The 111,374-nt window shown below is 66.4% G+C and carries 102 protein-coding genes, 1 tRNA gene and 1 pseudogene; 48 read left to right on the top strand and 56 right to left on the bottom strand.

Annotation, left to right across the window (positions count from 1 at the left end; genetic code table 11):
- Window positions 1-28 precede the first annotated feature (28 nt).
- Window positions 29-790: a sulfite exporter TauE/SafE family protein gene (locus AC5P8Z_RS10465; protein ID WP_054172646.1), complete on the top strand. Its 762-nt coding sequence runs from the start codon at window positions 29-31 to the stop codon at window positions 788-790.
- 97 nt (window positions 791-887) lie between these two features.
- Here the strand turns inward: AC5P8Z_RS10465 and AC5P8Z_RS10460 are convergent, their stop codons facing one another.
- The 10 genes from AC5P8Z_RS10460 to AC5P8Z_RS10415 form a co-directional block, all read right to left on the bottom strand.
- Window positions 888-1,604, bottom strand: a complete 717-nt coding sequence (locus tag AC5P8Z_RS10460) for a haloacid dehalogenase-like hydrolase (protein WP_286070187.1) — start codon at window positions 1,602-1,604, stop codon at window positions 888-890.
- Window positions 1,601-2,395, bottom strand: coding sequence for an indole-3-glycerol phosphate synthase TrpC (trpC, locus tag AC5P8Z_RS10455; RefSeq protein WP_197594386.1), 795 nt, complete (start codon window positions 2,393-2,395; stop codon window positions 1,601-1,603). Before trpC ends, AC5P8Z_RS10460 begins: the two co-directional genes overlap by 4 nt.
- Window positions 2,396-2,469: 74 nt before the next feature.
- Window positions 2,470-3,501, bottom strand: a complete 1,032-nt coding sequence (trpD, locus tag AC5P8Z_RS10450; RefSeq protein WP_495229003.1) for an anthranilate phosphoribosyltransferase — start codon at window positions 3,499-3,501, stop codon at window positions 2,470-2,472.
- 16 nt (window positions 3,502-3,517) lie between these two features.
- Window positions 3,518-4,105, bottom strand: a complete 588-nt coding sequence (locus AC5P8Z_RS10445) for an anthranilate synthase component II (RefSeq protein ID WP_495229002.1) — start codon at window positions 4,103-4,105, stop codon at window positions 3,518-3,520.
- A 2-nt stretch (window positions 4,106-4,107) separates the two neighbouring features.
- Complete coding sequence (locus AC5P8Z_RS10440; protein ID WP_495229001.1) at window positions 4,108-4,908, bottom strand: SIMPL domain-containing protein; 801 nt, start codon at window positions 4,906-4,908, stop codon at window positions 4,108-4,110.
- A 67-nt stretch (window positions 4,909-4,975) separates the two neighbouring features.
- Window positions 4,976-6,451 (bottom strand): anthranilate synthase component I, encoded by a 1,476-nt coding sequence (trpE, locus tag AC5P8Z_RS10435; RefSeq protein ID WP_286070191.1) that lies wholly within the window; start codon window positions 6,449-6,451, stop codon window positions 4,976-4,978.
- 279 nt (window positions 6,452-6,730) lie between these two features.
- The gene (gene yegS, locus AC5P8Z_RS10430; protein WP_286070192.1) at window positions 6,731-7,681 is read right to left on the bottom strand and encodes a lipid kinase YegS; all 951 of its coding nucleotides are present in this window, start codon (window positions 7,679-7,681) and stop codon (window positions 6,731-6,733) included.
- A 247-nt stretch (window positions 7,682-7,928) separates the two neighbouring features.
- Window positions 7,929-8,411 (bottom strand): GNAT family N-acetyltransferase, encoded by a 483-nt coding sequence (locus AC5P8Z_RS10425; RefSeq protein WP_286072068.1) that lies wholly within the window; start codon window positions 8,409-8,411, stop codon window positions 7,929-7,931.
- 12 nt (window positions 8,412-8,423) lie between these two features.
- A complete protein-coding gene (gene rpe, locus AC5P8Z_RS10420) occupies window positions 8,424-9,101 on the bottom strand; it encodes a ribulose-phosphate 3-epimerase (protein WP_286070193.1) in 678 nt (225 codons plus the stop codon).
- 57 nt (window positions 9,102-9,158) lie between these two features.
- Window positions 9,159-9,488, bottom strand: coding sequence for a J domain-containing protein (locus AC5P8Z_RS10415; RefSeq protein ID WP_005411327.1), 330 nt, complete (start codon window positions 9,486-9,488; stop codon window positions 9,159-9,161).
- A 141-nt stretch (window positions 9,489-9,629) separates the two neighbouring features.
- On the opposite strand from AC5P8Z_RS10415, the gene AC5P8Z_RS10410 reads away from it, so the two are divergent.
- The 8 genes from AC5P8Z_RS10410 (at window position 9,630) to AC5P8Z_RS10375 (ending at window position 17,597) form a co-directional block, all read left to right on the top strand.
- Window positions 9,630-10,556, top strand: a complete 927-nt coding sequence (locus tag AC5P8Z_RS10410) for a phosphoribosylaminoimidazolesuccinocarboxamide synthase (RefSeq protein WP_049448436.1) — start codon at window positions 9,630-9,632, stop codon at window positions 10,554-10,556.
- 299 nt (window positions 10,557-10,855) lie between these two features.
- On the top strand, window positions 10,856-11,341 hold the full coding sequence (locus tag AC5P8Z_RS10405; protein ID WP_286070195.1) for an Mpo1 family 2-hydroxy fatty acid dioxygenase: 486 nt from the start codon (window positions 10,856-10,858) through the stop codon (window positions 11,339-11,341).
- A gap of 333 nt (window positions 11,342-11,674) precedes the next feature.
- Window positions 11,675-14,503, top strand: a complete 2,829-nt coding sequence (locus AC5P8Z_RS10400; RefSeq protein WP_495229000.1) for a monovalent cation/H+ antiporter subunit A — start codon at window positions 11,675-11,677, stop codon at window positions 14,501-14,503.
- Window positions 14,503-14,895, top strand: a complete 393-nt coding sequence (locus AC5P8Z_RS10395; protein WP_049428077.1) for a Na+/H+ antiporter subunit C — start codon at window positions 14,503-14,505, stop codon at window positions 14,893-14,895. The genes AC5P8Z_RS10400 and AC5P8Z_RS10395 overlap by 1 nt, the downstream gene beginning before the upstream one ends.
- Window positions 14,892-16,427, top strand: a complete 1,536-nt coding sequence (locus AC5P8Z_RS10390) for a monovalent cation/H+ antiporter subunit D (RefSeq protein ID WP_495228999.1) — start codon at window positions 14,892-14,894, stop codon at window positions 16,425-16,427. The genes AC5P8Z_RS10395 and AC5P8Z_RS10390 overlap by 4 nt, the downstream gene beginning before the upstream one ends.
- Window positions 16,424-16,930, top strand: a complete 507-nt coding sequence (locus tag AC5P8Z_RS10385) for a Na+/H+ antiporter subunit E (RefSeq protein ID WP_043399391.1) — start codon at window positions 16,424-16,426, stop codon at window positions 16,928-16,930. The genes AC5P8Z_RS10390 and AC5P8Z_RS10385 overlap by 4 nt, the downstream gene beginning before the upstream one ends.
- The gene (locus tag AC5P8Z_RS10380) at window positions 16,927-17,211 is read left to right on the top strand and encodes a K+/H+ antiporter subunit F (protein WP_005411334.1); all 285 of its coding nucleotides are present in this window, start codon (window positions 16,927-16,929) and stop codon (window positions 17,209-17,211) included. The genes AC5P8Z_RS10385 and AC5P8Z_RS10380 overlap by 4 nt, the downstream gene beginning before the upstream one ends.
- Window positions 17,208-17,597 carry a Na+/H+ antiporter subunit G gene (locus AC5P8Z_RS10375; protein WP_154264657.1) on the top strand — a complete coding sequence of 130 codons (390 nt, stop codon included), beginning with the start codon at window positions 17,208-17,210 and terminating at the stop codon, window positions 17,595-17,597. Before AC5P8Z_RS10380 ends, AC5P8Z_RS10375 begins: the two co-directional genes overlap by 4 nt.
- Window positions 17,598-17,671: 74 nt before the next feature.
- Here the strand turns inward: AC5P8Z_RS10375 and AC5P8Z_RS10370 are convergent, their stop codons facing one another.
- Together AC5P8Z_RS10370 and AC5P8Z_RS10365 are read right to left on the bottom strand one after the other, a co-directional pair.
- Window positions 17,672-18,631, bottom strand: a complete 960-nt coding sequence (locus AC5P8Z_RS10370; protein WP_495228998.1) for a sodium:calcium antiporter — start codon at window positions 18,629-18,631, stop codon at window positions 17,672-17,674.
- 73 nt (window positions 18,632-18,704) lie between these two features.
- Window positions 18,705-19,337, bottom strand: coding sequence for a hypothetical protein (locus AC5P8Z_RS10365; RefSeq protein ID WP_295567295.1), 633 nt, complete (start codon window positions 19,335-19,337; stop codon window positions 18,705-18,707).
- Window positions 19,338-19,462: 125 nt separating this feature from the next.
- Here AC5P8Z_RS10365 and AC5P8Z_RS10360 point away from each other — a divergent pair, with 125 nt between their 5' ends.
- Window positions 19,463-20,002 carry a hypothetical protein gene (locus AC5P8Z_RS10360; RefSeq protein ID WP_286070200.1) on the top strand — a complete coding sequence of 180 codons (540 nt, stop codon included), beginning with the start codon at window positions 19,463-19,465 and terminating at the stop codon, window positions 20,000-20,002.
- Window positions 20,003-20,051: 49 nt separating this feature from the next.
- On the opposite strand, the gene hmgA is transcribed toward AC5P8Z_RS10360, so the two are convergent.
- Together hmgA and hppD are read right to left on the bottom strand one after the other, a co-directional pair.
- The gene (gene hmgA / locus AC5P8Z_RS10355; RefSeq protein ID WP_495228997.1) at window positions 20,052-21,359 is read right to left on the bottom strand and encodes a homogentisate 1,2-dioxygenase; all 1,308 of its coding nucleotides are present in this window, start codon (window positions 21,357-21,359) and stop codon (window positions 20,052-20,054) included.
- Window positions 21,360-21,461: 102 nt separating this feature from the next.
- A complete protein-coding gene (gene hppD / locus AC5P8Z_RS10350) occupies window positions 21,462-22,574 on the bottom strand; it encodes a 4-hydroxyphenylpyruvate dioxygenase (RefSeq protein ID WP_495228996.1) in 1,113 nt (370 codons plus the stop codon).
- 129 nt (window positions 22,575-22,703) lie between these two features.
- Between hppD and AC5P8Z_RS10345 the strand changes: the two genes are divergently transcribed.
- Window positions 22,704-23,198 (top strand): MarR family winged helix-turn-helix transcriptional regulator, encoded by a 495-nt coding sequence (locus tag AC5P8Z_RS10345; protein WP_010482680.1) that lies wholly within the window; start codon window positions 22,704-22,706, stop codon window positions 23,196-23,198.
- A 121-nt stretch (window positions 23,199-23,319) separates the two neighbouring features.
- Here AC5P8Z_RS10345 and AC5P8Z_RS10340 read toward each other — a convergent pair whose 3' ends face one another.
- The 4 genes from AC5P8Z_RS10340 to AC5P8Z_RS10325 all read right to left on the bottom strand — a co-directional run bounded on the left by AC5P8Z_RS10340 (window position 23,320) and on the right by AC5P8Z_RS10325 (window position 27,815).
- On the bottom strand, window positions 23,320-24,459 hold the full coding sequence (locus AC5P8Z_RS10340; protein WP_295567301.1) for a hypothetical protein: 1,140 nt from the start codon (window positions 24,457-24,459) through the stop codon (window positions 23,320-23,322).
- A 180-nt stretch (window positions 24,460-24,639) separates the two neighbouring features.
- Complete coding sequence (locus AC5P8Z_RS10335) at window positions 24,640-25,239, bottom strand: thioredoxin family protein (RefSeq protein WP_286070205.1); 600 nt, start codon at window positions 25,237-25,239, stop codon at window positions 24,640-24,642.
- A gap of 19 nt (window positions 25,240-25,258) precedes the next feature.
- Complete coding sequence (locus AC5P8Z_RS10330) at window positions 25,259-26,758, bottom strand: peptide MFS transporter (RefSeq protein WP_495228995.1); 1,500 nt, start codon at window positions 26,756-26,758, stop codon at window positions 25,259-25,261.
- Between the two features lie 181 nt (window positions 26,759-26,939).
- Window positions 26,940-27,815: a tryptophan 2,3-dioxygenase gene (locus tag AC5P8Z_RS10325; protein ID WP_286070207.1), complete on the bottom strand. Its 876-nt coding sequence runs from the start codon at window positions 27,813-27,815 to the stop codon at window positions 26,940-26,942.
- A 335-nt stretch (window positions 27,816-28,150) separates the two neighbouring features.
- On the opposite strand from AC5P8Z_RS10325, the gene pdhA reads away from it, so the two are divergent.
- From pdhA to AC5P8Z_RS10305, 4 genes are read left to right on the top strand one after another with little or no spacing between them, the layout of a single operon-like run.
- A complete protein-coding gene (gene pdhA, locus AC5P8Z_RS10320) occupies window positions 28,151-29,233 on the top strand; it encodes a pyruvate dehydrogenase (acetyl-transferring) E1 component subunit alpha (protein ID WP_049428059.1) in 1,083 nt (360 codons plus the stop codon).
- Window positions 29,226-30,293, top strand: coding sequence for an alpha-ketoacid dehydrogenase subunit beta (locus AC5P8Z_RS10315; RefSeq protein WP_019338598.1), 1,068 nt, complete (start codon window positions 29,226-29,228; stop codon window positions 30,291-30,293). The genes pdhA and AC5P8Z_RS10315 overlap by 8 nt, the downstream gene beginning before the upstream one ends.
- A 1-nt stretch (window position 30,294) precedes the next feature.
- On the top strand, window positions 30,295-30,648 hold the full coding sequence (locus tag AC5P8Z_RS10310; RefSeq protein WP_005411349.1) for an SH3 domain-containing protein: 354 nt from the start codon (window positions 30,295-30,297) through the stop codon (window positions 30,646-30,648).
- Window positions 30,645-32,036, top strand: coding sequence for a dihydrolipoamide acetyltransferase family protein (locus tag AC5P8Z_RS10305; protein WP_286070209.1), 1,392 nt, complete (start codon window positions 30,645-30,647; stop codon window positions 32,034-32,036). The genes AC5P8Z_RS10310 and AC5P8Z_RS10305 overlap by 4 nt, the downstream gene beginning before the upstream one ends.
- Window positions 32,037-32,156: 120 nt before the next feature.
- Here the strand turns inward: AC5P8Z_RS10305 and AC5P8Z_RS10300 are convergent, their stop codons facing one another.
- The 3 genes from AC5P8Z_RS10300 to AC5P8Z_RS10290 form a co-directional block, all read right to left on the bottom strand.
- Window positions 32,157-32,543 carry a VOC family protein gene (locus AC5P8Z_RS10300; RefSeq protein WP_495228994.1) on the bottom strand — a complete coding sequence of 129 codons (387 nt, stop codon included), beginning with the start codon at window positions 32,541-32,543 and terminating at the stop codon, window positions 32,157-32,159.
- Between the two features lie 199 nt (window positions 32,544-32,742).
- Window positions 32,743-33,450, bottom strand: a complete 708-nt coding sequence (locus tag AC5P8Z_RS10295; RefSeq protein ID WP_495228993.1) for a helix-turn-helix transcriptional regulator — start codon at window positions 33,448-33,450, stop codon at window positions 32,743-32,745.
- Window positions 33,450-34,085, bottom strand: coding sequence for a Rossmann-fold NAD(P)-binding domain-containing protein (locus AC5P8Z_RS10290; protein ID WP_495228992.1), 636 nt, complete (start codon window positions 34,083-34,085; stop codon window positions 33,450-33,452). The genes AC5P8Z_RS10295 and AC5P8Z_RS10290 overlap by 1 nt, the downstream gene beginning before the upstream one ends.
- 107 nt (window positions 34,086-34,192) lie before the next feature.
- Between AC5P8Z_RS10290 and AC5P8Z_RS10285 the strand changes: the two genes are divergently transcribed.
- The gene (locus tag AC5P8Z_RS10285) at window positions 34,193-35,731 is read left to right on the top strand and encodes a GGDEF domain-containing protein (protein WP_106551353.1); all 1,539 of its coding nucleotides are present in this window, start codon (window positions 34,193-34,195) and stop codon (window positions 35,729-35,731) included.
- A 95-nt stretch (window positions 35,732-35,826) separates the two neighbouring features.
- Here the strand turns inward: AC5P8Z_RS10285 and AC5P8Z_RS10280 are convergent, their stop codons facing one another.
- Window positions 35,827-36,753: a DUF808 domain-containing protein gene (locus tag AC5P8Z_RS10280; protein WP_286070213.1), complete on the bottom strand. Its 927-nt coding sequence runs from the start codon at window positions 36,751-36,753 to the stop codon at window positions 35,827-35,829.
- A gap of 206 nt (window positions 36,754-36,959) precedes the next feature.
- Between AC5P8Z_RS10280 and AC5P8Z_RS10275 the strand changes: the two are divergent.
- Both AC5P8Z_RS10275 and AC5P8Z_RS10270 read left to right on the top strand, forming a co-directional pair.
- Window positions 36,960-38,606 (top strand): annotated as a pseudogene (locus AC5P8Z_RS10275) (ABC1 kinase family protein); the annotation flags it as partial.
- Window positions 38,607-38,850: 244 nt separating this feature from the next.
- A complete protein-coding gene (locus tag AC5P8Z_RS10270) occupies window positions 38,851-40,956 on the top strand; it encodes a phosphoglycerol transferase I (protein ID WP_286070214.1) in 2,106 nt (701 codons plus the stop codon).
- A gap of 515 nt (window positions 40,957-41,471) precedes the next feature.
- On the opposite strand, the gene AC5P8Z_RS10265 is transcribed toward AC5P8Z_RS10270, so the two are convergent.
- Together AC5P8Z_RS10265 and AC5P8Z_RS10260 are read right to left on the bottom strand one after the other, a co-directional pair.
- Entirely contained in the window at window positions 41,472-43,901 is a 2,430-nt protein-coding gene (locus AC5P8Z_RS10265; RefSeq protein WP_495228991.1) for a DUF3772 domain-containing protein, read from the bottom strand.
- A 384-nt stretch (window positions 43,902-44,285) separates the two neighbouring features.
- Window positions 44,286-44,534: a hypothetical protein gene (locus AC5P8Z_RS10260; RefSeq protein ID WP_006474562.1), complete on the bottom strand. Its 249-nt coding sequence runs from the start codon at window positions 44,532-44,534 to the stop codon at window positions 44,286-44,288.
- A gap of 182 nt (window positions 44,535-44,716) precedes the next feature.
- Between AC5P8Z_RS10260 and AC5P8Z_RS10255 the strand changes: the two genes are divergently transcribed.
- From AC5P8Z_RS10255 to AC5P8Z_RS10245, 3 genes are all read left to right on the top strand, one after another.
- A complete protein-coding gene (locus AC5P8Z_RS10255; protein WP_286070216.1) occupies window positions 44,717-45,211 on the top strand; it encodes a lipocalin family protein in 495 nt (164 codons plus the stop codon).
- Window positions 45,212-45,221: 10 nt separating this feature from the next.
- Window positions 45,222-46,430, top strand: a complete 1,209-nt coding sequence (locus tag AC5P8Z_RS10250; RefSeq protein ID WP_286070217.1) for an NAD(P)/FAD-dependent oxidoreductase — start codon at window positions 45,222-45,224, stop codon at window positions 46,428-46,430.
- 126 nt (window positions 46,431-46,556) lie between these two features.
- The gene (locus AC5P8Z_RS10245; protein WP_197595463.1) at window positions 46,557-47,039 is read left to right on the top strand and encodes a hypothetical protein; all 483 of its coding nucleotides are present in this window, start codon (window positions 46,557-46,559) and stop codon (window positions 47,037-47,039) included.
- 83 nt (window positions 47,040-47,122) lie between these two features.
- Here AC5P8Z_RS10245 and AC5P8Z_RS10240 read toward each other — a convergent pair whose 3' ends face one another.
- Window positions 47,123-47,557: a PepSY domain-containing protein gene (locus AC5P8Z_RS10240; RefSeq protein WP_286070218.1), complete on the bottom strand. Its 435-nt coding sequence runs from the start codon at window positions 47,555-47,557 to the stop codon at window positions 47,123-47,125.
- 151 nt (window positions 47,558-47,708) lie between these two features.
- Here AC5P8Z_RS10240 and AC5P8Z_RS10235 point away from each other — a divergent pair, with 151 nt between their 5' ends.
- The 3 genes from AC5P8Z_RS10235 to AC5P8Z_RS10225 are packed head-to-tail and all read left to right on the top strand — an operon-like array spanning window position 47,709 to window position 49,974.
- Entirely contained in the window at window positions 47,709-47,999 is a 291-nt protein-coding gene (locus AC5P8Z_RS10235) for a PepSY domain-containing protein (protein WP_495228990.1), read from the top strand.
- A complete protein-coding gene (locus AC5P8Z_RS10230) occupies window positions 47,999-48,658 on the top strand; it encodes a response regulator transcription factor (protein WP_295567323.1) in 660 nt (219 codons plus the stop codon). Before AC5P8Z_RS10235 ends, AC5P8Z_RS10230 begins: the two co-directional genes overlap by 1 nt.
- A complete protein-coding gene (locus AC5P8Z_RS10225; RefSeq protein ID WP_495228989.1) occupies window positions 48,655-49,974 on the top strand; it encodes a sensor histidine kinase in 1,320 nt (439 codons plus the stop codon). The genes AC5P8Z_RS10230 and AC5P8Z_RS10225 overlap by 4 nt, the downstream gene beginning before the upstream one ends.
- Before the next feature lie 126 nt (window positions 49,975-50,100).
- Here the strand turns inward: AC5P8Z_RS10225 and AC5P8Z_RS10220 are convergent, their stop codons facing one another.
- Window positions 50,101-50,421: a DUF6122 family protein gene (locus AC5P8Z_RS10220; protein ID WP_295567328.1), complete on the bottom strand. Its 321-nt coding sequence runs from the start codon at window positions 50,419-50,421 to the stop codon at window positions 50,101-50,103.
- A 43-nt stretch (window positions 50,422-50,464) separates the two neighbouring features.
- Window positions 50,465-52,354 (bottom strand): arginine decarboxylase, encoded by a 1,890-nt coding sequence (gene speA / locus AC5P8Z_RS10215; protein WP_495228988.1) that lies wholly within the window; start codon window positions 52,352-52,354, stop codon window positions 50,465-50,467.
- Window positions 52,355-52,544: 190 nt separating this feature from the next.
- On the opposite strand from speA, the gene speE reads away from it, so the two are divergent.
- Window positions 52,545-53,399: a polyamine aminopropyltransferase gene (gene speE, locus AC5P8Z_RS10210; protein ID WP_315385453.1), complete on the top strand. Its 855-nt coding sequence runs from the start codon at window positions 52,545-52,547 to the stop codon at window positions 53,397-53,399.
- Between the two features lie 210 nt (window positions 53,400-53,609).
- On the opposite strand, the gene AC5P8Z_RS10205 is transcribed toward speE, so the two are convergent.
- Window positions 53,610-54,518 (bottom strand): aspartyl/asparaginyl beta-hydroxylase domain-containing protein, encoded by a 909-nt coding sequence (locus AC5P8Z_RS10205; protein WP_495228987.1) that lies wholly within the window; start codon window positions 54,516-54,518, stop codon window positions 53,610-53,612.
- Between the two features lie 435 nt (window positions 54,519-54,953).
- On the opposite strand from AC5P8Z_RS10205, the gene AC5P8Z_RS10200 reads away from it, so the two are divergent.
- Window positions 54,954-55,613, top strand: coding sequence for an RIO1 family regulatory kinase/ATPase domain-containing protein (locus AC5P8Z_RS10200; protein ID WP_286070224.1), 660 nt, complete (start codon window positions 54,954-54,956; stop codon window positions 55,611-55,613).
- Window positions 55,614-55,738: 125 nt separating this feature from the next.
- On the opposite strand, the gene AC5P8Z_RS10195 is transcribed toward AC5P8Z_RS10200, so the two are convergent.
- A complete protein-coding gene (locus tag AC5P8Z_RS10195; protein ID WP_005411374.1) occupies window positions 55,739-56,077 on the bottom strand; it encodes a P-II family nitrogen regulator in 339 nt (112 codons plus the stop codon).
- Window positions 56,078-56,232: 155 nt separating this feature from the next.
- Between AC5P8Z_RS10195 and ubiK the strand changes: the two genes are divergently transcribed.
- Window positions 56,233-56,484: a ubiquinone biosynthesis accessory factor UbiK gene (ubiK, locus tag AC5P8Z_RS10190; protein ID WP_295567335.1), complete on the top strand. Its 252-nt coding sequence runs from the start codon at window positions 56,233-56,235 to the stop codon at window positions 56,482-56,484.
- 40 nt (window positions 56,485-56,524) lie between these two features.
- Here the strand turns inward: ubiK and AC5P8Z_RS10185 are convergent, their stop codons facing one another.
- Complete coding sequence (locus AC5P8Z_RS10185; RefSeq protein ID WP_286070226.1) at window positions 56,525-56,932, bottom strand: hypothetical protein; 408 nt, start codon at window positions 56,930-56,932, stop codon at window positions 56,525-56,527.
- Window positions 56,933-57,316: 384 nt separating this feature from the next.
- Here AC5P8Z_RS10185 and arr point away from each other — a divergent pair, with 384 nt between their 5' ends.
- On the top strand, window positions 57,317-57,751 hold the full coding sequence (gene arr / locus AC5P8Z_RS10180) for an NAD(+)--rifampin ADP-ribosyltransferase (RefSeq protein ID WP_495228986.1): 435 nt from the start codon (window positions 57,317-57,319) through the stop codon (window positions 57,749-57,751).
- Window positions 57,752-58,616: 865 nt separating this feature from the next.
- Here the strand turns inward: arr and AC5P8Z_RS10175 are convergent.
- From AC5P8Z_RS10175 to AC5P8Z_RS10165, 3 genes are all read right to left on the bottom strand, one after another.
- Window positions 58,617-59,339 (bottom strand): hypothetical protein, encoded by a 723-nt coding sequence (locus AC5P8Z_RS10175; protein ID WP_495228985.1) that lies wholly within the window; start codon window positions 59,337-59,339, stop codon window positions 58,617-58,619.
- A gap of 1,037 nt (window positions 59,340-60,376) precedes the next feature.
- Complete coding sequence (locus AC5P8Z_RS10170) at window positions 60,377-60,742, bottom strand: hypothetical protein (RefSeq protein ID WP_495228984.1); 366 nt, start codon at window positions 60,740-60,742, stop codon at window positions 60,377-60,379.
- A 55-nt stretch (window positions 60,743-60,797) separates the two neighbouring features.
- Entirely contained in the window at window positions 60,798-61,400 is a 603-nt protein-coding gene (locus AC5P8Z_RS10165) for a DUF998 domain-containing protein (RefSeq protein WP_495228983.1), read from the bottom strand.
- Between the two features lie 647 nt (window positions 61,401-62,047).
- On the opposite strand from AC5P8Z_RS10165, the gene AC5P8Z_RS10160 reads away from it, so the two are divergent.
- Both AC5P8Z_RS10160 and AC5P8Z_RS10155 read left to right on the top strand, forming a co-directional pair.
- Window positions 62,048-62,404 (top strand): hypothetical protein, encoded by a 357-nt coding sequence (locus AC5P8Z_RS10160; RefSeq protein WP_495228982.1) that lies wholly within the window; start codon window positions 62,048-62,050, stop codon window positions 62,402-62,404.
- A 48-nt stretch (window positions 62,405-62,452) separates the two neighbouring features.
- Window positions 62,453-62,929 (top strand): cold-shock protein, encoded by a 477-nt coding sequence (locus AC5P8Z_RS10155; RefSeq protein ID WP_495228981.1) that lies wholly within the window; start codon window positions 62,453-62,455, stop codon window positions 62,927-62,929.
- A 96-nt stretch (window positions 62,930-63,025) separates the two neighbouring features.
- Here the strand turns inward: AC5P8Z_RS10155 and AC5P8Z_RS10150 are convergent, their stop codons facing one another.
- Complete coding sequence (locus AC5P8Z_RS10150; protein ID WP_495228980.1) at window positions 63,026-63,841, bottom strand: hypothetical protein; 816 nt, start codon at window positions 63,839-63,841, stop codon at window positions 63,026-63,028.
- A 234-nt stretch (window positions 63,842-64,075) separates the two neighbouring features.
- Here AC5P8Z_RS10150 and AC5P8Z_RS10145 point away from each other — a divergent pair, with 234 nt between their 5' ends.
- Complete coding sequence (locus AC5P8Z_RS10145; RefSeq protein ID WP_495228979.1) at window positions 64,076-65,581, top strand: YifB family Mg chelatase-like AAA ATPase; 1,506 nt, start codon at window positions 64,076-64,078, stop codon at window positions 65,579-65,581.
- A gap of 7 nt (window positions 65,582-65,588) precedes the next feature.
- Here AC5P8Z_RS10145 and AC5P8Z_RS10140 read toward each other — a convergent pair whose 3' ends face one another.
- From AC5P8Z_RS10140 to yidA, 4 genes are all read right to left on the bottom strand, one after another.
- Window positions 65,589-65,885 (bottom strand): hypothetical protein, encoded by a 297-nt coding sequence (locus AC5P8Z_RS10140; protein ID WP_495228978.1) that lies wholly within the window; start codon window positions 65,883-65,885, stop codon window positions 65,589-65,591.
- 25 nt (window positions 65,886-65,910) lie between these two features.
- A complete protein-coding gene (locus AC5P8Z_RS10135; RefSeq protein WP_495228977.1) occupies window positions 65,911-66,300 on the bottom strand; it encodes a hypothetical protein in 390 nt (129 codons plus the stop codon).
- Between the two features lie 78 nt (window positions 66,301-66,378).
- Entirely contained in the window at window positions 66,379-68,697 is a 2,319-nt protein-coding gene (locus tag AC5P8Z_RS10130; protein WP_495228976.1) for a TonB-dependent receptor, read from the bottom strand.
- Window positions 68,698-69,038: 341 nt separating this feature from the next.
- A complete protein-coding gene (yidA, locus tag AC5P8Z_RS10125; protein ID WP_495228975.1) occupies window positions 69,039-69,872 on the bottom strand; it encodes a sugar-phosphatase in 834 nt (277 codons plus the stop codon).
- Between the two features lie 149 nt (window positions 69,873-70,021).
- Between yidA and AC5P8Z_RS10120 the strand changes: the two genes are divergently transcribed.
- On the top strand, window positions 70,022-70,684 hold the full coding sequence (locus tag AC5P8Z_RS10120) for an exopolysaccharide biosynthesis protein (protein WP_495228974.1): 663 nt from the start codon (window positions 70,022-70,024) through the stop codon (window positions 70,682-70,684).
- Between the two features lie 89 nt (window positions 70,685-70,773).
- Here the strand turns inward: AC5P8Z_RS10120 and AC5P8Z_RS10115 are convergent, their stop codons facing one another.
- Complete coding sequence (locus AC5P8Z_RS10115; RefSeq protein WP_495228973.1) at window positions 70,774-72,084, bottom strand: PQQ-dependent sugar dehydrogenase; 1,311 nt, start codon at window positions 72,082-72,084, stop codon at window positions 70,774-70,776.
- Window positions 72,077-72,517: a DUF2231 domain-containing protein gene (locus AC5P8Z_RS10110; protein WP_121504203.1), complete on the bottom strand. Its 441-nt coding sequence runs from the start codon at window positions 72,515-72,517 to the stop codon at window positions 72,077-72,079. The genes AC5P8Z_RS10115 and AC5P8Z_RS10110 overlap by 8 nt, the downstream gene beginning before the upstream one ends.
- 328 nt (window positions 72,518-72,845) lie before the next feature.
- Here AC5P8Z_RS10110 and AC5P8Z_RS10105 point away from each other — a divergent pair, with 328 nt between their 5' ends.
- A complete protein-coding gene (locus AC5P8Z_RS10105) occupies window positions 72,846-74,612 on the top strand; it encodes a S8 family serine peptidase (protein WP_495228972.1) in 1,767 nt (588 codons plus the stop codon).
- Window positions 74,612-75,190: a DNA breaking-rejoining protein gene (locus tag AC5P8Z_RS10100; RefSeq protein ID WP_343229519.1), complete on the top strand. Its 579-nt coding sequence runs from the start codon at window positions 74,612-74,614 to the stop codon at window positions 75,188-75,190. Before AC5P8Z_RS10105 ends, AC5P8Z_RS10100 begins: the two co-directional genes overlap by 1 nt.
- A gap of 238 nt (window positions 75,191-75,428) precedes the next feature.
- Here the strand turns inward: AC5P8Z_RS10100 and AC5P8Z_RS10095 are convergent, their stop codons facing one another.
- The 5 genes from AC5P8Z_RS10095 to cyoA all read right to left on the bottom strand — a co-directional run bounded on the left by AC5P8Z_RS10095 (window position 75,429) and on the right by cyoA (window position 80,097).
- Entirely contained in the window at window positions 75,429-76,100 is a 672-nt protein-coding gene (locus AC5P8Z_RS10095) for an SCO family protein (RefSeq protein WP_495229170.1), read from the bottom strand.
- A 143-nt stretch (window positions 76,101-76,243) separates the two neighbouring features.
- Window positions 76,244-76,576, bottom strand: coding sequence for a cytochrome o ubiquinol oxidase subunit IV (cyoD, locus tag AC5P8Z_RS10090; protein WP_006399830.1), 333 nt, complete (start codon window positions 76,574-76,576; stop codon window positions 76,244-76,246).
- A 1-nt stretch (window position 76,577) separates the two neighbouring features.
- On the bottom strand, window positions 76,578-77,213 hold the full coding sequence (gene cyoC, locus AC5P8Z_RS10085; RefSeq protein ID WP_286070244.1) for a cytochrome o ubiquinol oxidase subunit III: 636 nt from the start codon (window positions 77,211-77,213) through the stop codon (window positions 76,578-76,580).
- A complete protein-coding gene (gene cyoB / locus AC5P8Z_RS10080; RefSeq protein ID WP_495228971.1) occupies window positions 77,210-79,186 on the bottom strand; it encodes a cytochrome o ubiquinol oxidase subunit I in 1,977 nt (658 codons plus the stop codon). Before cyoB ends, cyoC begins: the two co-directional genes overlap by 4 nt.
- 5 nt (window positions 79,187-79,191) lie before the next feature.
- Window positions 79,192-80,097, bottom strand: coding sequence for a ubiquinol oxidase subunit II (gene cyoA / locus AC5P8Z_RS10075; protein ID WP_286070246.1), 906 nt, complete (start codon window positions 80,095-80,097; stop codon window positions 79,192-79,194).
- A 183-nt stretch (window positions 80,098-80,280) separates the two neighbouring features.
- On the opposite strand from cyoA, the gene AC5P8Z_RS10070 reads away from it, so the two are divergent.
- The 4 genes from AC5P8Z_RS10070 (at window position 80,281) to AC5P8Z_RS10055 (ending at window position 84,153) form a co-directional block, all read left to right on the top strand.
- On the top strand, window positions 80,281-81,696 hold the full coding sequence (locus tag AC5P8Z_RS10070; RefSeq protein WP_286070247.1) for an aminotransferase-like domain-containing protein: 1,416 nt from the start codon (window positions 80,281-80,283) through the stop codon (window positions 81,694-81,696).
- Between the two features lie 73 nt (window positions 81,697-81,769).
- Window positions 81,770-82,030, top strand: coding sequence for a hypothetical protein (locus tag AC5P8Z_RS10065; RefSeq protein WP_286070248.1), 261 nt, complete (start codon window positions 81,770-81,772; stop codon window positions 82,028-82,030).
- Window positions 82,030-82,629, top strand: a complete 600-nt coding sequence (locus AC5P8Z_RS10060) for a DUF6436 domain-containing protein (RefSeq protein WP_286070249.1) — start codon at window positions 82,030-82,032, stop codon at window positions 82,627-82,629. Before AC5P8Z_RS10065 ends, AC5P8Z_RS10060 begins: the two co-directional genes overlap by 1 nt.
- 9 nt (window positions 82,630-82,638) lie before the next feature.
- Window positions 82,639-84,153 carry an aminotransferase-like domain-containing protein gene (locus tag AC5P8Z_RS10055; protein ID WP_286070250.1) on the top strand — a complete coding sequence of 505 codons (1,515 nt, stop codon included), beginning with the start codon at window positions 82,639-82,641 and terminating at the stop codon, window positions 84,151-84,153.
- A gap of 83 nt (window positions 84,154-84,236) precedes the next feature.
- Here AC5P8Z_RS10055 and AC5P8Z_RS10050 read toward each other — a convergent pair whose 3' ends face one another.
- Together AC5P8Z_RS10050 and AC5P8Z_RS10045 are read right to left on the bottom strand one after the other, a co-directional pair.
- Entirely contained in the window at window positions 84,237-85,538 is a 1,302-nt protein-coding gene (locus AC5P8Z_RS10050) for an aminotransferase class V-fold PLP-dependent enzyme (protein WP_286070251.1), read from the bottom strand.
- The gene (locus AC5P8Z_RS10045; protein WP_286070252.1) at window positions 85,538-87,940 is read right to left on the bottom strand and encodes a TonB-dependent receptor plug domain-containing protein; all 2,403 of its coding nucleotides are present in this window, start codon (window positions 87,938-87,940) and stop codon (window positions 85,538-85,540) included. Before AC5P8Z_RS10045 ends, AC5P8Z_RS10050 begins: the two co-directional genes overlap by 1 nt.
- Before the next feature lie 200 nt (window positions 87,941-88,140).
- Here AC5P8Z_RS10045 and AC5P8Z_RS10040 point away from each other — a divergent pair, with 200 nt between their 5' ends.
- From AC5P8Z_RS10040 to AC5P8Z_RS10030, 3 genes are read left to right on the top strand one after another with little or no spacing between them, the layout of a single operon-like run.
- Window positions 88,141-88,968: an AraC family transcriptional regulator gene (locus AC5P8Z_RS10040; RefSeq protein WP_286070253.1), complete on the top strand. Its 828-nt coding sequence runs from the start codon at window positions 88,141-88,143 to the stop codon at window positions 88,966-88,968.
- 13 nt (window positions 88,969-88,981) lie between these two features.
- The gene (locus tag AC5P8Z_RS10035) at window positions 88,982-90,061 is read left to right on the top strand and encodes an alpha/beta hydrolase family protein (protein ID WP_286070254.1); all 1,080 of its coding nucleotides are present in this window, start codon (window positions 88,982-88,984) and stop codon (window positions 90,059-90,061) included.
- A 54-nt stretch (window positions 90,062-90,115) separates the two neighbouring features.
- Window positions 90,116-90,787: a VOC family protein gene (locus AC5P8Z_RS10030; RefSeq protein ID WP_286070255.1), complete on the top strand. Its 672-nt coding sequence runs from the start codon at window positions 90,116-90,118 to the stop codon at window positions 90,785-90,787.
- A gap of 9 nt (window positions 90,788-90,796) precedes the next feature.
- On the opposite strand, the gene AC5P8Z_RS10025 is transcribed toward AC5P8Z_RS10030, so the two are convergent.
- Window positions 90,797-92,644, bottom strand: coding sequence for a M3 family metallopeptidase (locus AC5P8Z_RS10025; protein ID WP_495228970.1), 1,848 nt, complete (start codon window positions 92,642-92,644; stop codon window positions 90,797-90,799).
- A gap of 73 nt (window positions 92,645-92,717) precedes the next feature.
- Window positions 92,718-93,224 (bottom strand): hypothetical protein, encoded by a 507-nt coding sequence (locus AC5P8Z_RS10020; protein WP_495228969.1) that lies wholly within the window; start codon window positions 93,222-93,224, stop codon window positions 92,718-92,720.
- An 82-nt stretch (window positions 93,225-93,306) separates the two neighbouring features.
- Here AC5P8Z_RS10020 and AC5P8Z_RS10015 point away from each other — a divergent pair, with 82 nt between their 5' ends.
- The gene (locus tag AC5P8Z_RS10015) at window positions 93,307-93,933 is read left to right on the top strand and encodes a YiiX/YebB-like N1pC/P60 family cysteine hydrolase (RefSeq protein WP_495228968.1); all 627 of its coding nucleotides are present in this window, start codon (window positions 93,307-93,309) and stop codon (window positions 93,931-93,933) included.
- A 54-nt stretch (window positions 93,934-93,987) separates the two neighbouring features.
- Here the strand turns inward: AC5P8Z_RS10015 and AC5P8Z_RS10010 are convergent, their stop codons facing one another.
- The 3 genes from AC5P8Z_RS10010 to ubiA form a co-directional block, all read right to left on the bottom strand.
- Window positions 93,988-94,149 (bottom strand): hypothetical protein, encoded by a 162-nt coding sequence (locus tag AC5P8Z_RS10010; protein WP_010482135.1) that lies wholly within the window; start codon window positions 94,147-94,149, stop codon window positions 93,988-93,990.
- Window positions 94,150-94,423: 274 nt separating this feature from the next.
- Entirely contained in the window at window positions 94,424-95,848 is a 1,425-nt protein-coding gene (locus AC5P8Z_RS10005; protein ID WP_495228967.1) for a short-chain fatty acid transporter, read from the bottom strand.
- A 176-nt stretch (window positions 95,849-96,024) separates the two neighbouring features.
- Window positions 96,025-96,918, bottom strand: a complete 894-nt coding sequence (gene ubiA / locus AC5P8Z_RS10000) for a 4-hydroxybenzoate octaprenyltransferase (protein ID WP_295567409.1) — start codon at window positions 96,916-96,918, stop codon at window positions 96,025-96,027.
- A gap of 149 nt (window positions 96,919-97,067) precedes the next feature.
- Between ubiA and AC5P8Z_RS09995 the strand changes: the two genes are divergently transcribed.
- A tRNA-Arg gene (locus AC5P8Z_RS09995) sits at window positions 97,068-97,144 on the top strand.
- 29 nt (window positions 97,145-97,173) lie between these two features.
- On the opposite strand, the gene AC5P8Z_RS09990 is transcribed toward AC5P8Z_RS09995, so the two are convergent.
- The 4 genes from AC5P8Z_RS09990 to AC5P8Z_RS09975 form a co-directional block, all read right to left on the bottom strand.
- Complete coding sequence (locus AC5P8Z_RS09990; protein WP_495228966.1) at window positions 97,174-97,512, bottom strand: hypothetical protein; 339 nt, start codon at window positions 97,510-97,512, stop codon at window positions 97,174-97,176.
- Window positions 97,513-97,606: 94 nt separating this feature from the next.
- Entirely contained in the window at window positions 97,607-98,962 is a 1,356-nt protein-coding gene (locus tag AC5P8Z_RS09985) for a Gfo/Idh/MocA family protein (protein ID WP_495228965.1), read from the bottom strand.
- A gap of 65 nt (window positions 98,963-99,027) precedes the next feature.
- Entirely contained in the window at window positions 99,028-102,003 is a 2,976-nt protein-coding gene (locus tag AC5P8Z_RS09980) for a TonB-dependent receptor (protein WP_495228964.1), read from the bottom strand.
- Between the two features lie 121 nt (window positions 102,004-102,124).
- On the bottom strand, window positions 102,125-105,484 hold the full coding sequence (locus AC5P8Z_RS09975; protein WP_495228963.1) for a TIM-barrel domain-containing protein: 3,360 nt from the start codon (window positions 105,482-105,484) through the stop codon (window positions 102,125-102,127).
- Between the two features lie 322 nt (window positions 105,485-105,806).
- Here AC5P8Z_RS09975 and AC5P8Z_RS09970 point away from each other — a divergent pair, with 322 nt between their 5' ends.
- The 5 genes from AC5P8Z_RS09970 to nagA are packed head-to-tail and all read left to right on the top strand — an operon-like array spanning window position 105,807 to window position 111,178.
- Entirely contained in the window at window positions 105,807-106,961 is a 1,155-nt protein-coding gene (locus tag AC5P8Z_RS09970) for an SIS domain-containing protein (RefSeq protein ID WP_286070264.1), read from the top strand.
- Window positions 106,954-107,892 (top strand): ROK family protein, encoded by a 939-nt coding sequence (locus tag AC5P8Z_RS09965; protein ID WP_495228962.1) that lies wholly within the window; start codon window positions 106,954-106,956, stop codon window positions 107,890-107,892. The genes AC5P8Z_RS09970 and AC5P8Z_RS09965 overlap by 8 nt, the downstream gene beginning before the upstream one ends.
- A gap of 17 nt (window positions 107,893-107,909) precedes the next feature.
- A complete protein-coding gene (locus tag AC5P8Z_RS09960; protein ID WP_286070266.1) occupies window positions 107,910-109,244 on the top strand; it encodes a D-tagatose-bisphosphate aldolase, class II, non-catalytic subunit in 1,335 nt (444 codons plus the stop codon).
- Between the two features lie 33 nt (window positions 109,245-109,277).
- On the top strand, window positions 109,278-110,054 hold the full coding sequence (locus AC5P8Z_RS09955; protein WP_286070267.1) for a DeoR family transcriptional regulator: 777 nt from the start codon (window positions 109,278-109,280) through the stop codon (window positions 110,052-110,054).
- Window positions 110,051-111,178, top strand: a complete 1,128-nt coding sequence (gene nagA, locus AC5P8Z_RS09950) for an N-acetylglucosamine-6-phosphate deacetylase (RefSeq protein ID WP_495228961.1) — start codon at window positions 110,051-110,053, stop codon at window positions 111,176-111,178. The genes AC5P8Z_RS09955 and nagA overlap by 4 nt, the downstream gene beginning before the upstream one ends.
- Window positions 111,179-111,374: the final 196 nt, after the last annotated feature.

Raw genomic sequence — 111,374 nt, 5'->3', positions numbered from 1 at the left:
GCACTCCTTCGCGCGCTAGGCTCGGTGCATGGAACTGAGCAGCGAATTCTGGTGGTTCATCCTCATCGGCCTCGGCGCGCAACTGGTCGACGGCGCGCTGGGCATGGCTTTCGGCCTGGTCTCATCGTCGGTGATGCTGAGCATGGGCCTGCCGCCGGCGCAGGTCAGCGCCAGCATCCACACCGCGGAAGTGTTCACCACCGGCGCCTCGGGTGTGTCGCACCTCGCCGCCGGGAATGTCGATAAACGCCTGTTCCTGCGCCTGGCCCTGCCCGGCGCGGTGGGCGGCGCGGTGGGCGCCTACGTACTCACCCAGATCCCCGGCGACATCATCCGGCCATTGATCTACCTGTACCTGCTGGTGCTGGCGATCATCATCCTGGCCCGCGCCGCCGGGCGCTGGATGCCCAAGGGCGAGATCCGCCGGGTACCGGTGCTGGGCTTCTTCGCCGGCCTGCTGGACGCCAGTGGCGGCGGTGGCTGGGGGCCGGTGGCCACGTCCACCCTGCTCGCCCGCGGCGGCCAGGCGCGCACCACCATCGGTACGGTCAACGCCGCCGAGTTCATCGTCACCCTGACCATCTCGGCCACCTTCCTGCTGTCGATGGGCGTGCAGCACCTGCAGATCGTTGCCGGCCTGCTGATCGGCGGCATGATGGCCGCACCGGTAGCGGCGATCCTGGTCAAGCGGGTGAAGGAGCGCTGGGTGCTGGTGGCCGTTGGTGTGCTGGTGCTGGGCATCAGCCTGTTCCAGATCGGCCATGCGGTGTACGGGCACCTCTACCGCTGAAGCATCTCCTGTAGAGCCGAGCCATGCTCGGCTGCGGACACACGGATCCCGCAACGAAGAGCAGCCGAGCATGGCTCGGCTCTACAACAGGCGCGGGTCAGGCCTTGTCGCCGCCGCGGTCGACGCAGCCCCAGTTGAGGATGCGGGTGCCGGCCGGCAGCACGCTGCGGAAGAAATCCACCTTGGAGCGCTTCGGGTTCACCACCACCGGCGCCTTGGCGGCCAGCAGCAGCGGCAGATCGGCGGTGCTGTCCGAATACGCGATGTCGATCTCGCCGTAGCCGCGCTCGCGCAGCATGCGCATCTTCTCTTCGTTGTGGCAGTGGCGGGTCGGGCCGACGCCACCCAGTCGCGGGCCGACCTCGGTGCCGATCACCGGTACGTCCTGGTGGGCCACGAAGGCCAGGATGGCGCGAGCCAGTTCCGGCGGCGCGCCGGTGGCAACCACCACGCGGTCACCCTTGGCGCGGTGGGCCGCAAAGACCTCCAGCGCCTGCGGCAGCAGCTTGGCGCGCATCTGCGCCTCGTTGCGCAGCACGTAGGCGTCGATCACCTTGTTGAAATCGCGCGCACGGTGCAGGCCGAAACTGCCGATCCACACATAGACCGAAATACCGGTACGCCGGGTCGGCAGCATCGCCACCAGCGGCCCGGCAATCGGCGTCACCAGCAGGGCGGCCAGCATGCGCAGCGGGTTGCGCTTGATCAGCGAGGCGAACAGGTGGGTGCCCGAATCGCCGTCGTAGAGGGTGTGGTCGAAGTCGAAGACCACCAGCGGCGCATCCCCGCGCGGCGTTGGATAGTGCGTTGTCATGCTGCGAAGAATAGCTGACGCAGGCCCTCGCCCGGCTCTTCCACGCGCATGAAGGCCTCGCCGACCAGAAAGGCATGGATGCCGGCATCGCGCATCAGGGCCACGTCCTGCGGGCCGAGGATGCCGCTTTCGGTCACGAGCAGGCGGTCGCGCGGCACGGCGTTCTGCATGTCCAGCGTGGTCTGCAGCGAGACCTCGAAGGTGCGCAGGTTGCGGTTGTTGATGCCGATCATCGGCGCCGGCACCTGCAGTGCGCGCTCCAGTTCGTCGATGTCATGCACTTCCACCAGCACGTCCATGCCCAGCGACAGGGCCAGTTCGGACAGGGTGGCCAGCTGGGTGTCGTCCAGTGCAGCGACGATCAGCAGGATGCAGTCGGCGCCCAGCACGCGCGCTTCGTACACCTGGTAGGCGTCGATCACGAAGTCCTTGCGCAGCACCGGCAGCGTGCAGGCTTCGCGCGCCTGCTGCAGGTAGGCGTCGGCGCCCTGGAAGAAATCGATGTCGGTCAGCACCGACAGGCAGCTGGCGCCGCCGAATTCATAGCTGACGGCGATGTCGGCCGGGCGGAAGTCCGGGCGGATCACGCCCTTGGACGGGCTGGCCTTCTTCACCTCGGCAATCACCGCCGGGTCGCCGTTGGCCACGGCCGCCTGCAGCGCGCGCACGAAGCCACGTACCGGCGGGGCGCTTGCCAGTGCGGCCTGCAGCGCCTCGAGCGGGCGCTGGGCACGGCGCTGGGCCACTTCTTCGGCCTTGCGGGCCAGGATCGTCTGCAGGATGTCGCTCATCGTCTTCGGTTCGGTGCGGGGGCGGTGAGGACGGCCATTATCGGCCATCAAGAGGGTCAGGCTGAACCGCGCGCTCAGGCAACCAGCGCGTGGGTGGTCTCCACATACTGCTGCAGGCGCTGGCGGGCGCTGCCGTTGGCGATGGCGGCACGTGCGCGGGCCAGGCCGTCACCGATATCGCTGGCCACGCCGGCCACGTACAGCGCGGCGCCAGCATTCAGCGCGACGATGTCCAGCGCCGGGCCGGGCTCGTTGTCCAGCACGGCGCGCAGCATCTGGATGGACTGCTCCGGGCCGTCCACGCGCAGGTTGCGGCTGGCCGACATGGCGATGCCGAAGTCTTCCGGGTGGATCTCGTACTCGCGCACCTTGCCGTCGCGCAGTTCGCCGACCAGGGTGCCGGCGCCCAGCGAGATCTCATCCATGTTGTCGCGGCCCCAGACCACCATCGCACGCTCGGTGCCCAGCTCACGCAGCACGCGTGCCTGGATACCCACCAGGTCGGGATGGAACACGCCCATCAGCACCGAGGGCGCGCTTGCTGGATTGGTCAGCGGGCCGAGGATGTTGAAGATGGTGCGCACGCCCATTTCGCGGCGCACCGGCGCGACGACCTTCATCGACGGATGATGGATCGGCGCGAACATGAAGCCGATGCCGGTCCGGTCGATCGCAGCGGCCACCTGGTCCGGCTGCAGTTCGATCACTGCGCCCAGCGCTTCCAGTGCATCGGCGCTGCCGGACTTGGACGACACGCTGCGGTTGCCATGCTTGGCCACGCGCGCGCCTGCAGCAGCGGCCACGAACATCGAACAGGTGGAGATGTTGAAGGTGTGCGAGCCATCGCCACCGGTGCCGACGATATCCACCAGGTTGGAGGTATCGGCCACCGGCACTGGCCGGGCGAATTCGCGCATCACGGTGGCCGCCGCGGCGATTTCGTCCACGGTCTCCTTCTTCACGCGCAGCCCGGTGAGGATTGCGGCGGTCATCATAGGCGAGACATCGCCGCGCATGATCTGCCGCATCAGGTCGACCATTTCGTCGAAGAAGATTTCGCGGTGTTCGATGGTGCGGTGCAGGGCTTCCTGGGGGGAGAAGCTCATGGGAATGCTCCTTGGATCAGGCCGCCGGGCGCTGCAGGAAATTGCGCAGCAGGGCGTGGCCGTGTTCGGTGAGGATGGATTCGGGGTGGAACTGCACGCCTTCCACCGGGAACTGGCGATGGCGCAGGCCCATGATCTCTTCGATCGAGCCGTCGTCGTTCTCGGTCCAGGCGGTCACTTCCAGCACATCGGGCAGGCTGTTCTTGTCCACCACCAGCGAGTGGTAGCGGGTGGCCTGGTAGCGGTCCGGCAGGCCGGCAAACACGCCCTTGCCTTCGTGGCGGATGGGCGAGGTCTTGCCGTGCATGATGTTGCCGGCACGGATGACCGTGCCGCCGTAGACCTGGCCGATGCCCTGGTGGCCCAGGCACACGCCGAGGATCGGCGTGGTCGGGCCCAGGCGCTCGATCAGCTCCAGCGACACGCCCGCCTCGTTGGGCGTGCACGGGCCGGGCGAGATGACGATGCGCTCGGGCTTCTGCGCAGCGATCTCGTCCACGCTCATCGCATCGTTGCGCACCACCTTCACCTCGGTGCCCAGCGTCTGCAGGTACTGCACGAGGTTGTAGGTGAAGCTGTCGTAGTTGTCGATCATCCACAACATGGTCAGGTTCCGTCGCTTATCAGGAAAATGGCGTATACGTTTTCGGTGTAGGTGATGGGCGCGGCCACCAGCAGTTCGCCAGCCGCCGGCGCCGGCGCCGCGCGGCTGCCAGTGACCTGTATCCGATCCAGTGCGGTACTCTCGCCGTCTGCATAGCCGTCTGCGCCTGCGGCCGGGCCTGCAGTCGGCCAACTGCCTGCCTGCACGCCGTAGGCGAAACTGGGGGCCACATCGGAGATGCTGTAGAGGCCGGTGATCTTCGCGCCATAAGCGCCGGCCAGCCCCTTCGCCGATGCGCGGGTCTCGGCAGCGGCCTCGGCCTTCAGTTCGGCGCGCAGACGGGCCGCGTTGGCATAGGTGGGCACGGCCGTGCTCACCTGCACTTCGCGGCTGGCCTTCAGATCACCCAGGAAGTCCTTCAGTGCTTCGGCACTGGCAAACGATGCCGTCAGGCTGCGGCTCGCCTCGATTCCGTTGAACACCTCTTCATCATCGCGGTAACGCGTCGACGGCGTGATGCTCAGGTTGTCCGCACGCACGCTGTCCTTCAGGGCGCCATGCTTCTCGAAGAGCTGCAGTACCCGCTCGGTATTTCCCTGCACGCGCTGGCGGGCAACGCTGGTCTGCATGTCGACCGACGCCAGCGCCACCTTCACGGTGAAGCGGTCCGGCATGACGGTGCGGGTGGCACTGCCCTTCACCAGCAGGTGCGGCTGCGAAGGAATGGTATTGGCCTGTGCCCACGCAGACGGGGCCATCGTGGCCAGCAGTAACGACCACAGCAATGCGCTCAGCAGCTTCATGCGGTACTCCTTGTCTTGAATGGGAACAGCAGGAGGTGCCGCGGCGCAGGCCACGGCACGGAAAGGCTCACAGGCCCTTGGCAGCCTGGGCGACGGCGCGGAACAGCGCGCGGCCCTTGTTCATCGTCTCGTCCCATTCCTTGTCAGGGTCCGAGTCGTAGACGATGCCGGCGCCGGCCTGCACGTACAGGCGGCCATCCTTGATGACCGCAGTGCGGATCGCGATCGCAGTATCGGCATCGCCATGCCAGCCGATGTAGCCGATGCTGCCGGCGTACACATTGCGCTTGATCGGTTCCAGCTCGCGGATCACTTCCAGCGCGCGGATCTTCGGCGCGCCGCTGACCGTGCCAGCCGGGAAGGTGGCACGCAGCACGTCGGCGTAGCTCAGGCCCGGCTGCAGCTGCCCGGTCACTTCGCTGACGATGTGCATGACGTGGCTGTAGCGCTCGATCACGAACTGCTCGCCCACTTCCACAGTGCCAGCCCTGGACACGCGGCCGGCATCGTTGCGGCCGAGGTCGATCAGCATCAGGTGCTCGGCGCGTTCCTTCGGATCGGCCAGCAGTTCGGCTTCCAGGGCCAGGTCCTGCTCGACGGTGGCACCGCGCGGACGGGTGCCGGCAATCGGGCGCACGGTCACTTCACCATCCTGCAGGCGCACCAGGATTTCCGGCGACGAACCGACCACCTGCAGGTCGCCGACATCGAGGAAATACATGTACGGCGACGGATTCAATGCACGCAGCGCACGGTACACATCCACCGGGCGCGCCTTGAACGGCACGCTCAGGCGCTGGCTCAGCACCACCTGGAAGATGTCGCCGGCCCGGATGTATTCCTTGCTGCGCTGGACCGCATCGACGAAGCCTTCGCGGGTGAAACCGGAGACGAAATCGGACTCGTCCAGCACATCGCTGTTGAGCGGGGCGGGATAACCGGCCCCCGGTGCACGCAGCTTGGCGGTCAGTGCATCCAGGCGCGCCTGCGCCTGCTCGAACGCGCCCTCGACGCGCGGGTCGGCATGCACGATCAGGTACAGGCGGCCCTTGAGGTTGTCGAACACCGCCAGCTCGTTGGAGTCCAGCAGCAGGATGTCCGGGGTGCCCAGCTCATCACGGCCGGCCGGCGGCGCCAGGCGCGGTTCGATGTAGCCGATGCACTCGAAACCGAACCAACCAACCAGGCCACCGGTGAAGCCCGGCAGGCCGTCCAGCTTCGGCACCGAGTGGGCGCTGCGCAGCGCCTCGACCTCGGCGAACGGGTCGGCCACCTCGCGGGTGTCCACCACCTGGCCGTCCTCGCGCACGGTCAGCGTATGGCCGTGGAAGGCGTACACGCGGCGCGCCGGCAGGCCGATGATCGAGTAGCGACCAAAGCGCTCGCCGCCTTCGACGGATTCAAACAGGTAGGTATTGGGGCCGTCGGCGAGCTTCAGATAGACCGAAAGCGGCGTGTCCAGGTCGGACAGCACTTCGCGGACGACGGGAATATGGGTGTGGCCTTCAGCGGCCTGCAGCTGAAACTGAGCATGCGAGTTCAAGACGACTTTCCTTCCGGGACACAGCGTTATGGGGGCGGACGACGGCAACGGGCCACCATCGCCACCAACGGCGTGCGGAAGAAAGGGTATGCGGGGTCGTCAGGCTGGACACCCCTTGACTGTATCGCAGGATCGGCGGGAGGGGAACCCTGGGAAACTGAACCACGGGAAAGCACAGGGCTGATGGCGGGGACCGGCGCGATAACCGGTCGAGTCGACTGTCAGTCGACTTGCGCGTGTAGCGCGGGGTTTTACGCCGTCGGAACGAAAAGCAGTCGACTAACCGTCGACTCTACCCCCCTGCCCGGCCAGCAACGGGCAACCGGCCGGCAGGTGCATGCGCACCCGTCCCGCCACGCAGTCGATGCGGAACCGCTGGGCCTGCACCGGCTCACCATCCAGATTGAGGGTCAACGAGCGCTGCGATTCGATCTGCAGCCACGGCAGCCGCGCGCGCGTGGCCAGCTGTTCCAGCGCCGCCTGGGTACCGGCCTTGAACATCTGGCCAAGGGTGGCGGTGACCTCGCCTTCCAGCTCCGGCAGCACCGTTACATCCAGCAGGCCATCGTCGATCAGCGCCTGCGGGCACAACTGCTGGCCGCCACCCGCCTGGCGACCGTTGCCGATGCCGAGGGCGATGAAGTCGCCTTCCCACGCGAAATCCGGCCCCGACAGGCGCGCGTTGATCGACTCGATCCGCCCCAGTTTGGCGATGCCGGTGATCACGTAGGCAAGGCCGCCCAGCATCTTCTTAAGCCCAGCATCGGTCTCCACGGTAACCTGCGTGCCGAAGCCACCGCTGGCGAGATTGGCGCACCACCACGGCGTGCCATCGGCGTCCACGCGCAACAGATCAATGGCGTGTGGCGCGGCCTGCCCGATCAACGCGAAGGCCTCCTTCGGTTCGGTCGGGATGCCTGCAGCGGTGGCGAAATCGTTGGCGGTGCCCATCGGGATCAGCGCCAGCGAGGGCAGCATGTCCGCCGCCTCCTCGCGATGCGCCAGCGTCTCGGCCACCGCACTGAGCGTGCCATCGCCACCGGCAGCAACGATCACATCCACGCCGTGATCAATCGCCTCCGCCACGTAGCGCTCGGCATCACCGTCCTCCCAGGTCACCCGCACTTCCAGCTGCACACCCTGCCCGCGCCAGTGGCCGACGGCGTCGCGCAACTCATCGTTGCCAGCGGATTTGCCATTGAGGATCAGGCGCCAGCGCGGTGCGGCCATGTGGTGCTTCCAGGACGGGGGCGCACAGGCTAGCAATGCGCTGTTTGTCTGCGGTGAATGTCACGCAGATGTCATTCAGCAACCGGAGAATGGAAGGCCATAGCAGGGACGATGGATGGAGGCAGGATCAGCCTCCCACGAATACAGCAGGGCCACGCCGGGGTTTGGCGTGGCTTTTTTTGTGCACAGGGATCGTGCGAACCAAGGTTCGCACCCACCGGGTTGCGGTTCGCACCCACCGCAGACCTCACCCGTTGGCGAAATCGTGCAGCGCCTGGCCCTGCAGCCGGTACACGGTCCACTCGTCCTGCGGCTTGGCGCCGGCGGCGGTGTAGAACTCGATGGCCGGGATATTCCAGTCCAGCACCGACCATTCGAAGCGGCCGCAGCCTTCGGCCACGGCCTGCCGGGCGATGTATTTCAGCAGCGCCTTGCCTGCGCCGACGCCGCGCTTTTCCTGGCTGACGTACAGGTCTTCCAGGTAGATGCCCTTGCGGCCCAGCCAGGTGGAGTAGTTGTAGAAATACACCGCATAGCCGATGGCCTCACCGTCGGCTTCGCAGATCAACGCGCGAGCTGTCGCATCGGCGCCGAACAGGCTCTCGGCGATGCCGATCTCATCGGTCTGCACCGAATGCTCGGCCTTCTCGTAGATGGCCAGCTCGCGGATGAAATGCAGGATCAGGCCAGCGTCTGCGACGGTGGCCGGGCGGATGTTCAACACGGCCACCGTGCCCATGGCTCAGCCCCTTGCCGCAGCAACGTTCGCGCGCATCTGCGCGATCACGTCCGGGTAGCTGGTCTTGGCGTTGAAGATGGCGGAGCCGGCCACGAAGGTGTCAGCGCCGGCGGCGGCGATCTCGCCGATGTTGTCGGCCTTCACGCCGCCGTCGATCTCCAGGCGGATGTCCTTGCCACTGGCATCGATCTTCTGGCGGACCACGCGCAGCTTGTCCAGCGCCGACGGAATGAAGGCCTGGCCGCCGAAACCCGGATTGACCGACATCAGCAGCACCAGGTCCAGGTCATCCAGCACCCAGTCGAGGATGTCCACCGGGGTGGCCGGGTTCAGCACGATGCCCGGCTTGCAGCCCAGCGAGCGGATCAGCTGGATGGTGCGGTGCACGTGGCGGCTGGCCTCCGGGTGGAAGCTGATGTAGGTGGCACCGGCCTCGGCGAAGTCCGGGATGATGCGGTCCACCGGCTCGACCATCAGGTGCACGTCGATCGGCGCGGTCACGCCGTGCTTGCGCAGGGCCTGGCAGACCATCGGGCCGATGGTCAGGTTCGGCACGTAGTGGTTGTCCATCACATCGAAGTGGACCCAGTCGGCGCCGGCGGCGAGGACGTTGTCGACTTCCTCGCCGAGACGGGCGAAGTTGGCGGAGAGAATGGACGGGGCGATGAGGCAGTTGGACATGGCCGGGGCCTTCGGAACGGGGAAAGGATTCTCCCGCCCGCAGGCGGGACTGTCGGGTCAGCGCTTGCGCAGGGTCTTGATGCGATCGTAGGCGGCGTTGATCCGCCGCGACTTCTGCTCGGCCTGCTGCTGCAGCTCGGGGGCCGCACCGCCCAGCTTGTCAGGGTGGTACTGGGAGATCAGCTTGCGGTAGGCGCGCTCGACCTCGGCATCGGTGGCCTCGGAAGTCAGCCCCAGCTCCCGGTAAGGGTTCTCCTTGTTCAGGCGGAACCAGTCCGAGTCGAAGGCGTGGCCGATCAATAGGCCGACCACCGCGCCGAACAGGGGATTGGGCCGGAACAGCAGGGCGCCGGCGATGAATCCGAGCAGTTTTCCGTACCAGCGCATGGCGCTCCGGGGGCGACCGACGAAATGGACGCTCATTTTACGTCACAGCGGGCCCGGACGGCTTTACACTAGGCCGCCCGCTGGTCAGCGGGCCCGCCGGGTCCGTTGGGCAGCCGTATCGACAACGCCCCAGGAGTGCCCGTGCCAACCACGCTGTTGCAATCCGATCTCCCCGGCCTGCCCTTGCGCCATCGCGGCAAGGTGCGTGATGTGTTCGATATCCCGCGCGAGCGGCTGCCTGCAGGGACCCCGCCGGGCGATTACCTGCTGATGGTGGCCACCGATCGCCTGTCGGCGTTCGACGTGGTGCTGCCCGACCCGATTCCGGGCAAGGGCGAGATGCTCTGCCAGGTGTCCAACTTCTGGTTCGCCAAGACCGCGCACCTGATGCCCAACCACCTGACCGGTATCGACGTGGCCAGCGTGCTGCCCGAAGGCGTGGACCCGGCCCTGTACGCCAAGCGTGCGGTGGTCACCCGCAAGCTGAAGCCGGTTCCGGTGGAAGCGATCGCCCGCGGCTACCTGATCGGCAGCGGCTGGAAGGACTACCAGCGCACCGGCAAGGTCAGCGGCATCGACCTGCCAGACGGCCTGCGCCAGGCCGAGCAGCTGCCCGAGCCGATCTTCACCCCCTCGACCAAGGCCGCCGTCGGCGACCATGACGAGAACATCGATTTCGATGCGATGGTGAAGCAGGTCGGTGCCGACCTGGCCGAGCGCGTGCGCGACGCCACCCTGCGCATCTACAAGTTCGCCGCCGATTACGCCCGCGAGCGCGGCATCATCCTGGCCGATACCAAGTTCGAGTTCGGTACCGATGCCGATGGCCGCCTGTACATCATGGACGAGATGCTGACGCCGGATTCCTCGCGTTACTGGCCGGCCGACGAGTACGAAGTGGGCACCAGCCCGCCGAGCTACGACAAGCAGTTCGTGCGCGACTACCTGGAGACGCTGGACTGGGGCAAGACCGCCCCGGGCCCGAACATCCCGGCGGAGATCATCGAGCGCACCCGCGCCAAGTATGCCGAGGCACTGCAGCGCCTCGCCGGGATCAGCGTCGACTGATGCCCCTGCGCCCCCGGCCGGAACGGCTGGGGGCGTATTGAAGGCGCGACCGCCGACGGCGGTGCGTCTGCTGGGATGGAATCGGGCCGGGATGCGGTTGATTGGGATGAATTCGGCCGGGATACGGTCGACTGCTCTTCGTTCCGACGGCGAAAATTCCCGCGCTGCGCGCGGTAGTCGACTGACAGTCGACTCTACCCGGTCGCCCCCGCCCCATCGGTCCCGCCCGGTGCGCCCCACCCCGTCGCTCCCCATTCGCCGCCCATCACCGCGCTGCCCCGGCGGAGTATGCTGGCCGCATGCAGACCTCCACCGAGCTTGCGCGGCCGATCGACCGCTATTTCGCCAGCTATTCCGACGACCACCAGAACGTGATCAACCAGCGCATCCACGTGGTGGCAGTACCGGCCATCCTGTGGTCGGTGGTGGCCCTGCTGTGGTGCCTGCCGCCGTTGATCACCTGGTTCCAGTACGGCATCTGGTCGGCGTTCGCGATGTTCAGCGCCTGGTGCTTCTACAACAAGCTGTCGCGCCCGCTGGGCATCGGCATGCTCATCCAGTTCTTCGTGTTCGGCTGCCTGTGCCGCCTGCTGGAAGCAGAAATCGGCCTGCAGGCCCTGCGCTGGCTGGCGGTAGGCGTGTTCGTGGTGGCCTGGGTGGCGCAGTTCATCGGCCACACGTTCGAGGGCCGCAAGCCCAGCTTCCTGACCGACCTGACCTACCTGCTGATCGGCCCGGCCTGGGTGATGGCCAAGCTCTACCGCAAGCTCGACTGGCGCTACTGACGTGCCGGCAGCCGGCAGCGGCCGTCGTTTCCTGAACGGGCGAATTCCGTCACCCGCACTCCACGGCGGCCCTGCCAGCCTGCCCCGGTGATCCGCTCCCCACCGCCCGCCCGTCGACGGCAGCCCCTGTGCGACAGGGCCTGAGGTCTCCCTGCGTGGGCGTAGGGTGTCTCCCGAGGGCAGCCGGCGAGGCGATGCAGGAACGCGATGTTGCGCCGCAGAAAAAATGAATCAGCGAACGTTACATGCAATTGATCGCTGTTCGATGGGTTTCGGCGACATTTCGCAGCCTGTTATCCTCCCTGACCTGCTCGTGAATCATGGATTCCCTGCATGCTCCCCAGCCTGCCCCTGCTGCTGGCCCTGCCGTTCCTGATGGCAGCGGTTGTTGCGGCCTTCCCCCGTAGTTCGCGCTCGACTGCTGCCTGGCTGGCGGCGTTGGCGCCGTTGGGCGGGCTTGCCATCCTCGGCTGGCTGACGCCCGCTGTACTTGATGGCCAGGTGGTCCGCACCCTGGTGCCGTGGCTGCCGCAGATCGGGCTGGACTTCACCCTGCGCCTGGACGGGCTGGCCTGGATGTTCGCCGGGCTGGTGCTGGGCATCGGCGCGCTGGTGGTGCTGTATGCGCGCTACTACCTGAGCCAGCAGGACAACGTGCACCGCTTCTACTGCTACCTGCTGCTGTTCATGGGCGCCATGCTCGGGATGGTGCTGTCGGGCAACCTGCTGCTGCTGATGATCTTCTGGGAAATGACCAGCATCAGCTCGTTCCTGCTGATCGGCTTCTGGTCGCACCGCCAGGACGCCCGCGAAGGCGCGCGCATGGCGCTGGTGATCACCGGCGGCGGTGGCCTGGCCCTGCTCGGTGGCGTGCTGCTGATCGGCCGCATCGTCGGCAGCTTCGACCTGGACGTCGTGCTTGCCGCCGGCGAGCAGATACGCGCCAGCGCGCTTTATCCGTATGCGCTGTTCCTGGTGCTGGCCGGCATCTTCACCAAGAGCGCGCAGTTCCCGTTCCACTTCTGGCTGCCGCACGCGATGGCCGCGCCCACCCCGGTTTCGGCCTACCTGCACTCGGCCACCATGGTGAAGGCCGGCGTGTTCCTGCTGGCGCGCCTGCACCCGGCGCTGGCCGGCAGCGACCTGTTCTTCTACACGGTCAGCGGCATCGGCGCGCTGACCCTGCTGATCGGTGCCTGGAACGCGATCTTCCAGCACGACCTGAAAGGCCTGCTGGCCTATTCGACGATCTCTCACCTGGGCCTGATCACCCTGCTGTTCGGCCTGTCCACGCCGATGGCGGTGGTGGCCGGCGTGTTCCACATCCTCAACCACGCCACCTTCAAGGCCTCGCTGTTCATGGCCGCCGGCATCATCGACCACGAGACCGGCACCCGCGACATGCGCAAGCTGGGCGGCCTGCGCAAGCTGATGCCGTTCACCAGCGCGCTGGCGATCATCGCCTCGCTGGCGATGGCCGGCATTCCCCTGCTCAACGGCTTCCTGTCCAAGGAAATGCTGTTCGCCGAAGCGATCACGGCCGGGGGCCCGGGAATCATGCGCACGGCAGTGTCGATCGCTGCGTTGCTGGCTGGCGTATTCGGGGTGGCGTACAGCCTGCGCTTCGTGCACGACACTTTCTTCGGCCCTGGCCCACATGATCTGGACCGCGTTCCGCACGAGCCGCCGCGCTGGATGAAGGTGCCGGTGGAACTGCTGGTGGTGATCTGTATTGCGGTGGGCGTGGCACCGGCACTGACCGTGGCGCCGGTGCTGCATGCCGCTGCGGCGTCGATCCTCGGCAGCGCCATGCCCGAGTACAGCCTGGCCGTATGGCACGGCTTCAACCTGCCGCTGGCGATGAGTGCCATAGGCGTGGTCGGCGGCGTGGCGCTGTACTTCGGCCTGCGCAAGCTGATCAACCTGCACGCGGTGACCAACGTCAGCACTGGCCGCAACGTGTTCCACGCGCAGCTGGACGCGATCTCTGCGCTGGCCATGCGCCTGACCAACGGCATCGCCAATGGCAGCCTGCAGCGCATGCTGCTGGGCCTGGTGCTGGTGGCCATCACCGTGGCCGCCGCGCCCTACATCGCCCATCCGGCCTCACCGAACTGGACCCGGCCGCAGCCGATCCCACTGCTGGGCTGGGCGCTGTGGCTGGTGATGATGGCCTGTGCGGTGGCTACCCTGCGCGTCTACAAGCAGCGCCTGCTGGCGGTGCTGCTGGTCGGCGGCGTCGGCCTGATGGTGGCGCTGACCTTCGTGTTCCTGTCCGCGCCGGACCTGGCGCTGACCCAGCTGCTGGTGGAGATGGTCACCCTGGTGCTGATGCTGCTGGGCATGAACTACCTGCCCGCGCAGTCCGGGCCGGAGCGGCCGCGCTGGCGCAAGCGGCGCGACGCGGTGATCGCGATCGTTGCCGGTGCCGGGCTTGGCGCGCTGGCCTATTCGGCGATGACCCTGCCGCCGAACACCATGGCCGGCGAGCTGCTCGCCCGTGCCCTGCCCGAGGCGTACGGCCAGAACGTGGTCAACGTGATCCTGGTCGACTTCCGCGGTTTCGATACGTTTGGCGAGATCACCGTGTTCGGCATCGCCGCGCTGGTGGTGCACGCCCTGCTGCGCCGCACGCGGATGGCACCGGAACAGATCATGCCCGGCCCGCCGATCAAGCTGCCGGTACCGGCCGACCTGGCGCAGATCATGTTCCCGCTGACCCTGACGGTGTCGATCTTCCTGTTCCTGCGCGGCCACAACGCACCGGGCGGCGGCTTCATCGCCGGCCTGGTGCTGGCGGTACCGTTGCTGATCCAGTACGTGATCCAGGGCACTGCCTCGGTGGAGTCGCGCTTCGGCTTCGACTACATCCGCTGCATCGGCATGGGCCTGCTGATCGCCCTGCTCAGCGGCTGCGCCTCGATGCTGTTCGGCGTGCCGTTCCTGACCAGCGGCCACCTCGACCTGCACCTGCCGCTGATCGGCGACGTGCCGCTGGCCAGTGCGATCGGTTTCGACATCGGCGTCTACCTGGTGGTGTTCGGCGGCGCCATGCTGATGCTGTCGATGATGGGCACGATCAAGCCCTCGCGCACCCGCACCGCCCGCAAGGGTGAGATCGACCTGCAACGCCGTTCGGCCCGCACCGGGGAGATGCACTGATGGAACTGGCCCTGGCTACCGCGATCGGCGTGCTGACCGCCATCGGCATCTACCTGCTGCTGCGTGCGCGCAGCTTCGATGTGATCCTCGGCATGACCTTCCTGTCCTACGCCACCAACCTGCTGATCTTCGCCGGTGGCCGCGTGGTGCTGGGCAAGGCGCCGGTGCTGCAGGAAGGCGTGGACAGCCACCTCGGCAACTACACCGATCCGCTGCCGCAGGCGCTGGTGCTGACCGCGATCGTGATCGCGTTTGCGATGACCGCGGTCAGCATCGTGCTGGCCATGCGCAGCCGCAGCGACAACCACAGCGACCACGTGGACGCCCACGAGCCCGACGACGACCTGCAGGATGAGAGCGTGCCGCCGCGCCAGGGCGAGGACCGCGCATGAACCATCTGGTGATCCTGCCGATCCTGATTCCGCTGCTGGGTGCTGCGCTGTCGCTGTTCGTCGAACATCGTCGCTACGGCCCCAGGGTGCAGCGCGCGGTGGCCTGGACTGCGCTGTCGGCGCTGGCGTTGGCGGTGGGCCTGCTGTTTGCCAGCACGGCCAGCGGTGACATCAACGTCTACCTGCTGGGTGACTGGCCGTCGCGGCTGGGCATCGCGCTGGTGGCCGACCGGCTGTCGGCGTGGATGCTGCTGACCACCCTGCTTCTGGCCATTCCCTGCCTGCTGCATGCCTGCTCGGGCTGGGACCGTCGTGCGCCGCACTTCCATGCGCTGTTCCAGTTCCAGCTGGTGGGCCTCAATGGCGCGTTCCTCACCGGCGATATCTTCAACCTGTTCGTGTTCTTCGAGGTGATGCTGATCGCCTCCTACGGCCTGCTGCTCAGCGGTGGCCGCGGCCTGCGCATGCGCATCGGCCTGCACTACGTGGTGTTCAACGTCACCGCTTCGACGCTGTTCCTGATTGCACTGGGGCTGCTGTACGCCTCGCTGGGCTCGTTGAACATGGCCGAACTGTCGCAGCGCATCGCCGAAGTGCCGCCGGCGCAACTGACCCTGGTGAAGGCGACGATGGGCCTGTTGCTGCTGGTGTTCTGCGCCAAGGCCGCGCTGATGCCGCTGTACCTGTGGCTGCCGGAAGCCTATTCGCGCGCACCGGCCGCCGTGGCCGCGCTGTTCGCGATCATGACCAAGGTCGGCCTGTACTCGGTGCTGCGCATCCAGATGCTGTGGTTCGGCGATGATGCGGGCGCCATGGCCGGCTACGGCCGAGACTGGCTGCTGTGGGCCGGCGTGGCAACGCTGGTGCTCGGCGGCCTCGGTGCCCTGGCTGCGACCCGCCTGCGCGTGCTGATCTCGTACCTGGTGATCGTCTCGGCGGCCACGCTGTTCATCGCCTTCTCGGTCGGCAACCCGCAGGTGCTCTCGGCCGGCCTGTACTACCTGCCGCACAGCAGCTTCGTCGCTGCCGCGCTGTTCCTGATCGCCGATCTGATCCGTCGCCGTCGTGGCGGCGCCAGCGACCGCAAGGAGGTGGTCGCGCCAATGCCGGGCAAGGAAACACCGGCGGTGCTGTTCCTGGTCGGCGCGGTATCGGTCGCCGGCCTGCCGCCGCTGTCCGGCTTCCTGGCCAAGGCCGCGCTGCTGGCCGGCATGCCGGCGCAGTACACCGGCCCGGTCTGGACCGCGGTGCTGGTCAGCAGCCTGCTGGTGATCATGGGCCTGACCCGCGGCGGCATCCGCCTGTTCTGGCGCGTGCCGCCGGTCGATCCGGAGGCACCGAAGCCGCGCAAGGCACGCCTGCGCCGGGTCGAGTTGTACGCCGCCTGCATCCTGCTGGGCTACGGCATCGGCATGACCCTGGCCGCCGCCCCGCTGATGCGCTACACCGACGCCACCGCTGCACAGCTGCTGCACCCCAGTGAGTACGTGCAGCAGCTGCGCGCGACCACGCCGGAGATCCGCCAGCCATGACCGCCCAGCGCTCCCTGTTCCGCCGCGTCATTCCCTCACCGATGCTCAGCATCATGGTGGTGGCGTTCTGGCTGCTGATGTCCGACAGCTTCACCCTCGGCCAGATCGTGCTGGGGCTGGTACTGGGCGTGGTGGTGCCGCTGTTCGCCGCACGCCTGGACCGCGAGTTCGCCCGCATCGGCACGCTGCGCCCGCTGCCCAAACTGCTGTGCGTGACCCTGTGGGACATCCTGATGTCCAACATCCGCGTCGCCCTGCAGGTGCTCGGCCCGGAGAAGAACATCCATCCGGGCTTCATCTGGCTGCCGCTGGACATCGCCAACATCCACGGCATCGCCGCGCTGACCAGCATGATCACGCTGACTCCGGGCACGGTCTCGGCTGCGCTCAGCGACGACCGCAAGTACCTGCTGGTGCACGTGCTGCACCTGGAGGACCCGCAGGACCTGATCGATACGATCAAGCGCCGTTACGAGGCGCCGTTGATGGAGATCTTCCCATGACCGGTTTTGAAGTCATCCAGACCACCCTGGTGGTGTGCATGCACGTGGTCGGCCTGGCGATGCTGCTGGCCACCTGGCGCCTGCTGCGCGGGCCGACCGTGCCCGATCGCATCCTCGCGCTGGACACCCTGTCGGTGACCGCGATCGCCGAGCTGATGCTGTTCGGCATGTACCTCAACTCGCCGATCTACTTCGAGGCCGCGCTGATCATCGCCATGCTCGGCTTCGGCAGCACCGTGGTGCTGAGCAAGTTCGTGCTGCGCCGGGACATCGTCGAATGATCACCGCGATCCAGATCGGCCTGTCGATCCTGCTGCTGTTCGGCTGCTTCTTCATCCTGGTCGGCGCACTGGGCCTGGTGAAGCTGTCCACCTTCTTCAAGCGCCTGCACGCGCCAACCAAGGCCAGCACGCTGGGCGTCGGCTGCGTGCTGGTGTGCTCGGTCTGCTACCACATCTTCCTGGGCCAGGACCCGCAGCCGCGCGAGCTGCTGATCACCGTGTTCCTGTTCATCACCGCACCGATCAGCGCGCACATGATGGCCAAGGCCGCTTTGTCGCTGCTGATGGAAACCCGCCCCAGCCTGCCCGGCAACGAGCCGGCCGCCGAAGAGCAGCTGCCGCCGCCGGAACCGGTGCGGGAAGAAGAAGCCACGCAGAACCGGTAGTGCTGGCCGATGGCCGGCAATGGCAAGGGTTCCGTCAGAGGCAATGAGGTTGCCGGCCAGCGGCCGGCACTACCTCATGCCGCGCCCACCAGCAGCAGCTCCAGCACGAACCAGCCGACGAATGCGACCAGCAGGATCCCGCCTTCGCCTCGGCTGATCTTCAGGTCGCCGCGCAGCATCGGGTACAGCACCAGCGCGAACGCCAGCAACGCGGGCAGTTCCAGGCGTACGAACGAAGCCGGCAGTGCCAACGGCTGCAGCAGTGCCATCACACCGATCACCAGCAGCAGGTTGACCGCGCTGGAACCCAGTACATGGCCCAGCACCATGTCGCCATGCCCGCGGCGCGCGGCGGCGATGGCGGTGGCCACTTCCGGCAGCGCGGTGCCGATCGCCACCGGCAGCAGGCCGACCAGCAGCGGCGTCCAGCCCAGCGCAGCACCGAAGTCGGTGGCAGCCCCCACCACCAGGCGCGCGCCCCAGTACAGCGCCAGCGCCGCGATCAACACCCTCAGCACGTTCAACGGCAGGCTGGTGCGGCTCAGCGCGGATTCGGCGATGGCCGCCTGCACCTCGGCGTTCTCGCTGCGACCACGGCGCAGCAGCACGACCTGCACGACAATGAAGCCGGCCACCAGCACGCCACCTTCCCAACGCGCCAGGCGGCCATCCAGGCCGAACAGGATCAGCAGCACGCCGGCCGCCAGCAACGACCACCACAGCACCGTCTGCAGGCGTGCGCGCAGCAGCAGCGGCGCGGCGATGGCCGCCATGGCCAGGGTCAGGCCGAGGTTGACGATGCTGCTGCCCACCGCATTGCCCAGCGCCAGTTCCGGCTGACCCACCGCCAGTGCGCGCGCGTTGACCGCCAGTTCCGGCAACGAGGTGGCCACCCCGAGCAGCAGCAGGCCCGCAGTGAAGAGCGTGGCCCCGAAGCGTTGGGCCAGGCCGGAGACGGCCTTGACGATGGAGTCCCCGCCCAGCGCCAGCAGCAGCAGGCCAAGCAGGAACCAGGCAATGGCAATGGCGATCATCGAGCACTCCCCCAGCGGTCGTGGCGCGATTCTACGCTGGGCCCGCGCGCAGGGCTGGGCCCTCGATCAAGAATCAGCCACAGCCTTCCGCGTAATCGACCTGCGGGGTCTTTCCGACCCGCCAGGCGCTCACGCGGCCGTCGGCACCGAGCGCGAAGTCGATCACCGCAGCGCCTTCCTGCGCCGGGCGCACGCGCAGGTGCTGGGCCTTGTCGTCGTACTTGTCAGGGCCGACATCGGCCCGCTCCGGGTACAGTACCTGCAACTCACCCAGCGTCATGCCGACCTTGCCGCCACCCGGGGCGGTGATGGCCGCGCTGCGTACGTCGTAACGCACCAGCTTGCGCGCCTCGATCATCAGGCGTGGATCCTCGGCATCCTGCGGACGCAGGAAGTAGCAACCGTCGTTGCTGTCGTCGGCCGGCAATGGCTTGCCGGCAGCGTCGGTGCCCAGCCCTTGCAGCGGTGTTCCGAAGCCACTGCGGACCTCGGCGATGCCGGCGCCCAGCGTCGCGCCGGCGTAGCCATCCAGCCGCGCAGGGCTGTCGGTGCGGGGATCGGCCGGCGACCGGGTCGCCAGATCGGCATCGGCCGCTGCAGTGGGCGGCGCCGTGTCTTTGGCCGGGGCCTCAGCGGGTGTTTCAGGCGCACGGCCGCAGGCGGCGAGCGACAGGAGCAGAAGACCAGCGAGTGGAAGATGCTTCATCGGTGCGGTTCCCGGGCACGTGGTTGGCTGCACGCTAGCGCAGCGCGCGTGCAGGCGCTGCATTGTCATCGCCGTTTCATCGCCCTCGTTCAGGCTCGGCGTGCACCGACTTGGCTGTCCCTTCCATGCAACCGCGCAAGACCGATCTCGCCCGAACCGCGCTGCAGGCCCACCGTGCGCCGCTGGACATGCGCCAGCGCCGGCTGCTGATCCTGTGCGACGGCCAGCGCACCGTTGCCGACCTGACCGGCCTGCTTGGCCAGGAGGCGCCGGCGATGGTGATCCAACTGGTGCAGGCGGGCTATCTGGCGACCGGCACGGCAACGGCGGCGGCCCCCCCTCACGCCGCTGCCGAACCGGCCAATGCAGCGCCGGTGAAGGTGCCAACCAACACCAGCGCCACGCCGGTCGAACGTCGCCGTTCGCTGGTGGCGGCACGCATCTACGTGCTGGGCATCCTGGAAATGCAGCGGCATCCGCAGGCAGCGGCGCTGTTCCGCGATCTGCAGCAGGCGCGTGCGGAGGATGAGGTGCTGCAGCGGCTGCAGTCGGCGATGCAGCTGCTGCCCGCGCTGACTTCGGATGGCTATTGCCAGCGCGTGCGCCAGCGCCTGCTGGAGGCGTTGCCGCTGGAGCATTGCGACGCCTTCGCCGAGGTGGCGTAAGCGCAGGTTCCGGCGCAGCCGTGCCGACCAACGGTCGGCACCCACCTACCTAGCGGGACGACCGGAAGTTGTTGCGCAGGCCGTTCCAGCACTGCTGGTAATCGCCCTGGCGATGGCCGGCAGCCAGCGCCTGCGCGGTCGGGCGGATCACCCCGCGGGTCTCGAACATGAAGGCCATCGTGTCCTTGATCACGTCGGCCTTGGACAGATCGGCATTGGACGCCTTGTCGAAGGTCGGTGCATCCGGACCGTGGCCGCTCATGCAGTTGTGCAGCGACGCGCCGCCCGGCACGAAGCCTTCGGCCTTGGCGTCGTAGGCACCGTGCACCAGGCCCATGAACTCGCTGGCGATGTTGCGGTGGAACCACGGCGGGCGGAACGTGTTCTGCGCCACCAGCCAGCGCGGCGGGAAGATCGCGAAGTCCATGTTGCTGGTGCCCGGCGTGTCGCTGGGCGAATGCAGCACCAGGAAGATCGACGGGTCCGGGTGGTCGTAGCTGATCGAGCCGATGGTGTTGAAGCGACGCAGGTCGTAGCGGTACGGCGCGTAATTGCCGTGCCAGGCCACCACGTCCAGCGGCGAATGGTCGATCGGCGCACGCCACAGGCGGCCTTCGAACTTGGCGATCAGTTCGAAATCGCCATCCACATCCTCGAACGCCGCATGCGGGGTCTCGAAGTCGCGTGGATTGGCCAGGCCGTTGGAGCCGATCGGGCCCAGGTCGGGCAGCTTCAGCAGCGCGCCGTAATTCTCGCAGATGTAGCCGCGGCTCGGGCCATCGGGCAGCTCCACGCGGAAGCGCACGCCACGCGGAATCACCGCGATCTGCTGCGGTTCGATCTCGATCACGCCCAGCTCGGTCAGCAGGCGGATCGCGCCCAGCTGCGGCACGATCAGCAGCTCGCCGTCGGCGTTGTAGAAATAGCGGCCTACCATGTCGCGGTTGGCGGCATACAAATGAATGCCCACGCCGGCATGCGCATCGGGCGAACCGTTGCCGCCCATCGTGTACAGGCCTTCGACGAAGTCGGTCGGCAGTTCCGGCAGTGGCAGCGGGCTCCAGCGCAGCTGGTTCGGCGAGGCCGGCTGCGAGCCGAAATCACACTGCAGCTGCGACTGCGCGAACGGGGTGAACTCGCCATGGGCCACCGCCGGGCGGATCCGGTACAGCCAGCTGCGGCGGTTGCTGCCGCGCGGCGCGGTGAACGCGGTGCCGGTCAGCTGTTCGGCGTACAGGCCGTGGGCCACCTTCTGCGGTGAGTTCTGCCCGACCGGCAGCGCACCGGCAACGGCCTCGGTGGCGAATTCGTTGCCGAAGCCGGACTGGTAGCCGCGGGCGGTGATGGCGCTGGACATGGGGGCTCCTGGATACGGCAAAACCGGAACGGAAAGCAGCCGGGCACGGCTCGGCTCTACAGAGGGGCAGGCGCCGGGACTGGCCCGGCGCTGCTGATGACCTTACAGCACGCCGCGGCGGATCTGGTCGCGCTCGATGCTCTCGAACAGCGCGGTGAAGTTGCCTTCGCCGAAGCCCTCGTTGCCCTTGCGCTGGATGATCTCGAAGAAGATCGGGCCGATGCAGTTCTGGGTGAAGATCTGCAGCAGCTTGCGCTGGTGGGTTTCCGGATCGGCATCGATGAGGATCTTGTTCTTCGCCAGGCGCGGCACGTCTTCACCGTGGTTCGGCACGCGCTGGTCGATCACGTCGAAGTAGGTCTCCGGCGTGTCGAGGAAATCCACGCCCTGCGCGCGCATGGCTTCAACGGTCTCGTAGATGTTGTCGGTGAAGCAGGCGATGTGCTGGATGCCCTCGCCCTTGTACGCGTCCAGGTACTCGTTGATCTGGCTCTTCGGGTCGGACGATTCGTTCAGCGGAATGCGCACGATGCCGTCCGGCGCGGTCATCGCCTTGGACACCAGGCCGGTCTTGAGGCCCTTGATGTCGAAGTAGCGGATCTCGCGGAAGTTGAACAGGCGCTCGTAGTAGTCCGACCACTGCTGCATGTTGCCGAAGTACAGGTTGTGGGTCAGATGGTCGATGAAGGTCAGGCCGAAGCCCACCGGGTGCAGGTCGGCACCGGCGATCGGCTCGTAGTCGCCGTCGTAGATGCTGCCAGCGCTGCCATAGCGGTCGACCAGGTACAGCATGCAGTCGCCGATGCCCTTGATGACCGGCGCGCTGACCGCTTTGCTGTCCGGCTTGAAGGCGATGGCTTCGGCGCCGTTGCCCAGCGCGGTCTGATAGACCTCCTGGCCCGGCTTCTTGAAGCGGATGGCGAAGCCGCAGGCGCACGGACCGTGCTTCTCGGCGAAGTCGGCGGCGAAGGAATCCGGGTCTTCATTGACCAGGAAGTTGACGCCGCCCTGGCGATAGACGGTAATCGGACGCTGCTTGTGCTTGAGCACCGCGCTGAAGCCCATCTTCCGGAAGTACGCGTGCAGCTCCCGGCCACGACCGGCCGGGGCGGCGAATTCGACGAACTCGAAGCCGTCGATGCCCATCGGGTTCTCGAAGGTGGTGACCTGCATGCCGGGGTTGGGGTGCGAGGCGGTCGGGACTGCGGTATTCATGGCGTGGCTCCGAATCGGTACCGCATCGGTACAAACCAGGTGCGGGCAGGTTGGGACCCGGCGAGAATGCAGGGTCTGGACCCACCCCTTATAGTTACACTTGAAACCACCAGCAAGGTGCACCGCAACATGAGCCCCGCCGATCCCGCCTCGACCCGCCTGCGTGCCTCGCACGTCCTGCTCGACCTGGAACAGTTCCTGCCCTACCGGCTGAGCGTGCTGTCCAACCGGGTCAGCGGCAACATCGCCAAGCTATACGGCGATCGTTACGGTCTGGCGATTCCCGAATGGCGGGTCATCACCATCCTGGCGCTGTATCCGGGTTCGTCGGCCAGCGAGGTCTCCGACCGCACGGCGATGGACAAGGTGGCGGTAAGCCGCGCCGTGGCCCGCCTGCTGGAACGCGGCTTCATCAAGCGCGAGACCCACGGCGACGACCGCCGCCGCTCGGTGCTGGCGCTGTCGGCGGCTGGCTTCGAGGTGTACGAGACCATCGCCCCGATGGTGATCGAGATCACCCGCAAGCTGATGTCGGTGCTGAGCGAGGAGGAGGAGCAGCTGCTGGAAAAGCTGATCCTGCGCCTGGCCGGCGATGGCCTGGAACGGATGGGCGAAGGGGTGTAACCACGCCGAGCGCGGCGATTGGTAGATCCACGCCATGCGTGGATGGCGACGCGCCGGTGTGGCTTCGGTGGGGTCAGAGCCCTTTCCTGCGGAAAGGGATCCGACCCCGGGGTGCGCGGGGTCAGCTCAGATGCTTGCGGCGCGCGTGGATCCACGGCACGGCCAGCGCCGCGATGGCGCCACCGGCGAAGCCGAGCGAGGCGGCAACCGTGGCCGCTTCGACCGCCCCCGGCAACGCCAGCGCCGCAGCCACCAGCAACAGCGACGGCAGGCCGACGAAGGTGCCCAGGAAGAAGTGCCAGCGCGGCGACCAGGTGTTGAGCTGCAGCAGGCTGACCGGTTGCCACGCCTGCGACGCGGCATCCTCGGCAATCTTTGCCACCGCCTTGGCCAGATCCACTTCGGGCAGCGCGCGCCCCAGGCGTGCGGTGGCCAGCAGTTCGGCCACGGCGTCCACCGGGGGGAAGCTGGACGGCCACGCCACCGGTGCCGGCACGCCGTAGGCGGTCAGCAGCGGCACGCTCAGCCAGGGCGCCACCAGCGGGCGCATGCGGCGGCGGCCATGCACGCACCAGATCTGTTGCTGGCCATGTGCGGTAACGCTGTACAGCGCCAGTTCGTTGGCCGGCGGATAGCCCAGCATGGTCACCCGCGCCGCCAGGCTGTCCTGGCCCATCGCGCGCAGGAAGCCGGGGCGGCTGCGCCCTTCCTGCATCCAGGCCAGGCCAAGCGCGCCCACCAGGTAGGCTTCCGCCACGTCCTTGCTGCCAGCGGTGGCGCGTTCGTCACTGGCCAGGTACCAGGCCAGCGATTTCGGTTCGGACACATCGTCCAGGCCCCAACGGCTGTCGTCGCCCAGCACATGGCGCACCGGCAGGCGCGCGGGAGCGGTCTCACCACGCTCGCCCGGCTGCAGGAACGGCAGCACCCCCTGGATGAAGGTGGACAGCTCGATTGCACGCACGCCGTGGCCCTGCCATTCCGGCGGCAACAGCCCGGCCAGCTGGCCGTCGGCGGCCAATGCGTCGAGCCGGGACTTCTGCTCGACCAGCTTCTGTACCGCGCCCTTCAGCACCACGTTGTCGGGCAACGCGATCTGCGGCAGGCGGTGGCGGGGCGGTGCCAGTTCAACAGCGTCCTCGCCGGTGCCGGCGTCATCCAGCAGCGCTTCCTGCGGCGGCAGGGTCACGCCCTCGCCTGCTCCGCCCTCGGCCAGGTCGCTGGCGGGTTCGGGCAATCGTTCGGCGTGGTCGCTGTGCATGGGCGTTCCGGTAGGGTGCATCGACGGGATGTCGACTGAGGTCCTTGCCGGTAGCGGCGAGCGCGTAGCGAAATTGAGATGCCGCTTCCGGGAATGTGACCGCACCCACAGTAGAGCCACGCCATGCGTGGATGCGACCCGGCATCAGTCCCGACCCACCCTGCCGGCCATCGGCCGGCACTACCGGTCAGGTGCCCATTGCTTCAGGAAGGCGCTCACCCGCGCAGGCTGGAACGCCTCGCCCCGGCGCAGCTCACCGGTGGCCTGCGACACCAGCAGGCTTCCATCGGCATCGAGCACCAGCAGGCGCGGATAGTCGCGCTCCATCTCGGGGAACTGGGCGAAGAAGGCCGTGTTGGGCTGCTCGTCGCTGGCGTTGACCTTCACCCACACAAAGTGGGCATCGCGGAAGCGGCGCAGGTCGCCGTTGCCTTCCACAATCTCATCCAGCGCATGGCAGCGGTCGCAGGCGGCGTTGCCGACCTCCAGCAGGATGCGCTTCCTGCCGCGCTGGGCTTCCACCTTGGCGGTGGCCAGATCATCGGCGGGGTCGCGGGCCGGGTCGAACTGCGCGCCGAGCCCGGCGATGGCGGCGATATCCGCCGCCACCGGCGTGTTGCCCGAGGCCACCGGCTCGCTGGGGTCAGCGACCGGTGGCTCGGTGGGTCGGGTATCCAGGGGCTGCGTGGGCTCGGCGGCGGCAGGCGGTTGCGGTTGGGAACAGGCGCCGATCAGCGCCGCACAGACCACCACCACTGCTCCACCGAGCTTCATGCGCATGCCTTCTACCCTCTCATCGTTACTTGACGCCGTGCATCAGCTTGTTGATCAGCGGGGCGATCAGGAACAGCACCACGCCGGAGCCGATCAGGGCCCAGAACCCGAAGGTATACCCCTTCAGGGCCGACTCGACCGTCATGCCGCCTTCACCACTGACCACGCCGGCGAAGATGCCCGACAGGTTGTTGCCGATGCCGGTGGACAGGAACCAGCCGCCCATGCCGAAGCCGACCAGGCGCACCGGGGCCAGCTTGGTCACCATCGACAGGCCGATCGGCGACAGGCACAGCTCACCGATCGACTGGATGACGTAGACCATGAACAGGGTCCAGAACGGGATCTTGCCGTCCACCACCATCTGCGACAGGGCGAACATCAGCAGCGCGAAGGCGGCGCCATTGAACAGCAGGCCCAGGCCGAACTTGCGCGGGATGGATGGATTGGCACGGCCCATGGCCACCCAGATCCAGGCGATGATCGGCGCCAGGGTGATGATCGCCACCGAGTTGACCGACTGGAACCACGCGGTAGGGAAGGTCCAGTCACCGAACTGGCGGTTGACGATGTTCTCGGCCAGGAAGGTGAACGAGCTGCCGGCCTGTTCGAAGAACATCCAGAACATCACGTTGAAGGCGAAGATGATCAGCATGGCGATCACGCGGTCGCGCTGCACCTTGCCCTCGCGGATGCCCTCCACCAGCAGCACCACGGCCAGCGCGGTGAACATCGCACCCAGGATCCAGGCCAGCGCGGTAGCACCGGTGGCCAGCAGGAAGTAGGCGATCGGAATGGCGACCACGGCACCGATCAGCACCATGATGATGCGGCCGAAACCTTCAGCGCCGGCCGGCGGTGCGCCGATGCCCTTCAGGCCGGCACGGCCGATGTAGAACCACACCAGCGAGATCAGCATGCCCACGCCCGAGGCGATGAACACGACCTTGTACGACGGCATTTCCGAGGTACCGAAGACCTTGCGGGCCAGGTACTCGGTCAGCACCGGGGCGATCATCGCGCCGATGTTGATGCCCATGTAGAAGATGGTGAAGCCCGAATCGCGGCGCTCGTCCTTCAGGCCGTACAGCTTGCCGACCATGGTCGAGATGTTCGGCTTGAACATGCCGTTGCCGACGATGATCGTGGCCAGGCCGAGCTTGAAGATGTGCTCCTGCGGCAGCGAGATCATGAACAGGCCGGCCGCCATGATGACCGCGCCGGTCAGGATCGAACGCTGGTAGCCCAGCACCCGGTCGGCCACGTAGCCACCGAAGATCGCCGCGGCGTACACCAGCGCCAAGTAGGCACCGTAGATGCGGCTGGCATCGCCTTCACCGGCGGCGTTGCCGTTGTAGAACTGGGCGACGATGTACAGCACCAAGGCCCAGCGGATGCCATAGAACGCAAAGCGTTCCCAGAACTCGGTCATGAACAGCATCCACAGCGGGCGCGGATGGCCCAGCGTGGTCTTGAAGTCCGGCAGGGCCGGCTCTGGGGTGTTCGCAGTGGCGTTTACGCTCATGCGGGTTTCCTGGTTCGGTGGATGACGAGCACGTCCGCTGTGCAGTTGGAGCAACGCGCGAGGATCACCGACTTCTGGCGTTCACGTCAAATACACGCCGTTTGAGGCAGGTGCCGGCCTGCTCGCTGAACTTGCATCTGAAACGATCCAGCCAAGGGTCGGGATCCAAGCTGAATACGGATCAGCCCTGTGCTGGCGGGGGTCCGGCCTGCAGGCTGGTGCGCACCTGGAACAGCTCGGGGAAGAAGGTCAGTTCCAGCGCCTTGGCCAGGAAGCCGACCCCGGACGAGCCGCCGGTGCCGCGTTTGAAGCCGATCACCCGCATCACCGTGCGCATGTGGCGGAAGCGCCAGAGCTGGAAGGCGGTCTCCAGGTCCACCAGGTCCTCGCACAGCGCGTACTCGCGCCAGTAGCGGTCGGTGTCCTGGTAGATGCGCTCGAAGACCGGCTGCAGTGCGTCGTCGGCTACATGCGGCTGGGTCCAGTCGTGGTTTTCATACACGGCCGGTACGGCGTGGCCGAAGCGGGCCAGGTACTTCAGGAATTCCTCGTACAGGCTGGGCGCTTCCAGCACGGTGCGCAGCTGCGCCTGGCCCACCGCGTCGTGCTCGAACACCTGCAGCATCTGCGCGTTCTTGTTGCCCAGCAGGAACTCGATGTAGCGGTACTGCAGCGACTGGAAGCCCGACGAAGGACCCAGCACGTCGCGGAAGCCCATGTACTCGGACGGGGTCAGCGTTTCCAGCACCGACCACTGCTCGGTCAGCTGGCGCAGCACCTGCTTGCTGCGCGCCAGCACCTTGCGGCACTGCCAGACTTCATCGCGCTGCAGGAAACCGATCGCGGCCCGCAGTTCGTGGCCCAGCAGCTTCAGCCACAGCTCCGAGGTCTGGTGCTGGATGATGAAGAGCATCTCGTCGTGGTGCGGCGGGTTGGACAGCGGCTGCTGCGCGCTGAGCAGCTGGTCCAGCCGCAGGTAGCCGCCGTAGGTCAGGCGCCCCTGCAGGTCGGTGTGGATGCCGGCTTCGAGATCGCGTTGGTTGTTGTCGACGGACATGGGTGCGGCCAGATCGGGGGCGGCAAGGGTAGCGCGTTGCCGCCATGCTGGCAGCCGCCACGTTCATACCGGGGCGTCCGGTTGGCCGTGGAGCATCGGCCGATGCCGTGCCTGCGCGTGGAACCGCCCATGCCGTTGTACTGGCGGTCAGCCAGAGGCGTATTCTGATGCTTTGCAGCAACGACTGAATACGTTGTTGTTATTGGCCCCCCACCCGCCGGCAGGGGTAAAACGGGGAATCGCCGTGTTGCGGCGCAGGAAGGCTATTCCGTACGCGTTCCTTAACATGGCGATTCATATCATTTGTAACTTCTCTGTCGAAGGTGCAGTACGCAATGACGGTTGCCGCTGAATTCAAGATCGAATACCTGCAGTACCTGGACGCGGACGGCAAGCTCGTCCGCGATGACCTGCCCGCGTCGCTGCGCGACCCCAAGGTCCTGGTACCGCTGTTCAAGCAGATGCTGTACGTACGCACGTTCGACAGCAAATCCATCGCGCTGCAGCGCACCGGCAAGCTCGGCACCTATGCCGCCTGCCTGGGCCATGAAGCCGCGCACGTGGGCATCGGTGCCGCAATGCAGAAGGACGACGTGTTCGCCCCGTCGTACCGCGAGTATGGCGCGATGTTCATGCGTGGCGTGCGTCCGCACGACGTGCTGATGTACTGGGGCGGCGACGAGCGCGGCAACGACTACGGCGGCAACGCGGCCAAGGACTTCCCGTTCTGCGTGCCGATCTCCACCCAGTGCCTGCATGCCGCAGGTGCCGCGCTGAAGTTCAAGCTCAACAAGGAACCGCAGATCGCCGTGGCCGTGTGCGGCGACGGCGGCAGCTCCAAGACCGACTTCTACGCAGCACTGAACTCGGCCGGCGCCTACAAGCTCCCGCTGATCCTGTGCATCGTCAACAACGGCTGGGCCATCTCGGTCCCGCGTTCGGCCCAGACCGGCGCCGAGACGCTGGCGCAGAAGGGCCTGGCCGGCGGCCTGCACTGTCTGCAGGTGGACGGCAACGACCTGATCGCGGTGCTGGCGGCGATGGAGCAGGCGCGCGAACGTGCGCTGGCCGGCGACGGTGGCACCGTGCTGGAACTGATGACCTACCGCCTGTCCGACCACACCACCGCCGATGACGCGCGCCGCTACCGCGACGACGCCGAAGTGAAGGATGCCTGGCAGCGCGAGCCGATGCTGCGCCTGCGCAAGTACCTGACCGCCGCCGGCGTGTGGAGCGAAGAAGAAGAAACCGCCTGGATCGCCGAGTGCGGCACGCGCGTGGACGAAGAAGTGAACCTGTACCTCAACACGCCGGTGCAGCCGGTCGAGGCGATGTTCGACTTCCTGTATGCCGATCCGCCGCCGGACCTGCTGGCCCAGCGCGCCCAGGCGATCGCCCTGGAGAAGCGCCATGGATGAGATCAAGAACGGCGCGCCCGGCGCGCACACCAACGCCGCCGACAGCGCTGCTGTCGCGCGCGGAGAAGAGAGCATGACCACCACGCCGATCACCCTCATCGAAGCCATCACCCAGGCGCTGGCCTGGGAGCTGGAGCACGACCCGTCGGTGCTGGTGCTGGGCGAGGACGTGGGCGTCAACGGTGGCGTGTTCCGCGCCACCGCCGGCCTGCAGCAGCGCTTTGGCTCCGAACGCATCCTCGACACCCCGCTGGATGAAACCACCATCGCCGGCCTGACCATTGGCCTGGCCGCGCAGGGCATGAAGCCGGTGGCCGAAGCCCAGTTCGACGGCTTCATGTACCCGATGGTCGACCATATCGTCTGCCACGCCGCACGCCTGCGTTACCGCACGCGTGGCCGCCTGCACTGCCCGATGGTGCTGCGCGTGCCGTGGGGCGGTGGCATCCGCGCGCCGGAACACCACAGCGAAGCCAACGAGGCGATCTTCACCAACGTGCCGGGCCTGCGCGTGGTGCTGCCGTCGTCGCCGCAGCGTGCCTACGGCCTGCTGCTGGCCGCGATCCGCGAGCCGGATCCGGTGATCTACATGGAGCCCAAGCGCATCTACCGCCAGTACAAGGAAGTGGTCGTCAACGACGGCGAAGCCTTGCCGCTGGACGTCTGCTTCGTGCTGCGCGACGGCACCGACGTGACCCTGGTGACCTGGGGCGCACAGGTGAAGGAAGCGCTGGAAGCGGCCGACAAGCTGGCCGGCGAAGGCATCAGTGCCGAAGTCATTGACGTGGCCACGCTGCGTCCGCTGGACTTCGCCACCATCGCCGAATCGGTGGCCAAGACCGGCCGCTGCGTGATCGTGCAGGAGGCGCCGAAGACCGCGGGCTTCGGCGCCGAGATCGCCGCGCGCCTGGCCGAGGAATCGATCTATGACCTGCTGGCGCCGGTCGAGCGCGTCACTGGCTACGACACCCACATTCCGCTGTTCCGCCTGGAAATGAAGTACCTGCCGAGCGTTGAGCGGATCGTGGCGGCGGCCAAGCGCGCGGTGGCGGCCGGCTGACATGCGGGCCCGCCTTCTGGGGGCTTACCGCAGCCAGTATCCCAACCCGCTCCGGTTCCACACCGGCCAGATCGTCGAAGTAGGTGTCCGTGACGAGGAATGGCCGGCGTTTGCCTGGGTACGCACCAACGATGGGCGCGCTGGATGGGCGCCCATCGCTTGGTTGCAGCTGCTGGACGAGGGTCGCGCCGAAGCCCTGTGCGACTACGATGCCCGCGAGCTGGATGTGGAAAGTGGCGAGATGGTGAAGCTTCATCACGAACACGGTGGGTGGTGGTGGTCCGAGCGCGCCAATGGCGCGACGGGCTGGCTGCCGGCCCGCGAACTGGAACTGCTGGAAGAGAACTGCAAATGAGCCAGACCAAGAACTTCAACCTGCCCGACCTGGGCGAAGGCCTGCCGGACGCGACCATCGTCGAGTGGTTCGTCAAGGAAGGCGATGTGATCAAGCTGGACGAGCCGCTGGTCTCGATGGAGACCGCCAAGGCCGTGGTGGAAGTGCCCTCGCCGTTCTCCGGCAAGGTGCTGAAGCTGTCCGGCGGCGCCGGCGACATCATCCCGACCGGCTCGGTGCTGGCCAGCTTCGAACTGGACCCGAACCTGCCGCAGCGTGCCGATGGCCAGGACACCGGCCACAGCCATGGTCACGCCGCACCGGCGGCGCCGGCTGCCGCACCGACCCCGCCGCCGCTGCCGGCTGCGCCGGTCGCTGCGGAAGAAGCCAAGCCCGCCGCAGCCGAGCGCGATGACGCGGGTACCGTGGTCGGCGCGATGCAGAGCTCCAATGCCGTGCACGCCGAGCAGGCGCTGGCCGTCGGTGGCGTCAAGGCCGTGCCGGCCGTGCGTGCGATGGCCCGCAAGCTGGGCGTGGACCTGAGCCGCGTGCCGGCCACCGGCACCGATGGCGCCGTGACCATGGCCGACGTCAAGCAGGCCGCCGCCAACGGCAGTGCCAAGCTCGGCGCTGCTCCGGCACCGGTCGCTGCTGCCGCCTATGCCGCGCCAGCCCCGGCGCAGGTGTCTGCCCCGGTGCAGAGCGAAGCGCGCACCCCGCTGTCTGCCGCTGGCAAGCCGATGCGCACCCAGCCGCCGGGCGTGGTCGCCAAGGGTCAGCCGGAACCGCTGAAGGGCGTGCGCCGCAACATGGCGCGCGTCATGGCCGACGCGCACAGCAAGGTCGTGCCGACCACGCTGAACGACGACGCCGACATCCACGCCTGGCTGCCGGGCAACGACGTCACCGCCCGCCTGGTTCGCGCCATCGTCGTTGCCGCACAGAAGGTGCCGGCCATGAACGCCTGGTTCGACGGTGAAGCGCTGACCCGCACCCTGCACGCCCAGGTGGACATCGGCATCGCCGTGGACACCGACGACGGCCTGTTCGTGCCGGCCCTGCGCAATGCCGACATGCTCGATGCACGCGGCATCCGCGAAGGCGTCAATCGCCTGCGCGAGCAGGTGGAATCGCGTTCGATCGCCGCCTCGGAACTGAGCGGCTACACCATCTCGCTGTCCAACTTCGGCATGTTCGCCGGCCGCTACGCGACCCCGGTCGTGGTACCGCCGTGCGTGGCCATCGTCGGTGCCGGCCGTGCCCGCCACCAGATGACCCCGGTGATGGGCGGCGTGGAAGCGCACAAGGTAATCCCGCTGTCGGTCACCTTCGACCACCGCGCGGCTACGGGTGGTGAAGCCGCCCGCTTCCTGCGCGCGATGATGGACGACCTGGCGCTGGCCAGCTGATCCAGCTGATCGGTGGGTGCCAACCTTGGCTGGCACATGAATTGGAGAAACGCCGGGCACTGCCCGGCGTTTTCTTGTGCCCGCATCCACGCATGGCGTGGATCCACAAAATGCCCGCGATCAATCGCGAGCGACCATACCCTCGGCGCGGCTGTAGACACGCAGGCGGTGCCCGTCAGGATCCGCTCCGACGAAGGTGTGACCGAATTCCAGCGTCACCGGTGCCTGCAGGATCTGCACACCGAGCGCGCGCCACGCATCGTGCGTCTGCTGCACAACGTCGGGGTTGGCGACCACCATCGCCAGTTCCGCGGCGCCGGCCTGCGCGGACACCGGCGGTTGCACGTCGTCGCGCTGCCACAGGCCCAGTGCGGCGCCATCGCCGAGCAGGAACAGCGCAAACCCGGGCGACTGTTCGACCGGCGGTTGGCCGAGGATGGCGCTGTAGAAGGTGGCGCTGGCGGCGACGTCGCGCACGTACTGCAGCAGGGTGCTGGGCTTGAACATGGGGAAGCTCCGTTGGTGGGAGCGTTCATGGTGGTACGGGCCTGCTGACAGATTCTGTCAGTAGAGTCGACTGTCGGTAGAGTCGACTGTTAGTCGACTGCCTTTCCTTCAGCCTGCATAAAACCGCGCGCTGCGCGCGATAGTCGACTGACAGTCGACTCTATTTCCCCCCGCTCCACGCGTCCCGCTGTTGCTGTGGTCATGAGCGATCCAGCCAGTCCGGTGCGATGCCCTGCGCTTTCTGCCAGCGTCGCAGCAGGGTGGCGCGTGGCACCCGATAGCGATCCTCCAGCACGCGCACCTGGCGGATGCGGTCCAGCCTGAAATGCCGGAAGTCCCCGCGACTTTCGCACCATGTCGCCAGCATCGGTACTTCATCGAAGTAACCCAGCGCGAACGGCCAGACGATGCGCTCGCTGCGCTGGCCGTGCGCGTCCTCGTAAGCGAACTTCAAGCGCTGCTGCGAACCCACAGCTTCACGCACGGCCTGCAGACGCGCAGCCGGCACCTTGGCTGCCGCACGCGAGGGACCCACGCGCAGGCCGCTGTCACGCAGCGCTTCGCGCCGTGCTGCAGGCAACACATGCGCGATACGCGCCAGGGCGTCGCGTGCGGCCTCGGCCAGCGCCGGTTCGGTGCGGGCGGCGACCCAGCGCAGGCCCAGCACCAGCGCATCGATCTCGGCCGGTGGCAGGGTCATGGGAGGCAAGGTATCGCTCGGCGCCAGCAGGTAGCCGACGCCGGCCTCGCCACGCAGGTCAGCGCCCTGCTCGCGCAGGGTCTCGATATCGCGGTACAGCGTGCGCAGGCTGATGCCCAGCGCGTCGGCCAGCGCCTGCCCGGCCACCGGACGTCGATGACGGCGCAGCAGCTGCAGCAACTGGGTCAGGCGCAGCGCTCGCGACATCAACCGACCAGCGCGCGCGACGCCACCACGTGCTCGCCCGGTTGCGGGGCCAGCGCGGCCTCGGCCAGTACTTTGGAGATTTCAGTGGCCGGATTGATCCGCCACGCCCGCGGCAGGACCGGCCCCAACGCGCCGAGTACCGTCAGTGCGAAACGCTCGCCGCGACGCACCTCGTTGCGCTCGCCACCGATCAGCCCTGGGCGGACCAGGGTCAACGAGTTGAAGCCCAGCGCGCGCAGGTCACGCTCCAGCTCGCCCTTCACCCGGCTGTAGAAGATCGACGACTGCGGGTTGGCGCCGGCCGCGGAATTCAGCACATAGGTACTGGCCCCCTGTGCCTGTGCGAGCCGTGCGAACGCCAGCGGATAGTCGTGGTCGATGCGATGGAAGGCCTCGCGGCTGCCGGCCTGGGCAATGGTGCTGCCCAGCGCGCAGATGACCGCGTCTACGCGCGCCCATTCGGGCGAGGTGGGCAACGCGTCGAAGGCCAGCACCGGGTTCTCCAGCTTCCCGTGGGTTACGCCCAACGGGCGGCGGGTGGGCGCCACCACGGCGCTGCAGCGCGGGTCGTCCAGCAGCCTGGGAAGGGTCAGCCCGCCGACCAGGCCGGTCGCCCCCAGCAACATCACGCGCATCACCACCTCCACTGCGGCATCCTGTCGCCCATCCTAGCCGTTCAAGCCGTCGGCGGCCGCGCCGATATGCTGGAACCAGTCCCTGCCAGCCCCCCAGGATTCGCTCCATGACGGACCAGCCCGACCACCGCCCTGCCCCCGGTACCGCCCTTGGGCCGCCGGCACGCGTGCGCGCGGTGGTGGACGATGGACTGGGTGACCGCGTGGTGCTGCAGGGCGGCGGTGGCGTGGCCCTGCAGCAGCTGTTCGCCGGTGCCGACGCGCCGGAACCGCTGCTGGCGGCGTTCGCCAACGGCATGGCCACCCTGCCCGGCGAGCTGGGCGACATGGGCGACCGCCTGCAGTCGGCGCAGGCCAGCGCCGATTGGCCACGTTACGGCCGCGCGATGCGGCAGCTGATCGACAAGTACATCCGCACCATCGAGCAGCATTCGCCGGACGGGCAGCCGGAAAGCCTGCGCCTGTCCGAGCAGCTGCGGCTGCTGCTGGGCGGCGCGGTGGTGGCCCTGCTGCAGCACGACCCGGACCTGCGCGAGCAGGCGCAGGCGCTGGCCACGCGCCTGCGCCAGTGGCAGCCGGGCACGGCACTGGAACCCATCGAACAGGGCGTGCGCGAGCTCGGCCACCAGGTTGGCGTGCGCGCCGAAAGCTGGCAGGAGCAGCAGGCGCTGCTGCTGGAGCTGTTCGCGCTGTTGCTGGAGAACGTGAGCGAGCTGCTGGACGACCGCAGCTGGCTGCAGGGCCAGATCGCCGCGGTGCGTCAGCTGCTGGATGGTCCGCTGGAAGCCGAAGCGGTCGAACGCACCCGCGCCGAGTTGCGCGAAGTGATCTACAAGCAGGGCCTGCTGCGCCAGGGCATCGACGATTCGAAGGCCGCGATGCGCGGGTTGATGGGCGAGTTCATCGAGCGCATGGATGGCATGGCCACCAGCACCGGTGAGTACCACGATCGCATCGGCAGTTACGCGCTGCAGCTGCGCGAGGCGCGCAGCATCGCCGACCTCAACCAGCTGCTGCAGGACGTGATGCGCGACACCGGCAAGGTGCAGCAGCAGGCCGCACAGGCGCGCGATCACCTGGCCAATGCGCGGCAGGAAGTGGAACGTGCAGAGCAACGCATCGCCGAGCTTGAGCAGGAGCTGCGTGCCGCCGGAGACCTGGCACGCATTGATCCGCTGACCCAGGCGCTGAACCGTCGCGGCCTGGACGAACTGCTGCAGCGCGAGCTGGCGCGCGCCGCGCGCAACAACTCACCACTGGGCGTGGCGGTGATCGACCTGGATGATTTCCACCAGACCAACGACGCGCACGGGCACGCGGGTGGCGATGCGCTGCTGCAGCACCTGGTGTCCGTGTGCAAGCTGCTGCTGCGCGCCACCGACGGCATCGCGCGGCTGGGCGGCGATGAGTTCGTACTGGTACTGCCGGAAACCCAGGGCGCCGACAGCATGGCCACCGTGCAGCGCCTGCAGCGTTCGCTGGCACATCGCGTGCTGACCGTGCAGGACCAGCGCGTGCCGGTGCATTTCAGCGCCGGGCTGGCGCAATGGCAGCCCGGCGACGATACCGAGACCCTGTTGCGCCGCGCCGATGACGCGCTGTATGCCGCCAAGCGGCAAGGCAAGAACCGGGTACAGGCGGGGTGATGATCCAGCATGCGGACGCTGTAGCGCCCGAGCCCATGCTCGGGCGGCGGGGTCCAGCGCCGTAGAACAGCCGAGCGTGGGCTCGGTTCTACAGATTACTTCCCGCGCAGCGTCTGGAACCCGGTCACCGCCGCCAGCACGATGGCGCCGACGATGATGCCGACCACCATGTTGGCCGCAGCACTGATCAGCCAGCCCCACTGCCCTTCGCCGCCCAATGCCTGCACCGCATGGTGCAGCGCCGGCACGTTGTGCACCAGGATGCCGCCGCCCACCAGGAACATGGCGATGGTGCCGGCCACCGACAGGAACTTCATCAGCCACGGCGCCGAGGCCACCAGGCCGCGACCAAAGGCCGCCACAGCCCCGCCCTTGCGCGAGAGGTACAGGCCCACGTCATCAAGCTTCACGATGCCCGCGACCAGCCCGTAGACGAACACCGTCATCGCCAGCGCAACCACGGCCAGGGTGATCAGCTGGTTGGTGAACGGTGCGGTGGCGACCACGCCCAGGGTCAGCACGATGATCTCGGCCGAGAGGATGAAGTCGGTGCGGATCGCGCCCTTCACCTTGTCCTTCTCCCACGCGACCATGTCCACCTGCGCATCGGCCAGCGCCTTGCGACGCTCGGCCTGGCGCTCGGCATCGTCGTCGGAGGAATGCAGGTAGCGGTGCGCCAGCTTCTCCACACCCTCGAAGCACAGGAAGGCACCGCCGATCATCATCAGCGGCACGATCAGCGGCACGTTCCAGCCGCGGCTGTGCAACCAGGCCTCCAGCGCGCTGATCGCCAGTGCCGCCGGCACCAGGATCACCTTGTTGACCAGCGAGCCCTTGGCCACCGCCCACACCACCGGCAGTTCGCGGTTGGCGTTGACCCCGGTGACCTGCTGCGCGTTCAGCGCCAGATCGTCGCCGAGTACACCAGCGGTCTTCTTCGCCGCGACCTTGGTCAGGACCGAGACATCGTCGAGCAGGGAGGCGATATCGTCGAGCAGGGCGAACAGGCTGGCACCGGCCATGGCACATCCAAAGAGGGAATGGGCGGATTCTGACCGATACCGGGGTACCTGCGGAAGCGGGTGGATTCACTGCGTGCCTACCGCCCCCCGGCGACACTGCGGAATCCGGACACTGCCGGCCAACGGCCGGCACGACCGTCTTTGCCGCATGGGAGTTCCGCTTGAGCAACCCGTCCACCGCCAATGGCAATCCTCCGCTGGTCAAAGGCATGAACCGGCGCAGCCAGATCCTGCGCCTGCTGATGCGCTATCGCCATTCAGGCGTGTTCTCGGGCATGAACCTGGATGCCGCGGGCAATCCGGCCGACGTTCCCGCAGACGGCAACCCGGAGCAGTTCGTCAGCGACCTGGAAGCGCTGGGGCCCACCTTCGTCAAGCTGGGCCAGATGCTGTCCACGCGCCCGGACATGGTGCCGGTGGAGTTCGCCACCGCACTGGAACGCATGCAGGAGAAAGTGGCCGAGATCCCGGTTGAACGCATCCACGCGATCGTCGAGCAGGAGCTGGGCGCACCGGTGAACAAGCTGTTTGCCTCGTTCGACCCTGAACCCCTGGGCTGCGCCTCGATCGCGCAGGTGCATCGCGCGGTGCTGCACGATGGCCGCCAGGTGGCGGTGAAGGTGCAGAAGCCTGAAGTGGCTGCGCAGCTGCGCTCGGACCTGGAGGCGTTGCGCAGCTTCGCGCTGGCCGCCGACCACCTGACCCAGGTCGGCCGCCGCGTGCGCCTGCGCGACTGGCTCAACGAGTTCGCCAAGACCCTGATGCAGGAGCTGGACTACCACGCCGAGGCCGAGAACCTGGCCCGCTTCGGCCGCCACCTCAAGCCGTTCCGCCGCCTGTGGATTCCGCAGCCGCTGTGGGATTACAGCAGCCAGCGCGTGCTGACCATGGAACTGGCCACCGGCGTGCGCGTGGATGCGATTCCCGATGTGCGCCGCACCGAGCAATCGATGGATCCACTGGCGGCCGCGCTGATCCGCGGCTACCTGGACCAGATCTTCGTGCATGGCGAGATCCATGCCGACCCCCATCCGGGCAACCTGCGGGTGATGCCCGATGGCCGTCTGGCGATCTTCGACCTGGGCATGGTCGCGCACATGCCGCCGCGCCTGCGCGAGCGCCTGTTGAAGATCCTGTTCGCCGCCGTCGATGGCCGTGGCGAGGAAGTGGCCGACGACCTGATCAGCATCAGCACGCGGCTGGAGGCGTTCGACGAGGAACGTTACCTGCGCGAGACCGGCCAGTTGATCGCGCGTTACGCCGCCAGCGGCACGTTCTCCGAAGGCCGCGTCGTGCTGGACATGGTGCGCATCGCCACCGCCTGCGGGCTGCGCACGCCGCCGGAACTGAGCCTGCTGGGCAAGGCACTGCTCAACCTGGAGACCGTATGCCGCTTGCTGGCACCCGAGCTGGATACCCGCCGCATCGTCGAGCGCCAGCTGCAGCACGTGATGCGCGCCCGCCTGAAGAAGTCACTGTCTGCGGCCAACATCGCCAGCGAGGCGATGGAGCTGCAGCAGCTGTTGCGCGATGGGCCGCGCAAGCTGTCGGACATCATGGCGTTGCTGGCCGAGAACCGCCTGCAGATGAAGGTGACCGGGCTGGAGGAATCGCGGCTTATGGAGAACCTGCAGAAGATCGCCAACCGCGTCGCGGCCGGCATCATCAGCGCGGCATTGATCATGGCCGCCGCAATGATGATGAAGATCGACACCGGCTGGCATCTGTTCGGCTACCCGCTGATTGCGCTGATTCTGTTGTTCATCGGCGTGGTGCTCGGCCTCGGCATCGTGACCAGTGCACTGCTGTTCGACCGTCGCGCGCGGGCACGCGAAGAACGCGGACATCGCTAGCGCACCATCGAAAAATCCCGCATTCATGCGGTTTTTAATGCAATCCAACGCAGGCTTTCACGCTCGTTTTACCTTCTGAGCACGATCCCGCGCGCGTCATTTCAACAAACATTTCAGTCAGGTTCGTGCATGCACTATCGGGTCATCGGCCTGTCACATGCATGTGCTTGCGGCAGCGCCGGTCGGATGGACACGCGTCGGTACGACGTCCATCACCACCACCCCGTCACTGCCGAAGCTGCCTATGCTCTGGATACTGCTGCTGTCGTTGTTGCTGCTGTGCTGGTTGTTCCTCGCGTCCGACAAGTGGGTGTGGTGGAAGGCCGGTGCGTTCTCCCTGCTGCTGCTCACGCTCAGCGCATGGTGGCTGATCGACAAGCTGTCCGGTGATGGGCTCAATGCCGCCACCCTGTACCACCTGGGCGCCGACATGGAAGGCGCCGGTGTCTCCGATTTCAAGGGCTACATCGCCGGATTCATCGTGCTGGCGCTGGTCTCGCTGCTGCCGCTGTTCGCCACGCGGGTGAAGCGCTGGCGCCGGCCCGGCCACGGCGCTGCCTGGTTCGCGGGCTTCGCTGCGGTGTGGGTGGCCACGATCATGATCAGCCCGCTGGCCCGCGACGGCCAGCGCCTGTACCAGCAGCTGCGCCCGGTCGACTTCGCCCGCATCGCACCCGAATACCAGGTGCCGACGCAGCCGCTGCAGCGCCCGCGCAACATCGTCTGGATCTACGGCGAAAGCCTGGAACGCACCTATCTGGACGAGGACGTGTTCCCGGGCCTGATGCCCAATCTCAATCGCCTCGCCAGCCAGTCGCTGGACGTGCGTGGCCTGGCCTCGGCCGAAGGCAGCGGCTGGACCATCGCCGGGCTGGTGTCGTCGATGTGTGGCGTGCCGCTGACCACCTCGCAGGGCGACGAGAACAGCATGGACCGCATGGGCAGCTTCCTGCCCAAGGCAGTGTGCCTGGGCGACTACCTGAAGCAGCAGGGCTACACCAACCACTATCTGGGCGGTGCCAACGGCCAGTTCGCCGGCAAGGGCCAGTTCCTGGCCAGCCACGGTTTCGATGAAGTGCATGACCTGGCCTGGTTCGAGCAGCAGAAGAAGATCGGCCGCATCCATTACTCGGCCTGGGGCGTGCACGACGATGTGCTGCTGGACACCGCCTACCAGCGCTTCGAACAACTTTCGCGCGCCGGTTCGCCGTTCATGCTGACCACGCTGACCATGGATACCCATCACCCGGCCGGGCACCTGCCAGTGTCGTGCAAGGGCGAGCGCTACCAGAGCCAGTACGGCAACATCGGCCTGCTCAATGCACTCAAGTGCACCGATCGACTGATCTCGCAGCTGGTCGAACGCATCCAGGCCAGCCCGTATGGCAAGGACACGTTGATCGTGATCGCTTCCGATCATCTGGCGATGCCCAACGACCTCAGCCATGTGCTGGCCAAGCAGAAGCGCGAAAACCTGCTGCTGTTCCTCGGCGACGGCGTGGCGCCTCGCCAGCTGGCGGTGGAAGACGGTTCAACGCTGGATTCCGGCGCCACCCTGCTCAGCCTGCTCGATCCGAACCTGCAGACCATGGGCTTCGGCCGTTCGCTGCTGGATGACAAGCGCGCGCCGAGCGCCAGCGTCGCCGCACGCCGCGACGGTGGCCGCGACTACCCCCAGTATCTGGCCTTCGCCCGTTCGCTGTGGCTGGGTGAACCGACCCGCGAACTGAAGATCGACGGCGACGACCAGGTGGTGGTCGGCCTGCAGCATGTGCAGCCACCGGTTCTGCTGGAGTACGACAAGGACTGGGGTCTGAAGTCGGTGTATCTGGAAAACACCTCGCGCCAGTTCGATGATGCCGACCCGGACAACACCCTGGCCTATGTCGACCGCTGTACCGCGTTCGAGGACGGCTCGGCCGATGGCGACTGGTGCGCCCTGCTGGTCAACCGCGACAACGGCATCAAGCTCTACCGCGACAACGACCTGCGTGGCGGCATTGCCGTGGATGCGCCGCTGGACGCCTTCCAGGGCCCGCGCCCGAGCGTGCGCCAGGCGCACATGATCACGCAGAAGGGCCGCCGCACCCGCGCCGGCCAGTACATGCTGCAGCTGGTGGCGAGCACGCGCCCGGATCGCGGTTTCTGGATCGAGGCGGTGTCGTCGCAGCGCAAGGTGGTGCTGGCCCAGCAGTGGGTGCAGCCCGATGCCAACGGCAAGATCAACGTATCGTTCGGGCTGGACCACGAAGTGGACGATCTGGAGATCCGTGCGTGGTTGAACCATGCCGAGAAGCTGGCAGTGGATACGTTCGCACTGGTGCCCTCGCGCAGCCGACCGCGGGGGTAGGGGTTTCTTTGCAGGGCTGCGCCCTGCCACCCGCTACAAGCCGGAGAAACAGCAACGGCAACAGCGTGCGTTCCGTGGTTGGGTGGGGCGGTGTCGGAGTGCGGGGACGCCGTGAATCCGTCCTTGGAGGCTTGGCAGCCGCATCCATGCGGCTGACACCCCGCACTCCGACACCGCCCCACCTCTGACAGATTCCTGCGGCTGTCGGTAGGTGTCGACCTTGGTCGACACAATCTGTCAGATATCGAAAATCAAAATGGGGTCAGATCCGTTTTCCTCCGGAAAACGGATCTGATCCCAAAAGCAATTCCAACAGATCGCGGAAATCTGTCGAAGGCGGGGCGGTGCCGGAGTGTGGGGTGTCAGCCGCATGGATGCGGCTGCCAAGCCTACAGGGACGTACTTGCGGCGTCCCCGCACTTCGGCACCGCCCCGCCCAACCACGGAATGCACGCTGTTGCTCTTGCGGTTGCCGTTGCTTCGGCGGGTGCAGGGCGCAGCCCTGCAGAACACCCCTACTCCTGCGGATCGCGGGTGATGTGGATGTCGGTCGGGGTCGAGAGCGGGATGTTCCGCTCCGCCAGGATCTGCAGCAGGCTGAAGTACAGATCGCTGCGGGTGGCATACACCTGCCGTGGGCTGGCCACGTACGCGAAGCTGTTGATGGTGATCTGGCCACCGGCAATGCTGTCGATGTAGACCGTTGGTGCCGGCTGCTTCAGCACGTTGGTGTGCGCGGTATACGCATCCAGCAGCGCCTGCCGCAGGTTGCCGACGTCGGTACTGGGCGGCACCGCGAACTGGATCTGGATGCGGCCCTGGTTGTTGCCCATTGTCATGTTGCGTACGGTCTTGGTGACCAGCTCGGAGTTGGGCACGATCAGGGTCGACTTGTCACCCACCTGGATCTCGGTCGAGCGCAGGCTGATGCGGCGGATGTCACCCTCCTGGTCGCCCAGCTTCACCCAGTCGCCGATCTTCACCGGGCGCTCGGCCAGCAGGATCAGGCCGGACACGAAGTTCTGGGTGATCACCTGCAGGCCGAAGCCGATACCGACCGACAATGCACTGACCAGCAGCGCGAGCTTGGTCAGTTCCAGGCCCATCGCCGTCAGCGCCCAGATCACCGCGATGATGATGCCCAGGTAGCGGGCGACGGTACTGACCGAATTGCGCGCGCCCAGGTCCAGCTCGGTCTTCGGCAGGTAGGTGTCGGTCAACCAGCGCTGCACCAGCTGGGTCACCGCCAGGCCGGCCAGCAGCACGGCCACCGCCAGCACGATCCGCATCGGCTTCAGCGTGGTACCGCCCAACGGGATGCCGGTGGTAAGCAGCGAGGAGAAGCGTTCGACCACTGCACCGATGTTGCCGAACGGCGCCACCAGGGCCAGCAGTGCGATCAGCACGACCAGCGTGCGCAGCATCGCCGACAGCAGCACACCGGCCTGCTCCAGGCGCGATACGCTCAGGCCGGTGCTGAGCAGGATGGTCTGGCCGACCTTGCTGTCGGCATTGAGCATCCACGTGCTGAAGTCATCGAAAAACTTGAACAGCAGGGTCGCCGCCAGCACCACGATGCTGCCGCCTATCAATTGCTGGTTCACGAACTTGGCGAAATTCAGATAGCCCAGCAGCGTGGCGATGATCGCTGCCACCACCGCGATGTTGCCTGCCACCCGCGCCAGCACCAGCCAACTGCTGCGGCGCACCGGCGTACGCGGGCCCTGCCCGTCGGCCTGCGCTTCCAGCCTGGCCTCGGCCTCGGCGGTCTGCCGGCGGTGCAGGCGCGCCAGGGTCACCAGCATGGCCATGATCAGGCCGAGGTAGGTCAGGGCAATCAGTCCATCCAGCGCCACCGTGGTGACGTCGCTGGTGCGCGTGGCCTGATCGAGGGCGACCAGCACCGTGCTCAGCCAGGCCAGCGCCGCCGCGCCCCAGGCGTACTTGCGCAACTTGAGTGCAGCGGTGTCGTCCAGGTTCAACAATCGCCACGACGGGCGCTTGGGCACCAGCAGGCAGGCGCTGAGTGCGGCGATGAACGCGGCGCGGAACGTCGCGGTTTCCAACCCGTCGGCCACCACCTGCAGGCGCGGCGCAATGGCATCAACGGCATCCAGCGCCGCCATCAGCACCACTACGGCATAGCCGGGCAGCAACGTGCCCACCAGCAGCAGCCACATGGCCAGCCCAGACCGGCGCAGGCGGCCATCAGGCGCGCGGTCGGAGGCGGCGAACTGCCGCCCCAGGCGGCGCAACCACAGCCGCAGCGGGAACATCATCACCAGCGCGGCCACCAGGCCGAGCAGCGGCGTGCCCCAGCCATTGGCGCGGATGCCGGCGACCAGCGTGTCACGCCCCTGCTCGGCCAGCGGCGCGACGCGCGCGACATCGATCGGCAGGCGCTCGGCCACCTTGCTCCACAGCGCAGGCGACAGCGGCGAGGCCACCTTCTGCCCCAGCTCTTCGGTACGTTGCGCGGCGCGTTGCTGGTCGATGTCGGTCGCCAGCTGCTGCGCACGCACCGCACTGGTCTTGGCCTGCGCCACCGATGCGGCCAGTCCATCGCGCTGCTTGTTGAGGGTGCGCCGTTGCGCCGCCAGTTCGGGCGGCTCGGTGGCGCCCTCGGCGGGCGTGCCCAGCTGCGCCAGCTGTTCGTCGAGGCGGTCCAGCTGCGGCTGCAGCGACTTCTCCACCGCCTCGGCGTCACGCCGGGCCTTCGAAGCATCCTCGGACAGCATGGCCAATGTTTCGATGGCCGCGGCATCACCACGCTTGCGGTCGACTTCCTTCAGCTTCGCATCGATATCCGCCAGCTGCTGCTTCGGCGTGGGGTCCTCATCCTGTGCCAGCACCGGTGCGGACAGCAGGAAGGCAGTGCACAGCAGCAGGGCCAGCCAAGGCCCCCGTGCACGGATCGATCGCAGGAAAGAAGACACGCCAGCCACACCGTTTCGCGCGGACCACCGCGCCTGCGCGCGACTATACGGCACAGGCGGTAAAGGCCGGATGCGTGGCGCGGAGGACCGCACCCGCGTGGATGGGGGCTTCGGCGGGGTGATGGCGCTGGTGGTCACCACTGGGCGATGACGGTCTGGCGATTGCGGCGGGGTGATCGTGGCCGGGCGAATCGACTGGGTAGAGTCGACTGTCAGTCGACTATCGCGCGCAGCGCGGGCTTTGCACAGCGTCCAGCGAAGAGCAGTCGACTAACAGTCGACTCTACCCAGTCGGTTTTCCCCGCCGGTTTGTCCCCCCGGTTTTCCCGTCGATTCGCCCGGTCAGTTCACCCAGCCCACGTTTCCGCGCGCCCGCACGCCACCCCGGCGAAATCAGTACTTCAACCGCAGCTCTTCCACCGTGGGCTGCTGCAGCGCGTACCAGTCCTGGAACTCTTCCTCGGTGATCTCATCGGGCGCATACACCGCCACCGGGTGCCAGTCGTGGTCGGTCGGCAACGGCTGGCGCGGGCCGGCACGCAGGCTGTAACTGACGCCCTCGTAGTCCACCAGGTCGTCGACCTGCGGCCACTGCTCGCGTGCGAACGCGGATTCACTCTTCAACAGGATCACCTGGTACATCGGCACCTCCACTTCGGTTGGATCAGGAAAACACGGCGCTGGCTGCAGGATACCGCCGCACCGGTGACAACGGGCACGCCGCAGCGGCGACGGAACGTTCTGGACACGGCCATCGCCCCGGCTTCACCCGCCCATGGCAAGGCCATCGGCATCGTGGAGGCCCACCCCTGCCACGACCGCCGATGACCGAGCACCCGCCGCTGAAGACCGTTGCCGACCTCAAGCTGCCCCGCTACCTGGGCACCTGGTACGAGATCGCACGCCTGCCGATGCGCCACGAGCCAGAGGGCTGCACCGACGTGTCGGCGCACTACACCCTGCTCGACAACGGCAACGTCGGCGTCACCAACCGCTGCCGCATGGACGGCGAGGTCGAGGAAGCCACCGGCGAGGCCTGTGCCGTCGACAACGACAGCGCGCGCCTGGAGGTCAGTTTCCTGCCCAAGGGCCTGCGCTGGCTGCCGTTCGCCAAGGGCGACTACTGGGTGATCCAGGTCGCTCCGGACTACAGCGTCGCGCTGGTCGGCAGTCCGGATCGCAAGTACCTGTGGCTGCTGGCGCGCGAACCGCGCCTGGACGCCACCGTGCAGGACCATTATCTGGCGGCCGCGCGCCTGCAGGGCTTCGATCTGTCCGAACTGATCCAGACCCCGCATACCGGCCACCCGACCGCCTGAGCAGCTGCGCATGGACCTGAAGAGTGGCTACCCGTGGTGGGCGGTGCGCAACGGCCTGATCCACGCCTTCCCACCGCTGGAAATGGACCTGCACAGCGACGTGCTGGTGGTTGGGGGTGGCATCACCGGTGCGCTCATCGCCGATGAACTGTCCGCCCACGGCCACGAAGTGGCGGTCATCGAGCAGCGCGACATCGGCTGGGGCAGTACCGCCGCCAGCACCGCGCTGCTGCAGTACGAGATCGATACCCATCTGCTGGAACTGGCACAGCGTTACGGCCATGACGCCGCCGCACGGGCCTACCTTGCCTGTGCCGAGGCAATCCCGGCACTGGGCGAGGTGGCGCGCGGCCTGAAGGACGTGGATTTCCAGCGGATGGACAGCCTGTACCTGGCCAGCCGCCATCGCGACGTGCCGCGCCTGATGGCCGAGGGCGATGCCCGCCGCGGCATCGGCCTGGATGCCCGCTGGCTGGGCCCGGAGGCACTGCGGGAACGCTTCGACGTTGAGGCCGGCGGCGCCCTGCTGACCCGGCAGGCGGCCCGGGTCGATCCGTATCGGCTGACCTATGCGCTGCTGCAGCGCGTGCGCCGGCGCGGCGGCCACGTGCATGACCGCACCGTACTGCACAGCCTCGATGCCACCGCGCGCGGGGTGACCGCCCGTACCGAAGCCGGTGCCACGGTCCGCGCACGCCACGTCGTGCTGGCCATGGGCTATGCCAACCAGCGCTGGCTCGATCAACGCGTCGCCCGCAACCGCAGCAGCTATGCCTTCATCACCGACCCCATCGATGCGGACGTGCTGGGCCGGCTGCGCAACACGATGGTCTGGGAGAGCGCACGCCCATACCTGTATCTGCGCGCCACCGGCGACCGGCGCCTGCTGGTGGGTGGACTGGACGATGCCATCGACATTCCGGCCCGCCGCGACCGGCGCGTGCAGCGCAAGGCCGATCAGCTGATGAAGCAGCTGCAGCACTGGTTTCCACGGCTGGGGCCGGTGCCGGCGTTCTCCTGGGGCGGTACCTTCGCCGAAACTGCCGACGGCCTGCCGTTTTTCGGCCCGCACGAACAATGGGGCCCACGGGTGCACTTCGCCATGGCCTACGGCGGCAACGGCATCACCTATTCGATGATCGGCGCGCAGCTGCTGCGGGCCGGGATCGAGCGGCGCAGGCACCCATTGGCGGAGCTGTTCGGGTTCGGGCGGCTGTAACCTGCAGCCAGGCATGGCCTGGCTCTACCCCAATCCGGCACCGACAGGCATCATTCAAGCAGCCCCTGCTAGCGTCGGCCTGTACCGCCGCGTGTTGCGCGGCCACCTGTCCGCTGGAGCGCTGTCATGATCCGCCCCCTGACCCTGCTGCTGTGCCTGGCCCTGCCGGGAACCGTACTGGCCCAGTCCGCTGCCGGTGCTACCGCGCCGCAGGCGGCCGGCCTGGACCTGTCGCTGCCGCAGGCGCCGATGCGCTACCTCAACGACCCCGCCCTGCAGCAGGACCCGCCGGGCACGTACTACGGCGACAAGAGCGGCCCGCGTGTGCACGACGACGCGAAGATCGCCGACGTGACCGACGACAAGGTCAAGGTGTCCGGCAGCTTCACCACCGGCATCGGCTATTCCAAGAATGGCGGCAACAGCCACTACAACGCCGCCACGCTGAACCTGAGCAAGAACTACACCACCGATGAGGGCAAGACCCACGGGGTCAACGTCAACATCCACGTGAGCGAGGGCAAGGGCCCGGGCTTCTTCGGTCCGTATGGCGGCTACTACGGCCGTGGCCCGGGCTACTGGGACTACCCGCCGCCGTTTGGCTGGTAAGCCAGTTCCCGTAGAGCCGAGCCCATGCTCGGCTACGGTTGGCCGCAAAGCCGAGCATGGGCTCGGCTCTACATGGGCCTACGTCAATCCAGCCAGCCATCGCGCTCGCTGTGCAGGATGCGGCCGTCATAACCGCTCAGGCGCACCTCCACCTTCTGGTTGCGGGCATTGCGCGCTTCCAGCGACCAGGTCGCACCATCACGTTCCAACGAATGGATCTCGCGCAGGCCATGTGCCTGTGCCCGTGCCAGCACCTGCTCGGTGCCCAGCAGCGCGCGGCCATTGTGTTCGTCGAAGATCTCGCCGGTCTTCGGGTCCACGTAGACCTCGCTGAACCGTCCATCGGCGCGGCTCACGTCCGCTTCCCACAGGCTGTCGTCACGCTCGATCTCGTGGATCTGGGTGTAGCCAGCCTTGCGCAGCGTCTGTTCAACCTGGGCCATGCCCAGCGGTGCGGCCTGAGCGGCCGGTACGATCGCCAGGGCAGCGACGGTGGCGAGGGTGAGCGACTTCAACATGGGGGTTCTCCTGTTCGTGTTCATGGCCGGACCATCCCGGCAACACCACGATGCACGGGGTGGTTAACAGCCCCTTAGCCGGCGCTGTTAGCCCGCTGTTAGTCAGCCGCTGCACACTCACGCCTGTTCCCCCTTCCCTCATGCGCCCGCGATGCTCGCCACCCTGCCCCTGCTGCTGGCCTTGGCCAACACCCCGACCGCCGCTACGCCCGTCCAGGATCCGGCGCAGCAGGTCGCGCGCCGTGCCGTGCAGCAGGGCCGTTACGTGCCGCTGGAAAGCGTGGTGCGCGATGCACTCAAGCGTTACCCGGGGCAGCTGCTGGAAGTGGAGCTGGACGACGGCGTCTACGAAGTGGAGATCCTGCGCGCTGACGGCGTGGTGGTCGAGCTGGACTATGATGCGCGCAGCGGAAAGCTGCTGAAGACGGAGCTGGACGACTGATGCGCATCCTGTTGGCCGAAGACGATGCCGCGCTGGCGCAGCGCCTGGTGCCCCTGCTGGAGGAGGCCGGCTACGTGGTGCACGTGGTTGCCGATGGCCGCCAGGCCGAGGAGATCGGCCAGATCGAAGATCTGCAGGCGGCCATCGTCGACCTTGGCCTGCCCGGATTGGACGGACTGAGCGTGATCGAGCGCTGGCGCGGCAACGGCCGCGGCTTCCCGGTGCTGGTACTGACCGCGCGCGGGCGCTGGCACGACAAGCTGGCCGGCTTCGATGCCGGTGCCGACGACTACCTGACCAAACCGTTCCAGGCCGACGAACTGGTGCTGCGCCTGCGCGCCCTGATCCGCCGCAGCCACGGCCACGCCAGCCCGCGACTGCACTGCGGCCCGCTGCAGCTGGACGTCAACGCTGGCCGCTTCCAACTGGAAGGACAGCCGCTGGCGCTGAGCCCGCAGGAGTTCCGCCTGCTCAGTTACTTCATCCACCACAGCGGCCAGGTGATCGGCCGTGATCGCCTGGGTGAGCAGGTGTTCGAGGGCGGGTTGGATCCCGACTCCAACGCGCTGGATGTGCTGCTCGGGCGCGTGCGCCGCAAGCTCGGCACCGAGCTGATCCAGACCGTGCGAGGCCAGGGCTGGCGGCTGGCGACGCCGTGACGCGGCAGCCCTCGCTGCGGCGGCGGCTGCTGCTGGCCGGCGGCGTCGGACTGCTGCTGGTCTCGCTGCTGGCCAGTGCACTGCTGGGTGAACTGTTCAAGCGCAGCGCGCGTGATCGGCTGGACCACGAACTGCAGCAGGACATGCTGACCCTGGTCGCGCAGATGGAGGTCACCCCCGACAACCAGTTGCAGCTGCGCCAGGAACCGAACGATGCGCGCTTCCAGCGGGTGTTCTCTGGTGCGTACTGGCAGATCGCCGGTGCCGACGGCAGCGTGCTGCTGCAGTCACGCTCGTTGTGGGATGAAACGCTTCCCGCCACCGCCACTGGCCCGGCCACGCGCAACCTGACCGGTCCGTTGCAGCAATCGCTGCGCGCACGCGTGCAGCAGGTGCGCCTGCCACGCGCCAGTGAGCCGTTCGTGGCCGTGGTCGCCACCGACCGCAGCGCGCTGGATGCCGATGTTGCCGCGTTCCGGCAGCGCACCGCCATCGCGTTGGGTGTGCTCGTCGCAGCGTGGCTGGCGGTGCTGGCCAGCCAGGTGCACTTCGGGCTGCGCCCGTTGCATCGCCTCGGTGCACAGCTGGAACGCGTGCGACGCGGTGATGCGCAGCGCATCGAGACGCGCGGATTGGGCGCGGAGGTCGCGCCCCTGGGTGAAGAACTCAACGCACTGCTGGAGCACCAGCAACGCATGGTCGCGCGCGCGCGCACCAGTGCACAGGACCTGGCGCATGCATTGAAAACCCCATTGAGCGTGCTGGCCACCGAGGCTGACGGCGACGGCGCGGACTGGCGGACCACCGTGCGCGAGCAGAGCGCCCGCATGCAGGCCAGTGTTGACCGTTACCTGGCGGCAGGGTTGGCCGCAGACCATCGCCAGCGCAGCGACGTTGCGACTGTCGCGCAAGCGCTATGCCGGTTGATGGCACGCGTGCATGGCGAACGCGGCATTGCGTTCACGGCCGCAGGTATCGATCCAGCGTTGCAGTTCGCCGGTGCCAGTGCGGATCTGGAAGAGATGCTGGGCAACCTGTTGGACAACGCAGGACGATGGGCGCAACAGCAGGTCCACGTCAGCGCACAAGCCGACGAAGGCCAGTTGCGAATCGAAGTCCGCGACGACGGCCCTGGCCTGGCTGCAGATGCGCTGGAACGGGTCACACAGCGCGGCGTGCGTCTGGATGAGCGCGAGGGCAGCAGTGGATTGGGCCTGGCGATTGTGGGCGATATCGCCGCCAGCTACGGCGGGCGGTTGGCGTTGGAGAATGCGCAGCCAGGGTTGCGTGCGACGGTATGGTTGCCGGTGGGATGACTCGTTGGCGCTGGAAGGCCAGGCGGGTAGAGTCGATTGTTAGTCGACTTTCGCGCGTAGCGCGGAATTTCCCAGCGCCGCAGCCAAGAGCAGTCGACTAACAGTCGACTCTACCGCCTTCGGCCATCAACGGTGATGCATCCACCAGCAATCAATCGCGTCCAGCACGATGTGGATGATCAAACCGATGCCGAACAACCGCGTCTTCTTCGGCACGCACAGGCCCGCATACACGGCGATGGCCGGTGCGGTGTGCAGCGGATGGAAACCGATGCTGCAGCGGTTCGGCGCATAGATCGGGTCGGCCAGAAGATGGTCCAGGTCGATGATCCAGCCCAGCAGCATCAGCAACCACGCCGAGGCAAAGCGCTTGCGCCAGAACAGCCATGCCAGCAGGGCTGGCACGGCGGCATGCAGGAGCAGGTGGAAGATCGCGCGTGCGCTCATCGGGGCCGGTAGCGCCGGGCCATGCCCGGCGTTCCCGTAATCATCAGACCAGCGGTTCGTCGGACAGGTACGTGTAGCCGGTCAGGCCCGCTTCCAGCGCTTCCGACAGTTCCTGCGCACGTTCCGGCGACAGCTCGGCCGCCGCCACGCGCTGGGCATAGGCCGCACGCAGGTCGTCCAGCCTGTAACCCACGTAGTCCAGCATCACGTCGGTGGTGTCGCCACGGCGCTGCTGGGTGATGGCATAACCATCGGCGTCGGCCAGCACTTCCACCGCGTCGGTGTCACCGAACAGGTTGTGGATGTCGCCCAGGATTTCCTGGTAGGCGCCCACCATGAAGAAACCGATGCGGTAGCTTTCACCATGCTTGATCGCGTGCAGCGGCAGCGAGCTGTCCAGGCTTTCGTTCTCGACATAGGTCTTCACCATGCCGTCCGAATCGCAGGTCATGTCGGCGATGATGCCGCGGCGGTCCGGCGTTTCGTTCAGGCGCTCGATCGGAACGATCGGGAACACCTGGTCGATCGCCCACGCATCGGGGATCGATTCGAACACGCTGAAGTTGACGAAGTACTTGTCGACCAGGCGCTCGTTCAACTCGTCCAGCGCCGGGCGATGGCTCTTTTCGTCGTAGCTCAGGCGCGCACGCACGCCGTGGGCGATGGCGTAGAACAGGTCGTCGATGCGCGCACGCTGCGGCAGGTCGATCTGGCCCAGCGCGTAGCTGGCCAGACCTTCGGCGTGGAAGTGCTGCGCTTCCTGGAACAGTTCCACCGCCGGGCGCACGTCCAGTTCCTCATGGATCTCGCGCAGGTGGCGGATCGCCGCCGGCTCGTCGTCGTGCTGGTCCGGCACGCGGCCTTCCTGCGCCTGCTCCACTTCGGAGACATTGGCGATCAGCACCGCATGGTGCGCGGTCATCGCGCGGCCGCACTCGGTCACGATGCGCGGCGGAGTCAGGCCGTGCTCTTCGCAGGCGTTGGCCAGCGGCTGCACGATGTTGCTGGCATACGAATTCAGGCCGTAGTTGATCGAGCAGAAGCTGCGCGAACGGGTGCCTTCGTAGTCCACGCCCAGGCCGCCACCCACGTCGACGTGGGTGATCTTCGCGCCCAGCTGTGACAGCTCGACGAAATAGCGGGTGGCTTCGCGCATGCCGTTGGCGATGTCGCGCACGTTGGAGATCTGCGAGCCCATGTGGAAGTGCAGCAGGTTCAGGCAGTCGGCGTACTCGGTATCGCGCAGCGACTTCCACAGGTCCAGCAGCTGGCGCGGCGACAGACCGAACTTGGCCTTGTCGCCACCGCTGTTCTGCCACTTGCCGGCGCCCAGCGACGCCAGGCGCATGCGCACGCCCAGGCCCGGCTTCACGTCCAGCGCCTTGGACTCTTCCAGCACCAGCTTCAGCTCGGACGGCTTCTCGATGACGATGAAGGTCTGCAGGCCCAGCTTGCGACCGATCAGGGCCAGGCGGATGTACTCGCGGTCCTTGTAACCGTTGCAGACGATCAGGCCACCCGGGCGCGACAGCGCCAGCACGGCCATCAGCTCGGGCTTGCTGCCCGCTTCCAGACCGAAGCCTTCACCGTGGTGGCTGGCCAGGGTGCCGGCCACGCCGCGGTGCTGGTTGACCTTGATCGGGTACACAGCGGTATAGCCGCCGGCGTAGTCCCAGTCCTGCTGGGCCTGGGCGAAGGCCGCCTGCAGCTTGCCCAGGCGCTGGCCGAGGATGTCCGGGAAGCGCACCAGCAGCGGCAGCTTGGCGCCGGCGGCGCGCGCAGCGTCCACCACCTTGGGCAGCGACACCACCGGGCCGTCCGCCCCGGTCGGTCTCACCACCATGTGCCCGGCCTGATCCACGTCGAAGTAACCATCCGCCCAATGCGGGATCGAGTAGGTCTTGCGGGCTTGGTCGAGGGACCAATCGGTCATTTCAGTCGGCCTTGTTGGCAATAAAAGGGGGGGCATGATAACGCCTATATGCCCACAGGTTCGTTATCATGCGCGCCCGCGCCCGTGACAGGTTTCAACCTGAACGGGCCGATCCGTCCGGATGTGGCATCTGTGCCACGCGGCCCCGCCCGCCAGCCCGGCTTCACCCCTCCGAACAGGACTGTTTTCAATGACTGACAGCAACAACTGGTACATCGAACACTTCGAGCGCACCGGCTCGGCCATCGGCTACCGCATCACCGGCAAGCTGGACGAGGTGCAGTCGCCGTTCCAGAAGATCGAGATCTTCCAGACCACCGACTGGGGCAACCTGATGACCATCGACGGGGCCATCATGCTGACCAGCAAGGACAACTTCTTCTACCACGAGATGATCAGCCACCCGGTGCTGTTCACCCACGCCGCGCCCAAGCGCGTGGTCATCATCGGTGGCGGCGACTGCGGCACCCTGCGCGAAGTGCTCAAGCACACCGGCGTGGAGAGCGTGACCCAGTGCGATATCGATGAGCAGGTCACCGTGATGGCGCGCAAGCACTTCCCGGAACTGTGCGATTCCAACGACGACGCCCGCGCCGAGCTGCTGTTCGACGATGGCGTGGCCTACATGGCCAACTGCCCGGCCGGCAGCGTGGACGTGGTGATCGTCGATTCGACCGACCCGGTCGGCCCGGGTGAGGGCCTGTTCAACAAGGCCTTCTACGAGAGCTGCTTCAAGGCCCTGAAGGACGACGGCATCCTGGTGCAGCAGTCCGAGTCGCCGCTGATGCAGCTGGACCTCATCAACGAGATGCGCGCCGAGATGGGCAAGGCCGGCTTCGGCTCGTTCAAGACCCTGCCGTTCCCGCAGCCGTGCTACCCCACCGGCTGGTGGAGCGTGACCATGGCGCGCAAGGGCGACAGCAGCTTCGACTTCCGCCAGGCCGACTCGGCCGCCAAGACCTTCAACACCCTGTACTACACCGCCGCGCTGCACACCGGCGTGCTGGTGACGCCGCCGTTCGTGCAGGCTGCGCTGAAGGGCTGATCCTGTAGAGCCGAGCCCATGCTCGGCTGCTTCTGCGCGAAATGCAGCCGAGCATGGGCTCGGCTCTACAACAGAACGCGCAGGGCCCAAAAACAAGAACCCGCGCTGGCAGCAGCGCGGGTTTTTGCCTTCTGTAGAGCCGAGCCCACGCTCGGCTGCTCTTCGGACAGGTTGCGATAAATCAAGCCGAGCATGGGCTCGGCTCTACAGTTACAGCGCCCAGATACCGGCAATCACCGCCACCACCAGGCCCCACTTGATCAGCTGGTAGGCCACCACGCTGCGCTCGCGCAGCGCCTTGGCCTTCAGGCGCACCTTGTACAGGCCACCGAACGCCTTGTTGACGCCACCGGTCGGGTCACCCGGCAGGTTCGGCGAGGCACCACCGGCCAGCAGCGTGGCCGCCACCGCACGGTTGAACAGGCCCGGCAGGCCGAAACGCAGCGGGCGGGCGATATCGCAGAACAGGATCACGCGATCCTCCTGCGTCTCGTTGTGCGCATGGTGGATGTAGGTCTCGTCGAACATCATCCACTCGCCATCGCGCCAGCTCTTCTTGATGCCGTCCACTTCGATGTAGCAGCCATCGTTGTTGGGCGTGGTCAGGCCCAGGTGCAGGCGCAGCGAACCGGCGAACGGGTCGCGGTGCGGGCGCAGCTCACTGCCCGGCGGCAGCTGCGCGAACATCGCCGCACGCACGTCCGGAATCGACTCGATCAGCGCCACGGTCTTCGGGCACAGCGTCTTCGCCGACGGGTGCGAGGGGCCGTACCACTTCAGGTAGAAGCGCTTCCAGCCACGGCGGAAGAACGAGTTGAAGCCCGCATCGTTGAAGCTGCTGGAGGCGGCGATCTTCTGCGCATCGCGCAGCGCCAGCGCCTCGTCGCGGATCATCTGCCAGTTCTGGCGCAGCGGTTCCAGCTGCGGGAATTCCTTGCCCGGGTCCAGGAACGGCGTGGTCGGCACCTTCGAGAACATGTACATGACCACGTTGATCGGGGCCATGAAACTGGAGTGGTCCAGCAGCTGGCGCGACCAGCGCGCGCGGACCCTGCCACGGAAGTGGATGTACAGCACGCAGGCCACGAACAGCACTGCCAGTACGATCTTGATAGTCAAAGCACTTTCCTCCAGCCGCGGCCGGATCGGGAAACGGGGGCGATGCACGGCCAGGCGGCCAGCACCGGTGGGGAACGCGGCAGGGGACGGGGACGTGCCGAAGAGGGGCGGCCGCCGATGTCGCGGATTAACAGCTTATGGTCGGCAGGCCGTGCGCCGGGGTCAAGTCGAGCGTGCACGACGTTCAGCGCGCTGCCAATGAATGGGCGATTGGAAGCTGTAACTGATTGATTTCAAATGGCCGCCCCCATAAGTGAGACAGAATTGTCCGATTGAGCGTGACGAACTGTTCCAGCCACGACCCCGACATTTCTCCGACAAATCGTGGAATAGCGAACTGGTGAGTACTAAAATTAACAAAACATTAGTACTTCCCCTGCACTACCGGTTCGCTTGACGCTCAGCGCCGCCCACCGGGTCGCCCGAGACCCTGATATGTACCTCCCTGCTACGCCCCCCTCCTCCTGCGGCGATGACGCCGCAACGCCGCTGCTGCTCAAGCGCGGCGAACGTTTCCTGGCCCCCGATGTCTACCGCACCTGCCTGGACGGGCGCGAGGCGGTCATCAAGGACTACTCCCGTTATCGCGGCACCCCGCTGTCGCCCGTCGCCCGGCTGATGGTGCGCCGCGAAGCGCGCATGCTGCAGCGCCTGGGCGGCTGGAAGCACGCCCCGGCCCTGCTCGGCACCCTGGGTGGCCTGGCGCTGGGCATGGAATTCATTCCCGGCCAGACCCTCAGCACCGCGCAGGCGGTGGGCAATGACGTGTTCGAGCAGCTGCAGCACGCGCTCAGCCGCCTGCATGCCGCCGGCATCACCCACAACGACCTGCACGGCACCAATGTGGTGGTGAGCGGCGGCGTGCCGGTGCTGCTGGACTTCACCTCGGCCTGGCGCGCCCCGCGCTGGCTGCGCCGCAACCCGCTGAGCCGGCAGATGCGCCGCAGCGACATGAAGAACCTGCTGAAGATCCGCCAGCGCGTGACCGGCCAGGCTCCGAGTGCCGCGCAGGCCGCGCTGGTGGCCGACCCGGGTTGGGTGGCTGCGGTGCGGCAGGGCTGGAAGCGGTTCTACAAGTGGGCGAAGCGCCGGTAGGGGTCGAGCTCGCTCGACCGCTTTACCGCTCTTTGTAGAGCCGAGCCCACGCTCGGCTGCTGTTCTTGCATCGCGCGAAATGCAGCCGAGCATAGGCTCGGCTCTACAACATGCTGCCGAACGGGTTACAACGCGTCCGCGTCCAACTCACCGGTACGAATGCGCACCACGCTGCCCAGGTCGTACACAAACACCTTGCCGTCGCCAATCTTGCCGGTGCCCGCGGCCTTCACGATGGCCTCGACCACCGCCTCCACCTGGTCATCGGTCACCGCCACTTCCAGCTTCACCTTCGGCAGGAAATCGACCACATACTCCGCACCGCGGTACAGCTCGGTATGGCCCTTCTGGCGACCAAAGCCCTTCACTTCCGTCACCGTGATCCCGGTAACCCCGCGCTCGGCCAGCGCTTCGCGCACGTCGTCGAGCTTGAACGGCTTGATCACCGCCATGACCATCTTCATCGTCTATCTCCTGTCTTCCGGCGTGGAGGATAGCGCCTGAACGTGGCCCGTGCGAAGCCGCTGCGGCCTGTCCGAGCAGTGGGTGCCAGCAGTATCCTTGTGCCCGAATGGCCTGCCCGCGCCGGATGCACGGGCCCTACCCCACGGAGCACCCCATGATCGACCTGAATCAAATCGATGACCTCGCCCGTCGCCTCAGCGACCTGGTGCCGCCGGGCCTGCGCGAATCGCGCGAGGAACTGCAGGCCACCTTCAAGAGCGCGCTGCAGGCCGGCCTGGCCAAGCTCGACCTGGTTACCCGCGAGGAGTTCGAAGTGCAGCGCGCCGTGCTGCTGAAGACCCGCGAGAAGCTGGACGCGCTGGAAAAGGCCGTACGCGAGCTGGAAGGGCGCTCGACGTCAGATTGAGTTGACGCCACTTTCGCCAGACAGCGAGGTGAAAAGCAGACTACCGCTCATCATCAAACGCGAAGTGCCTCACGTCCTCGAGATCGAACACGGCACGATCCTGCGTCAGCCGAATCCGCCCGGACACCTGCACGCTGGCAGAGATATTGCACAGGCCAGGACTGTTACGCTCCAGGCATATGCGCTTCTGTTCAGCGTAAAAACGTGCGACCGAACTGGCGGCCCCATGCTTGCCGATATCGAGGATACGTGCGCCATCGCTGCAGCGGGAGTTGCGCAGAACCTCTTCGTGGCGGTTATCCGTTACATATCGAGCTGACAACACGACCTCTTCCCGATCATATTCGCCGGGATTCTTAGCGATGGCACACAGCACTTCATCATGAGGATCGTCGTTTACGGTTGTCGCCCCCCCACTGGCACATGCAGATAGCAGCAAGCCCAGCATGGGCACTAATGACGCTGATTTCATAGTCATTTGTCCTTCTCGGTCTTGGGCTGACGTGCTTCCCAGTTTGCAACAGAACCCTCCACCCCCTTGGCCTGTTCACTCTTGCTGATGTTGATCCCAAGGCCTTTCGCAACAACCGCCTCCGTGCCGTAAGCACCCCGCTCTGTGGCACGAACCTCATCACTGGTGGCCGCGGGGCTGGACGCGCTGGAAAAGGCCGTACGCGAGCTGGAAGGCCGCAGCGCCGCAGAATGAAAAAAGGAGGCGCACGGCGCCTCCCACTTACAGAGTATTTCGCGGATGGGGCCTTGCCGCAAGGCCCGTGCGGCGTCCTAGACTCGCCGGCCTGTCGATCCGGCAGCACAGTCAGGGGCAGTGCCGATGGCACAGGACACCGAATGGACACCCGTTACGCATGACACCTGCAGCCAGGTCGCCGGGCCGTTCTATCACGGCACCCGCGCCGATCTGGCGGTGGGCGAACTGCTGAGCGCGGGCTTCAGGTCCAACTATCGCGACAGCGTGGTGATGAACCACATCTACTTCACCACGATTGCCAAGGGCGCCGGGCTGGCTGCGGAGATGGCCCGGGGTGAAGGGCGACCGCGCGTGTATGTGGTGGAGCCGACCGGGCCGTTCGAGGACGACCCGAATGTAACCAACAAGAAGTTTCCCGGGAATCCGACGCGGTCGTATCGGAGTGCGCAACCGTTGCGGGTGGTTGGGGAGATTGCGGAGTGGGAGCTGTATGACGCGGAGTTTGTACGGCAGTTGAAGGCGTTTGTTGCTTCGGGGATTGGGGAGATCATCAATTGATGGTAGTGAAAGGCCTCGACACCGACGCATCGGCATCGACTGATGCGTGCACCCGTATAGATACAGCATCCTTCCCTGCTCACCTTCTCAGTCAGCGCCGGGCTACAAAGAAACTGAGCGACTCACTCAGTCAGAGCACAGCGATTGCCACAACGAAAATTGAAGCCGCACCGCAATGCGGCCTCGACAACCGCAATGCCCCGCGAAAATCAACCTCCACGTCGCTTTATATGACCAACCAACAATGTCATGCCTGCGTTGCTTCGTCGGCAGCATTGCAGTCACTCCGTGCCCAGCACCCATGCAGCCATGCGTGTGTGGACTAACCCACGAGGGACCTGCGGCCTCAGCTGCGCCTTCTTCTCATACTCACAGCGCATCTGGTGCCCCTCAATGCCTGCCACGGGAAAATAGATTTTTAGATAGGATACCTAACCTCATCTATTCATTAAAACTCATGGCCGATAGGGAGTGCTAGAGAAACCAATCTTGTCGGCAAGCCCAGGCTTCCCTAGATTTCGAAGCATTCGTTTAAGAGCATGTGCAGAAAGCAGACTTCCTGCTGTGGAACCCAAGAGTATTGAACTCACCGCGTCCTCTAGGAGCAATGGCCCGCCAATCGCGTTCAACCCGAGTCGAAGCTTCAACTTAGGCTGAATGCCCTTTTGCGTAATCGCATAGCTCAACAACTCCGCATAACGCTGCTTCTCGTCTCTATCAGGAAAATAAACCACACGCCACTCATTCTCTTCTCGAAATGCCACATGCTTGGTAAAAAGTGCGAAGTATCGCAACCTCTGAAAATATGCATAGGCTATGTGGCCGATATTTACATGGTTCGCACTGGATCCAAAGGCAGCTACAGCTACACCGAGTCCTGAATGAAGTTGAAATCATCCGGATCAACAGCCCAACGACTGTTCTGTGTTTTCTGAACCTCCCAAACCCTAGCGACGCATTCAATACCAGATTGATCTGACAGGGAGCATGCAGTCAGAAGCTTTGTTCGGAATGCTGTAGTTACGGGAACCTTGTTACGCAGAAGGCGAACGGCGGCTTTGATGGAGGGGCTGCTGGATAGATCTCTAATATTCCAATGTTCTGAGGATTCAGACTTCAGCTTGTCCAGAAGAGCCTTGTCTTTTCCATGAGTATCTGTAGTTGCGTCCCATGACTCCTTTGTGGCTAAAAGTGCCACGAATGAGAAGGACTCGGAGAGCGTGTATAGAGCTGCCGCCCTTAAAAGGTCTTTGATTAGGTCGCGGCGCCTATTGCTTGCGTTACCCTTGTCCTTTTGGCGCCACCACTTCAGCTCCGTTCCACCAACCAGCGACTGATTCTCTCCCGAAACCCTGTAAACCATAAGATCTACGTTTGAGTCGGACCAGCCATCCGGCTCTACCTCCCGCTCTAACAACCAGGCATTCTTATGTTTGGACCCAATCGCTGCTGCGGCAACTATCAATCCGTCGCGCAGTGTTATTTCGCCAACGCCTTTAATGGATGCCGTTGAGAGGCCATGTGCTGCATGGGAGCAAAGCATCCATGCTATGGCACGAGCAAGCTCGCTCTTTTGGTTTGTGTTCACTTAGAACTCCCTTTCTCATATTTAAACCTAGAGCTGACGCCGCGACATGACGCGGCGTCAGCTTTAGTGAAATGTTAGCCTTTCACTTGTTGCGAGTGGCGAGCTTGTAAATGCCCCACGCACCTGCGCCAGCAAGGATTGCTCCACCAACAGCCCAGCCAATGCCAGGTACTGCGGCGGAAGTTGCAGCAGTAGCCGCGATAGCGCTGACACCGCCAGTCATTCCTGCACCGCCTGCAGCTATGGCGCCCCCTCCCGCGGTTGCAAGCGCTCCAGTTGTGGCTGCAGCCCCAGCTCCAGCAGCAGCGCCCGCAGAAGCGAGAGCCGCAGCAGCAGCAGTTTGAGCTGCAGCTGCAACTGTTGTAACACCTATTGCGGCACCTGCTCCTGCTCCGGCAGTCGCGCCAACGCCTGCAGCGACTGCTTGGCCGATCGCATCACTTTCCTTCGAAATAGCCATAACACCTCGTACAGTTCATATAAGAATGATGACCTAATAACCGACCTAAGGTAAGATCGTACAGCCGCCCATAAAGCGACGCAGGGGAAGCAACGCAGGGGAAGCAACGCAGGGTGCGCCTTCCCTTCAGAAGCGTCAATCTCGTTGATTTCGAGGTCACTGCATATCGGCCAGCGAGGCAGCATAAGTGCGGCCTGACCCTCGTGGATGGAGGCTAATCCAATCACATTTCAAATGATCATTAGACACCTTCCTTAGATCGGAAGCGTCGCCCCAAAACCCCTCTCATCAGCGCCCCGTGAATGTGCAGATCCAATCAGAAGCAGCCCTCCCTTCATGCGGCGCGCGTCTCACTTGCCAACGAGCCAAGTCATTAATCCAGAGATTCGGATCAGACATGGCACCCCTTGTTATCACCCCCATCCATAATACGACAAAACCCACACATAACGCCCTCTCGGCTTGTGCTGGCACTAGCGAGAACTGTCTGGACCCGGCCAAAACTCAGAAACTCACGATACCGGAATCAGGCCGAATCGCGAATCTTCTTGGGCTCGAATGAACAGTTTGCCGGACCTTACTTGAACATCTCCAACAGATCCTTGTCTTCATGCCGCTGCTCCCATGTGGAAAGAAGGCAGAAGCTCACCCCGCTGCGCATGGCAGCCTTCTGGAACCCAGCCAGTTCTTCCTTCGTGACCGGGTACTCAACCGGATCAAAGTGCAGAAGCCCCCACGGCTTGACGAGAGAGAACCCAGGCATGAGTTCCGAGAAGATCGCCTTGAGCAGGGGCCGGATATTCGAGAAGTCCTTGATCGGACCCGCGCGATTGCCAAGGGCGTGACACTGGCGGCGAATGGTCCTGTCTCCACCGACCAGGCGCGCAATAAAATGGTCCTGATGCACCTGAACGTAGATCAGCTGACGGCGAAAAATCCTCATCCTCTTCTCAACTCCGCACGCTTAACAGTCGTCCATGTGCCTGCATGCCCTTCCATCAAATCGCAGGCTGCACCTTCAGCGCGCTTGAACCCCTGCGCAGCAGGTACCACGCAACCAGGAACGGCCACAGCGAGTTGATCGACGAGAACACGCGCTGTGTCAGCCCCCTGAACCCTTCCGGATCCGCCCCAACCACGTTCAACCAGAGATAGACGATGCTCGCGATGCTCACCACAGCGGTCACGGCATACGCCCTTCGGTTGGCAGACCACGCGCTCAACTCGATGTGCGACATCGCCGGCGCGATGATGTTGGCGATACCGATGGTGTAGAAGCCATGCATCGGATGGCCCATGGGCCAGAGCCCGTTGGTCAGCATCGAGATGCCAAAGATCATCCAGCAGATCGCGCCCGCGGCAATGCGGCGGCCGGACTCCCGCCATACCCCGATGGAGAACGCCACGAAGCCCACACCGGAGCCGATGGCGGCAATCCTGCCGCAGATGCTCCCAAGCGTGGGCGCCTGCAGCAGCTCGCTGGCGTGCTGCGCTAGCGGGTTGTAGCCCGGCGCGAACACGGCGGCAACGCTGGTCCAGAACAGGAACCACGGAAGCGGGACCAGGCCCGCGCAGAGAAGCAGTCGGATGCGGCGTTGCACGTGCAGTGATCCTTGTTTTGGCCTGCGCCAGTGGAGGGAATCCGTTCAAACGCTGCAGAACCTTGCTGCTGCAGGCAGGATGGTCTTGAATGACTACAGCGGTAGTCAGATTGCGCGCGGCACTCGGTAGGTTCAATAGGCAGGAAGTCATTTAAACCCTCCAGCCGGTGTCGCAACGGATCGGCTGCATGAGCGATCACGCATGCCCGATGGGCGAGTGCTGTCGCATTTGCCGCGCTTGGCGTTTCTGGCGGAAGAATTTGAAGACTCCGTTCCAGAAGTGCCTGTACGCCTAGCCTGCCAAGGCTCTCGCCCCTTTCCGCGCTATGCGACAATGCCGAAAACGTCTCGGGTTTTGGCGGCATTGACCCCTACCCGTTGGCATTCCGAACAACAGCAGGTAATCGTTACTGCGCCACCGTGCATCGGTGGTCGGGACTCGAAAACCCGGATTGCTAGACGTAAGTTTGCGCTTGCCAGCCGGCACCACCGCGCGTGGTGCCGGCTGGCAATCCGTCTGCCGGCTATGGCGGGCGGGGCGTGGGGGCCTCGTGCCCGCCGGCGTTGTCTAGCAACCGGTTTTCGAGCCACGCTCTGCCCGCCACCTTTATCGGTGGCGGCTTCCGCCTGCTTGCACGGAGCCCGCCATGACCACGCCGCACTCCCCTCCCCCGCGACCCATCCAGGAAACGCCCTCGGCCGCCCCGGCCCCGGACCCCAACAGCCTCATCGCCATCCTGCACGCCATCGGCGCGGGCGCTGCGGCTGACGGTCAGCCCTGGCCGGAGCGCCATCACCTGCGCAGCCGGCAGATGCAGTTGTCCGACGCCGACTGCGCGCTCACCGGCCAGCGCATCGTGCAGGAAATCCTGCTGGCCGCAGAACGCACGCGCCAGAACGGCGGGCCCGAGCAATACGTGGGCGACCGGGTGATGGAGGGGCTGGTGATGGCCGACCTGGCACTTACCGCTTTCATCCACGAGCGGGTTCGGCCAAGGGACTGAGCGCCCCGCCAGCAACGCATGCCTTTCTACCTATGTGCGGGGTGACGAATGAAGCAGTACGGTCTTGCCGCTGTGGCGGCGTGCATGGCGGTGGTCGGCGCAGTATGGGCAGCATGGCCCGAGCCCGCGGGCGATCAGGTGTGGGCCTACCAGAAGCTGCAACCGGCCGATTACCGGTTGCTGCACAGTGATGCGCTGGGCTTCGTCACTGCGAAGGCGCAGGAAGGCTTTGAACTGCACACGCGCTATGCCGGGGTGACGTCCTTCGAGATCCGCTGCAAGGGCGTTCTGGTGCTGGACGTGGAGAACGCGCCCTCGCGCGTACTGATCCGGATGCCTGCCGATGCCCTGCAGCGGGCGCCGGATGTCGAACGTCTGCGCATCAGCTTCGAGCGTTGGCTGGATCTGCACCAGAGTGAGGGAAGGTTGCTGGTGGAAAGTGTGGGGCCATCGTGGGTTGAGGCGTGGTTGGGGCGCCTTGACAGGTCGGTGCCTGATGAAGAGAGGTGTCCAGTTGGGGCTTGAACTCCAAACCGTCATGCTACTCACAACTGGGGTGGGTCGGCCGTCTCAAGAATTGCAGTCAGTAGGAATTCCTAGCCGCTTCAAAACACGTGGAACCTACTCTGGCGCGGCACAAGGCCACAGCTTGGCTCCCCTCAGCTTGGCCGACTGAATCACCGCGACCACATCCCGCCTGATGATAATGGCATTGGAAGACTGGTGGCCTGCTCCAAAGAACTGCTCGCTGCGCAAGATGGGAAGGTCTGGATTCCCAACTGGCGCTGGTAGGAGGCCTCGCTCTGGACCCATGTAGCGAAAACGCCCGCATTTCGGACAGCGAACCCCCGAGTCCTCATCCATCTGCAACGCCACGGTCGTGTCAGCACGTAGCTGCACGATGTGATCAAGAACATTTCCCTTGGTGTCCTCAACCGGCCACGTCTCAATGCCAAGTGGAGCAAGATGCACTTGCCAAACGTCCTTATGCATGAAGATCGCATCTTCAACCCAGAACAGTTTGAGGAATGCGTTACGCCCCCACTTCAATGACTTCCGCACACGGAAAGGCGCATTCTGGACAGCCCAGGCTCCGCACTCGTCACAGTATTTCGAAGTGTCGTAGGTTTGCGCCCGAAACCCAAAATCGTCTTCCGGCTGAGGATACCCATTTGCATGCGTAACCTGCAGCTCACAGTAATCAGCAGCGGCAACCTCTGCGGCCGAAAAATCCGTTGTTACAAGGAAAGAGCCGCCCCAGTCCCTGATCAGCGAGGAAACACCCGCCCATTCTGGAGCCCCTTCCGCCGAATGGACGACACCAATAATGCACTCCCCACTGAAGTCAGATGGCGGATCAACAGTGGCGCCGATCTGCTCGAGCTTTAGCGCGCGCTCAGCGGTCCAGCGAAAGGTGAAGCGATACTCTATGTTCATGAATAAATTCACCTTAAAGACCTGGTTGCTTGGGGAAGGATGGATAAGCGGCAAGACCGAGCTGATATGCCTCTAGCGTTTGAAGTTTGAGCAACCAAGGGCAATCTCGTTCTCCTAGTGGAGCACACCGTGGATTATCGGGCCGAACTTCCTAGCCATTTCACCGGCATTCTCCGATGGCACTCCGCGGAACACCTGCTGCACCATCAAGCGCCCCTCTGCAGGAAACCACACATGAGCCTGGCGCTGGTCCACAGCCGTGCCCGCGCCGGGGTCGATGCCCCGCTGGTGCGGGTGGAAGTGCACCTCTCTGGCGGCCTGCCCGCCACCCAGATTGTCGGCCTGGCCGAGACCAGCGTGCGCGAATCGCGCGAGCGCGTGCGAGCCGCCCTGCTCTGCGCGCGCTTCGACTTTCCGCAGCGGCGCATCACGTTGAACCTCGCGCCTGCCGACCTGCCCAAGGAAGGTGGGCGTTACGACCTGGCCATCGCGCTGGGCATTCTGGCGGCCAGTGGCCAGGTCGATCCGCAATCGCTGCTGCAGTATGAGTTCCTGGGTGAGCTGGGGCTGACCGGCGAGCTGCGGCCGGTTGCGGGTGCACTACCGGCCGCGATCGCTGCAGCCGAGGCCGGGCGCATCCTGGTAGTGCCGCCGGGGAATGCCGCCGAGGCGGCGCTGGCCGAGCACGCCGATGTGCGCGTGGCGCGCACGTTGCTGGAGTGCTGCGCCGGGTTGGGCAATCCGCGCTTGTTACCGCCCGTGGAGCGCGTAGACACGACACCGTTGCCACTGCCCGATCTGGCCGACGTGCGCGGGCAGGCGCATGCACGGCGGGCGTTGGAGGTTGCCGCTGCCGGTGGTCACCATCTGCTCTTGATCGGCAGCCCTGGCTGCGGCAAGACGCTGTTGGCCTCGCGCCTGCCCAGTCTGTTGCCGGATATAGAGGAGGTTGAAGCGCTGCAGCTGGCCGCGATTGCCTCGGTGAGTGGCGAAGGGCTGGACCCAAGACGTTGGCGGCAGCGGCCGTTTAGAGCGCCCCATCACAGCGCGAGCGCTGCGGCGCTGGTAGGTGGCGGCAACCCGCCCTGCCCCGGCGAGATCTCGCTGGCCCATCACGGTGTGCTTTTCCTCGATGAGCTGCCCGAGTGGAACCGCAGCGCGCTGGAAACCCTGCGCGAGCCGCTGGAGTCCGGCCACATCCGCATCGCCCGCGCTGCACGCAGCGTGCAGTATCCAGCGCGGTTCCAACTGGTGGCTGCGATGAATCCCTGCCCGTGTGGCTGGGCCGGTGACCGCAGCAACCGTTGCCTGTGCAGCGATGAACGGATCAACCGCTACCGCGCACGGGTGTCCGGTCCGTTGCTGGACCGCATCGACCTGCATATCGGCGTGACGCGCATGGATGCCGTGGAGCTGCGGGAGAGCACGCCGCTGGGTGAACCCAGTGCGGCGGTACGTGCACGGGTAGAAGCCGCCCATGCCCGGCAGCAGGCGCGTGGCGGTCTCAACGCGCATCTGTCGCCGGCGGCGCTGCGCGCCTGTACCCGACTGAGCGAGGGCGATCAGGACATGCTTGAACAGGCCATCGAGCGCCTGCAGCTGTCCGCACGGGCGATGCACCGGATTCTGCGGGTGGCACGCACGATTGCGGATCTGGCGGGTTGCGAGGTGATCCAGACGGCGCATCTGGCTGAGGCGATCGGTTATCGGCAGTTGGATCGGGGAAAGCCAGGGGTATGACGAAAGATCACATCAAGATGAAGGAGGCGCGCCGCGTCTCGTCAAACTGCAGGCTATTCACTGGAATGACGCCAATGTCGGGCAGCAGCCCACGAGTGTGATGCTCCCATGCCTCCGAAGGCTCCGCGATGTCAGCATACACGGCGTGAATACGATATACCGGCGCGTAGTCATCCCGTTCGTCCTCGAACGGACAGTCGAACACCCAGCGCTTTGATGCGCTATCGGCTACCAGCATCATCCGCGGCAGGTCATGGAATCCGCGATACGCCAGGATGCGGTACTGCCCAGGAAGAAGAGCCATCGGAAACTCTCAGCAGATGCGCGGTTCAGCGGCCGCGTCCGAACAGTACACCCCGCCTCGCCAACGACGCCACCCTACGGCTCACCAGCGCATGGAGCTCCGCCAGCTCCGATGCCCGGCCAGCCGTCATGTTCCCGCCGAACAACACCCGCGACAACGCCGCCTCCTCACTGTCGTGCGGGTGCTGCCACCGGTCCCGGTACACCTTCTGGCACACAAGCCAGGCCTTGCGCAGCCCACCGCCGGGCAGCGGGCGGACCACGCGTTCATAGACGTGCCAGAAGTGGTACTCGGCCTGCAGGTCGATCACAGGTGCCACGGACGGCGCCTGCCGGGGCCGTCCTGGGCCCCGGATGCCGAACAACCGGGTTGGCGGGGTCTGCTGTGCCATGCGCACAGGATGACCCAGCAACATTGTGGGAACCTTGCGTCGCCGCCGGAAAATCGCTGCCGGCCGCGCAAAGCTGGGTCCGGGGTCAGAGCCCTCGTTGCATCAGAAGGACATCGAGGTACTGAACATCAGCTGCCGGGGCGCACTCCGCTGCAGGGTCTGGTAATCCCCCGAGAACGACGAGCCGGCGATGGTGGCGGTGCCGATGTTGTGGCGGTTGAACAGGTTGCTCACGTCCAGCCGCAACTCCAGCCCCGGCACCGCGCTGTCCGCACCGAACCGATACGCCGCATAGGTGTTGACCTGCCAGAAGGTCGGCACGCGGATGTCGTTCTCGTAGGTGAAGGGCTGGCGCAGGTACGAAGTGCTGGTGGCGCCGAAACGCCAGTCACCGAAGCGCGCGGAAAGATCACTCACCAGCGAGATCTGCGGGTAGCCCGGCTGGGCGTTGCCCTTGATCGGGTACACGGTGTCGCCCACCACGAAGTCGCTGTCGTAGTACGAACGCGCCACGGCCACGCCCTGGTAGAACTGCAGGTGGTCGGTCAGGTCGGCGGTGATGCCGAGGTCGGCGCCGATCACGTGCATCTTCGGCATCAGCCGCACGGTGTTGATCTGCGCGAACTGGGTACCGATGGCGGCCGACAGCAGGCGGTTGCGGATGTCGTTGTAGAACACGTCGCCGGTGATCGCCAGCCGGTCGAAGCGATGCGATGCACCCACGGTCAGGTTCCAGTTCTTTTCCGGACGCAAGGTGCCCGCCACGCGGTCGAACTCTTCCTGGTCAGTGATGGTCCACGCCGAGGCGGTGTAGCCGATGTTGCCGCGCTGGGCGACGCGGTAGCCGTTCATGGTGTTGGCCAGATCGATGAAGGCATCGGTGGATTCAGTCGGGCTCCAGAACAGCGAGACGTGCGGCAGGAAGTTGCTCTTCGCGCGCAGCGTGCCGTTCACCGGCCGGTCCTCGGCATCGCCGAGGCCGCCACCGCTGGTGCGGAAGTCCACGGCCTTGAAGCCGACACCCAGCTTCAGCGTGTCGTTCAACACGATGTCGTCCTGCAGGTAGAATTGGCGCGAGCGGGTCACCCAGCTCGATGCGTTGTCGGTCTTGAACGCGGGACCATACACGTCGAACGGGCCGGTGGCCTTCAGCGGCGGGCCTTCGCCCAGCAGCGGCTGCTGGTACCACTCGGTCTTGGCCGCAGCCTTGCTCTTCTCCTGCCAGAAGCCGGCCGTGAAGGTGTGCGCGCCGGTCTCGAACTGCAGGTTGAGCATGCCACCCAGCCGATTCACACGCGGTGTCTGCACCTGTTCGGAGAACGGCGCGCCGTTGGGCGACGCTACGGTCGGGTCGGTCAGCGTGGCCTGGGTGTGGCTGTTGGCGTTGTACAGCTGCACGTTGCCGCTCAGTGCCGGGGTGATCTGGAAACGATGATTGATCGAGGACACCCGGTCGCGGGTGATCTGGCCGGTGTCGTAGGGAATCAGTTCGGACAGCTCACCGCAGGTGTAGGCGCCGCAGGACTTGTCCGCGTTCTCCGGCGAGGCCACGTACCACGCCCACGCATAATCGGGATAGAAGATGTCGGCCTTCCAGCCCAGCTTGCGGATCATGTCGAAGGAGATGTTGTTGTAGCCCCAGACCTTGGCCTTGCTGTCGGAGAGGAACGCGGTGAAGTCGCCCCAGGCCACGTCCTGCTGCAGCTTCAGGTCGCCGCGCAGGAAGTTCTGGGTGCCCTCGCCCTGGTACTTGTCGGCGGACACGCGCTGCAGGTCGACCAGCACTTTCGGGCCCTGCTCGCCGAGCTGGCCGCTCTGCCCGGATACGGTGGTGACCAACGTGCTGTTGCTGCCCACGCCCTGCTTCACGCGCAGGCTGGGTGTGTCCTGCAGGTCGCGCAGGCGGTATTCCAGGCTGCCGCCGTTGACGCTGCTGGAAAACACGCTGACCGGCGCCCCCCCGGGGCTGACTGTGATCGCGCCGATGCCATCGGACACGCCCACGTTCACCACGCTGGTGCCGGTAAGCGAGAGGAAGCCGTTGTCGTTCAGCGGCACGCCTTCGAAGGTGATGCCCATTTCGTTCATGCGGAAGCCGCGCACGAACAGGCTGGTGGCCGAGATATCCAGGCCCAGCCCATCGGTGGCGGTGTAGCTGGCGCCGGGTACCTGCTTGAGCATGGCCAGGCCGTTGTTGCCGGTGACCACCGCGTCAAGGTCTTCGGCCTTGATGATGTAGCGGTTCGGGCCAACCACCTGGGTCGGTGCAACGGCGGCGCCGCGCGGTGTGGCGATCACCTGCAGGGCGTTCAAGGTCGTGGGCGTGTCGTGCGAGGTCTCGGCCGAGTCGGCGGCATACGCAGGGGCGGCAATGGCGGCGAGGATCGCCAGGGCGAGGCGCGTCGTGGGCGGGGTGTTCATGAGCAGATCCAGGGTGCAGGGGGAGAGCAGCGCAGGCGCACGCCCAGCGCGGTGCAGCACCGGTGTCGGCGCCCTGGCTGGCGGTGCGATTGCGTTGAGGGAGTGACGGCGCAGCGCGCGCCGGTCAGCAGATGAAGACGATCATCTGCCGTGAGACTCGGCGGGGTGATTTCGACGTGCGAAATTCTTGCATCGCACTGCCGCATCCGCCATTGCACCGTGGTACAGCGCCGATGGCGGTGGAGATAGGTGGGCTATACGCGGGTATAGCCCCTGATCGGCGCTTACGGCCTGCGTGTGCCAACCAAGGTGGGCAGCCACCAGAGCAGAGGGACGCGCGGTTACTGCAGGACGAAACGCTCGATCGCGCGCGCCACGCCTTCATCGGCATTGCTGGTGGTTTCGAATCGCGCCACCGCCTTCACCGCGTCGATGGCATTGCCCATCGCCACGCTGGTACCGGCGTACTGCAGCATGGTCAGGTCGTTCTCCTGGTCGCCGATGGCCATCACGTTGGCGCGGTCGATGCCCAGGTGCTCGGCCAGCTTCTGCAGGCTCGGGCCCTTGCCGGCGCGGCGGTCGAACACTTCCAGGAAGAACGGCGCGCTCTTCAGCACCGCGAAGCGCTCGGTCAGTTCGCTGGGCAGGCGCGCGATCGCAGCATCCAGCACCTCGGGCTCGTCGATCATCATCAGCTTGACGAAGGACATCGACGGGTCCATGTCTTCCACGCGGCGATAGGACAGCGGCATCCTCGAAAGATGCGAATCGGCCACGGTGTAGTAGCTGATGTCCTGGTTGGGCGTGTACATGCGCTGGCTGTCCAGCGCCTGGAAGTGCACGCCCACTTCGCGGGCTACCTGCTCGCAGAACAGGAAATCGTCGAAGCTGAGCGGATACTCGACCACGGTTTCGCGCGTGCCGACGCGCTGCACCAGGCCGCCGTTGCAGGCGATGCAGTAGTCGTCGTCGCCGTCGATGCCCAGTTCGTGCAGGAACGGCGCCAGGCCCGGCACCGGGCGGCCACTGGTCAGCACGATGTGCACGCCCAGCGCGCGCGCCTGCCCGATGGCCTGCCTGGCCCGGGCGGTGAGCGTGTGGCTGGGGTCCAGCAGGGTGCCATCCATGTCGATGGCGACCAGTTCGATGGTCGATTGCCTGCGGCCCATGTCCATTGCGTTCAACTCGTGCGGGGCACGCCAGTTTACCCCCTCATGCCCGGTTCACCTCTTTGCCCACGTTGGCCGGGATACTGCGGGAGCCTGTGCGTCCCCCACCGCAGGACGGCCCGCTGACCGCCCTTCCCTGGAGGACCTTGCGACGCATGACCTACCGTGCCCCCGAAACCAACGACAGCGCGCCCTTGGCCCAGCAGATCGAGCAGATGATCGACGAGCTGCCCGGCGAACAGGTCAGCGTCGGCACCCTGCTCAGCGCGCTGGGTGATGAGGGCCTGCTGCTGATCGTGATCCTGCTCTCGGCCATCTTCATCATTCCCGTATCGATTCCCGGGCTGAGCACCGTGTTCGGCGCCTCGATCCTGCTGATCGGCCTGAGCCGGGTACGCAACCGCCCGCTGTGGGTGCCGCAGAAGCTGGCGCGCCGTGAGATTGCCACCGACAAGCTGAAGGCCAACCTGGGCCGTGCGCTGAAATGGGTGCACCGCATGGAGCGGCTGTCGCGGCCGATGCGACTGGCAGTGATGGTGCGCTCGAAGAAGATGATGCGCCTGAACAACCTGGCGCTGGTCGTGGCCACCCTGCTGCTGATGGCGCCTGCCGGGCCGATTCCCTTCAGCAACACGCTGCCGGCGTTGGCGCTGATGTCCTTCGCGATCGGTTTCATCCAGCGCGATGGTGCCGCGGTGGCGGCCGGTTACGCCTTCGTGGTGGCCACGATGGTGTATTTCGGCGTGCTGCTGGGCGGCGTCGGGTTTGCTGCCGAGTCGATGTTCAGCGGGTTCCGCAGCGGTACTGCGGAACTGTAGAGCCGAGCCCACGCTCGGCTGCTCGTCGACCTGTACGCGGAAACCCCGCGCTGCGCGCGTAAGCCGAGCATGGGCTCGGCTCTACAGAGCTACTTGGCCGATACCCGCCACACCACGTCACCCACGTCGTCGGCCACCAGCAATGCACCCTCGGCGTCCATCGCCATGCCCACCGGGGCGCCCATCAGCGTCTTCTCATCCTTCGATGCAAAACCGCTGACCACGGTCTGCGGCCGCCCGGTCGGCTTGCCGTCCTTGAACGGTACGTACACCACTTCGTACCCGCTCAGCGGCGAGCGGTCCCAGCTGCCGTGTTCGCCGATGAAGGCACCGCCGTGGTATTGCGGCGGCAGCGCCTGGCCGGTGTAGAACAGCAACCCCAGCGGCGCCACGTGTGAGCCGATGGCGTAGTCGGGCACGATCGCCTTGGCCACCAGGTCCGGCCGCTGCGGCTGCACGCGCTCGTCCACGTGCTGGCCGTAGTAGCTGTAGGGCCAGCCGTAGAAGCCATCCTCCTTCACTGAGGTGAGGTAGTCCGGCACCAGGTCGGCACCAATCTCATCGCGCTCGTTCGCGACTGCCCACAGCTGGCCGGTGCTCGGCTCCCAATCCAGGCCGGTGGGGTTGCGGATGCCCGAGGCAAAGATGCGGCTGCCACGGGTGGCTACGTCCACTTCCAGCACCACTGCGCGGCGGTACTCGACGGCCAGGCCGTTCTCGGTGATGTTGCTGTTGGAGCCCACGCCCACGTACAGCTTGCGGCCATCGCGGCTGGCCAGCAGCTCCTTGGTCCAGTGGTGGTTGATGGTGCTGGGCAGGTCGGTGAATTCGCGGCCCTTGTCGGACATGCGGGTTTCACCGGGCACGTAGTGGTACTGCATGATGTTGCCGGTGTTGGCCACGTACAGCGTGTCACCAATGAGCTGGATGCCGAATGGCGAATGCAGGCCTTCGATGTAGACGTGCTGGGACCAGGTGTTCGTGCCCGGCGTGCGACGCAGCAGGGTGATCCGGTTGCCGCCCTTGCCGGCCTTGCCCGAGCGCGCCTTCACCTTGCCGGCGATCCACTGCTTGGGCGTGGTGACGGGTTCTTCGCCGGGGCCGTTGCCTTCCACCACCAGCACATCGCCGTTGGGCAGGGTGAGCAGGCGGCGCGGGTGCTGCAGGTTGGCGGCGAAGCGTTCGATCTTCAGGCCCTCGGCAACCGACGGCGATTGACCTTCGGCCCAGCCGACGCCCTTGGGAACCTGCATGGGCGGCATCAGGAAGTTCTTCGGTGCCGGCAGCGGCGGCTTCGCGCCGGACTGGTCGCTGGGGTGGTATTCGGCCTTGCCCGCGCAGGCCGACAGGGTGACGGCCAATGCCAAGGCGACGACGGTGGGCAGGGTGTGCTTAGCCATGACGACCTCCCTGCAGCACCGGCGGCTGCAGCGACAGCAGGATCAGGCCCAGGGCGATCAGGGCCACGGTCAGCGCGGACAGGATGGTACCCGGCACTGCAACGGCGTAGGCATCGCGGCTGTGCACGAACGCGTTCCAGATCGCCAGCAGCACCGCCACCAGGTTGAGGAAGAAGTCGATGCGGTCGATGCGGGTGGCCGTGCCGTTGCGGCGCCAGACCGCAAACAGGTTGATCAGGCGCGGGATGATGGCGATCAGCAGGCCGAAGGTGATCAGCCATGCGGCGGCCTTGCCCCACATCACCTCGGCGCTGTTGAGATAGATCGCGTCGAAGATCAGTGCGCCGACGAAGAAGCCGAAAGGTATCGGGTTCAACAGGCTGAACAGCGTGGTGCCAAGGCCGCGATGGGCCTGGGCGAGCGGATTGACCATCATCGTGCTCCGTGCGGAAGGGTGCACGGGCTGTAGTAGCACAGCCGCGTGTGAAGCCACGCGATGACACCGCTTGTGTAGAGCCGAGCCCATGCTCGGCTGCTTTACACACGGGACCGTCCGATCAGCCGAACATGGGCTCGGCTCTCCAGGAATGCGCAGTCGTCATTACCCCACGGCATAAGTGTTTGTGACGCAATCGGCACATCTGCAGATTGGGTGTGTGAAGAGGTAGGGGGTTCTTCGTTGTGTCGCGTTTGGCTTGTTGCGATGGGGCAGTTCCGCCCCGCCGTCCCGCCATGCCGATTCACAACAGAAGGATTCGTGTATGAAGCGACACACGCAACGCACTGCGCCACCGCGCTCCGCGCGCCTGGCCCTGGCCACTGCCCTGGTGCTGGGCAGCCTCGCCGCCACCGTCCAGGCCCAGCAGGCTGATCCGCTGGCGGGTATCCAGTGGCACCTGCTCAACACCGGGCAGACGGTTCCGGCCGACACACTGCCGGTGGCCGGCAACGACCTGAACGTGGATGGCCTGTTCCGAAATGGCATCCGTGGCCAGGGCGTCACCATCGCCATCGTCGATGATGGCCTGCAGATCGCCCACCCGGACCTGGCCGCCAACATCGCGGCGGTGGCCGGCAAGAACTTCACCAATGGCTCGAACAACCCTACCCCGACCAACCCGGACGTTGATAACCACGGCACCATGGTCGGTGGCATCGCCGGTGCGGTGGGCGCCAACAACCTGGGCGTGCGCGGTGTGGCCCCGGCGGCGACGCTGAAGGGTTTCAACCCGATTTCGCGCTCGGCCCTGGGCAACCAGCAGAGCAACATCGAGTACGCCTGGTGGGACGGCGCGGAATCGGCCGACGTGCAGGTGTTCAACAACAGCTGGGGCGCCGGCCCGGGCAATCCGAACCTGCCGCTGGCGTACAGCGAAAACACGATTCGTTCGTACGAGCAGGCACTGTCGGGCACGCGTGGTGGCCGCGGCGGCATCTACGTGAAGTCGGCCGGCAACAACTTCAACAATGCCTCGATCAGCCAGACCCAGGATGTCTGCACCACCGACACCAAGAACCGCAACACCGGCTGCGTGCCGGCCGGCCGCGATCCACGCAACAACTTGTTCAACGTGATCACCGTAGGCGCGGTGCGCGCCGATGGCGTGCGCTCGTCTTACTCCTCCACCGGCCCGGCGCTGTGGGTGTCGGCCTTTGGCGGCGAGTACGGCCTGCAGGCGCAGTACGCCTCCGGCCTGGTGGCGCGCGCCTACGACCCGGCCATCGTCACCACCGACGTGACCGGGTGCGTGCAGGGCAGCAACAAGAACACCAACCGCCAGAACACGCTGGACAGCAACCTGTCGGCCATCGACAGCACCTGCAACTACACCGCCAAGATGAACGGCACCTCGGCGTCGGCGCCGATGGTATCGGGCGTGGCGGCACTGGTGCTGGAAGCCAATCCGAACCTGTCCTATCGCGATGTGAAGTACATCCTGGCCACCACCGCCACCCGCAACCATCCGAACCAGCCGGCGGTGACGCTGGCCGACGGCCGCACGCTGGTGCCGGGCTGGACGGTGAATGCGGCCAACCGTGCCTATAGCAACTGGTACGGCTTTGGTGTGGTCAACGCTGCGCGTGCAGTGCAGGTGGCCGAGAACTTCCAGTCGCTGGGACCACTGGTCGACAGCGGCTGGCGCAACACCACGCGCACCGTGGCCATCGGCAACACCTCGGCCGCCGCCGCACGCCTGACCTTCCAGTTGGCCAATGGCGCGCGCAACATCGAAAGCGTGCAACTGGGCTTCCGGGTCAACCACCGCAACACACGCCAGCTGCAGTTCGTGCTGGTGTCGCCCAGCGGTACCCGCAGCGTGGTGCAACCGGCATTCACCGCGATCGGCTCAGGCACGGGTGGCGCGCAGAGCAATTTCACCAGCTGGGACCTGCTGTCCAGCAATGCCTTCCTGGATGAGAATGCCAGCGGCACCTGGACGCTGGAAGTCACCGACATGGGGCAGGCCGCGACCGCAGCATCGCGCGGCAACCTCGAATTCTTCAAGATCCGCGTTCTGGGGCACTGATGATGAAGACGACCATTCTGTTGAGCACGCTCGCCTTCGCGGCGATGACCTTCCCTGCCTGGGCACAGAGCTCGGGGCAGACTCCTCCGGCCAGGACTCTATCGACCGTGGATGCGCAGGAACTGAAGGCGTCCGCTACCGGCCGCTCGTTCGATGTGGGCGGCACGCGCTTCCAGCTGTCTCCCTCGACCACCGTGAAGCAGGCCAGCGGCGGCCAGTTCACGATCACCCCGCAGGCGGCGGCGACCACCAGCTCGCGCACCAAGCGTTCGCTGGATGGCGCAGCGGCGGCGCCTGCTGATGCCGGCGCCGGCAAGTTCGCGGCGGCGGTCTCACGTGACGGAGCGCCGGTGGTGGCGACGTCGCGGGTCAAGGTGTTCTTCACCGATGCAGCATCGGCCCAGCGCGCGGCAACTGCCACCGGTGGCACCGTGGTGAAGGTGTCGAAGGCTTCGGGCCAGGCCATCGTGGAGTACCCGTCGGTGAACGCGGCGCTGGATGCGACCACCAAGCTGCTGTCCACCGCCGGTATCCGCGCGACAGAGCCGGACGTGGTGCAGTGGGAAGAGACCAAGTAAAGCGTTGAGTGGTGCCCCGGCCGGTTGGCTCTCCTGGCCGGCCGGGGATTGACACTGGGGGAGATGTGCCGACCAACGGTCGGCACCCACCGGGGCGGCGAGCATGTAGAGCCGAGCCTATGCTCGGCTGCTGTTTGCAGGCCGCGCGGTAAGCACGGAGCCGAGCATGGGCTCGGCTCTACAGCTGTGCCAACCAAGGTTGGCACCCATCAGTTGCAGTGGTCGGCACACACCAGCGTCAGCGCGCGGCGATCGTGTCGCTGTGCTTGAGGCTGCAGCTGGCCAGCGCGTCGTTACCTGCCGCTGGATGGGCCGGTTCCAGCAGCAGGCGCTGCACGTCAGAAAACAGTTCATCCACCGGCATGCCGTAGGGCGCGAACAGGCGCAGGCGGCCCTGGCGGTCGAACACGTAGCCACCGGCGATGTGGCTCACGGTGTAGGTATCCGGTACCTGGCCGGGCTCTTTTTCGTAGAACGCCTTGAAGTCACTGGCCATCGTGGCCAGCTGCGCTTCGTTGCCGACCAGCGCGATCGCCTTGGGGTCGAACGCTTCCACATAGGTGCGGGCGACTTCGGGCGTGTCGCGTGCGGGATCGACGCTGACGAACGCCACCTGCAGCTGGTCGGCATCCTTGCCCATCAGGTGCTTCACCTGGCTCAGCTCGACCATGGTGGTCGGGCACACATCCGGGCAGCTGGTGAAGCCGAAGAACAGGTAGGTCACCTGCCCCTGCAGGTCCTTCGGGCCACGCACGGTGCCGTGGCTGTCGGGCATCGACCAGTGCTGGGCAAGTTCTTCGCAGGCGATGTCCCTGGAATAGAAGTCCATGCGCGACTGCGCGCTGCAGCCGGCCAGCAGGCCGGTGGCCAGGCCTGCCAGCAGCGGCAGACGGAAACGGGGAGAGAACAACGAACGGACAACAGCAGCAGGACGCTTCACGGGTACCACCAACGCAGATGCGGGCGGGGTCTCGGTCAGGCCTGCCCTTGTGGGGAAAGAAGGCTGAGGTGCCGGGGTGATCGTGCGGTCCATGCCGATCACCCCGGCCACGATCAGTTGATCATCATGTGGTAGTGCATGCTCCAGATGATCCAGACCGACAGTGCGACGACGATGAACAGGATCACCAGGGTGAATACGAAGCTGGCCAGGTTCCAGCCACCTTCGGATTTGCGGTCCATGTGCAGGAAATAGACCAGCTGCACCAGGATCTGCGCCACCGCGAAGCCGACCAGCAGGAACAGCGTGAGCGGCCGCGACAGCACCGGGTTCATCACCAGCGCGAACGGCACCACGGTCAGCAGCGCACACAGCACGAAGCCGATCAGGTAGGACTTGGTGGAGCCGTGCGCATTGCCGGCGCGCGAAGTTTCGACGTGGGCCATGTCAGAAGGCTCCGATCAGGTAGACGAAGGTGAAGACGCAGATCCACACCAGGTCCAGGAAGTGCCAGAACAGGCTCAGGCACGAAACGCGGGTGATGTTGGTCGGGGTCAGGCCACGGCGGTAGACCTGGTGCATGACCACGGCCATCCAGATCAGGCCACTGGCCACGTGCAGGCCGTGGGTGGCGACCAGCGCGAAGAATGCCGACAGGTAGGCACTGGTGCTCGGGCCGGCACCTTCGTGGATCAGGTGCGAGAACTCATAGATCTCCATGCCGATGAACGAGGCACCGAGCACGAAGGTCACGCCCAGCCAGCGCAGCACCGCCGAGGCATCGTGGCGATGCATCGCCAGCACGGCCTGGCCGTAGGTGATGCTGGACACCAGCAGCAGGAAGGTCTCGGCCATCACGAACGGCAGCGAGAACAGGTCCTTGCCGGTGGGGCCGCCGGCGTAGGCGGTGCTGAGCACCGCATACGAGGCGAACAGCGAACCGAACAGCACCAGGTCGGACATGAGGTAGACCCACATGCCGAACACCTTCATGCCGCCCTGCTCGTGGGCGTGGTCGTGCGCGTGGTGGTCCTCGTGCGCCTGGGTGTCGCTGGCCAGCTCGGGGCGGGTCAACAGGTTCATGCGCGTACCTCCTTCAGCTTGGCCAGGTTGGCCGCTTCGGTGCGCGCCACCTCTTCGGAACTGACGTAGTAGTCCACGTCCTCGTCGTAGGACCGCACGATCAGGGTCACGATCATCGCGATGAAGCTGGCCGCGGCCATCCACCAGATGTGCCAGACCAGGGCGAAGCACAGCACCAGGATCCAGATGTTGAGGATCAGCGGCACGCCGGTGTTCTTCGGCATGTGGATCGGCGCGTACGTCTTCGGCGGCGGCGGCAGGCCACGCTTCTTCGCTTCGTGGAAGGCGTCCAGCTCATCGGCCTTGGGCACCACGGCGAAGTTGTAGAACGGCGGCGGCGACGGCGTGGCCCATTCCAGCGTGCGTGCATTCCACGGGTCGCCGGTCAGGTCCAGGTTGCGCTTGCGGTCGCGCACGCTCACGTAGATCTGCACCAGCATCAGGATGATGCCCGCGAACACGAACAGCGCGCCGATGAAGGCGGCGATCAGGTACGGCGTCCACGCCGGGTTGTCGTACTGGTTCATGCGGCGGGTCATGCCCATGAAGCCCAGCATGTACAGCGGCATGAAGGCCAGGTAGAAGCCGATTACCCAGCAGGCGAACGACCACTTGCCCATGCGCTCGTTGAGGGTGAAGCCGAACACCTTCGGGAACCAGTAGGCGAAGCCGGCCAGGTAACCGAACAGCGCGCCGCCGATGATGGTGTTGTGGAAGTGCGCGACCAGGAACAGGCTGTTGTGCAGCAGGAAGTCCGCGCCCGGGATGGCCAGCAGCACGCCGGTCATGCCACCGATGGTGAAGGTGACCAGGAAGGCGATGGTCCACAGCATCGGCACGCTGAACTCCACGCGGCCACCGTACATGGTGAACAACCAGGTGAAGATCTTCACGCCGGTGGGAATGGCGATGATCATCGTCATGATGCCGAAGAAGGCATTGACGCTGGCACCGGAACCCATGGTGAAGAAGTGGTGCAGCCAGACGATGAACGACAGGATGCCGATCGCCAGCGTGGCGCCGACCATCGACTTGTAGCCGAACAGCTTCTTGCGCGCGAACGTGGCGGTCACTTCGGAGAAGATGCCGAACGCCGGCAGCACCAGGATGTACACCTCCGGATGGCCCCAGGCCCACACCAGGTTCACGTACATCATCGGGTTGCCACCCAATGTGTTGGTGTAGAAGTTGAAGTCCAGGTAGCGGTCCAGGGTGAGCGCACCCAGTGCCACGGTCAGGATCGGGAAGGCGGCGATGATGATCACGCTGGTGACCAGCACGGTCCAGGTGAACACCGGCATCTTCATCAGGGTCATGCCCGGCGCACGCATGCGCAGGATGGTGATGAACAGGTTGACGCCGGTCAGCAAGGTGCCGATACCGGATGCCTGCAAGGCCCAGATGTAGTAATCAACACCCACGCCTGGACTGAACTCGATGCCCGACAGCGGCGGATAGGCCACCCAGCCGGTCATGGCGAATTCGCCGACGCCCAGCGAGATCATCATCAGCGCGGCGCCGACCACGAAGATCCAGAAGCTGAAGGCGTTGAGGAACGGGAACGCCATGTCGCGCGCGCCGATCTGCAGCGGCACGATGATGTTCATCAGGCCGACCACGAACGGGGTGGCCACGAAGAAGATCATGATCACGCCGTGCGCGGTGAAGATCTGGTCGTAGTGCTCCGGCGGCAGGAAACCGTCACTGCCCGGCCCGGCCGCGGCCAGCTGCGCGCGCATCATCAGCGCGTCGGCGAAGCCGCGCACCAGCATGACCAGCGCCACCACCACGTACATGATGCCGATCTTCTTGTGGTCCACGGTGGTGAACCAGTCACGCCACAGCGGGCCCCACAGCTTGAAGTACGTCACCGCGCCGAGCAGCGCGATGCCACCCAGCACCATGGCCGCCAATGTGACCACGACGATCGGCTCGTGCAGCGGCACGGCCTCCCACGTCAATTTACCCAACATGTTCGTTACTCCTGGGAAACCTGGGCACCACCGGCAGCGCCCGCCGGGGTAGCAGCAGCGGTGTTCTCACCGACGCCGATGAACTGGTCGATGACCTTCTTGAACAGCAGCGGTTCAACACTGGAGAAGTGCTGCACCGGTGCGTTCTTCGACGGCGCGGCGAGCCCCTTGAACTGCGTGAAGCTGAGCGCGTCGGGCGCGCTGCGCACCTCGGCCACCCAGCGATCGAAGTCTTCGTTGCTGCTGGCAGTGGCGATGAACTTCATGTTCGAGAAGCCATGCCCGCTGTAGTTGCCGGACATGCCACGGAACTGGCCGGGCTCGTTGGCGATCAGGTGCAGCTGCGTGCGCATGCCGGCCATCGCGTAGATCTGCCCACCCAGCTGCGGGATGAAGAAGGTATTCATCGTCGAGTTGGAGGTGATGTTGAACGCCAGCGGGCGGTTGGCCGGGAAGTTGAGCTGGTTGACCGTGGCGATGCCCAGGTCCGGGTACACGAACACCCATTTCCAGTCGGTGGCGATCACGTCCACGTGCAGCGGTTCGCCGGCCACGTCCAGCGGCTTGTACGGGTCCAGTTCGTGGGTCGACTTCCACACGATCACCGCCAGGCCGGCAATGATCAGCAGCGGCACGCCCCAGACCACGATCTCCACCTTGGTGGAGTGCGACCAGTCCGGCGTGTATTTCGCCTTGGTGTTGCCGGCACGGAAGCGCCAGGCGAACACGAAGGTCAGTACGATGGCCGGTATCACCACGATCAGCATCAGGCCGATGCAGATCAGGATCAGGTCGCGCTGGGCGAGCCCGACCATGCCCTTCGAATCCAGCAGCACCCAGTCACAGCCCGACAGGCCGACGCAGGCCAGGGCGACCAGCGCCAGGCGGATGCGGTTCCAGCAGATATTCATTGGAGGTCAACCCTGTTGAAGAAGCGCGCTTGATCGGCTCGCCTGCGCGCAGCGCCCGGGCGTGGAGCGGCTACACTGTGGGTACGAGGTCGCCTACAAGAGGGCGAACCACTCCAATCAAGCCCATACAAGATACATAATTGTATGGACTTGTGCACCTGCACGTATGGAAAAACCTGACCGATGACACCACCTGCCGCCGGCCGCCGCCTGAAACACCCCAATCGCACCTGGGTTCGCCCCTTCCGCGAGGGCGCCGGCCCGCTGTACCTGCAGATCGCCCAGCAGGTGCGCGAGGCGGTGGATGACGGCGTGCTGCGCCCGGGCGACCGGCTGCCGCCGCAGCGCGACCTGGCCCAGCAGGTGGGCGTGGACCTGACCACGGTTACCCGGGCCTTTGCCGAACTGCGCCAGGCCGGCCTGCTCGACGCGCAGGGCGCCGGCGGCACCTTCATCGCGCTGTCGGCCGGCAACCGCAGCACCTCGGTGGACCTGAGCATGAACATCCCGCCGCTGCTGGGCAGCGCGCCGTTCGCGCAGGGCATGGAGGCCGGCTTCCAGCACGTAGGGCAGCAGCTGGGCCAGGGTGAACTGATGAGCTACCACGTCGGCGCCGGTACCCGCGAGGACCGCGCCGCCGCGGTGCAGTGGCTGGCGCCGATGCTGGGCACGGTGGGCGCCGACCAGGTGGTGATCTGCCCCGGCGCGCAGACCGCGCTGTGCGCGCTGATCCTGGCCCGCACACAGCCGGGCGAACTGATCGCCGCCGAACAGCTGACCTACCCGGGCCTGCTGGCCGCCTCGCGCGTGCTGCAGCGGGGCGTGGTGCCGGTAGCGATGGACGCCGAAGGCATGTTGCCCGATGCGCTGGAAGAAGCCTGCCAGGTGCGCCCTCCGCGCCTGCTCTACCTGGTGCCGACCATCCAGAATCCAACCACGGCAACGATGTCGGCACAACGCCGGCAGGCTCTGCTGGCCGTCGCCAAGCGCCACGATCTGACCGTGATCGAAGACGATCCCTACTGGTTGCTGGCTGGGGACGCCGCGCCGCCGCTGGCCGCGCATCGCGACGCCGGCTGCCCTGTCTACTACATCTCCACCCTGTCCAAGTGCCTGGCCCCGGGCCTGCGCACCGCTTACCTGGTGGTGCCGGCCGGCGAGCCGATGGAGCCGGTGCTGGACGCCCTGCGCGCGATCGCCCTGATGCCGACCCAGTCGATGGTGGCGGTGGCTTCACAGTGGATCCGCAGCGGCCAGGCCCAGGACATGGTGCAGCGCTTCCAGCAGGAGCTGCGCGAGCGCCAGGCGATTGCCGCGCAGTACCTGCCGTCCCGTGCCCAGGCGCACCCGGCCGGCCTGCACGTGTGGCTGCCGCTACCGCTACGGCTGGACCAGTACCGGCTGATCCAGGCCGCACAGGAACAAGGCCTGGGCATCGCCAGCTCCGATGCCTTCAGCGTGGAAGAGCCGCCGCCGGGCAACGCGATCCGCCTGTCGCTGGGCGGTGCGGTTGACCAGGGCGCGCTGGCCGGAGCGTTGTCCAAGCTGAACGAGATCCTGTCTGAAGCGCCCGAGGCCCGGCACAGCGCCATCGTCTGAGTCGTCGACGTGGCGCGATATCCATACAAGATGATATTTTGTATGCAATGTATGGATGAAGGGACGTGCGTCAATGCGCACCGAGAAAGTGAAATTCCACGTGGTGATGGCCGGTTGCGGTGGCTTTGTCGTGCTGATGCTGGCCGCGCTGGCCTGGGTCTGCCTGCAGCCGCAGACCGTGGATGTGCAGGCGGCCGAACGCCATGCCATCGAGCAGTGCGTGCAGCGCAGCGAGGATCCGTCGCGTAGCGAGATCCAGCGCCGTGCGCAGGCCGATTCCTGCCGCGAGATGCGCAAGCAGTACGAGCACAAGTTCGGCGGGGACGCGTCCTGATGGGCGCAGCCGCGCCGCGTCGCCGCTGGCTGCTGCCGACGATGATCGCCCTCGCCTGCCTGTTCATGGCCGGCGTGGCGGCTGCGCTGTGGCAGTACTTCGGCTACAGCGCGCAGTCCACGTTCACCGAACAGGCCATCGTCTTCGACGACTCGCAGCTGCGCCTGCCGGCCGATCTGGCCGGAGATACGGGCCGCATCCGCGTGGTGCATTTCTGGGACCCGGCCTGCGGGGTGTGCAACCGCGAGACCGGTGCGCACCTGAGCTACCTGATCAGCATGTACCGCCGCGCCGGCATCGACTTCTATGCGATCCGCCGCCCGGGCACGCAGGGCGAGCTGCCCGAGCCGTTGCGCAGCAAGGTGATCAACCTGCCGACCATCGACGGCATCGAGAACATCCCGGCCAGCCCTGCCGTGGCGATCTGGGACCGGCACGGCCATCTGGCCTACGCAGGGCCGTACAGCATCGGCATGGTCTGCAACTCGGCCAACAGTTTCGTCGAACCGCTGCTGGACAGACTGGTGCGTGGTGAAACCGTGCGCCCCAAAGGACTGCTTGCCGTGGGCTGCTACTGCCCGTGGCAGGCCAAGCGCTGAGGACGCGCAATGACATCACTGGCTCTGGGTGGCGCGACCGCCGCAAACAACAACGGCGGTCACCTGTCCGAACCGACCGATGGTTATGGACAGGCGCCCGCCGTTGGACGCAACGATACGCCCCGACATGCTCCGTACATGCCGCGACCGGATGTCGCAGCGCGCGAGTGGGTGCAGGACGTGCTCGCGCACAGCGGTCCGATCTACCTGCGCATCGTCAATTCGCTGGAGCGCACGGTGCGCCGTGGTGGTCTGGCACCCGGACAGCGCCTGCCCTCGCAGCGCGCGTTGGCGCAGCAGCTGGGCATCGACCTGACCACGGTCACCCGCGCCTTCGATGAAGCACGCAAGCGTGGCCTGATCGAAGCGCGTGGACCACAGGGCAGCTTCATCGCACCGCCCAAGGCCGGCTTCGACCAGGTGGTGGACCTGAGCATGAACGTGCCGCCGGTGCCCGATGCCGACGCGCTGGCGGAGACGCTGCGTCGCGGCGCCGCCGCCGTGCTTGCGCGCAGCAACGCACCGAACCTGATGACCTATCACCTGGGGGGCGGCAACCCCACTGATCGCCATGCCGCGGCGCGCTGGCTGCAGCCGATGCTGGGCGCCGTGGATGACAACTGCCTGCTGCTGACCGAAGGCGCGCAGGTGGCGCTGGCCGCGATCCTGGTCAGCCAGGGCCGCGATGGCGATGCGATCCTGTGCGATGCGCTGGTCTATCCGGGCCTGCTGCAGGCCGCAGCGGCGCTGGGGCGTCGGCTGCTGCCGGTGGACGGCGACGAACACGGCATGTGCCCCGAGGCGCTGGCGCGGCAGGCACGCGACAGCGGCGCGCGGCTGGTGTATCTCAACCCCACCTGCCAGAACCCGACCGCGCTTACCCTGCCCCTGCAGCGGCGCGAGGCGCTGGCGCGGGTGCTGGAACGCGAAGGCCTGCTGGCGATCGAGGATGATCCGTACTGGCACCTTGCCGAGGACGCGCCAACGCCGCTGGCGACACTGGCGCCGCGCCATGTGTTCTACGTGGCGACGCTGTCGAAGGTGATCAGCCCCGGCCTGCGCACTGCCTTCGTGCACTGCCCGAGTGCCGCACGCGCCGAGGCGATGACGGCCGCGCTGCGGGCAACGCGGTTGATGGGCCATCCGCTGGTGTCGGCGCTGGCCAGCCAGCTGCTGCTGGATGGCTCGGCGCAATCGTTGCTGGCGCAGGTGCGCAGCGAAGCACGCGAGCGCGTGCGCATGGCACGCTATCTGCTGGCACCGTCGCTGCTGCAGCGTGCCGAAGGCCTGCATGCCTGGTGCCGGATACCGGCGCCGTGGACCGACGCGACCCTGGTTCGCACTGCGCAGCTGCAGGGCTTGGCGATTGCGCCGTCATCGGCGTTCTGCCCGCCCGGCGTGTCGCACCCGAATGGGGTGCGCCTGTCACTGGGGCTGGCAGCCGACCGCAGGCAGCTGGAAAGCGCGTTGCGACGGATTGACCGATTGCTGTTGTCGGATGCGTTGCCGGCCATCGAACGGTAGGTGGAGAGCATCCACGCAGGGCGTGGATCTACGCGATCCGCTTCGGTAGATGCCAACCTTGGTTGGCACCTACCGAAGCAGGGTCAGGCCAAGACGGAAAGGGCCTGCACCAGCGCGTCCATCTGTGCTGGCCGGGTGAACACCGACGGCGTCACCCGTACACAGGCACCCGATTCCAGGCCATCGCGGTACGTGGTGAAAATCCGATGTTCATCCACCAGACGCTTCTGCAGTGCCTGGTTCTGTTCCACCGAGGTGTGGCCGCGCAGGCGGAAACTGGCCAATGCACTGGCCAGCGCCGGATCCGGCGAGGACAGCACTTCGATGTGCGTCATCTGCCGCGCGGGTACGGTCCAGCGCTCGCGCAGGTAGCGCAGGCGCGCCTGCTTGTTGGCCACGCCGATGCGCTGGTGCAATGCGATCGCCTCCGGCAGCGCCAGATAGGCGGCGAAGTTGACCGTGCCGGTGTGCACGCGGCTGCCGACACGGCCATCGTCGGCCTCGCCCATGTACGGGTCGAGGTCCGCCACACGTCCCCTGCGTACGTACATCGCGCCGACACCAACCGGCGCGCCGATCCACTTGTGCAGATTGATGCCGACGAAATCAGACTTCAGCTGCGGCACCGCGTAGTCGATCTGGCCGAACCCGTGCGCGGCATCGACGATCACCTCGATACCGCGCGCACGTGCACGTTCGGCAATCGCGGCCACCGGCAGCACCAGCCCGTGGCGATGGCTGACCTGGGTCAACAACACCAGCTTCAGGCGTGGCAACCGCGCGAACGCAGTCTCGTAGACCTGCAGAATCTGCGCGTGGTCCGGCACCGCCGGCAGCGCGATGCGCTCCACCTGCACGCCACGGCGCTGCTGCAGCCAGCGCATCGCACCGATCATGCTGTCGTAGTCGATGTCCGCATACAGCACCTGGTCGCCGGGCTGCAGGCGGTTGTAGCCACCGATCAGCGCCAGCATCGCCTCGGTGGCGCCCCGCGTCAGCGCGATCTCATCCGCACCCACGCCCAGCAGCTCGGCCACCTGCCGCTGTACTGCCATGTACTGCGCCGGGAATTCACGGCGGCCGTACCAGGCGTTGCCACGGTTCACGTCAGCGGTGTGGCGCTGGTAACTGGCCAGCGTCTCAAGCCCCATCGCGCCCCAGTAGCCGTTCTCCAGATGGTTCACTTCGTCGGTGATGTCGAACTGGCTGGCCACGGTGGCCCAGTAGTTTTCATCGCGGGCCAGCACGTCCGGCGCCACGGTCGTTGCGGGAATCTCCATCGGCGCAGCGTAACGCGTGGCAGCCATGGCTGGCAGTGAAGACAGTGCCACTGCGGCCGGCAGCAATGCACCGGCGCGCAACAGGGAGCGACGACAAGCGTCCATCAGAAGGTGAGCCGGTACTGCGCGTACAGGTTGGCACCGTCGGTGTCGTACGGCGCGTTGCGCGAGTAGACCAGGCCACGGCTGGCCTGGAACGTGGCCTCATCCGGGTAGCGATCGAACACGTTGTCGGCACCCACGCGCAGGCTGTGGTGCTCGTTGATGCGATAGCCAACAGCCAGGTCGAGGAAGCTCATCGCACCGAAGCGCTGGTAGATGTCGCCCACTGCATTGCCGCTGGAATCGGTCCAGGCGCCGTAGTAGCGCATGCGCACCATCAGCGACCAGGCGCCGACGTCCCAGCTGCCGGTGAGGCTGCCCTTGTGCTCGGGCAGGCGGTCCTCGAACAGCACGCGCTGGGTTTCGTTGGTGGCCACCGAGGTGCTGCCGTTGTCCACACGGGTGCGGTTGTAGTTGTAGGCCAGGGTCAGCGTCATGCGGCCGGCGCCGAGATCGCGCAGGTAGTTGCCGACCACGTCCACGCCGGTGGTGGTGGTATCGAAGTCGTTGGTGAAGTAGTTCACCGAGGTGTAGCCCAGTGGGTTGGGCGTACCGGCCGGAATGGCGAAGCTGGCCGACTGGCTGAAGCGGTCGGTGAGCTTGATCTGGTAGACATCCACCGAGCCGGACAGGCCCAGATCGCTGCGCCAGGTCAGGCCCAGCGAGGCGGTGCGCGATTCTTCGGGCTTCAACGGCTTCGCCCCAAGCAGCTGCGCCAGCGGATCGTTCGGCGACAGGCGGCCACTGGTGAAGATCTGCAGCGTGCGCGTGTCCAGGCCCTGGCTGGTGCTGGTGGTGTTGAGCTGCGCCGGCGTCGGTGCGCGGAAGCCGGTCGACACGGTGCCGCGCAGGGCCACGTCCGGGGTGATCGCAAAGCGCGCCGACAGCTTGCCATCCAGCGTGCTGCCGAAGCTGGAGAAGTCCTCGTAGCGGCTGGCCGCGCCGATGCTCCAACGCTCGCCCAGCGGCACTTCCATGTCCACGTAGGCGGCCTTGCTGCGCTGGCTCCACTGCCCGGCCTGACTGGCCGAGAAGCCCGGTGCGCCATTGGAATTGGCCTCCAGGCCCGCCACGGCGCCCGGACCCACCGCATACGAGGCCGGATCACCGGCACGCACCTTGTAGGTCTCCTGGCGGAACTCGCCACCAAAGGCGACGTTGATCGGCTTGGACAGCGCGGCCACGTCCCATTCGTAGTTGAAGTCGGCGTTGGCGTTCTTCTCGGTCTGGGTCAGGCGGCCGAGGTCGAACGCGGTCGGGCTGGCCGGACCCAACGAGGCATTGATCGAGTTCTTCAGGTTGTAGTCGATGGCGTTGCGACCATACGAAGCACTGACATCCCAGCGCAGCTTCGGCGTGATCTCGCCACGCAGGCCGCCGACCAGCTGCAGATCGTTCTGCACGTTGCCGTACTGCGGGCTGAAGCCGACCGGGTACAGCGAACGCAGGTTCCAGCCCGGGAAGATCGACGTGGTGCGGTAGGCACCGGTGGTGGTGTCCGGGTTGCGCCAGTTGAAATCGCTGACGCCATCACTGTGGCTGTAAAGTCCGAACGCGTACAGCTCCAGCGCCTCGCTGGCGTTGGCCTTCACGTTGAAGCCGACGCGGCGGCTTTCCAGGTCCGGCTGGCCCCAGCGCTGCACCGGGTTGGGCACGTCCAGCTCCGGATGGGCCGCTTGGAAGGCGATGGCATCCGGGCGCTGGCGGGTACGCGACGTGGCATCGGAATTGAACGACTCGGCGAACAGCACCAGGCTGCCATAGTCGCCCAGCGACCAGCCGGTGCGCGCACTGAAGTTGCGCGAGGCACCGTCGCCCTGTGCGTACTGCGAGTAACCGGCGGTGATCTCGGTGCCCGGGCCGTCTTCGAGAATGATGTTGATGACGCCGGCGATGGCATCCGAGCCGTACTGCGCGGACGCACCATCACGCAGTACCTCGATGCGCTTGATTGCACTGGTCGGAATCTGCGCCAGGTCGGCGGCCTGCGCGCCACGGTTGCCGAGCAGCGCGCTGCGGTGGAAGCGGCGGCCGTTGACCAGCACCAGGGTCTGGTCCGGCGACAGGCCACGCAGGGTGGCCGGGCGCACGAACACCTGGCCATCGGCCATCGGCAGGCGCTGCACCACGAACGACGGCACCAGCTGGGCCAGCACGTCCTTCAGGTCGGTGGATTCAACGGACGTGATGTCTTCCTTGGTGAACACGTCCACCGGTGCCAGCGTTTCGAACTGGGTACGGTTGGACGCGCGGGTGCCGGTGACCAGCATCGCATCGAGCTGGGTGGGCATGGCGCGGCTGCCGCTGCTGGCATCGACCGCATCGGCCTCCGCTGCGATCGCGCCTCCTGCGCCGGCCATGGAAAGGGCAAGGAGGATGGAACGCGAAAGCTTCGAACGATGCACGGCAGGGCTCCGGGAGAACGCGACAGGGCCAGCGCCGGTACAGACGGTGCGGCGCTGGACAAGGCGCGCAGTCTCGGCGCGATCTGTGAAGGAGGCATGACGTCAGTGCGACAGCTGGGTGCCAGCCATGCGCAAGAACTGCTAAACGCCGCGCCCGCTGATCGGCTACTGTGCCCGCATTGGAACTGGGGGACGGCAGGATGAGCGCGGCGGGCAAGGCGTTGTGGTACATCGAGACCCATGCGGAGCAGCCGTTGGCACTGGCTGATATCGCGGCAGCGGCCGGGCTGTCGCCGTTCCACCTGTCGCGCCTGTTCCAGGCCCGCACCGGCACCTCGGTGATGCGCTACCTGCGTGGACGGCGACTGACCGCTGCCGCGCAGCGCCTGGCCAGCGGCGCGGGCGACATCCTGCAGGTGGCGCTGGGCGCCGGCTACACCACCCACGCCGCGTTCACCCGCGCCTTCTGCGAGCAGTTCGGGCAGACGCCCGAGCGGGTGCGTGAGCAGGGCACCGGTGGACTGGCCCTGGTGCAGGCGATCCGCGTGGACGATGCGCCGGCGGCCTGCGGTGAGGCACCACGCCTGCTCGACACCCCGGCGTTCCAGGTGGCCGGGATCGGCAGGCGCCACACGCGCGACAGCGGCGGTGCGATTCCCGGGCAGTGGGCACAGCTCAATCGCGAATGGCCGGCGCCGGCCCCGATCAGTTTCGGTGTGTGCTGCAACAGTGATGACGACGGTGGCTTCGACTATGTCGCCGCGCTGCCGGTCGGTTCACTTCGCCATGTGCCTGCGCACTGGCAGCGCGTGGATGTACCCGGGCGGCGCTACCTGGTGGCTTGGCATGGTGGGCACATCTCGGCCATCCGCTCCACCTGGTTCTGGCTGCTGGACCATTACCTGCCCGGCTCCGGCCTTACCCTCGCGGAGGCACCGGACCTGGAGCGCTACGACACCCGCTTCGATGAGCACACCGGCAACGGCGGCGTGGAGATCTGGTTGCCGGTGGACGAATGCCCCTGCTGACATGGAGTTGAAGATGCGCATGACCACGGCGATGACCGGCTTGCTGCTGATGGCAGCGGCGTCCTCCGCCCACGCAGATGGCAGCTGGACAGCCGGCGAGCGCCATGGCACCACGACGGTGGCCAGTGCCGCCGTGCGCGACGCAGCGCAGCGCGACGCGCTTCGCTACACGGTCTGGTATCCGGCACCGGCCAGCAGCCGGGAGACTGCGCTGACCATCGGCCCACCCGACGCGCCGCTTTTCGACGTCGGCCGGTCGGCCAAGGATGCACCGGTCGCGGGTGATCGCCTGCCCACGCTGCTGCTGTCACACGGCAACGGCGGCAGTGCACGCATGATGGGCTGGTTGGGCACGGCGCTGGCGCGGGAAGGCTATCTGGTGATCGCGGTGGATCATCCCGGCAACAACGGTGCCGACGAGATGACGCTGACCGGCAGCATGCTGAGCTGGCTGCGCGCGGACGATCTGCGCACCGCGTTGGCGGCGGTGAAGGCCGATCCGAATCTGGGACCCCATGTCGACGCTGGACGACTGGGCGTGGTCGGCTTCTCCGCCGGCGGTTACACGGCGCTGCTGGCCGCTGGCGCACGCCCCGACTTGCAACGACTGCTGGCGTTCTGTCGCGCGCATCCAGATGACGGCGTGTGCCAACCACAGCAGGAAGCGGCCACGCACACAATGGAAGCACGCCTGGCCGCTGCGTCTTCGCCCGCGCTCGCTCCCTGGATCGCCGAGGCCGACAGGTCACGCGCGATTCCCGGTGTGCGGGCCGTGTTCCTGCTGGCTCCAGCCATCGTGCAGGCATTCGCGCCTGAACAGCTGTCCTCCTTGCAGCAGCCGGTGTCGATCCTGCTGGGCGACGCGGACAAGGTTGCCCCACCGGCGAGCAATGGCGACGCTGCGCAGGCAGTGATTCCGGGTGCGACGCTGACACGCCTGCCGGATGTTGGCCACTACGATTTCCTGTCCGAGTGCACTGCGCCCGGCCGGCAACGACTGGCGGCGCTGTGCAGCACCGCCGTGCCGAAGGCGCAGACCCACGCACAGGCGATTGATGCGACAGAACGTTTCTTCGGCGACGCTCTGCGCTAGTGGCCGATTGGCAGGGTGCAGCGCTACAGTGGATGCATACAGGGAGGATGGGCCATGCGTCTGCTGCACCTCACGCTGCCGGTTTCCGATGTGGTCGCGGTCGCTGCGTATTTCCACGACGTGCTGCAACAGCGCGTTGTCGGCCACCATGTACACATCGGCTGGAGCACGATTCAACTGCAACCGGCCGAGGGGCGACCAGTCGGTGGCGTGCACCTGGCCTTCAATGTACCGGACAACCGTTTCGGCGAAGCGATGGCTTGGTTGCGCGAACGCACGCCCCTGCAGCGCAATCCTGCCGGGCTGGACTACTTCGCGCTGGAAAGCAGCTGGCAGTCGCAGTCGGTGTACTTCACCGGGCCTGACGGCCTGATCCTGGAACTGATCGGTCGTCGCCGTCTGCCCACCAGCACGCGCGAAGGCGTGTTCCATGGCAGTGAACTGACCTGCCTCAGCGAAGTCGGCCTGCCCAGCCACGATGTCGATGCAGTGCGCGAGCAGGCCAGCCAGCGCTTCGGCCTGCAACCGATCAGTCCGCCTTCGCCGCAGTTCGCACCGATGGGCGATGACGAGGGTCTGCTGATCGTGGTCGCCGCGGAGAGGCGCTGGTTCCCCGAGCAGAAGGATCTACCCAATGGACGGGGGCTGACGCTGCAGGTGGGCGACGTGACCGGCCGAGGGGAGCTGCGCGACGAGGCGCAGGGCTGGCAGGTAGCGGCGATCTGACACGGCGCGCTACGGCGCGGACAGGTTCTGCGCCACTTCGATCCGCGCATGCAATGCCTGCAACTGCGCAACCGCCTGGTTGAACACCTGCAGATCGGCATCCACCAGGGCCGTCCAGTCCGGCGTGTGCCCCAGCAGCTGCGCCACCTGTTCGTTCGGCGCGCGGTCGAAGCCTTCACCCAGCACGGACAGATAGCGCTGGCGGAACCCTTCCGGATCGCGCTGGTCCTGTACATAGAGCTGCACCGCCAGCAGCCCCGCATACAGGTAGTTCACCAGATAGTTCGGGTCGTCATACATCAGGCGCTTGGCGATCCAGCTGTTGCGCAGCTGCGGGTAGCGCTCCGGCTGCTGGCCGAAGCGCGCCAGCACCTGGCCGGTCAGCTCATCCAGATCGTCGGCCGTGCCCAGCGTGCCGGCGGCAACGCCCCGATAGATCGACTGCTCCAGCTGCGCTTCCTCGGACGAGGTGAACAGTTGCAGCACCATGTCGTCCAGCAGCGACTTCAGGTAATAGGCCTTGGCCCGCGGGTCCTGTGCCTGCTGGTACAGCTGGTCACGGAAACGCAGCTCGTTGTAGATGGCGAACGCCTCGGTCAGCCATGGGCTGCCATTGCGCTGCAACGGCGAGGCATGGCCACGCTGCATCCACTCACCATGCAGGGCGTGCCCGGCTTCGTGCGCGATCTCGACATCGCTCTCCAGATCACCACTGCGCAAGCCAACGAACAACATCGCGGGTGTACCGGGGGCGTTCAACGGGAATGCATCCTGGCTCCGCTCACCACGTTCGGTGGCCAGGTCCATGCGGTGGCTGGCCGGATCAAGCAACGCGCGCAGCTCGGCGACGTACGCCGGCCCCAGGTGCTGCATGGCGTCGGCGGCGGTGTCGCGCAGCTGCGCCAGCGACAGCACCGGCGGCGCGTAACCGGCATCAGGCACCGTGGTATCCCAGATCTGCGGCGCGTCGATGCCAGCGCGCGCGGCGTGGCGCAGCAGCATGTCCTGGTAGGCGCTTCGATCTCCTGCATGGAGTTCGATCGCCAGCAACGTTGCGTCTACTGTTGATGCTTCCACGCCCATGTGCTGATAGCCGCGTGCCGGCGCCGGACCGTCCCCCTGCAGGCGCGAGGCGGCGTCGTTCACCTGCACCAGGCCCAGCAGCACCGAGGCCATCGGTTCGCGGCGCGATTGCAGGCCTTGCCAGTACCCCTTCCAGCCCGCCTCGCGCAGGGCACGGTCTGGATGCCGGGCCAGCGCCTGCCTGTCGCGCCCCGTATCCCAGCGCCGCCCATCGCGCTCGACCTGCGGGTACGCGGCCGTGCGCAGGATCTGCCCGCGCAGGCGCGCGAAACTGTCCAGCGCCGGATCCGCCAATGCATCCACCGCTTCATCCAGCGTGGCATTGGCTGGGGCGGCGGCCTCCTTCACTGCGCGCGTGCGCAGGAAGGCATACGGTGCGGCCCAGGCTGCGTCCGCAGGCGCCTCGCGCAGCGCGGCGCGACCGGTGCGGGCAATGCGGCTGCACAGCCCCATCACCTGGTCCAGTGCCTGCGCCGGTCGATGATCGCGCGCATTGCGGGCGGCCTGCAGGTGCAGGTAGCTGTGGTGGCGCAGGCACTGCGCCTCCATGGTTTCGGCCTTCTGGAAGCGTTCCGCGGGCGCGATGCCGGCAGCGTGCTGCAGAACGTCCGCCTGCCTGCCCAGCGCATCACGCGCGCTCTGTTCCGCCGCGGCGCTGGCGAAGTAGACGCGATCGTCGGCGTGCAGCGAGTGCGCATGCAGGCTGGTGAAAGGCACCATCGCCAGCAGTGTGGCAATGGCGGTGGCGGTGGTACGCATCGTGCGAATCTGCATCGGCCTCTCCCTGCCTGGTTCAGGCCTCGAGCGTAGCAGCCGCTCCGCCACCGTGCCTGTGCCGGATCAGGCCTCAGATCGACTCATCCTCACGCTTGACCAAGGTCCAGCACGGTGCCTGCGCGAAGGTATAGGTCTGCTGGTCGCTGCTGTCCGGGGTACGGATCTGCACCTGCCGCTGGCCATCGGCCAGCGTGTTGACCTGCAGCTCGCGGCCCTGCCCGGCCAGTGCGGCGGGATCCGGCATCACCGGCCACTCGACATCGGCCAGCGCCAGCCGGCTTTCCACCTTGCGCGGTTCCGGCTCGGCCTCGGCATCGATATAGCTGTCCAGCAGTGGATCGGCAGTGGCCTTTTCCTGCAGCGTGATCTCATTCCCGAAGTGCTTCAGGAAGGCATCGAATTCCGGGTAGGGGCATTCATTGCGCGCAGGCACCGGAGCCGGCGTGGCCGCTGCGGCCGTGGTGGCCGGCGCAGCGGGTTCGGGATCGACGGGCATGGCCTGCGGCGCGGGCTTGCAGGCAGTCACTGCCACGCTGCAGGCGAGCATCAGCATGACAAGAGAGGGGTATCGACGCATGGGCTCATCCTGAATCCGGTTCGGTCGCCCCATGCTATCGCGCACCCTACAATTCCGGCATTCCGCCTGTCCGAGACTGTCCATGCATCGCCTCCTGCTCCTGATCGGCCTGCTGCTGCCCGCCCTGTTGCCGGCCGTGGCGAGGGCCGTCGATGTCCACGAAGGCGACCTGCTGTTCGTGACCGCCGGCCGCAGCGGCCTGAGCGCGGCCATCGACGATGCCACCGGCAAGCAGGGTTCGACCAGTTTCGATCACGTGGCCCTGGTGGCTTCGGCGCCGAAGGGCTGGGAGGTGCTGCATGCGGACGAGAAGGGATCGCGCCGGCAGTCGCTGGCCGAGTTCCGCCAGGACGCGCGTGCCAAGCAGCGGCAGATCGTGGTCTATCGCCTGCGTGCGCCGCAGCAGGCCGCCATCAAGGATGCTGTCGCGACCGCGCGCACGATGCTGGGCAAACCCTACAACACGGCGTATGTGTTGAACGAGGACAGCTACTACTGCTCCGACTTCATCGAACGCGCGTTCCGTGCGCACCACGTGTTCGCATTGCTGCCGATGAACTTCCGCAACCCGCAGACCGGGCAGATCGCCCAGCACTGGATTGATCTGTACCGCGGCATGGGCATGGAGGTCCCACAGGACCAGCCCGGCACCAACCCGAACGACATGTCCGCGGCACCGGTACTGCAACGCATCGGCGTGCTGGAATAAGCGAAGCCCCGCACGAGGCGGGGCTTCACCGGTCACGTTGCACGCGCAACGCGGTCATTCTTCTTCGTCGTGGCCGCCCTGCTGCTGGTTCTGGTTGCGCTTCTGCTGTTCCTGCTGCTGTTGCTGCTGCTGGTCGCGGCCACGGCCCTGCTGCTGATCCTGCTGGTTCTGCTGGCCCTGCTGCTTCTGGTTCGGGTTCTGGTTCTGCTGTGCCATGTCCGTTCTCCGAAAGCCACTCGCGGAATGCGGTGGACGGGGCCATCGTCTGCAGCGATTGGTTAATCACGCGTGGGTGGCCGGCTACATTCGTGTGTACGACTGTGAATGAACCCGCGCAGACCCTTGCGGCACAAGCGCCTGAAGGATTCATGCAGGTTCGGCATCTGCTCATGCCGTGGTCAGCACGGCGCGCATTCATGGCACTTGCTGGCGGAAACACGCGCTGAAGGTGGCTGGCTTACCGGGGCGCGAAGGGAAGCCCGCCCTGCATTCAGGGCATCACCGGCGGCACGTACGCCAGGGTCATGCCCAGCAACCACAACAGGCCCAGCACCAGCGGAATGTGCACCAGCAACTGGATGAAGGTGAAGCCGACGATGTCGCGTGCCTTCAGGCCGAGCACGCCCAGCAGCGGCAGCATCCAGAACGGATTGATCAGGTTCGGCAACGCCTCGGCGGCGTTGTAGACCTGCACCGCCCAGCCCAGGTGCGCCTTCAGTTCGTTGGCGGCCTGCATCACGTAGGGCGCCTCGATGATCCATTTGCCTCCACCAGAGGGCACGAAGAAGCCCAGCACCGCCGAATAGACACCCATCACCAGCGCGAAGGTATCGGTGCTGGCTACGTGCACGAACAGGCTCGACAGCCGGTGCGCCAGCGTGTGCCCATCACCGCCAGCAGCATGGGTGAGGATCATCGCGATGCCACCGTACAGCGGGAACTGGATCAGCACGCCGGTGGTGCTAGGCACCGCCTTGGCCACCGCGTTGAGGAAGCTGCGCGGCCGCCAGTGCAGCAGCAGGCCCAGCGAAATGAACAGGAAGTTGTAGGTGTTGAGATTGGCGATGGCGGTGACCACCGGCTTGTTGGCGAACTCGTTGAACAACCAGCCGAAGGCGAGCAGCGAGAGCAGTACGGTCAGCAGCGGGCTGTATTCCAGCCACTCGCCCGGGCGCGTGCGGCGCTGCAGCGGCTCCGGCTCGGCCTGCGCGGCGCCGGGGAAGTCTTCAGCGGTGCGTGCACTGCCGGCGGCCGGTGCGGTCAGCCAGGCGATCAACAGCGAGACCAGGATCAGCACCGCGGTCAGTGCGATCGACTGCCACAGGAAAATGGTTTCGGTGAACGGCAACACCCCGGTGATCTCGACCAGCCCCGGCGGCATGCTGGCCGGGTTGGCCTGCAACTGTGCGGCCGACGAACTCAGCCCCATCGCCCACACCGCGCCCAGCCCCAGGTAGGCCGACGCACCCGCGGCACGATAGTCCATGCGCAGCTCGGTGCGGCGGGCCAGCGCGCGCACCAGCAGGCCGCCGAACACCAGCGAGAAGCCCCAGCTGAGCAGCGAGGCGAGCATGCTGACCAGGCCCACGTACACCACCGCACCGCGGCCGGTGCGCGGCACCCGGGCCAGGAAGTCGATGAAGCGCGCGACCACCGGTGCGGTCGCCACGGCGTAGCCACCGATGACCACGAAGGCCATCTGCATGGTGAAGGGGATCAGGCTCCAGAAGCCGTCACCGAAGGCACTGGCGGTGGCCTGCGGAGTCGAACCGAAGCCCATCGCGGCAAGTGCGACGATGACCACGCCGAGCACCGCGAACACGTACGCATCGGGGAACCACTTTTCCGCCCAGGCGGCCGAGCGCAACGCTGCGCGCGCCATCCAGCCGTCCTGTACTGCTGCCGTCGAGGCCATCGCCTACCCTCCCAGGTTCGATGGATCGATTCTGGGCGGTGGGGTGCAGGCTGTCAGCCACCTATTGGTCGTAGGTGGCGACAGGCCCGGCGCTGTGCGACGCCGCCCGGGCATGGGCTCGGGCGCTACAGAAGCACTGTCAGCTGTAGGGCCGAGCCCACGCTCGACTGCGCGTCTCAACGCAGCGCCAGGTCCACCGCGATGCCGGCAAACAGCGCGGCACCCACCCAGTTGTTGTGCAGGAATGCCTTGAAGCAGGGACCGCGCTCGCGGTTGCGGCAGATCCAGAACTCGTAGACCACCAGCACCGTGGCCACGGCCACGCCAGCCAGGTAGTAACCGCCCAGCCCGCCGCGCACGCCGACCAGCGCCATGGTGGCCAGGAACAGCGCGTACAGCACGCCCTGGATGACCAGATCGAGATCACCGAACAGGATCGCGGTGGAGTGCGAGCCCATCTTCAGGTCGTCCTCGCGGTCGACCATCGCGTACCAGGTGTCGTAGGCGGTGGACCACAGGATGTTGCCGGCGTACAGCAGCCAACCCAGCATCGGCACCTCGCCCTGCACGGCGGCGAAGGCCATCGGGATGCCCCAGCCGAACGACATGCCCAGGTAGACCTGTGGCAGATGGGTGTAGCGCTTCAGGTAGGGATAGCTGGCGGCCAGGAACACGCCGATGAAGCTCAGGCCGATGGTCAGCCCGTTCAGGGTCAGTACCAGGCCAAACGCCACCAGCATCAGCACCGCGAACAGCGCCAGTGCGGCGCGGCCACTGATCGCACCGGTGGCCAGCGGGCGCGCCTTGGTGCGCTCCACGTGCGGGTCGAGCCAGCGGTCGGCGTAGTCATTGATGACGCATCCGGCCGAGCGGGTCAGCCATACGCCGGCGGTGAACACGAACAGCGTCCACAGCGGCGGCAGGCCGCCCGCGGCCAGCCACAACGCCCACCACGTGGGCCACAGCAGCAGCAGCGTGCCGATCGGGCGATCAGCGCGCATCAGGGTCCAGTAGTGACGCCAGCGCGGCGTCGGCGGCGACTGCGGCGAAGTAAGGGGGGTATCAGCCATGGCGATAGGATACTCCTGCCCCTACGGCAGGGCTTTGCCGGTGGGGGGAGATTTGTTCGGCGAAACTGGATAGAATGCCCGTCCCGCACCGCCTCATGGCGCTGCGATGCCCGCCCCGGCTCAGGTCGACGGCGCGGCGGTTCTACAACGCGCCCGTAGCTCAGCCGGATAGAGTAGTGGCTTCCGAAGCCATTGGTCGGGGGTTCGAATCCCTCCGGGCGCGCCATCTTCCCCAGCTCCGCCCCGTTCCTGCACCTAGGGCATACGTCGAGCGTAGCTTCGATTCGGATCCGGTGTGGCGCGGCAGATCCGGCTGCGTGCGTGCCTGATCATGCCGGGCAGCCAGCACAGCACCGCCGCCAGCCAGAACCATCGACCCAAGGTGGAGGCCCAGATCACGGGAAATACAGCCAGCGTGGCGATGAACTGTGCGTACAGCAGATAGAGCGTGTGCATGCCCAGACGTGGGTCCGAGCGCAGCACCACACCACACCCGCGGCAGGCCGTCCTCGCTTGGCGTTTCCCTGCGGAGTGCAGTGGAAACCGCTGGCCTGCGGCGGCGCAGAGCGGGCAGGTGAAGGTCATCAATCGCATGCGCTGTCTGCCCTTACACATCCTGATGGATGCCAAAGCATACGGCGGATGCAGCAACGCCGGGCAAGGCCCGGCGTTGCCGTTGGTGTGCAGATCAGTATCTGCCGTCGAACGCAAAAATCGGCTTGCGCTGCTTCCACGCACCAGCGGTAAAGTCCGGGAACTCCAGCGTCTGGAAACCGTTGGCGATCGACTGCTCGCTCAGCGGGGTAATCGCGCTCCAGGTCACCGCGTCGTAGATGTCGATCGGCATCGGCGCCTTGGCCTTCAGCGCTTCAACAAAGGCATGGATGACGAACCAGTCCATGCCACCGTGGCCGGCGCTGGCGGCGGTGTCGGCATTCTGCTTCCACAGCGGGTGCTCGTATTCGTCCTGGTACTTCTTGAACTCTTCCCACTGGTGCGGCGGGCTGCGGCCTTCGATGTGGATCGAGTGGTTCACGTCCATCCACAGGCCCTTGGTGCCCTGCACACGGAAGCCCATCGAGTACGGGCGCGGCAGCGAGGTGTCGTGCTGCAGCAGGATGGTCTCGCCGTTCTCGCAGGCCAGCGTGGTGGTCACAATATCGCCCAGCTTGAACTTCACCTTGGTGCTGGGGTGGGTGGTGCCGCCGCTCTTGGCCACGGTGTATTCGTGCAGGCCGCGTGCCTTGGTCGCGAAGGCGTTGATGTGGGTGAAGCGGTTGCCACGGTTGATGCCGGTGTACATCGCGCACGGGCCGATGCCGTGGCTGGGGTACAGCTCGCCGTTGCGTTCCACCGAATGCTCGGTACGCCAGCGTGCTTCACTCCAGCCCTTGGGGCCGAATTCCACGCCACTGTCATAGGGCTGGTTCGGGTCGCCGGAATTGAACTTCACGCCGCGCAGGTCGTGCTGGTAGCCGGCCTGCAGGTGTACCAGTTCGCCGAACAGGCCCTGGCGCACCATCTGCAGCGCCGCCATCACGTCGCGGCGGTAGCAGACATTCTCCAGCAGCATGTACGGGGTGCCGGTGCTCAGCTGGGTCTTCAGCACGTCCCAGTGGTCCTGCAGGGTGATGCCGGCCACCACTTCGCAGCCCACGGCCACGCCGGCCTGCATCGCGGCAATCGCCATCGGCGCGTGGTACTCCCACGGCGTGGCGATGATCACGCCATCGATGCCCTTCTGTTCCAGCAGGCGCTTCCACGCATTGGTGTCGCGGTCCTGGCCGTAGGTCTTCGGGGCCGGCTTGCCGGCCTTGGCCACCATCTCCGTGGCACGGCCGAGCATGATCGGTTCGATGTCGCACAGGGCGACCACCTCGACGTCGTCGCGGCGCACCAGTTCCTTCAGCAGCACCAGGCCACGCATGCCGGTACCGATCATGGCCAGGCGCACCGTGCGCCCGCGCGCCCATGCCGGGGTCTGCGGCAGCAGGCTGCTGGCGGCGACAGCGGCACTGGCCGCGATGAATTCCCTACGCTTCATGGCAAACATCTCTCCTCTTGGCAGCGAGCCGGCCGTAGCCGGCCCGCCGGGTCACGCAAACGGAATTACTTGAAACGGTAGCCGATGGTCACACTGTAACCACGGCCGAAGATGGTGGCGTAGTCACTGGAGTCACCCAGGAAGCTGTTCGGATCGTAGAACGGCAGGCGATTGAACAGGTTCTTGACGGTGAAGCTCAGGTTCCAGGCATCATCCGGGCGCCAGGTGACGCTCATGTTGGCGGTCCACCACGACGGCGCACCATCACACTTGCTCTTCTGCAGGGCCAGGTAGCCGCCGGTGCAGGTTTCCTTGTTGTTGCTTGCCTCATCGACCTGGTCGGTGGCCCACTTGGTGCCGCCCACGTAGTTGACGAACATGCTGGTGGTCACCTGCTTGTAGGTCCAGTCGGCATTGAGCGTGGCACGCAGGCGCGGGTTGTTGTAGTAGCCGACCACGTCGCCGTAGTACCAGCCGTTCTCGGCGTCCATGTAGAAGCGGTTGCGGTTGGCGATGGTGGCGGCCAGACCGATGTTCAGGTTGCCCCAGTCACCCAGCGAGAAGCGGCTGCGCGCGTCGATGTCGAAGCCGTCGATCAGCGTCTTGCCACGGTTCTTGTACTGGCCCACCACGCTGGCCACGTTGCCGGCCGAGTAGCCCGGCAGCACCGACGGGCAGCTCACGCCACTGGCCGGGTCGGCACACATTGCAGCCAGCTGCGCCAGGTTGGCGCGGTCGCTGTCGGTGATCGGCGAGCGCGACATCGAGATGATGTCTTCCATGCGGCGGTAGTCCGGCGCAACGATTTCATTGTTGCGGTAGATGAACCAGTAGTCGGCCGACACCGACAGCCAGGTCGCCGGCTCGTAGACGAAGCCGAGGGTGGCGATCTTGGCCTTCTCCGGCTTCAGGTTCTTGTTCGGCTGGGTCATGCGGGCCACGGTGCGGCTGCAATCGACGTTCAGCAGGTTCTTGCCCAGGTCGACATCGCCCGGACGCTGCGAGCGCAGCAGCAGGTTGGCGATGGCGTTGGTCTCGTTGCAGCGCAGCTCGTCGCGGTAGCCACCCAGCTGCGCGAACACGCCGCCGTTGCCGGATTCGGCCAGGCTCGGTGCACGGAAACCGGTCGAGTAGGTACCGCGCAGCATCAGCTGGTCGAAGGCCTGGTACTTGAAGCCGATCTTCGGTGCCACGTTGGCGCTGAAGTTCGGGTACTTGTCCACGCGCACCGCCGCATCCAGTTCCAGCTTGTCGGTGATCGGCGCCACGGTCTCGGCAAACAGCGCGTAGGTGTTGCGCTTGCCATCGAACCACGAACCACCCTGCTGGGTGATCAGGCCGTTGGCGGCGTCGGCGTTGCCCGGGGTGTAGAAGGTTTCGCGGCTGGCGTTGAAGCCGAAGGCCGCACGCATCTCACCGGCAGGCAGCTGGAACAGCGGGCCTTCGATCTTGCCGTCGAGGGTGTGCAGGCGGGTCCACGACTGGATGTCGAAGGTCGGGAACGCTTCGCGGATCAGCGCGGCGTTGGCTTCACTGATCTCGCCGAACTTGTACGCCGGGTGGTCGGAGATGATGACCCGGCCGGTGCCCGGATCGATCGTGTACGGACCGAAGGCCTTCTCGAAGCCCTTGGTGTTGACGTTGATCGTCTGGTAGGTGGTGGAGTGGGTACCGGCGCTGGCAAACGCGGTCTCCCAGTTCCAGTCACCGCGGCTGCCACGCGCACCGGCCAGCACGCGGTAGCTCTTGTCGGTGTTGCGCTGGCCGAAGTAGCTCGGGCCGGCATCCTGCAGCAGGTAGGTCAGGCCGACCACGCCGCCCATCATTGCCTTCATCTGCGCGCTGGCGTGGTTGTACTCGTTGTTCGGGCCCAGGAACGGGTACAGGAACTGGTTGACGGTGTTGCCGGTGTTGCGCGAGAACCAGCTGGTCGGGTTGCCGGTGGTGGTGCCGTAGGTGCGCGGCGTACCGCCGTTGGCGCGCAGGTCGATGTCGGTGTAGGTCGCCTCGGCGAAGATCTCGGTGCTGTCACCCACCAGGAAAGTGCCGTTGAGGTAGGCGGTATTGCGCTCGGACTTGGCACCGGCATCGATCTCGTTGTTCATCCAGGTTTCCCAGACGCAACGCGGGCCGGCCGCTTCACTGGTCAGCACGTTCTTGCAGCCCGGCGCAGCTTCCTGCACACGGCGGCCGGTGACCGGATCGAAGGCGAAGTAGCTGCCCGGGTTGAACTCGCCCGGCTTGCTGCCCACGCCCAGGCGCAGGTTGTTGAGGTAGTTCGGGTTGTTGACGTAGTACTGGTCGGGGCGCTTGTCGTAGAAGTCGCTCAGCGGAATCGCGTCGCGGCGGTACATGTTCACCGCGCCGTAGATGTTGAAGCGGTTTTCGGCCAGGTCACCGAAACCGGCGGTGATGCTGGCCTGGCGCTCGCCGTAGGAGTCGATGCGCGAGGAGGTGTCGTTGGTGATGCTGACCTCGGCCCCCTGGAAGTTGCGCTTGGTGATCACGTTGATCACGCCGGCCACCGCGTCGGTGCCGTACACCGCCGAGGCGCCGTCGGTCAGCACTTCCATGCGCTCGATGGCCGCGGCCGGAATCGCATCGATGTTGACGAACTGCGTCTGGAAGCCGGCCGGTGCGCCGTAGTACGACAGGCGACGACCGTTCAGCAGCACCAGCGTGCCCTGCGCGCCCAAGCCACGCAGGTTGGCCTGCGAAGCACCATCGGAACCGGTGAACAGCGAACGCGCGTCCTGCTGCGCTGGACGTGCGGCTGGGAGGTTGTCCAGCACCTGCAGCAGCGTGCGCGCACCCATGTTCTGGATGTCCTGCTTGCTGATCACCTGTACCGGGGAGGCGGTTTCAACGTCGGTGCGGCGGATGTTGGAGCCGGTGACCTCGATGCGGGCAAGGTCGGTGGCCTTGTCCTTGCTCTCCTGGGCGAAGGCAGGAACGGCGACCGACAGCAGCGCGCCGGCGATGGCCAGCGACAGCGGAGCGATCGAACGACAGGGGGGGCGGTGGTGGCGGACGGGCAACATCGGGGTTCTCTCCTGGCAGGGGTGCGGCGCGAATGGTGAATCGGCGGGCAAAACGCTCCCGGGCCACGGCCATGAGGGCCGTAGTCGGAATGGGCGGGGGAGGAGCGGTGTTACGAGGGGGTCATGGGGCGACGATGCTGGCGGAGTCGCCCTCCTGGCCGATCAGCACGGCGTTGGCCCAGTTGGCACAGACCTGGGCGGGTTGGCTGCCCTGCGCACCCAGCGTGCGCAGGCTCAGGCTTGAAAGGCCACGGATGTCCAGCTCCGGCTTGACCACGCCGGGTGCCTTCACCAGGCCGCTGTCGTACAGCAGGCGGTTGTCACCCCAGACCTGGAACTGCAGGCCACCGGCGCTGCGGCAGGCATCGTCGATGCCGAGGTCGGCACGCAGCAGGTGCCAGCCGCCCTGCAGGCGCAGGTCGATGCGGCTGTTGGCGCCGACGCCCAGGCCACGGCGGAACTGCAGGCCGTTCATGCGCATGCCGGCGTCGCCACGGAACGACTGGTCGGCGCGCACCTGGCTGGCCAGCGCGGCCGGCACCGGCAGCTCGGAGAGATAGCGCTGCCGGGCCGGTCGCTCCGGTTCCTGGTGTTCGAGAATGTGGAAGGTGGACAGTGCGATCGGGCCGACGTCGCGCGGCTGCAGCGCATCAAAGGCGCGGGCACTGCCCTGTGCGGCCGTGACCATCGGGTCGGTGCTGCTGGCGCCGTCGCCTTCGGGGTTCTGCACGCTCAGCACGCGGAAGCGCAGCAGGCGGCCGGCATGGGCCGGGAACGCGATGCGCTGCACGCCTTCCTTCAACTGCAGGCGGCCGCGGGCGATCGGCTCGCCCCACTCGCCATTGCTGTCACCCAGGTACACCTCGTAGTCGCGTACCTGGCCGTGTTTCCAGTTCTTGTCATTGCGCGGCGCAATGTCGATGCCATCGATCATCCTGCGCTCGCCGAACCCGATCACCCATTCGTGGGCACCGGTGCGCACGGCCTGGTTGCGCACACTGCGGAACCAGGTGCCGGGGTCATCATCGAAGGCGTTTTCCAGCGCGTGGCCGGGCTCTTCGGCCGGGCGGTTGACCACCAGCAGGCTGTCGGCCGGCAGTTCGCGGCCGAGCACCGGTGCCGCCGGATAGGCGTCGTCGGCAGCGGCGGCGGCGACCGCGAAGTCCAGCTGCAGCTGCAGCGGCTGGCGGATGTCCTGGCTGGCGGTGCGCACATGCAGCGTGCCGCGTCGTTCAGCGGCATCGAAGTACCAGCCTTCAGCCGCAGCGTTGAACGCAGCGGCATCAGCCAGCGCCGGCAGCGGGCGGCCGGCGGCCTGCACCGCACGCGGCGCCTGGCGGCTGAGCACGCGCAGGCTGTAGCGGCGCTGCGGCAGCTGGCCGTTGTACTGGCCCTGCACCGCATCGATCTGCACCTGCACCGGGCCACTGCCCTGCGCTGGCGCCTGCACGCGGATCACCTGCGTGCTCGACTCGCCCTGCTGGTAGCGGCGCGTGTTGCCATCGTCTTCGTACAGCGTGTACTGCGACTCGCCCTGCGGGTACAGGTCGAAGGTCACTTCATCGAGCGGCTTCTCACCGTCGAACAGCATCGACGGGTACATCGGCAGGATGGCTCCTGCACGCACGAACACCGGCAGCGTGGCCAGGTCCACCTGGCGGTCGAGCTGGCGGCCATCGGCGCCAGCCTGCACACGGCGGCCATCCCAGTAGTCGATCCATCCACCGGCCGGCAGGTGGATGTCGCGACGCCAGCCACGGCTGGCGGCCTGGCTGCGGTACACCGGCGCTACCAGCAGGTCGCGACCGAGCAGGAACTGGTACTTGTAGGTTTCATCCTGCGCGTGCGGGTCGCGCGGGTTGTCCCACATCAGGCCACGCACCGGCGGCGCGCCGGTCTGCGCGGCCTCGTGCACCAGCCCGTACATGTACGGGGTCAGGCGCATCTTCAACTTCAGGTAATCGCGGTTGATGCTGCGGTAGGGCTCGTCGTACCACCACGGATGCTTGCGTGCGTTCGACGACCAGCCGCTCATGCCCATCAGCACCGGGGTGAACGCCTTCCACTGCAGGTCGCGGGTGAAGGTCTCGGCGCTGCCGCCGAAGATCGCATCCACATCGCCGCTGGCGTAGGCCATGCCGGACAGGCCCGACCCGACCAGGGTCGGCACGTGCCAGCGGATGTAATCCCAGCTGCTGCTCTGGTCGCCGGTCCAGGCCACCGCATAGCGCTGGATGCCGGCCCAGCCCATCACCGTCCACAGGAACGGGCGCGAATCGGAATTGTCGAGGATGCCGTTGAACGCCTGGCGGTTGGCGTCCATCGCGAACTGGTAGCCCTTGCCGGTCCAGGCCACGTCCAGCTTCTGCACGCGGCTGCCGGCCTTGCCGACTTCCCAGGCGATCTTGTCGACACCGTTCTCGGTCCAAAGGCCGGTGCGGAAGCCGTAACCGGCCAGGCCTTTCACGGTTTCCGGCAGCTGCTTGTAGCCACAGCCATAGCCATCGTTGGGCAGGATCCAGCCACCGGGCATGTCGTGGGCGCGGTACTGCTTGGCCACGCTGTCGATCACGTCGGGCGTGGTGCCGGTCGGGCCGTCGCTCCAGCCTTCGGGCACGGTGCCGGGCTTCTTGCTGTTGTCGCCGTCGTTGTAGCAATCGGCGTCGCCGTAGGACAGCGCCCAGCGCGCGACCATGTTCGGGCGGCCAGTCAGTTGGGTGTAGCGCTCGATCAGCTTCGGCAGGTCCGCGCCGACGAAGTAATAGGCATCGAAGCGGTCTTCGCGATGCAGCAGCGTGGCCTGGTCGGCCTCGCGCAGATCGTAGCTGCCATCACTCCAGGTATTGCGCAGCATGCCCCAGCCACGGCTGCTCAGCAGCATCGGCGCCGGGCTGGGGCGATCGCCCTCTTCCCAACCGCCGGAATAGGACACCTCCAGCTCGCGGCCCTTGAACTGGTAGCGGCCGTTCTGCTGGCCACCGCCGAAGTAGCTTTCATCGGCCTGCGAGGACAGCACCTGCACGCTCTGCGAGGCATCCAGGTCCAGCGACTGAAGCTCCTGCCACAGGGCGGTCGGCTGGCCGTTGTCCAGGCGCTCCAGGCGCATGCGCAGCGGCTGACGCTGTACGTGCAGCACCAGTGCCTCGGTCCGCACGCGGACCTCCTGCGCGTCTTCTTCCAGCTTCGCCTGCACGTTGGCCTTGGGCTGCGGCAGCACGATCGGTGCAGCCTTGTCGCCGGCACCGGTCAGCGTGCCATTGCGGCCTGCCTGCACGCGGATGATGTCGGCGGCCGGCAGTTCGATGCGGATGCGCGCGCCCTTGTCGGTCTGCAGGTCCCAGCCCTGCACGCCGTCGCGGCTGGCGCTGGCGGCAACCGAACGCAGATTGCCGACCGGCTCGGCATGGGCCGACGTGGACGCCAGCATCAACGCCGGCAACAAGGCCAGCAGCAGCGGCGAGCGACGAACGCAGTTTTCCACGCGGACTCCCAACCCGTTCACCGGGCGTTTCGAAAGCGATTGGGCCGACTCTAGGGCAGCGATTCGAAAGATGTCAACAAATTGAAAGGAAAAAGGAAGATATATTCTGTTGAAACGAAAGTTTGTGCGTCGCAGTACTTTGCGTAATCGCTTGCAACTGCCTGTTAAGCATTGTGCGATACGGCATCCGGACGTTTCTTTCGTTTCCATGGACGGGCAATGCATGGGAAGTCGCACACCATATTTTCTTTCTTTTTGCTTTCGGTATTTGACATTTCGAAAGAAAACACAGATGGTGCGCTGGCCCAACTGGAACCTCCGAATGGACGTCACCCTGCTTTCCGATGTGTCCGCCTGGCAGCGCCTGGGCGGAGCCGATACCGCTACCGAAATCGCCCAGCAGCCTGCGCTGTGGGACGCCCTCGCCCAAGACCTGGCGCGTGCCCGCGACCGCCTGCAGGCCTTCCTCGGCGACAGCCTCAATGACCCGAGCCTGCGCGTGCTGTTCACCGGCGCCGGCAGCTCCGGCTTCATCGCCGAAATGGTGGCCGACGCGATCAACGCGCAGTGGCCGGCCGAGGTGCGCGTGGTGCACACCACCAGCCTGCTGACCCACCCGGCGCTGTACCTGCAGCGCGACCGCCCCACCCTGCTGGTCTCGTTCGGCCGCAGCGGTTCCAGCCCGGAAAGCGTGGCCGCGGTGGACCGCGTGCGCAGCGATGTGGATGACGCGCGCTTCCTCGACATCACCTGCAACGCCGACGGCGAACTGGCCCGTCGTGGCGCCGGCCGCGCCGATACCTGCACCCTGCTGATGCCGTCGGCCAGCTGCGATCGCGCCTTCGCCATGACCAGCAGCCTGACCTGCATGCTGCTGGCCGCACTGACCGTGTTCGATCGTTCGCCGTGGGATGCGCGCGTGGCGCGCCTGAAGCAGATCGCCGCGCTGGCCCGCGAAGGCCTGGCGCAGTGGGATGCACCGGTGGCGGAGCTGGCGCAGCGCCCGTTCAACCGCATCATCTACCTCGGCAGCGGCCCGCTGGAAGCGCTGGCGCGCGAGTGCGCGCTGAAGGTGCTGGAGCTGACCGCCGGCCGCGTGCTGGCGTTGGCCAATACGCCACTGGGCTTCCGCCATGGCCCCAAGTCGACGCTGGATGGCAACACCCTGGTGGTGGTGCTGCGCAGCGTGCAGCCGCTGGCGCGCCGCTACGAACAGGACCTGCTGGAAGAACTGCGCCGCGATGGCGTGGCCGGCCAGGTGCTGGCGATCGGCCCGCATTCGGATATCGGTGCCGAAGACGAGTACACGCTCACCGTACCGGCACTGGACGACCCGTGGCTGGCCCCGGTGTGGCTGGGCTTTGCGCAGCTGTTCGCGCTGCAGCGCTCGGCCGCGCTCGGCCTGACCCCGGACAACCCGTTCCCGGACGGCACCGTCAACCGCGTCGTCAAGGGCGTCACCATCCACCATGGCTGAGCTGATCGCCCACGCCTGCTATGGCATCGACATCGGCGGCACCAAGATCGAGCTGGTGGCGTGCGATGCGGCGACGCAGGTCACCTGGCGCCGCCGGGTCAGCACGCCGCAGGGCGACTACGACGGTTTCCTGCAGGCGGTGATGACCCTGGTGGCCGAGGCCGATGCCGCGCTGGGTCGCAGCGATGCGGCCATCGGTATCGCCCTGCCCGGTGTGCGTGATCGTCGCAGCGGCCGCCAGCTGAGTGCGAATGTGCCGGCATTGACCGGCCACAGCGTGGCCGCCGACCTGCAGGCTCGCCTGCAGCGTCCGCTGCACTTCGGCAATGACCTGCAGTGCTTCGCCCTGTCCGAGGCACATGGCGGGGCCGCCGCCGGTTACCCCAGCATGTTCGGCGCCATCCTCGGCACCGGCGCTGGCGGTGGCTTCTGCCTGCAGGGCCGCCTGCTGTCCGGCTTCAACGGGCTGGCGGGCGAATGGGGCCATTGGAGCGTGCCTGGCCACCTGCTGCAGCGCCACGGCCTGCCACTGATCGACTGCGCCTGCGGCCTGCAGGGCTGCGTGGAGCGCTACGTGTCCGGCAGCGGGCTGGCAATGATCGAGCGTCACCTCGGTGGCAGCGCCAACGATGCCAGCGCAGTGATCGCACTGGCCGAAACCGGTGATGCACGTGCGCGCAAGGCGCTGGACATCCATCGCGACCTGCTTGGCCACAGCCTGGCCGCGCTGGTGCTGGCGCTGGACCCGCACGTGATCGTGCTCGGCGGCGGCCTGTCGCAGTACGCGCCGCTGTACCAGCAGCTGCCGGCCGCGATTTCCGCGCATCTGTTCAACGGCGTGCAGATACCGCCGATCGTGCCGCCGCGTTTCGGCGATGCCGGCGGCGCTCGCGGTGCCGCCCTGCTCGCCTGCCAACCCTCGTTTTCCTGATCGACCGGAGCCTGACCATGTCCCCGTTGCAGACCCTGCTTGCCTCCCACCGCGCCGGTGCCAATGTCGGCCTGTACAGCGTCTGCTGCAGCAACGAACAGGTGCTGCGCGCGGCCATGCACGTGGCACTGGCGCACGGCACCATGCTGCTGATCGAGGCCACCTCCAACCAGGTCGATCAGTTCGGCGGCTACACCGGCATGACCCCACCACAGTACCGCGACTACGTCGGCGTGCTGGCCGATGAGGAAGGCTTCCCGCGCGAGCGGCTGGTTCTGGGCGGTGATCACCTCGGCCCGAATGCCTGGCAGAAGCGCCCGGCCGCCGAGGCGATGAGCCACGCGCGCGTGCTGATCGAAGCCTACGTCGCCGCCGGTTTCCACAAGATCCACCTCGATTGCAGCATGTCCTGCGCCGATGACCCGGTGCCGCTGCCCGATGCCGTCGTCGCGGCGCGTTCGGCGGAACTGGCCGAGATCGCCGAGCGTACCGCTGCGGATCATGGCCTGCCGCCGCCGGTCTACGTGATCGGTACCGAAGTGCCGATTCCCGGCGGTGAAGCCTCGCTGGCCGAAGGCCTACAGGTGACCACGCCCGCTGCTGCGGCGCAGACCCTGGCCATCCACCAGCAGGCGTTCGATACACCGCAACTGCGCGATGCGTGGCAGCGCGTGATCGCCATGGTGGTGCAGCCGGGCGTGGACTTCGACCACAGCAGCGTGCACGAGTACGACGCAGCGGCTGCGGGGGCGCTGGCCGATTTCCTCGAACAGCAGCCGCGCATCGTGTTCGAAGCGCATTCCACCGATTACCAGCGAGAAAACGGCCTGCACGCGCTAGTGCGCGACCACTTCGCCATCCTCAAAGTCGGCCCGGCCGCGACCTTCGCCTACCGCGAGGCGCTGTTCGCGCTGGCCGCAATCGAAGCCGAACTGCTGCCCGCAGCGCAGTGCTCGCGCCTGCCGCAGGTGCTGGACGAGGTGATGGTGGCGCAGCCGAAGTACTGGCAGTCCTACTACCAGGGCGATGAGGCAGCGCTGCGCCTGCTGCGCCGCTATTCCTTCAGCGACCGCTGCCGCTACTACTGGGGCGAGCCGGCGCTGGTACAGGCGGTGCAGACCCTGTTCGCCAACCTGGAACAACACGCGCCGCCGCTGGTACTGCTCAGCCAGTACCTGCCCGAGCAGTACCGCGCCGTGCGCGAGGGCACCCTGGCCAATACGCCTGCCGCGCTGGCACAGCATCGCGTCGGCCTGTGCCTGGACGAGTACGCCCGTGCATGCAGCGCCAACCAGGCCGGAACCCGCCCGCAGAACGCAGGCTCGGCTGCTGCCGCTGCTGCGAACGGCTAATCTCTACCTTTCCCCGCGACACCGAGAATGGCCATGCGCAACACCCGCTCCCGCCGGCAACAGATCCTGCAGCTGCTGATCGAGCACGGCTCGGTGCAGGTGGCCGATCTGGTCGAGCGCTTCGGCGTGTCGGCGGTGACCATCCGTGCCGACCTGACCCACTTCGAATCGCAGGGCCTGGCCAACCGTACCCACGGTGGCGCCACGCTGGTGCGCACGCCGCCGCAGGAACAGGACATCCACGAAAAGGACGCACTGAACCTGCCGCTGAAGGAATCGATCGGCGCGTGTGCCGCGCGCCTGGTGCGGCCCGGTGACAACATCATCATCGACTCCGGCTCGACCACGATGACCCTGGCCCGCCACCTGCGCACGCAGCGCGACGTGACGGTGATGACGAACGGGCTGAACATCGCCTGGGAACTGGCCAACGCGCCCGGCATCAACGTGCTGCTGACCGGTGGACTGCTGCGCCAGCAGTCGCTGTCGCTGCAGGGCAGCCAGGCCGAAGCCAGCCTCAACTCCTACAGCTTCGATACCCTGTTCCTGGGCGTGGACGGCCTGGACCTGCAGTTCGGGCTGACCACGCACGACGAAGCCGAAGCCCGCCTCAACCACCGCATGGTCGAGCGCGCACGCCGCATCGTGGTGCTGACTGACGCCTCCAAGTTCGGGCGCGTCAGCCTGCACCGCATCGCACTGCTGGATCAGATCCACACCATCATCACCGATGCCGGCATCGACGATGCCTCGCGCGAGGGCCTGCAGCGGCTGGGCATTGAAGTGATCATCGCCGAGCCCGCCGCATGACCGACACCCGCTCCCTGCATGGCCGCATCCTCACGCCGCTGGGTTGGCGGCGTGGCCAGGTCCACTTCGATTCCCACGTGCGCCAGCTGCAGGTGGATGACCACAGCGGCGCTGGCGATCTGCAATTGCCGGTGATCCTGCCCGGCTTCATCGACCTGCATGTGCACGGTGCGGCGGGCGTGGACCTGATGCAGGGCGGTGACGTGGCGCGAACCATCGCCCGCACCCATCTGCGCTTCGGCACCACTACGCTGCTGGCGACCACCATGACCGCCGGCCTGGACGAGATCGAGCATGCGCTGCAGGGCGTGGCCGCCACCATGGCGGCGCCCGATGCCGATGCGGCCTGCATTGCCGGCGTACATCTGGAAGGGCCGTTCATCAGCCCGCAGCGGCTGGGCGCACAGCCCAACCGCACCATCGAAGCGACGCTGGCGCTGGTGCAGCAGCTGCACGCGCTGGCACCGATCCGGGTGATGACACTGGCACCGGAGATCGGCGAGCACACCGCGCTGATTCCCGCGCTGGCGGCGATGGGCATCCGCGTGCAGCTGGGCCACAGTGCCGGCACCTACGAAGAAGGCGTAGCTGCGCTGCAGGCCGGTGCCTCCGGCTTCACCCATCTGTTCAACGGCATGACCGGTGTCGACCACTACCGCCCGGGCATTGCCGCCGCTGCGTTGGCACATGCGCAGTACGCCGAGATCATTCCCGACCTGCAGCACATCCACCCCGGCGTGATCCGGCTGGCCGCGCGCGCGATTCCGCGCCTGTACGCGGTGACGGACGCCACGGCGGCCACCGGCATGCCCGATGGCGAGTACGCGCTGGGCGAACAGCGCGTGCACAAGTGCGGCGGCTGCGTGCGCCTGGCAACCGGTTCGCTGGCGGGTAGTGCTCTGACCATGGACCAGGCGCTGCGCAATCTGGTGCAGGTGGGCCTGGAGCTGGCCGATGCATCGCAACGTGTTTCCACCTTCCCGGCCGACTACCTGGGCCTGGGCGATCGCGGCCGCATCGCGCCCGACGCCCGCGCCGACCTGGTGGTGCTGGATGCCGAGCTGCGCCTGCAGCAGGTGGTTGTCGGCGGACGCGTCGTCGATTTGAACGCTGCAAACGCTTGATATCTGCGTTTCTGTAGAGCCGAAGGCAATGGCAGGAGCCATTGCCAACGTCGCTTGCGACGGCCCGGAGGGTGCCGATCAGGACGATCGGCATAGCCATGCTCGGCTGCTTTCCGTACCGACATCGATGACGTCCGTGCTGCGCTTCGCGCGGCAAGCCGAGCATGGCTCGGCGCTACATGAAGCGCGCAAGCGC

This window comes from Stenotrophomonas sp. YJH_SMC_17 (genome assembly GCF_059371655.1).
Note: the sequence above shows the minus strand (reverse complement) of the source record. Positions and strands in the feature narration are given on the sequence as shown.

Excerpts from the sequence above, each read along its gene's own strand:
- AC5P8Z_RS10465 (WP_054172646.1), top strand. The coding sequence starts at position 29 with ATGGAACTGAGCAGCGAATTCTGGTGGTTCATCCTCATCGGCCTCGGC.
- AC5P8Z_RS10460 (WP_286070187.1), bottom strand. The coding sequence starts at position 1,604 with ATGACAACGCACTATCCAACGCCGCGCGGGGATGCGCCGCTGGTGGTC.
- trpC (WP_197594386.1), bottom strand. The coding sequence starts at position 2,395 with ATGAGCGACATCCTGCAGACGATCCTGGCCCGCAAGGCCGAAGAAGTG.
- trpD (WP_495229003.1), bottom strand. The coding sequence starts at position 3,501 with ATGAGCTTCTCCCCCCAGGAAGCCCTGCACCGCACCATCGAACACCGC.
- AC5P8Z_RS10445 (WP_495229002.1), bottom strand. The coding sequence starts at position 4,105 with ATGTTGTGGATGATCGACAACTACGACAGCTTCACCTACAACCTCGTG.
- AC5P8Z_RS10440 (WP_495229001.1), bottom strand. The coding sequence starts at position 4,908 with ATGAAGCTGCTGAGCGCATTGCTGTGGTCGTTACTGCTGGCCACGATG.
- yegS (WP_286070192.1), bottom strand. The coding sequence starts at position 7,681 with ATGGCCGCACCGCGCTGGCGCCTGATCCTCAATGGCAAATCCGCTGGC.
- rpe (WP_286070193.1), bottom strand. The coding sequence starts at position 9,101 with ATGTCCAACTGCCTCATCGCCCCGTCCATTCTCTCCGCCAACTTCGCC.
- AC5P8Z_RS10415 (WP_005411327.1), bottom strand. The coding sequence starts at position 9,488 with ATGCGCTGGTACGGAAAACTGCTCGGATTCATCGCCGGCGCCCTGCTG.
- AC5P8Z_RS10405 (WP_286070195.1), top strand. The coding sequence starts at position 10,856 with ATGCAGACCTCCACCGAGCTTGCGCGGCCGATCGACCGCTATTTCGCC.
- AC5P8Z_RS10400 (WP_495229000.1), top strand. The coding sequence starts at position 11,675 with ATGCTCCCCAGCCTGCCCCTGCTGCTGGCCCTGCCGTTCCTGATGGCA.
- AC5P8Z_RS10395 (WP_049428077.1), top strand. The coding sequence starts at position 14,503 with ATGGAACTGGCCCTGGCTACCGCGATCGGCGTGCTGACCGCCATCGGC.
- AC5P8Z_RS10390 (WP_495228999.1), top strand. The coding sequence starts at position 14,892 with ATGAACCATCTGGTGATCCTGCCGATCCTGATTCCGCTGCTGGGTGCT.
- AC5P8Z_RS10385 (WP_043399391.1), top strand. The coding sequence starts at position 16,424 with ATGACCGCCCAGCGCTCCCTGTTCCGCCGCGTCATTCCCTCACCGATG.
- AC5P8Z_RS10380 (WP_005411334.1), top strand. The coding sequence starts at position 16,927 with ATGACCGGTTTTGAAGTCATCCAGACCACCCTGGTGGTGTGCATGCAC.
- AC5P8Z_RS10375 (WP_154264657.1), top strand. The coding sequence starts at position 17,208 with ATGATCACCGCGATCCAGATCGGCCTGTCGATCCTGCTGCTGTTCGGC.
- AC5P8Z_RS10370 (WP_495228998.1), bottom strand. The coding sequence starts at position 18,631 with ATGATCGCCATTGCCATTGCCTGGTTCCTGCTTGGCCTGCTGCTGCTG.
- AC5P8Z_RS10365 (WP_295567295.1), bottom strand. The coding sequence starts at position 19,337 with ATGAAGCATCTTCCACTCGCTGGTCTTCTGCTCCTGTCGCTCGCCGCC.
- AC5P8Z_RS10360 (WP_286070200.1), top strand. The coding sequence starts at position 19,463 with ATGCAACCGCGCAAGACCGATCTCGCCCGAACCGCGCTGCAGGCCCAC.
- hmgA (WP_495228997.1), bottom strand. The coding sequence starts at position 21,359 with ATGTCCAGCGCCATCACCGCCCGCGGCTACCAGTCCGGCTTCGGCAAC.
- hppD (WP_495228996.1), bottom strand. The coding sequence starts at position 22,574 with ATGAATACCGCAGTCCCGACCGCCTCGCACCCCAACCCCGGCATGCAG.
- AC5P8Z_RS10345 (WP_010482680.1), top strand. The coding sequence starts at position 22,704 with ATGAGCCCCGCCGATCCCGCCTCGACCCGCCTGCGTGCCTCGCACGTC.
- AC5P8Z_RS10340 (WP_295567301.1), bottom strand. The coding sequence starts at position 24,459 with ATGCACAGCGACCACGCCGAACGATTGCCCGAACCCGCCAGCGACCTG.
- AC5P8Z_RS10335 (WP_286070205.1), bottom strand. The coding sequence starts at position 25,239 with ATGCGCATGAAGCTCGGTGGAGCAGTGGTGGTGGTCTGTGCGGCGCTG.
- AC5P8Z_RS10330 (WP_495228995.1), bottom strand. The coding sequence starts at position 26,758 with ATGAGCGTAAACGCCACTGCGAACACCCCAGAGCCGGCCCTGCCGGAC.
- AC5P8Z_RS10325 (WP_286070207.1), bottom strand. The coding sequence starts at position 27,815 with ATGTCCGTCGACAACAACCAACGCGATCTCGAAGCCGGCATCCACACC.
- pdhA (WP_049428059.1), top strand. The coding sequence starts at position 28,151 with ATGACGGTTGCCGCTGAATTCAAGATCGAATACCTGCAGTACCTGGAC.
- AC5P8Z_RS10315 (WP_019338598.1), top strand. The coding sequence starts at position 29,226 with ATGGATGAGATCAAGAACGGCGCGCCCGGCGCGCACACCAACGCCGCC.
- AC5P8Z_RS10310 (WP_005411349.1), top strand. The coding sequence starts at position 30,295 with ATGCGGGCCCGCCTTCTGGGGGCTTACCGCAGCCAGTATCCCAACCCG.
- AC5P8Z_RS10305 (WP_286070209.1), top strand. The coding sequence starts at position 30,645 with ATGAGCCAGACCAAGAACTTCAACCTGCCCGACCTGGGCGAAGGCCTG.
- AC5P8Z_RS10300 (WP_495228994.1), bottom strand. The coding sequence starts at position 32,543 with ATGTTCAAGCCCAGCACCCTGCTGCAGTACGTGCGCGACGTCGCCGCC.
- AC5P8Z_RS10295 (WP_495228993.1), bottom strand. The coding sequence starts at position 33,450 with ATGTCGCGAGCGCTGCGCCTGACCCAGTTGCTGCAGCTGCTGCGCCGT.
- AC5P8Z_RS10290 (WP_495228992.1), bottom strand. The coding sequence starts at position 34,085 with ATGCGCGTGATGTTGCTGGGGGCGACCGGCCTGGTCGGCGGGCTGACC.
- AC5P8Z_RS10285 (WP_106551353.1), top strand. The coding sequence starts at position 34,193 with ATGACGGACCAGCCCGACCACCGCCCTGCCCCCGGTACCGCCCTTGGG.
- AC5P8Z_RS10280 (WP_286070213.1), bottom strand. The coding sequence starts at position 36,753 with ATGGCCGGTGCCAGCCTGTTCGCCCTGCTCGACGATATCGCCTCCCTG.
- AC5P8Z_RS10270 (WP_286070214.1), top strand. The coding sequence starts at position 38,851 with ATGCTCTGGATACTGCTGCTGTCGTTGTTGCTGCTGTGCTGGTTGTTC.
- AC5P8Z_RS10260 (WP_006474562.1), bottom strand. The coding sequence starts at position 44,534 with ATGTACCAGGTGATCCTGTTGAAGAGTGAATCCGCGTTCGCACGCGAG.
- AC5P8Z_RS10255 (WP_286070216.1), top strand. The coding sequence starts at position 44,717 with ATGACCGAGCACCCGCCGCTGAAGACCGTTGCCGACCTCAAGCTGCCC.
- AC5P8Z_RS10250 (WP_286070217.1), top strand. The coding sequence starts at position 45,222 with ATGGACCTGAAGAGTGGCTACCCGTGGTGGGCGGTGCGCAACGGCCTG.
- AC5P8Z_RS10245 (WP_197595463.1), top strand. The coding sequence starts at position 46,557 with ATGATCCGCCCCCTGACCCTGCTGCTGTGCCTGGCCCTGCCGGGAACC.
- AC5P8Z_RS10240 (WP_286070218.1), bottom strand. The coding sequence starts at position 47,557 with ATGTTGAAGTCGCTCACCCTCGCCACCGTCGCTGCCCTGGCGATCGTA.
- AC5P8Z_RS10235 (WP_495228990.1), top strand. The coding sequence starts at position 47,709 with ATGCTCGCCACCCTGCCCCTGCTGCTGGCCTTGGCCAACACCCCGACC.
- AC5P8Z_RS10230 (WP_295567323.1), top strand. The coding sequence starts at position 47,999 with ATGCGCATCCTGTTGGCCGAAGACGATGCCGCGCTGGCGCAGCGCCTG.
- AC5P8Z_RS10220 (WP_295567328.1), bottom strand. The coding sequence starts at position 50,421 with ATGAGCGCACGCGCGATCTTCCACCTGCTCCTGCATGCCGCCGTGCCA.
- speA (WP_495228988.1), bottom strand. The coding sequence starts at position 52,354 with ATGACCGATTGGTCCCTCGACCAAGCCCGCAAGACCTACTCGATCCCG.
- speE (WP_315385453.1), top strand. The coding sequence starts at position 52,545 with ATGACTGACAGCAACAACTGGTACATCGAACACTTCGAGCGCACCGGC.
- AC5P8Z_RS10200 (WP_286070224.1), top strand. The coding sequence starts at position 54,954 with ATGTACCTCCCTGCTACGCCCCCCTCCTCCTGCGGCGATGACGCCGCA.
- AC5P8Z_RS10195 (WP_005411374.1), bottom strand. The coding sequence starts at position 56,077 with ATGAAGATGGTCATGGCGGTGATCAAGCCGTTCAAGCTCGACGACGTG.
- ubiK (WP_295567335.1), top strand. The coding sequence starts at position 56,233 with ATGATCGACCTGAATCAAATCGATGACCTCGCCCGTCGCCTCAGCGAC.
- AC5P8Z_RS10185 (WP_286070226.1), bottom strand. The coding sequence starts at position 56,932 with ATGCTGGGCTTGCTGCTATCTGCATGTGCCAGTGGGGGGGCGACAACC.
- arr (WP_495228986.1), top strand. The coding sequence starts at position 57,317 with ATGGCACAGGACACCGAATGGACACCCGTTACGCATGACACCTGCAGC.
- AC5P8Z_RS10170 (WP_495228984.1), bottom strand. The coding sequence starts at position 60,742 with ATGAGGATTTTTCGCCGTCAGCTGATCTACGTTCAGGTGCATCAGGAC.
- AC5P8Z_RS10160 (WP_495228982.1), top strand. The coding sequence starts at position 62,048 with ATGACCACGCCGCACTCCCCTCCCCCGCGACCCATCCAGGAAACGCCC.
- AC5P8Z_RS10155 (WP_495228981.1), top strand. The coding sequence starts at position 62,453 with ATGAAGCAGTACGGTCTTGCCGCTGTGGCGGCGTGCATGGCGGTGGTC.
- AC5P8Z_RS10150 (WP_495228980.1), bottom strand. The coding sequence starts at position 63,841 with ATGAACATAGAGTATCGCTTCACCTTTCGCTGGACCGCTGAGCGCGCG.
- AC5P8Z_RS10145 (WP_495228979.1), top strand. The coding sequence starts at position 64,076 with ATGAGCCTGGCGCTGGTCCACAGCCGTGCCCGCGCCGGGGTCGATGCC.
- AC5P8Z_RS10140 (WP_495228978.1), bottom strand. The coding sequence starts at position 65,885 with ATGGCTCTTCTTCCTGGGCAGTACCGCATCCTGGCGTATCGCGGATTC.
- AC5P8Z_RS10135 (WP_495228977.1), bottom strand. The coding sequence starts at position 66,300 with ATGTTGCTGGGTCATCCTGTGCGCATGGCACAGCAGACCCCGCCAACC.
- AC5P8Z_RS10130 (WP_495228976.1), bottom strand. The coding sequence starts at position 68,697 with ATGAACACCCCGCCCACGACGCGCCTCGCCCTGGCGATCCTCGCCGCC.
- yidA (WP_495228975.1), bottom strand. The coding sequence starts at position 69,872 with ATGGACATGGGCCGCAGGCAATCGACCATCGAACTGGTCGCCATCGAC.
- AC5P8Z_RS10120 (WP_495228974.1), top strand. The coding sequence starts at position 70,022 with ATGACCTACCGTGCCCCCGAAACCAACGACAGCGCGCCCTTGGCCCAG.
- AC5P8Z_RS10115 (WP_495228973.1), bottom strand. The coding sequence starts at position 72,084 with ATGGCTAAGCACACCCTGCCCACCGTCGTCGCCTTGGCATTGGCCGTC.
- AC5P8Z_RS10110 (WP_121504203.1), bottom strand. The coding sequence starts at position 72,517 with ATGGTCAATCCGCTCGCCCAGGCCCATCGCGGCCTTGGCACCACGCTG.
- AC5P8Z_RS10105 (WP_495228972.1), top strand. The coding sequence starts at position 72,846 with ATGAAGCGACACACGCAACGCACTGCGCCACCGCGCTCCGCGCGCCTG.
- AC5P8Z_RS10100 (WP_343229519.1), top strand. The coding sequence starts at position 74,612 with ATGATGAAGACGACCATTCTGTTGAGCACGCTCGCCTTCGCGGCGATG.
- cyoD (WP_006399830.1), bottom strand. The coding sequence starts at position 76,576 with ATGGCCCACGTCGAAACTTCGCGCGCCGGCAATGCGCACGGCTCCACC.
- cyoC (WP_286070244.1), bottom strand. The coding sequence starts at position 77,213 with ATGAACCTGTTGACCCGCCCCGAGCTGGCCAGCGACACCCAGGCGCAC.
- cyoB (WP_495228971.1), bottom strand. The coding sequence starts at position 79,186 with ATGTTGGGTAAATTGACGTGGGAGGCCGTGCCGCTGCACGAGCCGATC.
- cyoA (WP_286070246.1), bottom strand. The coding sequence starts at position 80,097 with ATGAATATCTGCTGGAACCGCATCCGCCTGGCGCTGGTCGCCCTGGCC.
- AC5P8Z_RS10070 (WP_286070247.1), top strand. The coding sequence starts at position 80,281 with ATGACACCACCTGCCGCCGGCCGCCGCCTGAAACACCCCAATCGCACC.
- AC5P8Z_RS10065 (WP_286070248.1), top strand. The coding sequence starts at position 81,770 with ATGCGCACCGAGAAAGTGAAATTCCACGTGGTGATGGCCGGTTGCGGT.
- AC5P8Z_RS10060 (WP_286070249.1), top strand. The coding sequence starts at position 82,030 with ATGGGCGCAGCCGCGCCGCGTCGCCGCTGGCTGCTGCCGACGATGATC.
- AC5P8Z_RS10055 (WP_286070250.1), top strand. The coding sequence starts at position 82,639 with ATGACATCACTGGCTCTGGGTGGCGCGACCGCCGCAAACAACAACGGC.
- AC5P8Z_RS10050 (WP_286070251.1), bottom strand. The coding sequence starts at position 85,538 with ATGGACGCTTGTCGTCGCTCCCTGTTGCGCGCCGGTGCATTGCTGCCG.
- AC5P8Z_RS10040 (WP_286070253.1), top strand. The coding sequence starts at position 88,141 with ATGAGCGCGGCGGGCAAGGCGTTGTGGTACATCGAGACCCATGCGGAG.
- AC5P8Z_RS10035 (WP_286070254.1), top strand. The coding sequence starts at position 88,982 with ATGCGCATGACCACGGCGATGACCGGCTTGCTGCTGATGGCAGCGGCG.
- AC5P8Z_RS10030 (WP_286070255.1), top strand. The coding sequence starts at position 90,116 with ATGCGTCTGCTGCACCTCACGCTGCCGGTTTCCGATGTGGTCGCGGTC.
- AC5P8Z_RS10025 (WP_495228970.1), bottom strand. The coding sequence starts at position 92,644 with ATGCAGATTCGCACGATGCGTACCACCGCCACCGCCATTGCCACACTG.
- AC5P8Z_RS10020 (WP_495228969.1), bottom strand. The coding sequence starts at position 93,224 with ATGCGTCGATACCCCTCTCTTGTCATGCTGATGCTCGCCTGCAGCGTG.
- AC5P8Z_RS10015 (WP_495228968.1), top strand. The coding sequence starts at position 93,307 with ATGCATCGCCTCCTGCTCCTGATCGGCCTGCTGCTGCCCGCCCTGTTG.
- AC5P8Z_RS10010 (WP_010482135.1), bottom strand. The coding sequence starts at position 94,149 with ATGGCACAGCAGAACCAGAACCCGAACCAGAAGCAGCAGGGCCAGCAG.
- AC5P8Z_RS10005 (WP_495228967.1), bottom strand. The coding sequence starts at position 95,848 with ATGGCCTCGACGGCAGCAGTACAGGACGGCTGGATGGCGCGCGCAGCG.
- ubiA (WP_295567409.1), bottom strand. The coding sequence starts at position 96,918 with ATGGCTGATACCCCCCTTACTTCGCCGCAGTCGCCGCCGACGCCGCGC.
- AC5P8Z_RS09990 (WP_495228966.1), bottom strand. The coding sequence starts at position 97,512 with ATGCGATTGATGACCTTCACCTGCCCGCTCTGCGCCGCCGCAGGCCAG.
- AC5P8Z_RS09985 (WP_495228965.1), bottom strand. The coding sequence starts at position 98,962 with ATGAAGCGTAGGGAATTCATCGCGGCCAGTGCCGCTGTCGCCGCCAGC.
- AC5P8Z_RS09980 (WP_495228964.1), bottom strand. The coding sequence starts at position 102,003 with ATGTTGCCCGTCCGCCACCACCGCCCCCCCTGTCGTTCGATCGCTCCG.
- AC5P8Z_RS09970 (WP_286070264.1), top strand. The coding sequence starts at position 105,807 with ATGGACGTCACCCTGCTTTCCGATGTGTCCGCCTGGCAGCGCCTGGGC.
- AC5P8Z_RS09965 (WP_495228962.1), top strand. The coding sequence starts at position 106,954 with ATGGCTGAGCTGATCGCCCACGCCTGCTATGGCATCGACATCGGCGGC.
- AC5P8Z_RS09960 (WP_286070266.1), top strand. The coding sequence starts at position 107,910 with ATGTCCCCGTTGCAGACCCTGCTTGCCTCCCACCGCGCCGGTGCCAAT.
- AC5P8Z_RS09955 (WP_286070267.1), top strand. The coding sequence starts at position 109,278 with ATGCGCAACACCCGCTCCCGCCGGCAACAGATCCTGCAGCTGCTGATC.
- nagA (WP_495228961.1), top strand. The coding sequence starts at position 110,051 with ATGACCGACACCCGCTCCCTGCATGGCCGCATCCTCACGCCGCTGGGT.